Here is an 89,151-nt window from a genome sequence, read left to right as displayed (position 1 = left end):
CAAGCGTCGGCATCCACGTTACGGCTGACCTGCTTCCTCAACTGCGGCAGCTGGTCGTGTCCCCATTAGCGATCACCTGGCACCTATCGACTCCCGGTGACAACACCCCCCGGATCATCAACGACTGGGGGTAAAAATCATGCCGGGACCGACAGGCCAGCAACCCCAAGTCTTGCTCAATTCGGGGATACTAAAAAGGTAACGGGGAAACTCGGGACGGATCTAACCCTTCCGGTGATCATCCGCATCGGTTACGAACACGGGCTTGTGGAGAGCACTGCGCTGAGCGTGGACAGCACCTGGTCAGCCATCAAATTCACCCACCCCAAGCCAGGAAAGACCTATCAGAACAGCTACGGCACCCTTGCCTGAGCACTGAGGTAGCGGGGAATCTGTCAGATAGACATCACAGCCGTTTCGACTGACGGCGCCCTCGTCCCGCAAGCCGATCTGCTTCGGCGATCAGTTAGCGTGCGTGCTTGGAGGACTGGGGCGTTCATGTAAAGCAGTTTCCCCAGGACGTTGCGCGAGCTTTCAAACTTAGCGGCGTAACGGGCAGTCTTCAGGGCGTCCACGCTCATCGTGACAGCTCCGGTTGTTCGTCGCGCCAGCGTTGTGAGTTGAATCACGTGTAGACTCCCCGTCTATGGACATGTTGTTGGGGGAAGCGATCGCCGAGGCCAAGCTGACCGACTGGCGCAAGCTAGCCCAGGGACTGCATGCCCGCTACGTGATTGATGACTTCGGCACCGGCGCACGGTTCGTCACCACCGTGGGCGAGGCGGGTGACACGCTCGGACACCACCCGCGCGTGTCGATCGGCAGTGGGCACGTCGACCTCAAACTGGTCACTAACGACGCCATCTACCGCGACGACGAGGGCACTGAACATGTCGTCGAATGGGTGACCCAACAGGACATCGACCTCGCGCGACGGATCACCGACATCGCCGCCGACCACAACGTAGACGCCGACCCAACCTCGGTCAGCGACATCGAGCTCGGCCTCGACACGGCGCACTCCGCGACCATCGCCCCCGTGTGGGCCGCCCTGCTGACCGGGGACGCCGAGGCCCAGGGCCGCGGGACGCCCGACGACGAGATCCGGGACGCCACGGGACGGGTGCCGAACCTGTGGTTCGGAGACGCCGACGAGCATGAGACCCCGCGTCAGCGGTTCCACGTCGAGGTCTACGTGGCACCTGAGGTGGCCGGGCAGCGGGTCGCCGCCGCCCTCGCCGCAGGAGGGACTATCGTCGATGACAGCAATGCGCCGATGCTGACCGTGATCGCCGACCAAGACGGCAACCAGGGCATCGTCTGCGTCGACGTATCCGCTGCCAGCAAGGGTTGACTGCCAGCATGGCCACGGAGTTGTCATACACCATCGCGCCGCTCAGCCCCGCGACCTGGCCCGCCTTCGAGGCCATGGTGGAGCGGCACAATGGCATCTTCGGGGGCTGCTGGTGCACCTACTTCCACCCGGACTGTGCCGAGCGAGCCCCGGGATACGACGGCAGCCGAGCGATGAAGAAGGCCTATGTCGAGCGGGGCAAGGCGCACGCCGCGCTGGTGATGCATGGCGACGAGGCCATCGCGTGGGCAGAGTACGGCGCCCTGGACGAGCTGCCCAACATCCACCACCGCAAGGAGTACGACGCCACCAAGACCGCGGACCCCGACTACCGAATCACCTGCGTCTTCGTCGACAAGCGCCACCGGCGACAGGGCGTGACCGAGCTGGCGATCACCGGTGCGCTCGACCTGATTGCGCAGGCCGGCGGCGGTCGGGTCGAGAGCTATCCCCACGACCTGACCAACCAGACCAAGAAGATGTCGTCGTCGTTCCTTTACAACGGCACCCGTTTACTCTATGAACGGCTCGGCTTCACCTATGACCGATCCAAAGGGCTAAAGAACTGCGTCATGGCGAAGACGGTCGAGCCTGCATGAGGCCGGTCACTACCAGCCGCAGAACGACGTGCCGCAGGATGTGTCAGTAGAGGATCCCCTGCGGAACACGTACGTCTCGGGAAAGGTCCCCATTTACGGGTCACTGCCAGCTTGGAGCCTCGACCGTGTCCGCCGAGCCTGAAGAGCAGCCGGGACCACCACGCAGGTCATTCGTTGATACGACTCGTCCAGTAGCCGGGCCGTCTACGCTCGTGCGCATACGCCACAATGACGACTTCGTCATTCTGGACGATGTACTTAATGTCGTATCGAAATCCCGCGACGCTCCTGGTACGAACAGCCGGTTTCCGACGCTCACCTCTGTGCAGACCCCAGCTATGTGGAGAATCCAGAACGCTGTTGATGGCGGCCTCGACAGCGTCAGCGAACTTGTCGCCCCAGCCCTCGCGTTCGTCCTCGAGGAAAAGCACAGCCTAACGGAGCTCGTCGTGGGCTGCTTCATGCTCACGCCATCGATATGTCACTTACGACGCGCGGCGAGCTCAGCGCGGATTTGAGCCAAGCCAGCGTGTCCATCTACGAGTCTGGCGTGTCCGCTGACGACCTCCGCGACACGTCGGTCGATCACGTCAGCCCAAGCGCCATCGATATCGGCCTGTTCGCTGTCGGTGTCCTGATCAACACTTAAGCGAAGCATCCGAGCGGCCTCCAACCGTTCGTCGGGCGTCAGCTCGTAACCCGCCTCGACGTACTCCGCGAACCTCTGTGTCATATCACTAGTGTACGGCAGCTCGCCGACGTCGCGGCTGCCAGCGGCTTCCGAAATGAGCATAAAGCGATCCCCCACAGGACGCCAGCTAAGACACCCGTCGCGAAGCGAATCACCAGAGTGAGGGCATAAAACGGTGACACAGCTACCAGCAGGCTCGTGACCGTATATCCGCTAAGAGCCATGACGAGCAGGCGCCGGCGGGGGCCAGCCTTTCGTCGCATTGATGATCGGGATGGACCCGGCGATCGACCAATCGCGTAGACAGTTACCGTCTGCCCCGCAGTAGCTTCAGTCACGCCCAGATCCGCACTCAGGGCCGGCAGGATGCCGGCGGGAAGTGTCTCCGGCATTGCAGTAAGGAAACCCGCGGCAGCAAGGGCAAGCAAACTACCAATAGGCAACTTTATTGGCGTTCGGGATGGCGCAGTCTCGATTTTTGGTGAGGTCATGGACCAATCGTGCAACCTTCACACAAATGGGATGTAGTTAACTGGCGGTCTTCTCTGCCGCTACATCTAGGGCTGAGTCCATTGCCTGGATGTAGCGGTTGATGGACTCGCGGTTTTGGACGAGCAGGTCGATCCTCTGGGTCATCCGGTCACCTTCCCGAAGAAGTATCTCCCGCAGCTCTGGATCCGGGTCAGTAACGACGATGGTTTGTGGTCGATCCAAGCAGGGCAGGATGTCTCCGATAACCCGGGTTGGTATGCCCGCCTCGATGAGACCACGGATTTTGCCGACGCGGTCCACGAGATATTCGTCGTAGGACCGGTAGCCGTTATCGAGCCGGCGCGGCGCCACCAGGCCCTGCTCCTCGTAATACCGCAGCATCCGAGGCGGAACACCGGACCGTTCGGACAGTTCACCAATGCGCATAAAAGTTCCCTTTCGTGACGACGATTTGACCTTCACACTAATGGAAAGGTTAACAATGGAGTTAACCACAACTTCAACGAAGGGATTCTCATGAAGATCGGCATCCTCGGAGCAGGATCCATCGGAGCAACACTGGCCACCAAGCTCAGCCGAGCAGGACACGAGGTCAAAATCGCCAATTCCCGTGGCCCGGAGACCATCGATTCAGAGATCGTGGCAGCGGGCGCCCGGGCAGTAGAGGCCCCAGACGTCGTCACCGACATCGAAGCCCTCATCATCTCCGTACCGCTGAGTCGTATCCCCGCCATCAGGTCCCTCATTGCGAACCATTCAAGCGATGCGGCCATCCTCGATACCTCGAACTACTACCCCATGCGCGATGGGCAGGTGCAGGCGCTCGATGAGGGACAGGTCGAAAGTGTATGGGTCACCGAGCAGCTCGGACGTCCCGTCACGAAGGCCTGGAACGCCATCGTAGCGGGGTCTTTCGAGGCCAAGGGCACAGCACCAGGAGACCCCGGTCGGATCGCAATTCCCGTCGCCGCGGACCGCGAGGCCGACAAGGCTGTAGCAATGCGCCTGGTGGAAGACACCGGCTTCGATGCCATCGACTCCGGCTCCCTGGCCGATTCATGGCGTCAGCAGCCCGGAGCCCCTGCGTACTGCGCCGATCTCACGCTCCAGGAAGTTCCTAGTGCTCTTGCAGCTGCGAAGAAGGATTTGATCCCGCAGCGAAGATACCTCGCAATCGCCGCGATCACAGAGAAGATCGAGAAGGGCGAGACCCTCATCTCCGACGATCTGGTCGAGCTCAACCGAGGCCTCTACAGCTAACGACACTCTCATCGCCACTTTCCTCGGCTAGATAGCTGCCGACCCAGCGCCCCTTCTTGTGGACTTGATCACTCCGCGGCGGCGTCACTTCCAGCGGCGTCCGTACGATCCGTAAGCCGAAGGTGCAGCAGGACGGCGCTCGGTCTCTGCGGGGGGCTTGTCGTGCTGTGCCGTAGCTCGTGCGGGCAATGCGTTGTACCCGCTGCGGCTGCGCATCAGCGGGCTCAGTGGTAGAACGTAAAGCATGACCGACCAGACATCCGAGCAACGCATCGTATCCGCCAGCCGCGAGATCGCCGCTCCAACCGCTACCATCTTCGAACTCATCGCCGATCCGGCACAACAACCCCGCTGGGACGGCAACGACAATCTCGCTCAGGCCGAACCCGGTCAGCGCGCACACACCGTCGGTGACGTCTTCGTGATGACGCTCACCGGCGGAAACGTGCGCGAGAACCACATCGTCGAGTTCGAGGAAGGACGCCGGATCGCCTGGATGCCGACAGAACCCGGCAAGGATCGTCCGGGCCACCTGTGGCGGTGGGAGCTGGAAGAGCTGGGACCCGGACGGACCCTTGTCACGCACACCTACGATTGGAGTGACCTTACCGACGAGTCCCGCCTCAAGCGGGCACGCAGCACGACATCAGAGCGGTTGATGGCATCCGTCGAACGACTGGCCATGCTCACCGAACAAGCGCCAAAACCCACATAGCGGTTCGTCATCCGGTTAGCTGACGCTCTCACGAGCAGCCCCGGAACGTCGTAAGTGGAACCTATTGTGGAGAAGGATGGACAGTCACGCTTGGATCGCGGGAGGTGTCCCGCATAGGGCGGCTGTGCGGGACACCTTCGCGAAGTGGATTCGGCTCAACCGTCCCATTCGGTGATGCCGGTCTTCGTGCGGATGCGCTGCCGCTCGATGGCGCGGTAGACCGTCGAGCGGCCTACGCCGAACAAATCAGCGATCTCGGCAGTGCTGTACTCGCCGCTATGCACCAGCGACACCAGGTGCGCCTCTTGCCGTAGGTTGAGCTTCGGTTGCTTGCCTCGCAGCCGCCCCTTGGCTTTGGCGACCTTCATGCCTTCTCGAGTACGCAGCCGGATCAAATCGGACTCGAACTCGGCCACCATCGCCAACACGTTGAACAGTAGTCGTCCGACTGCGTCGTTGGGGTCGTAGACCGAGCCGCCCAAGCTCAGACTGATCTGGCGGCTGGTGAGTTCGTCAGCGATTGCGCGAGCGTCGGGCAGCGATCGCGCGAGCCGGTCGAGTTTGGTGACCACGAGTGTGTCACCAGCTCGGCATGCCGCGAGAGCCTCGCGCAGCCCGGGACGTTCGCGGTTCGTGCCGGTCAGGCCGTGATCGACATAAATCCGATCGGTCTCGACACCAAGGCTCAGCAAAGCGTCGCGTTGGGCGGTCAAGTCTTGTTGGTCGGTGGAGCATCGGGCATACCCGACAAGCAGTGCACCCATGGCGCACCTCCAGAGATGAGGCCGGCTCGAGAGGACTTTCCCGGCTACCGGCAACGGCTGATTGCCGCACCTTCTACGGTTAACCAAAACCACGCTCGGTGGGCGGATTTCTGCAAGGGCCATAGCTTCAACACCGGAAGCCGATCGGCTATCGGGCCCTACGTTTCACGGACATAGGCCCCCGCGCCTGTCATTGCCGCCATTTCGAAGCTTGTACTGCGAGAAACCGCTACTGTGTAAAGGTCCGGCTTATAGGCTTCTCGCCCAAGGAAGATGGAACGTGGACAATGGCTGAGCAACCTGGCGATGACATCAAGCTGCGTGCAGCCTTCCTCCTTCCGAGCCTAGTGATTATCGTGGCCCTAGCCATCGTCGCCGGGCTTGTTCCCAGCCTTATTTATCCGGTGATCTGGACAATGCCAGTTGTGACGCTAGCCGCCTTCGGCGGCATCTTCCTGACGAGGCGGAGGCGGCGTCGCAACCGGGACTAGATGAAGTCCCCAAAAGGATCCATTACCGGATCACCCGGCATGCGTTGGGATTAATGGCCAAGAGTTAGTGACCGAATGCTAAACCATCCAATGGATACTATTGGATGTCGAGCATCATACCTCTCTTGGGCATTCAGCCAACTTGAACGATTTTCCTCGGCAGGATTCAGGGCCGCGAATCCGCTGCTTTAAGGTGGCGGTTACGTGGGCACCGGCATCTGTGCAGGCTAGTTATGGGGCCAACGACCCCAACAGATAGGGAAGACGTATGGGCAGAACAAGTGGTGCCGCGGGCTCCCGTCCAGAAGAATCACGAGCAAGATTGCCGCGTACTTCAGCCGCAGTTATTATGACGGTGCTTGCGGCAGTGAGTATCACCCTGATTCTCGCCCTTTCAGTGGGGACCGGCACCAACAACTCCACTATGCCCATGGTGATACTCACGATGGGGATATTCACCTTGATTCGCGCCGCACAACTCGGTTTTTCATTGAGCAGGAATGGAACTTATGAGCCAGCTTACAAAAAGTGGAAACGAATCCTTTTTGTACTTTTGGTGATCATTGGAGCCGTATGGTGTACCTACGAACTCATAACGGACGTATCTATTCTCAGCCTTGCCCTTTATCTACTTTTGGTCGCCAACTTGCTGTTCATGCTTCTTTTCGAATTCAGAGAACATCCAAGCCGACTAACGCCATCATGAGTGTTTCGGTTAGGATCGATTGCCCGGTTCCAAGGAGCTCACCGGAGACTTCGCAGATTTTCGTTACAAGGGTCAAAAATGCAGGTCCGGGGAGCCGAGGCCGGTGGTCAGGTCTGACATACTGTGCAGGTCGAAGACCGGCAGAGGATCCCTTATCAAACACTCATAGAGTGGGCTCTTTGTGCTCTGGCTGGCTCATCCGATCCGGCCGGAGCGCAGTAGCTGTAGAACTGCCCACCAGAACCCAAAAGGTACTCAATGATCGGTTCAGACATGAAAGACCAAGGTAGCCCACTGAGCAGCCGAATTGTTTCGGGGATGCTAAAGAACTGAGCCCTTATCACCTCGCCGGCTGGATCGGCAGCGACGTGCCCTATGGTCACCTCCCATTCGTCTACTTCGAAAACACAGGCGATGGAAAGCAAATCCGCAGTACGAAGCTCGATAACGTGCGCCAGGGCACCGAAGCGACGCGCTGAGATCCCACTCTCTTCAAAAATCTCGTGAGCCAGGCCGGGGAGGATCGATTCGTTTTCCTCCATAACGCCCCCGGGAAGACTCCAGTAACGGCGCCCATCCACTAGTTGGTCAACCAATAGCAATGAGTCTCCCCACCGGACAATGCCAGCGGCGACACGAATCGACTTGAAGTTCGAGTCTGGCTGGTGGGCGGGCATCCCTGCGGTTTCAATCATGTCCACAGACTATCCAGTGCCATGCCTTCTGACGTCGATGAGAGCCAAACACCGCTTTTCGACGTCTGGATGTACGGCACTCGATCACCCATATCCATCCCTCGCCGGCCATCTTCACTTGAACCTGTCTCGAACGGCTCAACGCCTATACGATGCCTGCATGGACATAGATCTCAGTTCAGGTTCGACCAAGTCGACAACGGAATCGACGGAACGTTCCATCCTTCCCTCACCACGGCATCACTGGTACATCGCCCGTGGAGTCCTGCAGTGGTCCAGGGCAGGCAGAAGGAGCCGGTCACTGTACGAAGAGCGTCTGGTCCTCATCGACGCGCCAACTCCTGCGAAGGCATTCGACGTTGCCCGGAAGGAAGCCAAGCAAGGGTGCCTCAAAGGACAGAAAAGCGTGGACATCTTTGACCTGATGTTGCCGGCCCAGCATCGCGGGCACGAGTTGTGCAGAAGCGAATACCGATCAACCGAAAGCCCGGACACGTTCGTGGCGCGTCGGTTCGAATCAGGAACGTGGCACGCCATGAAAGACAAGAACAATGTCTCCGGAAAATCTGACGACGCCGCCGGTACCGAACCGGTGCAGCATCATCCGGATCCCGGTGTGGTGGTTGTCCGGAGCCTCCACAGGTCCGGGCGGCTCCGCTTGGGCCGCGGCAAACCCGCTTATTTATGGATTGAGCGATTCTGCGCGTATGTGACCAACGATTTCGGCGAGGCGTTGCAATGGGCAGGGAACGATGATGAAACCTTCGCGCATGCTTCAGGGCTCGAAGCCTACCCTTTATGGGAGGCCTACAAGCTTCGGGAGCCACTGGGGGACAGAACCGAGCTGTTCTCCATCCTGCGGGAATCTAAAAAATCCTCCCGCAAATTCATAAAGCAGATCACCACAAAGACTGCGTAGCTTGAAACGCTTTGCACCCAGTCAAGGATCGGTATGTGAAGTCGTAGACCTCGTGGATCCGCAATAGAATCGCCTCGACTTGAGCGTTCACTCTCTTAGGATTGGTGAGGAGTGGTAGAACCGAGGGAACTGGGTAGATCTATGATGGGGCATCAAGACTCAGCCGACAGCAGCGTAGCGCCGCAACCGCGGACCTATGTTTCAACTGTCGAAGCCGACTCCACTGCGAAGGTGATCATGTGCGGTGCCGGTATCCTGATCCTGAGTTCGCTGCTGCTGGGGCTCTTTCTGCCGCCAGAAACCTCATCGACAGGCCTAGCGGTTATCTGGATACCTTTATTGGTGGTTGCTGCGGCAATGATCATTTTCCTTGGTCCGCGGTGGGCCAGGACAACAGCCAAGGTCGGCGGCGAGGGAGTATTCCTCTCCTCCGCGGGGATACGAGCCCGATTACCTCTGAATGAAATTGACTCCGTCAAAAACTCTTACTTTCCTAGTGGAGGCTACGGGTACCGGTACCTTGGCAAAGGGCATCGCGGGTTTATCAGTGGCGGCGCGCAAGTCGACATCGAGTTGAAGAACGGCCGGAAGTACACCGTCAGCGTCCAATCTGTCGACAGTTTTTGCTCGGCCGTATCGGCAGCTAAAACACCGAGATAAGCGACGCTCATGGTGCCCCGGAAGGGATTCCTCCCACGGGACATTCTGAAGTCGCGTCCTCTATCAATCGGCTGGGCTCGAATGTGAGACGATTCAGACTCGTGCTGATGATCGAAGGAGCGAATTTGAGCACCAAACATCCTCGACCTCGCATCGTCTGCATTTGCGGGTCGGTGAAGTTCTGGCCGCAGATGAATGAGCTGATACGGCGGTTATCTCTCGACGGAGATATCGTCGTTGCTCCTGTAAACTTCGAAGGTGACGGGGGCCGATTAACTGAAGACGATCGACAGCGACTCAACGCGCTGCATCTGCGCAAGATCGACGTGGCGGATAGCGTCATGGTTGTCTGCCCAGGGGACTACATCGGTGAATCCACTGCCAACGAGATTGCGTACGCCACCGCCGCAGGAAAACGGATTGACTACGTTCCGTGAACCATTTCCGTCTACCAGCGCAATAAATGAGCCAAGATATTTGGGGCTCGTCGCTCAATGGAGATGATATGCGCGTGAACGACATCGAAAACGTCAATGCTCGCCACGCCAAGCTCTTAGTTTAGACGCTCAAATGCTCGTGGAGCATGAGCCATCGACCCTCACGCTTAACCAGCGTGTTCGTGCCCCGCCCCTGGCCCTCTCTCTTCTGACCATCGATGTACCCAACCCAGCGGAACTGGTAGCGCACCACTGCCGCTTCGGGCGTCGCAACCACCCACTGCGCGTTGCTGATGGTGTAGACCTCGTCCTGAATCGCAGCGAACGTGCCCTGAACGGCGTCAACGATGTTGTCTATGCCCTCGTAGGAGCCATCGGTAAACCAGTACGTCGCATCTTCAGCGATGGTTTCCCGCCATCGCGCCATGTCTCGCGCGTTCGTTCGAGACTCGTACTCCTTCATGAAGGACTCGAGGTCGGCAATTAGTTCATCCTTGGTGTCCATCGAAGCAGGGTACCAATCAGGATCTTGGGTCACGCTGGGCTAATCGAGAATCGCAGAGACCAGTTTCCGCTTGGTATGCGCAAACAGATCGACGCGCCGGACCGCAATTGTGCACACGCGAGGTGCCGCGCTACTGAACTCTGGCTAGTATCTTGCCCAGCCAAGCACCAAGGCTCGGCAGACGGATGGTTTGCTCAGAGGAATCAACGGCAGCAATCATCCGTTGCCATGGTGCGATGCGATGCAGACTACCGAGCTGCTCAGCAGCGTCGAGGACTTCTGCGCGCTCGGAGTGGTCAATCTCCGGCCAATGCTCGGCATATGCGTCAACGAGTCGGCGCGTGGCAGAGTTCTGCGGCCATGGGTCGTTCAGTTCGACACCACCGATCCCACGGCCGGCTATATGCAACACGGCCCACGGGTGGGACCAAACGGCGTCGCCCAAGTCGAAAACCCTGCACGGTTTGCCGGGGGTGAGAGGTCGGACGGCGTTGCCCGGGTGGACGTCGTTCGGTTGCAGTGTCGGTGCCAGTTTGGTCCGTTCCAGCACCATCATGCGTTTTCGTAGTCGGGGCAGACCGCTCAGACATTGGGCTGCCAGGTCGTGGTTGATGCGTTGATGGTCGTCATACGGACGTGTCGCCAGATCGGCCACGAGTCGCTCTATCTCGTCAGCAGCGGTGGCAACCGGGTAGTGGGGAACGAGGCCGGGCACTCCGGTGTGTTCGGTGCAGGCACGTTGCAACTGGGCTACATCCGAAATGAGTGTTAGCCAGTCCCGCTCCGATGTCCAGTTGAGTGTCGGGCCTCCGTCAGGCAGGAGCGACCATCCTTGCTGAGGCTCAATTGCCCACGGAACGATGACCCGTTCGGCGGCAATCCGTCCGAGTGCCGCTAGCAGGGCACCTTCGAAGGCTTGTCCCGGATTAGCGACCTTAAAGTACGCCTGCCCAGAGTTCATCGGAACCCGGAAAACTGCCGACCAGAAGCGGACTCTGACTTCTTCCAGCGGTCCGGTTCGACGCTCCCCGCGGGCAAGCAGGGATTTATCCACCCACGTCGTCGCGTCGTCCCGGAACTCCGTGTTCGACCAGTGAGCGACAAGGGAAGCCATGATTGAGCATTATCTCACGCGCAGCAGGAAGAGTACCTGCTCCGTCCCACGGCACGATGGTCAGTGAGACACTGCCCCCTTAGATGAGCAGTGATGATCCGCGCTCACTAGCGCAGTTAGACAAGTCGCGCGTCACCTATCCGGACCGGATAGACCCTTTGACTATGGCAGGATGATTACCCTATGGAAGAGCCCACTGAAAGTATTCATCCGCTCGACCAGGATCGCGACCCGATCAGCACAGCCCTTGTCCGGGGCTTGGCCGCTGAGGTGGCGGCGCACTATGGCGGCGAACTCGCGCGAATGCGGCGAGCCAATGGGTACTCAAACGCGACGTGGGTCGGTAACGACATCGCCGTGCGGATCGCGCATACACCCGTTGACATGGCACGCCAGGCTGCGCTCGTGCGGGCTCTTCCGCGAGAGGTCGGGCACCCAGAGATCCTTGGAGAGGGCACTACCGAGGGCCACGGCTGGATAGTGAGCGCGGAGGTTCGCGGTCAGAACCTCCACGAGGCGTGGCCGACGCTGACGCCTGCGGAGCGGGAATCGGCGGTCCGTCAGCTGTGGGTTCGGGCCCAGATCGTGCACGACGCGAGCCCGTCTCTCAAGACGCTTGTGGCCCCGCACGGGGGGTTCGTACCGGCTACGCTCGACGCTGCCACCGCGGCTGCTAGCCGCGCCGAAGTCAGACTGGGACTGTCCAGCGCCCAGCGGTCGCGGCTCCATGGAGTCATCGAGGGCTACTTTCGGACTGCACCCTTGGTGGAACAGATCGTCAATCATGGTGACCTCGCGCTGATGAATGCCTTGTGGGACGGGGAGGTCGTCGCCCTGCTGGACTTTGAGTTTGCCGTGCTCGGTCCGGTCGAGATCGACCTGTGCCGGCTGGTATATGAGGCTCGCGTATCCGAAGAAGGCCATTGCGTTGATTCGGAGGCAGGCAACGCCGCGGTTGAGATCGCCGCTCGTCATATGGATCCAATTCATGGTCGAGCACTTATCCATGGAGCCGCGATTCTCGACCAGCTCCGCGACCTTGACATCTGGCTGGCCCTTGACAGTGTCGAGGACTGGCGGCCGGACCGCCTGCTCGCTGATCTGCTCGACGTCGACGGCGGCTATCTCGCACCCCTGCTCAAGTAACCGGCGCTTTCACGATGCGATGAACGTCAGCGCCATATTGGGTTAGGCGGGATAGTTCCCCCCCCCCGAGCTAGGCGCGTACAGCTGAACACAGGGCGTACAGAAACGATGAATTCCGAGACGCCGACAACTGATGTCATTTTCCGAAGTCGTCTGCACACCGTCGCGCAGGAAAACGGTTCGTGTGCAGCCGAGTGTGGACATTTTGATGTCAGAAGTCCTCTGCGCAAAACGCCGTATATCCAAAGTTGCCTGCACGAATCGTCGGTGCGGATCCATGCCGTAAGCGGATCGGTATGTCGGATCAGCGCCTCGTGTTCTTGCGGGCATGTGTCGCAGTGGTGGGGTTGTCGACGTGGCAGTTCATAGGTATCCGGTTATGGCAATGAATAAGCCGAGTGCGATAAGCAGGACTCCGAATACTCTGCTACCCCACATCAACGCGGGGACAAAACGGTCAGCGGTGCGTACGGCTATGCCAAACTCGTGGAAGGTTCGGGCTTGGAACCTCGCCAGTGACCCAGAAATGAATATCAAGGTGACACCCACCAGAGCGATGAGAATGCCGGTAACGATATGCATTCAGCTTCCCCCAAATTCCCAGATCAGACCCGCAACGATCATGGTCAGCCCCACCAGGAAGAATATGCTCGACATGACGGCTGCAAACCGAAGCTGGAAACGGTAGAGCTTGTCAGGTTGTTTAGTTGGGACCAGCCTCCCTCCCATCCTGGATAATGGCTTCCGAATCATGAATACGACGGAGACGGCGAGGCGGAGAATCACTCCAAACAGGCTCATTCCAATGGCATCGCTCACTGGGCCTGCTCCTAATTGAGAATGTAGTTGGAGTCCATCGCTGTCAAGGAATGACAGTACCGCTCGGGGTGCCCTGAATATAGGGATTCCATGAAGGACCACGTGGCAGAAATCCTGGCTTCGAAGGATCGGACGCGCTCTTCGCCCCCACGTGAGCTACCGACCCGCTGAGGGATGGGTGAGCGGACACATCTCGCCGCCGCAAGGATGGCGGACCGGGGGAATCACTGCGGGTTGATACAACCCGGTCGAATCGATCAAGTCGACCCCTCACTGAAAGCTGTCAGCGGAAGACTACTGGATATTCACTGCTTTTGGTGCCTTAGCTTAAGTTCTGACCGTTATCGGTGGTCTGTGCACCTTCTCTTCCTTCTGTCGTGCAGCGGCGTTGGGGTGAGCTCTGCCCAAAAATGTCCCTGGACATCCCCGCCGGACAAACAATCGCCCTGCTGGGCCAGACTGGTGCGGCAGTTCGGAGTACCGCGCGGACCGTGCGCTACGAGCCCACAAACACGCCAACGCTCCCGCAGTTGTTGGTTGAATAGCCGGATTTCCAGCGTTATTCAAACCATTTCTGTGGGAGCGTCCCGGGGCTATGACTGAGCTTGCCGGTCAGCGCAGCAGCACCGGTTCGGCATCGACCCGTATCCGGAACAGCGTGTAGGGCTTGGCCCGCAGGTCTTCGCCATTTTGGTAGTCCGACTGCCGGTGCAGCTGATTCGCTGTGACATAGAGGTAGCCGTCGCGGCCCAGCGAGAGTGTGTCCGGCCACAACAGCCGGGAATCGTGTGCCACCGTCTCCCAGGCTCCGTCGGAACCGGAAGCCCAACGGAGGACGGCATTGTGCTCGTAGTTCGTCGCGTAAACGTAGCCCGCCGCATCCGATTCGAGCCCGTCACCGGCGCCGCCTTTGTCCCCTTCCTCCGTGACTGTGGTAGCCACGGCATCATCGTCGAGTGAACGGTCCACGAGCGCATCGGTGGCCACACTGTACAGCCGGCGGCTGGCGAGCGGACAATAGTAGAGCCGGCCGCCGTCGCTGCCGATGGCAATACCATCGGAGCCCATCGCTATCGCGGGCCCGACAGAGCCGTCCGGTTGACGTTCCAGCACGGGCCGCCCCTCGACTACCGGCACGAAGTGAGACAATTCTTCCGCTTTCGTCGAGGGGTGATCGTGCAGCCGCCGCCAACTTTCGCCGGTGGCCAGATCGGCGACGACAATTCCGTTCGGTCCCTGGTCTGAGGAATCTGTCATGTACGCGATACCCTCCTGCCCGCGCCTGAGATCGAAACGGACATCGTTGAGATAGCTGGTCGGCAGGGCCACGTCCGTCGGAAACAGAATGGTCTTCACCACTGTGTCGGTTGCCAGGTCGACGCAGACCAGCTTGGGACCGCCATGTTCCGTCGGTTGGAACAACGGACTGCCGGTGTCCAGGATCCATAACCGGTTTGCCGGATCCACCACCACGCTTTGCACGGAGATCAAGGTGCCCGCCAGGTTATCCGGATCGCTCCGGTTGATTTCCTGGTTGGGGTAGGCAACCGCCTCGCCATCGACGACCTCGGCCACGGTGTACTCCACGTCGTCGCCCCATTTGGGATAGTTCACAAAGATCCGGCCCTCATGCGATACCGTGACGCCCGTTGGCATCGGACCGTGGAAGTAGGCAACCTCCTCCAATCGGCCCAGCGGCTGCTCGGCGGGAAGCTCCTGCATCTGATCCGTCATGACATACCTCTTCCGGTCATTTTCTGGCGGTCTCCGATCACTTGGGCGCTCAAGGGACCGCCCGCTTAGGGAAGTTTGTGGGCGATCACGTCCACGGGTTCGACGGCGGGCGCCTGGGTGAACAGCTCCTCTGCCCGGGCCATCAAAGCAGTTCCGAGGCGTCCACCAAGGTGGGCCTGCCGCGCCGCGTCATCAGGAAACGCGTCGAAGATCCCGAAACTCGAAGGACCAAACCGGACCGCGAACCACGCCACGGTCCCGGGCTCGTCGTTCACGATCGCCAACCCATCACGCAGGAACTGCTCGACCTCATCTTCCTTCCCCGGCTGCGCCTGAACCCGCACCAGCAACGCAGCGCTGACCTGGCCGCTCATGCGTTCGCCAACTCGGGCTTGATAACAACTTTGGTCCACCCGTCGTTACGCTCATCGAAGTTACGGTAGGCATCCGCCGCTCCGGTCAGCGGGACCTCATTGGAAACGATCCAGGACGGCTTCACTTTGTCTCCGGCGATCAGGTCACGCAGCTGCCGGTTGTATTTCTTCACCGGACACTGGCCGGAGCCGATGGTCTGGCCCTTAAGCCAGTGCAGGCCGTAGTCAATGGCAACCTTGCCCTGTTTGGCATCTTCGGTGGGCCCGCCTGGATCGGCTGGCAGGAAGACGCCGACGACGCCGATCCCGCCGGTGAAGCGCACTGAGGCGATCAGCCGGTTCAACGTCAGCGCCGGATCTTCGGTGCCCTGCGGGTCATGAGCCTGATACCCCACGCATTCACAGCCGCGGTCGGCACCCAACCCCATGGTCTGATCCAGCACGAACTGGACCGGGTCGGTTTTCGAATCATCAACCGGGATGGCGCCGATCTGCTCGGCAAGCCGCAGCCGGTCGGGATGTCGGTCGACCACCATCACTCTGGCGGCGCCCTTGGTGGTGGCGGACAGGGCGGCCATCAACCCCACCGGTCCGGCACCGTAAATCACCACCGTGTCCCCGGGGATGACGCCGGCCATTTCGGTGGCGTGGTAGCCGGTGGGGAAGATGTCGGAGAGCATTACATAATCGTTCTCCTTCTCCTTTGCGTCCTCGCCCAGGCGCAGACAATTGTGGTCGCCGTAGGGCACACGCAGCATTTCGGCCTGCCCGCCCGCCCAGGGTCCCATCGCCGCGAAACCATAGGCGGCGCCAGCCGCCGCAGGATCCGGCTGGGTGGTCAGACAGTAGTTGGTGTAACCGCGTTCACAGTTCTTACAGAACCCGCAGGAAATGTTGAACGGCAGCACCACGTGCTCGCCGACCTTGACCTTATCGACCCCATCGCCGACCTCGATCACCTGACCCATATTTTCGTGGCCGAAGGTGCGGCCGGATTCAAAATCGGTGCGGCCTTCATACATGTGCAGGTCTGATCCGCAGATATTCGTCGCGGTGATCTTCACCAGCACATCGGTGGGCCGTTCAATCTTGGCGTCTGGAACATCCTCAACACTGACGTCCCTCGGTCCGTTATAAACAACAGCTTTCATCGTTTTTCACCTTCCTGTTGCTAGTGGTGGGCAGCCTTGCCGCTGGGCTGCCCACGGGCTGCGCGTCTATCGCGCGGATCCCCGAAAGCGGGGGACGTGGGACGGAGAAGAGTCCCGGCATGTTATGGACAAAAGCGCCGATGAGCCGCCTGGCCTACTACACCGTTGGTTAGGGTTGGAAGACGGCTCTGACGCAGTTGTCCTTTTTGTTTTTGAAGATGTCGTAGCCCTTGGGGCCTTCCTGTAGCGGCATCACATGGGTGGCCATGTGCTCGGTTTTGAGTTCGTCGTTGGTTTCCACCACTTCCCCGATGAATCATGCTGACACTTTTTACCCTAAGCCTCCTTATAAAGCATGTCGAGGGGTCAACGGAAGTCAATCTCACGTGTTGGGCGATACGAAGGGGCAGTCGTAATTTGGCCCGGTACTTCGAGATCGTGCGTTTGACTGCGCGGGGCCTGGTCCGCACGCGACGGGCGGGCATGAGATCATGCAGGACTGCGGCCCCGATCCGGCCGGTCAGGTCAGCAGTGGCCTGCGCGATGATCCCGACGGCTTGGATGACCTGGTCACGAGCTGCCTGAAGCGCTGTGGTGAACGAGAGGCGATCAGGATCGAGTGAGCACGGCGTCCTTCTGGCCCCTGCGCTAACGGGGCGGCTCCGGAATGTGTACGCCATAGAACTCTTCAGCGTTGCGTCGCCAAAACGCGTCGGTGCTGGAAACTCCGATGGAGGTCACAAGCCGTTCGGTGAGATCGACGACGTCGGGGTATTCGAGAAGTTGACGTGAGACGGGCCAGTCGCTGCCGAACATCACGCGGTCTTCACCGAAGGCTTCGAAGATGAACTGTGCATAGGGCTCGAAGTCGGCATCCGTCCAATGCGGCCCGACTTCCGTCAGCATGCCGGAGAACTTGCAGTAGGTGCCGGGACGTGCCGCCAACCGCGTCATCCAGGTTCGCCACTGACCGTCGTCGTCCCACCGGAAGGTGGGCTTGGACAAGTGGTTGATGACTGCAGGCAGTTCCGGTACCGCGGCCAGGGCTTCGTGGACGGCGGGCATATAGTCCGGGCGGGTCAGTGCTTCAAAGCGGACGCCGTGTGAGACCAGCGCGCGGAGGCTTTCGCGGACTTGGGGCTGGGCAATCCACCGGCGGTCATCTTTGTCATGGATCATTGGCCGTACGGCCAGCAAATAGTCGTCCTTGGCGAGGTCCGCGAGCGTCTCGAGCCCTTCCGGATCGTCGAGCGGGGCCCATCCTGTGACGCCGAGTACGAATCCGGTACGGTGTGCTAGATCGAGCAGGAAGCGGGTTTCGTCAACGTTCTCAGCCGCCTGGATAACGATGGTGCCTGCCACGCCGGTGTCCTCAAGTTCCGGGCCGAGCCGGGCAGGCAGATGATCCTCCTGGAGGAGTCCCGGCGGCATCCAGGGGTAATCGCCCCGTTGTACCCGGTCTAGCGTCCAGAAGTGGTGGTGGGAATCCAATCGCGCTACGCTCATGATGTTCACTCCTTGTGGTTCCCCCGCGCACCCGGCCCCCAACGTGTTACCGAAGGGGGCCGGGCGAAGACCGGCTGGTTACATTATGGGAGTTTGTCGGCCAGTACGTCCACAGGTTCAACTGTCGGAGCACCGGTGAACAACTCGTCTGCACGGGCAATCAGCGCGCTTCTGAGCGGGCCATTGAGTCCCGTTACAGTGCGAGGGGACCGCTCTGCGCCAGGGACGGAGGTGACCTCGTTGCTCAGGAAAAGCCGGCAACTGAACCGCTGCAGGCTGGCTGCGGGGATGACCACCGCTCCGCTGGCATCTGCGTAGATATAGTCACCCGGAATAACGCATACCCCGGCGACCTCGACGGCGATGTTGGCTGCGAAAGGCATCACGGTCTCGCCTCCCCACGGATCGCTTCGCCCCGGCACCAGGTGGAGAACGGATATCCGCGCAGCTCCGCGAAATCGCGTACCGCCCGTCCGCCAGCACGCCCGCCAAGTCCAGATTCGCCACTCTGGACAGCTTCGTGCCGCTGCCGTGGGAGGCTTCGGGGTATCCGCCGCTGGACAAGACCAGCACACGTCCACCGGGTTCCTCTCCGACCGCTTGATGGAACAACGCACCGAAGCCGGTCAGTGTCTGTGGGAGATCATCCCGGTAGGGCAGGTAGGCGATGGTCGCGGCCGGTCCAAAGAGACGCCGGACCGGGTCGGGGCTGGCCAGGGGCAGGATGTGTGCGCGGTGGGTGTGTATACGGCCCATGGCGTCAACCAGTGAGGCGCAACTGAGCTGCCCGGGCATCTCGGCCGGCTGGGTGGCATTTCCTCCGCTCACCGGCTGCGTCCGTTCCGTTGCTCCCATCGGCTGGGGTGGACCTCCAGTGCGGCTCTGTCCCAGTGGCCATTGATGGCGGCAGCTTCATAGGTGCTCTGCAGGAACCCCAGCAGCGCCTGATCGGGGTCAGGTGCTGTGCGGACCGCTTCGTAGGGGAGCAGGAACTGCCCGTTCTCGGCACTGTAGAACGCCTCGGCCGGGCGGACCGGGAAATCGGCGAAGCCCTCCGGCTCGGGATACGCGTAGGCGTAAAAAGCGCCTTCGGTGCCACCACCGGGCCAGAAGCCGCAGCTGCTGAGCTCACGGGAGTAGCCTTCCTCCATCACCCAGTCAGCACAGTTCGGTGCGCCGCCGGGGTGGGTCGGTGCCCGGCGGCCGGAGAACCGGGTACAGGCCAGGTCCATGCCACCCCAGAAGAAATGCACTGGACTGACTTTGCCCATGAAATGTGATCTGAATTGCCCGATCACCCGGTCCGCCTGGACCAGCTGTTGACCGAACAGTTTCGCGGCTTCGGCGTCGTAGGAGGAGTGCACCGTGTCCTGGGCGAACGGGATCGCCGGATCGACCTCGTTGGGACGTGCCTGCTGAATCTGTACCTGGATTCCCAATCCGTCGAGTGCAGCCATGATCCGGGCGTAAAAATCGGCCACAGTCATGGGTTCCAACGCGAAGTCACGGGCGGCACCGTCGCTGCTGCGGATGCTCAGCCGGTGGTCCTGGAAGTCGAACTCGATGTCGAAGTTCCGATTTTGGTACGGGATGGCCGAGGTGGTCAGGCCGCGGGCGGTGACGTAGAGGGGGACGTGCCACCAGTGGTTGAGCAGCGGGGCTTGCGTCAGGCGGATTTTCCCGACGATCTGGGCCCACATGTGCAGGGTGTCCCGCGTATCGGTCCAGTCATCGACGCGCAGGGCCGGCCATTCGCCGGTGGTTTGGGGTGGCTGTGCGGTCACGGGCTCTCTCCTTCTGCGGTGACTTGTTACCGGTGTTCGGGGTTGTTGAAGTCGGGACGGCAGCCGGCGTCCCACTCGGAGCGCTGATTCCCGTACGCAGGGATGCCGCCGGCGCTTTTGAGCATGTGTGCCAGGTGCATCAGGTTGTACGTCATGAACGTGGTGTTGCGGTTGGTGAAGTCGTTCTCCGGGTTACCCGAGCCGGGGTCAAGATAGGAGGGGCCTGGCCCGGCCTCGCCGATCCATCCGGCGTCGGCTTGGGGAGGGATGGTGTATCCGAGGTGTTGCAGGCTGTAGAGCACGTTCATGGCACAGTGCTTGACGCCATCCTCATTGCCGGTGATCAGACAACCGCCAACCCGGCCGTAGTATGCATACTGGCCAGCCTGGTTCAGCAGCGCCGAGCACCCGTAGAGCCGTTCGATGACCCGTTTCATCACCGAGCTGTTATCGCCCAGCCAGATGGGGCCGGCCAGCACCAGAATGTCGGCCTGCATGATCCGATCGAACAGGTCCGGCCACTCATCAACTGTCCATCCCCGCTCTTTCATATCCGGCCACACCCCGGTGGCGATGTCGTGATCGACGGCCCGGATCGTTTCGACCTCGACGCCGTGGCCGGTCATGATCTGTGCGCTGTAACGGACCAGTCCGTCAGTGTTGCTCGGCTCAGGAGACGGTTTCAGGCTCGCATTCACGAACACGGCGCGCAGACCCGCGAACACGGCGCGCAGACCCGCGAAGTGCGGAGGCGTCACGCTGCCAGCTTCATCGCCGTCGCCACGTTGCTCTGTACTGTGCACCGCATCAGCCTTTCTGGGATGCTGATCATGTAGTCTTCCACCCTGCTCCCGCCGCGGTGGTTGCGCAACCGTTGGGTGGTGCTCAGAACTGGCGCGCTGCTGTGGTTGGTGCACCACTGCGCCATTCGATTTGGGTTTACCGGTGCAGGTGTTGTTTCCAGTCCGTGGGTACGCGGCCTTGCGGCCCGGGTGCCGGCTGGGATGCTGGATGGGATTGCGGTGCGGCAAGCTCGGGCCCGTCGTAGAATTGTTGTGTCTGGGCGTTCCAGAACCAGTCTTCGCCGGGCTCATAGCTGGTGATCACCGGGTGCCCTGATGCCTGGGCATGCTGGGTGCCGTGCCGGGACGGGGAACTGTCACAGCAACCGATATGGCCGCATTGGGCACAACGTCGCAGGTGCATCCACCAGCCGGGCCCGTCGCCGTCAATACACTCGACACAGCCGGGACCGCTGGGCTCCGCCGCAGGATCAACACCGGTTTCTGCTGGATTCATCATGAGCTCCTTAGGGTGCGCAGTTCCATCCGCACTTGCCTTTCCCGGCGATGGGTAATTATCGGTCGATCCAGTGCTATGGAAGGCTAGTTGGTTGCTTTGTCGGCTGCGGTCAACGCCGCCGGCGTGACCGGATCCAGGACGTCGTCGAAATCGTGATGTGTCTTCAGGTACTTGGCTACATAGGGGCACACGGCGACGATGCGCTTGCCGTCGTTGCGGGTGTCGGCCAATGCGGCTGAGACGAGGGTCCCGGCCAGGCCACGGCCGGAGAACTGTTCGCCGACTTCGGTGTGATAAAAGATCCGCTGCCCGCCGGACTCAACGTAGGCGACAAATCCGGCTCTCTCATCGTCGACGGTGATTTCGTACCGGTTACGGGATGGCTCGTTCCTCACCGTTGATTCGGGCTGGTCTGGTGCGGACGTTGCCTTGGGATCTGGCTGCTCTGTCATGGCTTCCACTATGCCCCAGGACATTCCCGCCGTACACCCCCTGCGGTAGCCGCCGGAGAGATATGTTTGACCGCGGGCCACCGCAGATCACGGTCAGCGCGGGCGTAAACCAAAGTTGCCTGTGATGGAACGCATCCCAGGGGTAGAGGAATGGTGCACGTGCACTTAGTCTGGAGGAAGAACGACACCAGCCCATGGATTGACCTCTCCCGGCTGTGTACTCTCGACGAGGAGTCCATCGATGGCCAACACATTGCCCTCGGAGCGTTTATTACTGCGGCCGTGGACCGTGGACCGTGGACGATACCGAGGCCGCGTTCGCAATACCCGTGCATGAAACGCGACTGGGCCGAATACCTCGGCGAACCCCTCGACGCCACCACCAGCCGCGTTGAGTAAGACGACAACCCGATAGCGACCAGCACCACGCTGTTGAGCTCCGTCGCGCAGAAGCAACGAAACGATAGCGATGCAATGCGGGATCTCCCCCACGCAGTCACCGCAGGCGCCGCCATCGGAATCGGTTACCTCATAGTCAACCGCGACTTAACACCGGCTTGTGAGCATCCGGGGGCATGTTCTGTTTTGGTCTTGACAGTGGTTATCAGCGGTTTTTGTTGATGCTCAGAGATTGATCATGTGGCCGGTGAGGCCGTGGAAACCTTCCTGCAGTGACTCGCTCAGGGTGGGGTGGGTGTGCACGTTGCGGGCCAGTTCGGTGGCTGTCAGGTCCCACTTTTGGGCCAGGGTGAGTTCGGGTAGCAGCTCCGAGACGTCGGCACCGATGAGGTGGCCGCCGAGAAGTTCACCGTATTGTTCGTCGGCGATGAGTTTGACGAATCCGGACGGTTCGCCGAGCCCGTGGGCTTTGCCGTTGGCCGACATGGGGAAGGTGCTCACCTTGATCTTGTGGCCCTCGTCTGTGGCCTGTTGCTCGGTCAGGCCGAAGCTGGCGATCTGTGGCTGGCAGAACGTGGCCCGTGGCATCATCCGGTAGTCGCCCAGGGCCATGGTTTCGGCTCCTCCGATGGTTTCGGCAGCCACGACGCCTTGTGCCTCGGCGACGTGGGCGAGCTGGAGTTTGGCTGTCACGTCCCCGATCGCGTAGATGTGGGAAATGTTGGTCCGCATGTAATCGTCAATGGCGATGGCACCGTCATCGGTCAGTTCAACACCGGTGTTTTCCAGCCCGAAGCCTGTCACATTTGGTGCGAAGCCGATGGAGACAAGGGCCCGGTCGGCTTCAATGCTGCCGGTGGTGCCGTTGGCTTCGGAGTAGTCGACCGAGATGGATGAGCCGTTGTCGGTGACTTTTTCGACTCTGGTGGAGGTGAGGATGTTGATGCCCAGTTTTCTGTACTGTTTAGCGATCTCTTTGGACACATCCGCGTCTTCGGTGGGCAGCGGCCGGTCGAGGAATTCGATCATCGTCACCTGAACACCGTAGTTGTGCAGGACGTAGGCGAACTCGATACCGATCACCCCGGCGCCGGCGATGACGATTGAACCGGGCAGGCTGCGGTCCAGGATCTGCTCCTCGTAGGTGAGGACGTTCTCACTCAGTTCCACCCCGGGCAGCATCCGGGCGCTGGCACCGGTGGCAATGATGGCGTTATCGAAAGTGACCGTCCGGGTTTCACCGTCGTTCAGTGACACGTCAATGCTGCGCTCGTCCCGGAACACGCCGGTGCCATTGATTTCAGTGATCTTGTTTTTCTTCATAAGGAAGTGCACGCCTTTCACCCGGCCGTCGGCCACTTGGCGGCTGCGGTCGAAAGCGGCACCGAAGTCGAAGCTCACATCGCCGGTGATGCCGAACTGTTCGGCCTGAGTGGTGAAAATGTGTGCCAGTTCCGCATTGCGCAACAGCGCCTTCGATGGGATGCAGCCGACATTGAGGCACACTCCGCCCCAATACTTGCGTTCAACCACGGCCACGGACAGCCCCTGCTGTGCCGCACGGATCGCCGCCACATAACCGCCGGGTCCGGACCCGAGAACAACAACATCGAAGTGCTCACTCATGGCAACCAACTCTCCTCACACAGCTACGGTCCCGCCGGTTCCGGGGCTATCAGCTTAGCGACCCTGGACCGGATCGTTCACCGCCCCGTCCTGGAACAACTCGTTGATCGACGTCGCGATCTGAGGGCGGATCCCGTCTCCGGCATCAGGGTCTTCCAGCACGGATTCGGGGTCGATGAGCGTGACGCGGTGCCCGTCGAGGGTGAGCCGCCGCACGGCTTCGAGCAGCATGCGCCGGGCAACGTCGTTGACCATGTGCACACGGGTGAGGTCAAAGGCCACATTCTCCTCATCGGGGGAATGATCGGTCAGGGCACGGATGATCCGCTCGGCTCCCGCGAACTGAATCGTCCCCTGCAACCTGTACACATTGATGTGCGTATCGTTGACGGATTGGATCTTTGCGGCGTCCCGGATCACGGCGCGGGCCGGTGGTGCCACTTCCATCAGGTGCAGGCCCATGTCGGCCGAGAGCCGCTCACAGGCTTTGACTCCGCGGACGCTGTTGCCGTGTTGGTCCAACCCGGGCGAGAAAGCTGCAAGACCGACCTGTCCGGGCAGGGCGCCGATGATGCCGCCGGCGACGCCGCTCTTGGCCGGGATACCAACGGTGGTGACCCAGTCACCGGCTGCGTCGTACATTCCGCAGGTTGTCATGACACTGAGTACTTGACGCACCACATCGGGGGCGATGATCCGTTCACCGGTAATGGGCTGGACTCCTCCATTGGCCAGTGTGGCTGCCATGACAGCGATGTCTGCGGCGGTGACCTTGACCGAGCACTGCCGGATGTAGCCACGGACCACGTCCGTTGGATCCTGCTCGACGATACCGTTGCTGGCCAGCATGTGGGCGATGGCCAAATTGCGGTGTGCGCTGTCCATTTCCGACCGGAAGACGGATTCGTCGACGGCTAATGTGCGGCCCGCGAAGGCTGAGAGTATGGCGACGATGCGCTCGTTGCGGTCCTTGCCAGTGCTGTCTCCGACGAGGGTATGGGCGGTGATGGCTCCGGCGTTGATCATCGGATTCAGCGGCCGGCCGGAGCCGGCCTCGAGGGACAGTTCGTTGAACGCATCACCGGACGGCTCAACTCCGACCTTCTCAAGGACGGCGTCCAACCCCTGGTCAGCGATGGCCAGGGCGTAGATGAAGGGTTTGGAGATCGATTGAATGGTGAACTCTACGTCGGTGTCTCCGGTGCGGTAGACAGTACCGTCGACCGTGGATAACGCGATACCGAATAGATCGGGTTTTGCGGCGGCCAGCTCGGGGATGTAATCCGCCGGTGCCCCGGAGGTGTCAGCGGCGCACTCTCCCAGGACTTCGGTCAGGTAATCAGGAATAGGCGACTGCACGCCATCACGCTCCTTCGGTCGGCGTCACAAGCAACAGGGCATGGATTCACGATACGGCAACGACCATGCGGGGCGGACACAGCAATTGAATCCGGTGTCGGCCCCGTTGGCGGTGGTTTACCCTGATGGGGTGACCACACAGCGCACGAAGTCCACCATGCAGACCCGCCGCCGGCAGCTCTCAGGACAGCTGTCGGCGCCACTGCGCCAGTACCTGGATACAGAGTCCGCCAGTGCGGCACTGATGATCACCGCGACCGTGCTGGCTTTACTGTGGGCCAACTCGCCATGGTCCGGTGTGTACGAGGGTCTCTGGTCCACCGGCATCTCGCTGCAAATCGGCACCATTGACCTGGGGATGGATCTGGGGCACTGGGTCAACGACGGCCTCATGGCCGTGTTCTTTTTCATTATCGGCTTGGAGGTCCGCCGCGACCTGTCGGTGGGTGAACTCACCGACCGCCGCCGGGTGAGGCTGCCGCTTCTGGCTGCCATCGGCGGGCTGGTGGTGCCCGCACTTCTGTACTTGTGGCTCGCCCCCACGGGTGAAGCCGCCCTCGGTTGGGGCATCGTGATCGGCACCGACACCGCTTTTCTACTGGGCACCCTGGCGCTGGTGGGTCCTGCGACCTCGACACAGCTGCGGGTCTTCCTGTTGACGCTGACGGTCGTTGACGACATCGTGGCCGTGTCGGTGATCGGCCTCGTGTACTCCGATTCCCTCGACGGTGGCGGATTGCTCGCCGCCGCGGCAGCCCTGGCGGTACTGGTCGTCCTGGGACGGATTGGTGTCTGGCGCACCGGCCCGTACGCGGTGACCGTGATCGTCGTGTGGGTGGCGACGCTCGCCTCCGGGTTGCACGCCTCGATCGCCGGAATGATAGCGGGACTGCTCATCCCGGCGTTCACGCCCAAGAGGGAGGCCGTCGAAGGGGCGGCGACCCGGTTCCGGGCCTTCCGCCAATCACCGATGGCCGAAGTGGGACGGACAGCCAGAGATGCCCTGGCCCGGGCGGTGCCGGTCAATGAACGGATGCAGGTCCTGCTGCGCCCGTGGGTCAGTTACGTCATTGTGCCGGTCTTCGCGCTGGCGAACGCCGGGGTCGATCTGCGCGGCGGGCTGCTCGCCGAGGCCCTGGCCTCACCGGTAACCTGGGCCGTCGTCACCGGGTTGGTGGCGGGCAAGTTCCTGGGTATCGGAAGTTTCGCCTTGACCGCGGCGAAGCTCGGGTTGGGCCGGCTGCCGCAAGGTGTGGGTCCGGGCCAAGTGATCGGTGGTGCCGCCTTATCCGGTATCGGCTTCACGGTCTCGCTGCTCATCATCGGTCTCGCCTTCGACTCCGAGCAGTTGCAGGATGAGGCAACCGTGGGCGTGTTGATCGCCCTCGTCCTCGCATCCATGCTGGGCTGGCTGACATTTCGGCTGGCCGCCATCTTCCACGGGGAAACATCGGCTAGCCTGCCCACGACCCTTGCCCGCCCTGTGGACCCCGGACGTGATCACATCCGGGGCCCTGCCACAGCACCATTGACCCTGGTCGAATACGCGGACTTCGAGTGCCCCTTCTGCGCTCGTGCCACAGGCTCGGCCAAGGAGGTGCGGGAACACTTTGGTGAGGATCTCCGGTACGTTATCCGTCACCTACCGCTGCCGGATGTGCATCAACATGCCGAGGTCGCCGCGGCAGCAGCAGAGGCGGCCGGAGCGCAAGGGCGGTTCTGGGACATGCACGATCTGCTCTTCGTCCACCAGGACCAGCTCGAGCTGGAGGACCTGGCCGGATACGCAGGTCGACTGGGACTCGACCTCGAAAAATTCCTCCACGACGTTACCGGGCAGCGCCATGCTGCACGCATCAGAGACGACGTGTCCGACGCCGAGGCCAGCGGCGCACGTGGCACCCCGACCTTCTTCATCGGCACCGAGCGTCATGTAGGCCCCCACGACGCCCAAAGCCTCATCACCGCTCTTGAGGCCACGCGGGATGGACGACCAGACACGACCCCGTAAGCGCCGCAGCGCCCCGTCAGTTCATCTCCTCATCCTTTGGCCCCGGCTGCCACCGCCTGGTCATCGGAATCGGCCAGAACCCTCCAACCATGTTGCCCGAAGTCCATGAAGAACGAGGGCATAGCACATCCACTACGCACGCCCCTTTACCAAGCGACTGTTGCTACCCGCCCGCTGGACGGGGTGCCGCCCTTCGTCTGGCACGGCGCCATCCGCACCCCCGAGGTCGTCGAACTCGCCGCATACTACGGCGACGGCTTATTCTCCAACCACATCTTCTGGCCCGCCTCGCACACCCAGCGAATGGTTGAACTGTACCGGCAACGATTTGAGCTCCATGGCCACGGCACCGCCGCCCAAGCCACCGTCGGTCTGGGCGGGCAGGTTTTCCTCCGCCCCAACAGCCAGGATGCCGTTACCGAGTTCCGGCCATACTTCGACAATGCCCCCGTCTATGGCCACGGCCCCTCCCTGGAAGACTTCACCGCCCAAACCCCCCTTACGGTCGGGTCCCCGCAACAGGTCATTGAGAAGACCCTGTCCTTCCGCGACTATGTCGGCGATTATCAGCGCCAGCTCTTCCTCGTCGACCATGCCGGTCTGCCGCTCAAAACCGTGTTGGAACAACTCGACCTGCTCGGCGAGCACGTCATCCCGGTCCTGCGCGAAGAGTTCGCCAAAAACCGTTCACCCGAAGCACCGGACGGACCTACTCACACCGCGCTCATGGAGCAACAGCGCACCACCAACCCCGCCCGCGAACAGGAGAAGAGCCATGACTGAACTCACCATTATTAGCGGTGGACTGCGCGATCCGTCCTCCACCAAACTCCTGGCGGAGCGGCTCGCCACCAGTGTCAGGAACCATTTGGGAGATCAAGGTTTAGAGACCACAGTCAACATGGTGGAACTACGCTCGCTGGGACGATCAATTTCGGATGCCATGATCTCCGGGTACTCGTCAGAGAATCTGGAGACCACTTTCAGTACGGTCAACAATAGTGATGGTTTGATCGCGGTTAGCCCGGCGTTTAATGCCAGCTACAGCGGCCTGTTCAAATCGTTCTTCGACGTCCTGCCCGAAGAAACGTTGACGGATATGCCCGTGCTCATCGGGGCAACCGGTGGCACTGACCGCCACTCACTCTTCCTCGAACACGCGATGAGGCCCATGTTCTCTTACCTGCACGCTATCGTCTCGCCCACGGGTGTGTACGCCTCCACCGACGACTTCGGAGCCACCGAACGACGCGACACACTCGGTGCCCGCATCGACAAAGCAGGAGACGACTTCGCCCGCCTCCTCTCCTCGTGTGGGCGACGCCAACCCCGTGACGCGTTCAACGAGGACCTCCAAACAATGGAAGACCTCCTCAGCCAGCGGTGAAGCCCGCAAGGGAATGGAAGGAGACCTGGTGACAACTGAGCTGCACGTCCCAGCGGCATCATCCGCCTGAAGGGTCCACAGGCGCGGCGCAGTGCATAAGCAGCCAGTTGTAACCGGTCCGGCAAAGGGCCACGAAAGGTAGTTCCCATGCGCCAGCACGCACACCGTGCCGACGACATCGCCACCGCCCTGCGCGGATCGCCGCCGAGTTCGGCTACGATCTCGTCCTTGACCACGGCACCGAAGCCCATCTCCTCGCCGACGTCATCGCCGAAAAGGGCATTCCGGTGCTGATTGGGCCGCTCTTCACCGCCCGCTCCAAAGTTGAACTGCGCCAACGTTCCCTACCAATCCGGGCAAATTGGCCGCCGCCGGCATCGAAATTTCCATCATCACCGACCACTCGGTCGGTCCCGATCCACTTTCTGGTCCACCAGACCACGCTGACGGTGAAGGAAGGGCTGGACCGGCAGAAGGCGCTCGAGGCGATCACCATCAATCCCAAGGTGATGGGTGTCGCCGACCGCGTCGGCTCGCTGAAGGTGGCAAGGATGCCGACTTGGTGCTGCGGAGCGGCGATCCGCTCGAATAATGCACCGGGCGCGGCAGGTCTTCATCGGTGGCAAGCAGGTGTTCGCCTACGACGACGACAAGCGCGAAGGAGCCGTCGCGCCCCAGGAACTAAGCCCGGACACGTGGCTGGACTCGGGGTGCACCCACCGGATTGGTGACCGAGGCTGGGCTGCAGACGTTGAACCTGGCGGACGGTTATGAAGAACCCAGTCGCTGCATGAGCATCCTCTTGCCCTGCTCGACAGCCTTTCGATTATTGTCCTGAATCTTGCGGAACCATTCAGCCAGCTCATCATCACCCTGGCGTTCGGCTTCTTGGATGAAAGGCTCCAACTTCCATGTGTTCTTCATCGAAGCTTCAAGTACCCACACCAGGTTATAGTTCTTGTCCTTCGCCAGGCTCTCGAGTGCATCATTATTCATAACTTCTTAGTCTCCTCAGCGTGTCGTCATCCTCAACGTTATGACCGCCACACCCCCTTAGCAAGGATGCTTGTTGTTCCTTGGTTCAAGCGCCTCCTCGCCCCCCGGGGCGAGGGAGAGCTCTCCCCCGTCGTCGGGATCCAGGATGCCAGCGAAGACGGGCTTGCCCCCGAGAGTCGGCAGCGGCAGCCAGTCGATGTCGCCACCGCGGCCGATCAGCGCCACGGTGTGGCCGTCCCCGATCGTCGCGTAGTCCCGCAGCGGGCGTTCGTTGCTCGGCGACTTCGATATGTTCACGACGCACCTCATTCCACGTTCTGTGGGCGTTTATACGGTCAACCGATGCCGTCTCGGGATGCCGTCTGGATGGGGCCTCCCATCGCTCCGAGGCCCCAAACAGGCAGTCGAGGCGCACGCCGAGTCAGGTAGTTGCCTCTCCAGCGGGGCCGTCGTCACCCGGCGGTGGTGATGAACTCCTTGGCAGGGGCCTCCCCGTCGCTGAAACGGTACGTGTGCTGAATGCTTGCGGGGTTCTTGAGAGATTCCGTGACCATCGCCGCGACGCTGGCTCGGGAGGTGCTCCGCGAGCCGTCGGTGTCTACGCCGACTCCGGTGGCTTCCTCGTCGGATAGCGTGGTCGGTGCGACGATCGTCCAGTCCAGGCCGGAGTCCCGCAGCACCGCGTCGGCGATCATCTTCGACTGGGCATACGCGAAGAAGCTTTCCGACTGCGGAACACCGTGCTGCAGGCTGGCTCCGGCCCAAGAGACCATCACATAACGCAAGACGCCGGCATCGATCGCAGCCTGCATCGAATAGATCGCCGCGTCACGGTCAGTGCTGTAGGTCGCCTCCATCGAGCCGCCGCCGGCGCCGGCGGCCCACACGATGGCATCGTGCCCGGTCACCAGTTCAGCCAGCTGGTCGATCGTCAGAATAGAGACGTCGGCGATGCGCGCGGTGGCTCCGAGCTGCTGGATATCGTCGGCCTGCTCTTCGCGTCGGATGACGGCCGTGACCGTGTTCCCGTCTTCGACGAGCAGCGGGATGATCCGCTGGGCCACTCTGCCGTGCCCCCCGAAAACGATGATGTTGCTCATGTGCGTGTCCTTTCTTCTCGGCCGGGTTGGCCTAGATGTATTAACCAGCAAGGTTGGTGACGCGGCTGGATGGTGATTTTCCTCCGAGCGCGGTGTGGCCTCTGTGGTGATTGTAGTGGTCGATGTAGTCCTGATAGCAAGCTGAGCGTTCGGCCTCGCTGGTGAATTCCTGGGCGTAGGCCCATTCCTCCAGCAGGGTGCGGTTGAACCGTTCGACTTTGCCGTTGGTTTGCGGCCGGTAGGGGCGGGTCCTTTTGTGCTTGATGTCTTCGCCGAGGGCGTCTTTGAAGGCGTGGGAGCGGTAGCAGGAGCCGTTATCGGTCAGCACCCGCTTTACGTCGATGCCGGCGTCGTTGAAGAACGAGTTGGCCCGGTTCCAGAACCCGGCCGCGGTCTCCTTCTTCTCATCCGGCAGCTCTTCGGAGTAGACCAGCCGGGAGTGGTCATCCACGACGTGATGCAGGTACGCGTAGCCCGGTTTACGGTTCGACGCGGTGCCGGTCTTGTTGCGGTTCCCTGCCGCCCGTCCCAGAGCCCGGTGTCCGCCGCCATCGGGAATCCGGCCGAGTTTCTTGATGTCGACGTGGACCATGTCTCCGGGATTCTCATGCTCATAACGGCGCACGGTCCTGCCGGTGGCCCGGTCCTGCCAGGATAGTTTCGCCAGCCCGTACCGGGAGAGCACGCGGTGCACCGTCGAGGGATGCATGCCCAACTTGTAGGCAATGCGGGCCGGTCCCCACCTCCGGTTGACCCGGATCCCGATGATCCGCCGCTCACGCCGGACCGGAAGCTGCCGCGGGCTCCTGTGGGGGCGGGAGGAGTGGTCTTCCATTCCGTGTTCGCCGTGCTCACGGTACCTGTGCGCCCACCGCTGAGCGGTCGGTACGGAGACCTGGAATCGTTCGGCGGCCCGGCGCAGCGGCCACCCGGAATCGACGACCCTCTGGGCCAGCAGCAGCCGCCCTTTCGGCCCGAGGATGGCGTTAGGATGGGACACGGAAACCTCCTGGGTGAATCGTTGGAACTCTTTGACAAGCTCCACCTCACCCGGAGGTTTTCTTTATGTCAGCCTCCCACGCCGACGTCACTAACCTTCATGGTTAATACACCTAGGACGTCAGTCGAGCAGTGGACCCGCCCAGCGCCAGTCGCGCTGCGCCCCGAGGTACTCGACCCGTTGCACGTCCTCGTCGTGGTCGCCGTCCCTCGCCCAGGCGAGCACTGCGGTGTGGTCCTCGAAGTCGCCCTCCTCCACCACGTCACCCATGGCGTCCAGGAACCGGTAGGAGGTCATGTCCAGGGATTCTCCCCCCAGGGCGCAGGGGGTTAAGATGAGTGGTGACCTACGACCCGAGCGACACCTTCGTGCACGTGCGGGGCGCCAGTGAGCACAACCTGCGCGACGTCGACGTCGACATCCCGCGCGACGCCATGGTCGCCTTCACCGGGGTCTCCGGATCCGGCAAGTCGTCTCTCGCGTTCGGCACGCTCTATGCCGAGGCGCAGCGCCGCTACTTCGAGTCGGTCGCGCCGTACGCCCGTCGGCTACTGCAACAGGTCGGTGCGCCGCACGTGCAGGAGATCACCGGACTCCCGCCGGCCGTGGCCCTCCAGCAGCGGCGTGGTGCGCCGAGCTCCCGGTCGACGGTCGGCACGATCACAACGCTGTCGAACCTCCTGCGGATGCTCTACTCGCGCGCCGGGACCTACCCGGAGGGTGCCGCTCACCTGGCTGCCGAGGCCTTCTCGCCCAACACCGCCGCCGGCGCCTGCCTGCGATGCCACGGGCTGGGCGTCGTGCACGACGTGGCCGAGGACCTCCTCGTCCCGGACCCGTCGCTGAGCATCCGCGACGGCGCGATCGCCGCCTGGCCCGGTGCCTGGCAGGGCGCCAACCTGCGCAGCATCGTCAGCGGTCTCGGCATCGACATCGAGAAGCCGTGGAGCAGGCTGAAGAAGAAGGACCGGGACTGGCTGCTCTACACCGACGAGCAGCCGTCCGTGCTGATCAAGCCACAACGTGACCGCGTCGACCACGGCTACTACGGCAAGTTCTGGAGCGCCCGCAAGCACGTCATGCACGTGCTCGCCGACTCCACGAGCGAGCGGATGCGCGAACGGGCGCTGCGGTTCGTGCGGAGCGTGCCCTGTCCGGAATGCCACGGCAGCGGGCTGCGGCCGGAGGCGCTCGCGATCACCGTCGCCGGCCGCTCCATCGCCGAGGTCAACGCGATGTCGTTCGCCGAAGTGGTCGCCCTCCTGCGGCCCGTCGCCGAGCTGCCCGAGGAGTCCAACGAGGTAGCGGTGCGGATCTGCGCCGACCTGGTCGCGCGGGTCGAGGTGCTGCTCGACCTCGGCCTGGGCTACCTCAGTCTCGGCCGCTCCTCGACGACCCTGTCGCCCGGCGAGGCCCAGCGCCTACGCATCGCGACCCAGCTGCGGTCCGGCCTGTTCGGCGTCGTGTACGTGCTGGACGAGCCCTCGGCCGGCCTGCACCCGGCCGATGCCGAGCCGCTGCTCGACGTGCTGGCCCGACTCAAGGCGTCGGGCAACTCGCTCTTCGTGGTCGAGCACGACATGGACGTCGTACGACGCGCCGACTGGGTCGTCGACATCGGGCCGGGCGCCGGGGAAGGCGGTGGTCGGGTGCTCTACAGCGGCCCGGTGGCCGGCCTGGAAGCCGTCAAGGAGTCCGCCACGAGCCAGTACCTGTTCGGGCGCACCGAGCCCCTCGACCACACCCCGCGGACCCCGCACGGCCACCTGCACCTGCGCGGCGTCTCGCGCCACAACCTCACCGACGTCTCGGTCGACATCCCGCTCTGCGTGCTGACGGCCGTCACCGGGGTCTCCGGATCCGGCAAGTCGACGCTGGTCACGCAGGTGCTCGCCGAGCTCGTGCGCTGCCACCTCGGTCTGGCCCCCGAGGACCCCGACCAGGCCGACCTCGAGGTCGACGTGGAGGACGCGTCGGGGCTCGAGTCGTTCGACCGTCTCGTCCTGGTCGACCAGCGCCCCATCGGGCGCACGCCGCGGTCCAATCTGGCGACGTACACGGGGATGTTCGACGCGGTGCGCAAGCTGTACGCCGCGACGGACGAGGCGAAGGCCCGCGGCTATGGCGCCGGTCGGTTCTCCTTCAACGTCGCCGAGGGCCGGTGCGAGACCTGTCAAGGCGAGGGCTTCGTGGCTGTCGAGCTGTTGTTCCTGCCGGGCACCTACGCGGCGTGCCCGACCTGTCATGGCTCCCGCTACAACCCCGAGACGCTGGAAGTGACCTACCAGGGCAAGACCATCGCCGACGTGCTGGCGATGACGGTCGACGACGCGGCCACGTTCCTCGCCGACGTCCCCGCGGCCTCCCGGAGCCTCGAGACGCTGCGCGAGGTGGGGCTGGGCTACTTGCGGCTGGGTCAGCCCGCGACGGAGCTCAGCGGCGGTGAGGCGCAACGCATCAAGCTGGCCACCGAGCTCCAGCGAGCACGCCGCGGCCACGCGCTGTACCTGCTCGACGAACCGACGGCAGGCCTCCACCCTGCCGACATCGCCCTGCTGCTGCGACAACTGCACCTGCTCGTCGAGGCCGGCAACACCGTCGTCCTCGTCGAGCACGACCTCGACACGATCGCCACCGCCGACTGGGTCATCGACCTCGGCCCCGGCGGCGGCGATGCGGGTGGAAGGGTGGTCGCCACCGGCACCCCCACCGACGTCGCCTCGACCGAGGGCAGTGCCACCGCGCCGTACCTTGCGCGCCGCCTGGCGCAGCAACCACAAGCAGACTCATGAGCCAGATCCCGAGCATCATCAGCGACTTCTACGCAGCGTCCGACGCCGCCCGTCTCGCCTCCCGGACTGATCGCCGCGCTCGTGATCTGACACCTCACTCCGGGAACATCTTGTTCTGAACGACGAACGCCAGGAACCGAGCGGCCGCGGGCGCCAGTTCGACGTCGTCACGCCAGGTCAGGCCGACCGTACGACGCGACGCCGGGCGTCGTGAGCGCGAGCCCGATGGTGCCGGACCGCCCGACCCACACCGAGTCTCGACGCGACCAGTCCCTCGATGGTGGCGAGGTCACCGCTTTCGAAGGAGCTGCGGCGGGCGACACCGGCCTCGGCAATGAGCCCTCGACCAGCGAGCGGTAGCCGAAGCCGACCGGCGTCGTCACGAGTTCCTTCCCGGCGAGCTCGTGGAGTCCGACCCGGCGTAGGTTGCGCAGCCGGTGGGTCGAGCGAACTGATCAGCATCAGTCGCTTCTGCTGGAGCTGGATCCAGCCGAGCGCGCCCGGTGGACGCATCGACGTGACGGCCAGCTCGGACGCGCCGGTCATCAGGTCGCGGAGAATCTTCTGCAGGCCTCCTGCCGCAGGAGCACCGCACTCCCGGGGCGTCCTGGTGGAAAGTCCGCAGGAGGCGCGGAACGACCAGGTGTGCGGTGAGCTCGGTGAGGACCTGGTCGTGGCGCGCAGTCAGCTCGCAGGCCCGCCGCCTCCGAGACGTACGGGCCGAGCACCTCGTCGCGCTGAGCAGCGCCTCGGTACATGGCGCACAGGTGTGTGCCGGGAGCGAGCTCGACTGCGCGGGAGTTCATCGGACCTCACCAACTGTTGAGGACGGCCAGTGTTACACCGCCGGTGCCCGTTGAACAGCGGCGCATGCCGGCGGGAGTTGTGCTCTCGACCCAAGTCGCCCCTTGTGACTTCGATCTGCTGTGCCCATGACTTCCCGGTGGCCCCGTTACGATGGTCGGAGGAAGACGAACCACCACCACGATCGGAGCTCACCATGAAGGCTGGCGTCTACCGAGGCCCCCGCGACATCGAGGTCGCGGATGTGCCGGACGCCAAGATCGCGAGGCCGACCGATGTCCTGGTCAGGATCACCGCCACCAACATCTGCGGCTCGGACCTGCACATGTACGAAGGGCGCACCGACTTCGAGACCGGGCGCACGCTGCGCACCCTGGCCGCCGAAGCCGGCGCCCACGCACCCGAGCAGCTCGCTTCAAGCGTGATGCTGCTGGTCGACGGAGTCATCTGCGCACGGCTGGCGACTCACGACCCCAACCCCGGGCAGCGAGCCCGCCATCCCGCCACCATCCTGATCACAGAGGCCACCACATGAGCACCGAAACCACCACTACTTCGACCCCCGGTGCCCAGCGGGTGTGGCTGCTGGGACGCGACGGATCCCCGGCCGGCTACCGGCTGCGGGACTTCCTGCAGCGCAGCGTCGTCGAGTTCGACTGGACCCAGCTGCACACCAACCACGACGCCGCCGGCTACGGGTTCACCGGTCTCGACGACCCGCGACTGCCAATGTGCGTATTGCCCGACGGAACACGCATCGAATCGGCCACCATACCCGCGGTGGCCGGCCGGCTCGGCTGGATCACCCACCCCCAAGCCCGCGAGTACGACGTATCCATCTACGGCGCGGGCCCCGCCGGGCTCTCTGCGGCGGTCTCCGCCGCCTCCGAAGGGCTACGCACCGTGCTGCTTGAACGCGACGCCGTCGGAGGCCAAGCCGCCACCAGCTCGCGCATCGAGAACTTCCTCGGCTTCCCCGGCGGCATCAGCGGGGCGGCCCTGGCCGAACGGGCCCGCCAGCAAGCCGTCGACTTCGGCGCCGAGATCCTGCTGCTACGCGAAGGCGTCAACGCCGAGTTCCACCACAACAAGATTCACGTCGACCTCGCCGACGGCACCAAAATGACCGCCGCGACGAACCTGTGCGCCACCGGCATTCAGTACCGACGCCTCGACCTGCCGCACGAAGACCAATTCCTCGGCGCCGGGCTCTACTACGGCGCCGGGGCCAGCGAAGCCCGCCTGTGCGCCGCCGAGGACGTCTACATCATCGGCGGCGGCAACTCCGCCGGCCAAGCCGCCCTCCACCTCGCCAAGACCGCCCACCAAGTCATCCTGCTCATCCGCGGCCAACACCCTGCCGCATCCATGTCCAGCTACCTGCTCGAACGACTCGCCCAAACCGACAACATCGAGCTTCACACCGGCCACCAGGTTACGGCCCTCGACGGAGACACCCAGCTGCGCGCCATCATCGTACGTGGACCCACCGGCACTGAGCAACGACTCGACACCCGCCGACTGTTCGTACTCGCCGGTGGGGCACCCAACACCGACTGGGCCAAAGACACCGGCATCATCCGCGACCCCGGCCACTACCTGATCACCGGTCCAGACTTACGCGACCACCCCGACCTTCCCACCGTCTGGCCCCTCGAACGTGACCCCTACTACCTCGAAACCAGCGTGCCCGGCTCCTTCGCCGCCGGCGACGTCCGCCACGGCGCCATCAAGCGCGTCGCCTCCGCCGTCGGCGAAGGCGCCATGGCCGTACAACTCATCCACCAACACCTCAACAACACTCACCGATAAGCAGTCCCCCGCGTCCCGTAGGAGGAACCCTCACCGGTCACACCCCGTCCTGACCTGCGACGATGCAGCGGCCGCTGCCCGTCGTGTCCGTTTAGGTAGACCGGTGAACTGACCGGTGACGGGGCCGTATATGACACATCTGTTGTTACACCCAGAGATACCGATCGGGTTGACATTGCCGTCCCATCCCAGCCTTGCCGACAACAGAACGCATCTTTATTAACCAGCGGATGCCCACTCAGCAGGACGCAATTTATACAGCTCCAGTCACGCCAACAGTACGGCGACTGGTGACACGAAATCCGGTCAGGTGGCACGCCACTGACACGAAATTGGGGACAAGTGACAACTTGCTCCGGATCCTATGCCGGCCCGTCGTAGGGGGAGCACGGCAGGCAGCATCGGTTCGATCAGGAGTTCAGGGCCTGGAAGTGAAAGAATGGGCAGGTGAATTCTGCGGAACGTGAGGCCATCGTCGATCTGGCGGCCATCCGGCATAACGTCCGGCGGTTGATTAAGGTCGCCGAACCAGCCAAGGTCATGGCGGTAGTCAAGGCCGACGGTTATGGCCATGGCGCCATTCCGGTTGCCCGCGCCGCCGTCGAAGCTGGTGCCGTCTGGCTCGGTGTTGCACATATTCCGGAGGGGATTACGCTCCGCGAGGCCGGGATCGAGGCACCGATCCTGGCTTGGCTGCACACACCTTCGAGCGATTTTGGTGCTGGCATCGAAGCCGGACTGGATCTCGGCGTCTCCGGCTGGGAGCTGGACCTCATCGCCGCGGCGGCGGAAAAGGCGGCCCGCCCGGCCCGCGTGCACCTGAAAATCGACACCGGCCTGGGGCGCAACGGCTGCCCGCCGGACAAATGGGAAACGTTCATCGGCCAGGCTCTGGAGTATCAGGAGGAGGGCCTGCTGCGCGTGGTCGGCATTTTCTCTCATCTGGCCGTCGCCGATGAACCGCAGCGGCCAGAGACCGACGAACAGATTGAGCGGTTCCGCGAGGCCGTAGCGGTGGCCTCGGATGCCGGCGTCGACGTCGAAGTCCGTCACCTGGCCAACTCTCCCGGGACCCTTTCGCGCCCGGACACGCATTTTGACCTGGTCCGGACCGGTATCGCTCTGTATGGGTTATCTCCCTTTGAGGACCAGACGTCGGCGGAGCTGCGGTTGCGGCCGGCGATGACCCTGCGCACCCGGATCGCGCACTGCAAGGAGATGCCCGCTGACCATGGCGTTTCTTACGGCTTGAGCTACCGCACCCCTGCGCCCACCACGCTTGCCCTCGTTCCGGTCGGCTATGGCGACGGTATTCCGCGGATTGCCAGCGGCGGCCCGGTGACGGTCGATGGCAGGACCTACCCGGTGGTCGGCAGGATCGCCATGGACCAGATGGTGATCGACCTCGGCACAGCGGGTATCGCCGGAACGGATCAGTCCTTGCTCGGCCATGGAGCCGTACTGTTTGGACCCGGCGACGACGGCGAGGAGTCCGTCGATGCGTGGGCGAAGGCGGCGGGCACCATCAACTACGAGATCGTGACCCGGATCAGTCCGCGGATCCCGCGGCGGTATGTCGACTCCGATGTGCCCGACGACGGGAACGACGCCGGTCTCCCGGCGTGGGAAATCGAAATCGAGACTTCCGGAGCCGAACAGACACAAGCACTTGCCGCCCGGTTGGGGGCGCAGTTAGCGGCCGGGGATCTACTGGTCCTGACCGGCGAACTGGGCGCGGGCAAGACGACGTTCACGCAGGGTCTCGGAGCCGGGATGGGAGTCCGCGAGGGAATCATCTCGCCTACCTTTGTGCTGGTGCGGATCCATCCCACCCTGGGAACCGGACCGGATCTGGTGCACGTGGATGCCTACAGGCTCGGTTCCGCGGCGGAGATTGACGATATCGATCTGGAAAACACCATGGACAGCGCCGTCACCGTCGTCGAATGGGGACGGGACCGGGTGGAACACCTGGCCGAGAGCCGGCTGGAAATCAGCATGGTCCGCGCCGTCGGTGGTGCTGGTGAACCGGAAGGGTCCAGCCGCGGTGCCATTTTGGCAGCTGCTGGCAAGGGGCCGATCAGCGGCACCGGCGGTGATGACGCCGTCGTACTGGATTTTGATGATGAGGACGACGACGAGCGCCGCCTGATCCGCATCGCCGGATTCGGACCTCGCTGGGCGGCGGAAAAGCCTGCGATCGAGGTCGATTAGGGTGGATAAGTGCTGATTCTTGCCATCGATACGTCTGCGATCGCCAGTGCCGCCTTGGTGAGCGACGACGCTCCGGCCGGCGCTGAAACTCCGGCCGGGAGCGCGGGATCATTCGCCGTTCCGCGGATAGTCGCGGCTTTCGCCACCGAAGATACCCGCAGCCACGCCGAAGTGCTCGCCCCGGGCATCGACGCCATGCTGGCAGAGGCGCACGTGACGTCCTCGGACCTGGACGCGATCGTCGTCGGAGTTGGGCCGGGGCCCTTCACTGGACTGCGCTCGGGAATCGTCACCGCACGGACATTGAGCTTCGTCTGGAAGCTGCCGCTGCACGGAATGATGAGCCTCGACGCCGTAGCCTGGTCGGTGGCTGGCAGCGCTGATCCGTACGGCAGCGAAGGCACCGTTAGCACCAACCCGGCTACGGGCGCCGAATTCCTGGTGGCCACGGATGCCCGGCGCAAAGAGGTCTACTGGGCGAAATACCGGCAGGCGGAAGGTAAGCCCGAGCTGGTCGAGGGCCCGCACGTGGGACCGGCCGCCGGGCTGCCGCCGTTGCCCGTCTACGGCGCGGGCGCCGGTCTGTATGCCGACGTCGTTAATGCCGTTCCCGAACATACGCTGACGCAGCCGGAAGCCGGAGCACTCGGTTCACTCGCCCTGCTGCGGCTGGCCGCCGGCAAACCGCTGCGCGATACGGCGCCGCTGTACCTGCGCGAATCCGACGCCAAGGTGCCCGGACCCCGGAAGCGCGCGCTGGAAACGGAGAAACGATGACTTACGGGCAGGACAGGCAGACCGGCCAGACAGGCCAGACGGGGCAGACCGGCCAAATCCGCCCGATGACGACGGCGGACGTGCCGGCCGTGAACGCGCTGGAGCAGGAGCTGTTTCCAACCGATGCGTGGCCCGAGCAGATGTTCCACGACGAATTGGGACAAGCCTCCACCCGCTACTATCTGGTCGCCGAGGACGCCTTTGGCCGTATCATCGCCTACGCCGGCCTGATGGCGGTGCAGCCCATCGCGGACGTCCAGACCATCGCCGTCGTCCCCGAGCGGGAAGGCCAGGGCATCGGCACCCGACTGCTGACCATGCTGATCGAGGCGGCCCGCGAGCGCGGCATGGCCGACGTGATGCTCGAAGTCCGCTCCGACAATCCACGGGCGCGGGCGCTGTACGAGCGATTCGGATTTGAGCAGATCCACGTCCGCCCGCGCTACTACCGCGACGGCGCGGACGCCCTGGTGATGCGGCTGATCCTCAGCATGAAGGACGGCGTCACATGGTGAATGAACCTTTGGTCCTGGGTATTGAGTCGTCCTGCGATGAAACCGGTGTCGGCATTGTCCGCGGCACGACGCTGCTGACCAACACCGTTTCCTCCTCGATGGAGGAGCACGTCCGGTTCGGCGGCGTGATTCCGGAAATCGCCTCCCGCGCGCATCTGGACGCCATCATCCCCACGCTGGAGCAGGCGCTCGCGGACGCCGGCGTGGAACTGGACGACGTCGACGCCATCGCCGTGACTTCCGGCCCCGGGCTCGCGGGCGCGCTGATGGTTGGCGTCTGCGCCGCCAAGGCCCTGGCCGTTGCCACGGGAAAACCGCTCTACGCCATCAATCACCTCGTTGCGCATGTCGGCGTCGGCCTCCTTGATTCGGACCTGTTCGACGGCGGGAAGTTGCCGGAGAACCTCGGCGCACTGCTGGTCTCCGGCGGGCATACGGAGATCCTGCGGGTGAAGCACATTACCGACGACGTCGAGCTGCTGGGCGCGACGATCGACGACGCCGCGGGTGAGGCCTACGACAAGGTCGCCCGCATTCTGGGTCTCGGCTACCCCGGCGGTCCCGCCATCGACAAGCTGGCCAAGGAAGGCAATCCGCACGCGATCAAGTTCCCCCGCGGGTTGACGGCGCCGAAGTACCTCAAGCCAAAGTCCGAAGGTGGACACCGGTACGACTTTTCCTTCAGTGGACTGAAAACGGCAGTGGCGCGGTGCGTTGAGCAGTTCGAGGCCGGCGGCGGTGAAGTTCCGGTCGCGGACATCGCAGCGTCGTTCCAGGAGGCCGTGGTCGACGTCATTACGGCCAAGGCCGTGTTGGCCTGCCGGGAGAATGGCATCACTACGCTGTTGCTGGGCGGGGGAGTCGCGGCAAATTCGCGGCTGCGCGCGCTGACCGCCGAACGCTGCGCCGAGGCGGGTATCGAGCTGCGGGTTCCCAAGCCGTCGCTGTGTACCGATAACGGAGCGATGGTGGCGGCTCTGGGTGCCCAGGTCGTCATGAGTGGTGGCACGCCATCGGGCCTCGGCTTCGCTCCGGATACTTCGCTGCCAGTCACCACCGTCAGCGTATAGCGTTTCTAATCCGGACCGGCGCTAAGCTCATTGCATGCCGGTTTCCCCGCCAGTGCTTCCGCAGCGCGATATCGCCACCAGGCTTCGCGCGGCTGGCTGCGTGTATGCCGAGGCAGAGGCGGAACTGCTGGTCTCCGCGGCCGGAACACCGGTTGAACTTGCCACCATGATCGATCGGCGCGTCGCCGGGCTGCCGCTCGAGCAGGTCGTTGGGTGGGCCGAGTTCTGCGGTTTGCGGATAGCGGTGGAACCCGGGGTCTTCGTTCCCCGGCGCCGTACTGAGTTCCTGGTAAGCCAAGCCATCGATCTTATGCGCGGGGACGACGGCGGCATCGGCGGGACCATCGACGCCGCGCAACGCTCGGACGACGGCGACATCCGTGCCAAGGTGTGGACAGTCGTCGTCGATCTCTGCTGTGGTTCCGGTGCCGTCGGCGCCGCGCTCGCTGCAGCCCTGGATCATGTGGAGCTCTATGCCGCCGACGTGGATTCGGCAGCTGTCCGGTGCACGCGGCGCAATACCGCCGCTGCAGGTGGCCGGGTGTTCCAAGGCGATCTCTACGATGCCCTGCCCGGTGAACTGCTCGGGCGCGTCGACATTTTGGCCGTGAATGCGCCGTACGTACCAGCCGACGAGATCCGGCTGATGCCTCCTGAAGCGCGCAACCACGAGCCGATATTCACCCTCTCGGGTGGACCGGACGGGCTGGATATTCAGCGCCGGGTAATTGCCGAGGCGGCACTGTGGCTTGTCCCGGGTGGTCATCTGCTGCTCGAGACGAGTGAGCGTCAGGCTTCTGAAACCGTCGACATCATGGAGCGCAACGGACTGGTCCCACGAGTGGAGCGTTCCGAGGAGCTGGACGCCACCGTCGTCGTCGGAACGTTGCCGGACCTTAGCGCGGCGCGTGCCTTATGATCACGCTCAGGACGCTGACTGCGCTCGACATGGAGGACAGCCATTTCTTCGTCCTCCTGCGGGAAGCGGCCGGACAAGACGATGATCAGCTGAGAGCTCTCATCGCCGACCGGCTGCCGGCGATGAGCATGATCGGCGCATTCGAAGACGGTTGCCTGGTCGCCTTCGCTGCTTATCAGGAAGAAGGTAATCAAGTAGTGCTCGAATACATAGCCGTCGATGCCAACCATCGGGGCCGGGGATACGGAAGTCTGCTGGTAAAAGAGATCCGCAATGCCCACACCGACGCGCCGATTCTTGCCGAGACTGACGACGACGCTGTGGAATTCTACCGCCGTTTGGGTTTTGGGATCTCCCAGCGTGCCGGCGACCCGCGGTGGCCGGGGATCCAGCGTTATAAGTGCCTCCTGCCTGGCTCGCCGGTTGACGGCCACCGTAGGCTCTAATCATGCCGATTGAATTCCGCCCGATGACCACCGCGGATACAGATGCGGTTGTCCGCTTTCTTAGTTCCAATCGCTTTCCATTTCATGTCTTGGCTGAACCTTCCGCGGAGCAGGCGCGTCCCGGCGTCGAAAAGGGGCGGTTTTGGAATGACGACTCACAGGGATACTGGATCGACGACGGCGGGGCACGCATTGGGATGGTTGCCCTACAGGATCTTCAGGACGATACGCCGATGTTTGATCTGCGCCTGGAGGAGAGCCAGCGGGGAAGGGGAAAGGGACCTGAGGTGGTCCGCGCCTTATGTGACCTGGTGTTCACCTCGATGCCCCGGATCCTGAGGTTCGAAGGCCAGACGCGCGAGGACAACATTGCCATGCGGAAAACATTCCTGCGCGCCGGATTCCTCAAAGAAGCCCATTACCGTCTTGGCTGGCCGACTCACGACGGCGGCCACGTCGCCTCAGTGGGCTACGGCATACTTCGCCACGACTGGGAGAGCGGCACCTCCACACCCATCGACTGGGAGGACATTGCAGACTAGTGCTGTTTGGCTCTTCCACCTCTGCCGTTTCTGATCGATAATCAGAGCGCACATTCAATCCAAGCGAGGAGCTCGAATCATGACCACACGTCTCAATCCGTACATTGGCTTTCGCGATACGGCCAAGCAGGCAATGGAGTTTTACCACTCAGTTTTCGGAGGCGAGCTGACCAGCAGCACCTTCGCCGAATTCCACGCCAGTGAGGATCCGGCCGAGCAGGACAAGATCATGCACTCCATGCTGATAACCGACAACGGCTTGACGCTGATGGCGGCTGACACCCCGAACGGAATGGAATACAACGGAAACGGAAACTTCTCCATATCCCTCAGCGGTGAAGCCCCGGACGAGTCCGAACTTCGCGGTTACTGGGAAAAACTTGTCGACGGCGGCACTGTCCAGGAGGACCTCGCACGGGCGCCGTGGGGTGACATCTTCGGCATGTGCACCGACCAATTCGGCATCAACTGGTTGGTGAATATCGCCGGCCCTCAGTCGTAAGTATGCCTATACGCCACTGATGCCAAAGAGGCCGATAATGAGGGCCATGACCACAAAAGTCACCAATTCGTGCACGCAGTTCAGTACAGTCAGACCGGTAGGACGGCCTTCAAAAGCATCATGCGTGATGAGCCGGGAGGCCGTGAACCCCGCCCACAAGATGATGGCGGTGATGAGGGAGTTGCCAAGAAAGCTGCCGCCATAGAATTCCTGCGCTATGGCGGCGGAACCTGCCAGGACCCATGCGCTGACGAAGCTGACCACCAAGGTGATCAGGATGGGCTTGACGGCATCCTTCGACTCGCCGCTTGGGCTGACCTTGGCGACCCGCATCCAATAGTTTCCGAACACCTTCGGGGTGTACCAGATCGACCCGACCACCATGGTGGACAACGTGGCCACTAGAACTGCCCAGACGTTTATTTCCGGAATCATCGCTTTTCCCTCTGTTTCCTTTGCTGTACCGACATCAGCAATCTAACCGTGCATTGTCGGTTCCGCCGTCACCGGATGGTGCTGAATGCAACGTGTCGGCACGCGATCGCCGTCGTTCATAAAAGCGAGCTTACCCAGCGAAATCCATGATGGCGGGGTGCAGCCGGCGCTGATTCCGCTTCGCCGACTGCCATACTCTGACCATGACCGTTTACTTCGAGTGCACCACGCGGACGGCTATGGAGAGAGCCGCGTTGTTCGATTTGTCCCGCAGCATAGATGCACATGCCGGTTCCATGTCGCGGTCGCGGGAGAAAGCGGTCGCGGGCGTTACAACGGGCCTCATTTCACTGGGGGAGCAGGTGACGTGGCGGGCGTGGCATTTCGGAGTGCCCGTGCGAATGACCAGCCGGATCACCGCTATGAAAGTTCCCGATTTTTTCGTGGACGAACAGATCAATGGACCATTCCGGCATTTCAAGCATTTACATGAGTTCAGGCACGACGGCGGCACAACAGTAATGGTGGACCGCATCGAATTCTCGGCACCCTTTGGCCTCCTCGGGGTGGCGGCAGAAAAACTGTTCCTCGCCCGCTATATGCGAAAGCTCATTGAGACGCGGAACCGATTTCTAACCTCCGAGTGAATCTGCGATGGCGTCGAGTCCGGCTTGCGCGCAGGCTTCATCCAGCGAACCCTCCGGGGCTCCGCCGACGCCGATGCCGGCAATCGAGGCTCCGTCCGCCTTTATGCTGACACCTCCGCCGAGAAAGAGCATGCCTGGAAGGTCGCTAATGGTGGGGCCATCGCCGGTGGCTGCCTCCGTCAGTTCGGACGTGTTTCTACCGAAGGCGGCAGACGTATAAGCCTTGAGCCGTGCCGACTCCATCGTATGCTCGGCGGCGTTGTCTCCCCGAAGCATGGCCTGGACCTGGCCGGATCGGTCGACGACCGCCACTGAGACGAACGGCAGGTCGTCGGATTGGCACTGTGCGAGGGCCGCTTCGGCTGCCGCAGTGGCGGCCTCGATGCTCAGACGCGGCATGTTCAAAACGGTGTCACCGCCGGAGTCGCCGGACGCGGACCCGCCGGTGGATCCGGTTCCCGATGCAGCTTGCACCGTGGTTCCATCAGGCGAACCGCAGGCGGCTAGACCAACCGTAAGCACCGCAGCGGATGCGAAAGCGAAAGATATCTGGGGCAGATTGAGCGGGGCCATGACAATCCTCAGCTGGAAGGAAAAAGAACTGACATGACTAGTGTCCTGCTGGATCTGCCCTCCGTATAGATCTCTTTGGCCCTATCTTCAGCTCGTCGGGGCCGGGGTCAGACTTCGGCTCAACCGGCTGAAGCTACAGCCTGCAGTGGAACCGCCGCGGCTGACTTCCGGCGGACAGCCAGGAAGGCGGAAATCCGGTGCACAGCCTCTTCAATGTCTTCGGTTGAGGGCAGGATAACGAAGCGGAAGTGGTCGGGTGCGCCCCAATTGAACGCTGTTCCGTGTGAGACCAGGATCTTTTGTTCCTCCAGCAAATCGAGCACGAACTGCTCGTCGTTGGCGAAGGGATAAACCCCGGGATCGAGCTTGGGGAACAGATACAGGGCGCCAGCGGCGGGTACACAACTGACTCCGGGGATGTCATTGAGCAGCTGCCACGCCAAGTCGCGTTGTTCGCGGAGCCGCCCACCGGGCTTCACCAGTTCGTCGATACTCTGGTGTCCTCCCAGTGAGGTCTGGATGGCATGCTGGGCCGGAACGTTCGCGCACAGCCGCAGGGAAGCGAGCAGCTCCAGCGACTCGCGGTAGGCCGCCGTCGCAGCCCGTGGACCGGTGACTGCCACCCAGCCGGCACGGTATCCGGGCATCCGGTAGGCCTTCGAGAGGCCGCTGAATGTCAGGCAGCAGACGTCTTCCGCCACGGAGGCGGTGTGGATGTGGACGGAATCGCCATAGAGGATCTTCTCGTAAATTTCATCGGAAAACAGCACCAGATCGTGCTTGCGTGCCAGCTTCGCGAACTGCTCGAGGATAAAACGGGGGTATACGGCTCCGGTGGGGTTGTTCGGGTTGATGATCACTATGGCGCGGGTGCGCTCGGTGATCTTTGCCTCGACGTCGGCCATGTCCGGCCACCACTGGTTGTCCTCGTCGCAGACGTAATGGACGGCGGTTCCGCCGCTAAGGGTGACGGATGCGGTCCACAGCGGATAGTCCGGAGCGGGGATAAGGACCTCATCGCCGTTTTCAAGAAAGGCCTGCAGAGTCATTGAAATAAGTTCGCTGACACCGTTGCCGACGAAGACGTCCTCGACGCCGATCTGCATTAGTCCGCGCGTCTGATAGTACTGCGAGATGGCGGTGCGCGCGGAGAAGATGCCCTTCGAATCGCTGTACCCCTGCGCGCCACGGAGGTGATGGATCATATCCATCACGATCGACTCCGGCGCCTCCAGCCCAAAGGGAGCAGTGTCGCCGAGATTCATGCGCAAAATCCGCTGACCTTCGGATTCCATCTTCTTGGCCGCATGAAGAATCGGCCCCCGCAGTTCGTAGCGGACGTTCTCAATCTTGCTGGAGTGCTGCATAGGACGCATACTCCATGTTTTCATACCCCAGCAAAATTCCTTTAGTCAGCGACCTATCTTGCGGCGCCCGGCCATGCTTTCAGCTACACCGATAAGGGCGACGGCGGCGATAACCGCCACAATGAAACCGAGGACGTTGAGCTCGAAAATGCCTCCGGTTCCCAGCAGGTTGGCGATGAGGCCGCCGATCACCGAGCCTGCCAAACCGAGAAGCAAAGTAGCAATCCAGCCCAGGTTTTGCTTACCGGGCTTAAACAGTCGTGCGAGGGCGCCGATAATGAGTCCGGCGATAATAAATCCGATCATGGCATGTTCCCTTCCTGGTCACGATTCCGACGGGCTGCCGGACGGTGCTGCAACTCGTGCAGTCCACTCCTGTCGATCCTATGCCGATCATCACCGGTTGTCGTCAACCAGTAGCGGGCCTGGTTGGGGGCGCCATAGCCGCGTGGGCCGGCGTCGTACCAGTCCTTTGGGCATGGGCTGCCATCGCTGCGGCATCAGCGCTGCCCATTTTGTTGTCGCCCATTCGGCGCTGGGAGAACTTTCCTGAGGAACTTGACGTCAATATGCCGGACTGATCGGAGGGCTTATGGGCGGAAAGGGATTGATCCGCCCAGGCTGAGCGACTGGGCGCGGCGGTCGTGTTCCGTCGTGTTCGCCATGAGGTCTAATGGCCTGATGAGCGATTTCGTTGTCCGGCGCGCTGTGGAAGCGGATGCCCGCAGTATCGCAAGGGTTCACGTCGAGGCGTGGCAGTGGGCCTACCGTGATCTGGTACCGGATGACTACCTGAACAGTTTGGATATTGATGCCCGCACCCTTATTTGGGAGGGCATGTTGCAGGATACCCGCGGTCCGCGGGCCCACGTCGCTGTGGTTAGTACCGGCGTCGTGGGTTTCGTGAGTGCCGGTCCCAGCAGGGATGAAGATGCCTCACCCGGGACAGGGGAGATTGAGGCCATCTACCTGCTTCCCGCACATATTGGTACCGGAATAGGCAGTTGCATGTGGCATTCGGCTCTTGCCCAGCTTGGTGAAGAAGGCAAAACGTCGGTCACAATTTGGGTTCTTGACTCCAACGAACGGGGACGGCGCTTCTACGAACGGGCAGGGATGTCTCCGGATGGTGCCGTGAAGGACGAGTCTTTGGACGGTTTTCCGATCACCGAAATAAGGTACCGGACAGAGCTGGACTGACTCTCGTATTTACTCGGTGATTGAGCCGGTTTTCATCCGCTCCACCAAATCCTTGACGACGGCGCGAAGGTTGCCGCCGTTGGCCAGTGCCACTTCGCGTTGATGCTGGTAGCCGGCACCGCGCTGGATGATCTTCTCGACGTCGGCAAGCTCATCCACGCAGTCAAGTTTCCTCGCAACGGGCTCGAGCCGGTTGAGCTGTTCCATCAGGTGGTCGGTCACCAGACACTCATTGCCCGCGGCGTCGAGGATGATGATGGCGTCCAGACCGTACCGCGCGGCGCGCCATTTGTTCTCCTGCACGTGCCACGGCGGCATGGTTTCGATCGTGCCACCGTTATCCAGCCGGGTGGAGAAGTCATCGACAAGGCACTGGGTCAGAGCCGCAATAGCCCCGATCTCCTCCAGCGTGGAAAGCCCGTCGCAGATCCGCATCTCGATAGTGCCCAGGTTCGGCACCGGCCGGACGTCCCAGCGGATTTCGTTTGCCACGTCGATCACACCGGTGGTGAACATGTCCGCCACGTACTGCTCGTACTCTTCCCACGTGGCGAACTGGAAGGGGAGCCCCGCCGTCGGCAGCTGCTGGAACATCAACGCCCGCTGGGAAGCGTAACCGGTGTCTTCACCATCCCAGAACGGCGACGACGCCGAGAGCGCCTGGAAATGTGGGAAATAGTTAATCAATCCATCCAGCACGGGCAGCGCCTTGGACTTCTTGTCCAGCCCGACGTGCACGTGAACGCCGTAGATCACCATCTGCCGGCCCCACCACTGGGTCCGGTCGATCAGGGTGGCGTAGCGTTCCTTGTCCGTAATGGCCTGTGCCTTGACGGCGCTGAATGGATGCGAGCCGGCACAGAAAAGTTCGACGCCGAGTGGTTCAGTGACTTCACGCACCGCATCCATTGAGCGGGTCAGGTCTGCCTTCGCTTCGGCCACGGTGGTGCAGATGCCCGTAACAAGCTCTATGGTGTTGGCCAGCAGTTCCTGCTTGATGTGCGGGTGCTCGTCGTCGTCCTGGAGTTCCGGATGCTTCTGCCGGACGCCGCGGAGTACCTCATCCGCAGCGGAAACGAGCTCGCCGGATTCGCCATCCACCAGTGCCAGTTCCCACTCAACGCCAAGGGTCGACTGGGCTGATGGTGCGAAATCAATCTTCATGAAGCTCCTGACGCGCTGTTCCGTCGGGCGTGGCCGCCGCGCTGGCGTTGGTTGGTTCGAGTCGCGTCACCGCGCAAAGTACAGGGGTCAGTCTAGTCCAGTACCCAGGGTGCGGGGGAGGCAAGGACGGGCCTCGGCGCCCAAACCGGTGGTTGGCACCTCCGTTTTGGGAGCTGAGAACCGGTTTCGGCGGTGGTTAGCGGCTTGGGCGGCTTGGGTGGCGTGGCCAGACTGGGTTAGCGGCTTGGACGACGACGACGGCGATGGCGGTCAGCGATGGTTAGCGGCTTGGGCGACGACGGCGGGCGGTCAGCCAGCGATGGTGTCGACGACGATGGCGACGCGCTCGGCCCCCATCCGGGTCAGCACGAGAGTGGCCCTCGCCGTCGCGGATTTCGCCTTGCCGGCCAGCAGCTGCTTGCGGAGTTCCTCCGGGGTGACGGACGCTCCGCGTTTCTTGATCTCGAGGGTGCCGATCCCGTTGGCCTTCACCCATGAGCGCAGCTGTTTGACGTTATAGGGAAGTACTTCCTTGACCTTATAGGCGCGGGCAAAGGGCGAATCCTCGAGGGTGTCGGCGCAGATGTACGCGATCTGCTTGTTCAACAGATGTCCGCCCAGCTCCCGCGCGAGGTCGGCCACCAGTCCGGCGCGGATAACGGCGCCGTCCGGCTCGTAGAGGTACTTGCCCGCATCGCCGGTTTCGACGTCCTGCGCCTCCGGGGCGAAATCGACGCCGCTGGTCAGCTCGGCCGCTCCGTCTGCATAGAGCACCAGGGCGGCACGCCGTACTCCGGGCCGGGCCAGCGCGTTGAACCACAGGGCGGCTTCGGTGACTTCACCGTCGGTCGAGACCCATTGGGCTTCGCAGTTTGCCGGCACCGCGTCGTGCGGGATACCGGGATTGAGCTTCACCCCGACGGCCTTGCCGGTGTCCGCCACTTTCTCCACGAAGGACAGCGGCGGCGAGAACGCCTCCGGATCGAACAGCCTCTTGGTGCCAGACGTCGACGTCGTGCGCCGCGCCGGATCCAGCCACACGCCGTCGAACCCGTCCAGGTCCAAGGATGTGGCGTCAGCGTTGACCACCTTGACCGACTGCCACGGCATCAGGTTGATGGTGGCAACTGCCGCCGTCGTCTCATCCAGCTCGACGGCGGTGACCTTCCGGTCCAGCGTGGCCAGCGCCATCGAATCCGCGCCGATACCGCATCCCAGGTCGGCGACGTGTTCCAACCCTGCAGAGGCGAAACGCTGGGCGTGGCGGGCGGCGACGTTGAGCCGGGTGGCCTGTTCCAGACCGGCCTGGGTGAAGAGCATCTGGTCGGCGAATGGTCCGAACTTGGCGCGCGCCTTCATCCGCAGCCGCGCCTGGGTCAGCACGGCGGCCACGAGTTCCGGGGGATGCCCGGCCTTGCGCAACTCCACGTTCAGGGACATGGCCTCGGACTCAAGATACGGGCCGAGGGAGTTGAGCAGTTCCCAGCCGTCGGAGGTGAGCAGGGGCGCGATGGCGTCCACGGGTGAATCCGGCATGCGTATCAGCCTAGTTCAACGAGCCCGGATGGGCGTTCCCGCCGGAGGAGCCTACGCCATCGAGTCCTCCACCTTGTCCGGCGTATCCTGCTTTTCGGCGACGGAGGCGACGCGGCCGCCCTTGACCACCATTTCGGCCTGCCGCGGAGAGAGCCGGTGCCGGAGCTTGATGGTTGTATCGCCGTACCGGACCGTGACCTCGTCGCTCTCAGGGAGTTGCGAACGGACATTCTCGAACTTCAATGTGTCGCCGGAGTTGATCTTGTCGTAGTCCGCGGGGTCGCTGAATTCGAGTGCCAGGACGCCGAAGTTGGCCAGGTTCTGCCAGTGGATGCGGGCAAACGACTTGGCGATGACCACCCGGAGGCCCATATACCGCGGCGCGATGACCGCGTGTTCGCGGGAGGATCCTTGTCCGTAGTTTTCGCCGGCTACGATCAGGTGGCCGCCCTCGGTGTCCTTGGCCCGGGAAGCGTACGTGTCGTCGACCTGGATGAACAGGAACTCGGCGATTTTCGGAATGTTGCTCCGGTAGGGCAGTACCCGGGCGCCGGCGGGAAGGATCTCGTCGGTGGAGATGTTGTCGTTAACCTTGAGCAGCACCGGCAGCTCAAGCGAGTCCGGCAGCGGATCGAATTCCGGCAGCGACTCGATGTTCGAACCCTTCACCAGTTCAACCTGCCTGGCTTCCTCCTCCGGTAACGGCGGCAGCAGCATGGCGGTGTTGACGCTGACCTGTTCCGGCAACTCCGGCCGCGGGTAATCCATGTCCAGGTCCCGCGGATCCGTGATCTTGCCGGTCAGTGCAGCGGCGGCGGCGGTCTCGGGCGAGCACAACCACACGGCGTCTTCGTCGGTGCCGGAACGGCCGGGGAAGTTGCGGGGAACGGTCCGTAGGCTGTTGCGTCCGGTCGCCGGGGCCTGGCCCATCCCGATGCAGCCCATACAGCCGGACTGGTGGATCCGGGCGCCGGCGGAAATCAGGTCGAACAACCAGCCGCCCTTGGCCATGTCCTCGAAAATCTCCCGGGATGTCGGGTTGACGTCGACGGAGACCTGATTGCTGGTCTGTTGTCCCCGGAGGATTTCGGCGACGACGGCGAAGTCCCGCAGTCCGGGGTTCGCTGACGAACCGACCACAATCTGGTAAACATCCTCGCCGGCCACCTCACGGACTGGAACAACATTGCCGGGGGAGGAGGGTTTCGCAATCAGCGGCTCCAGGCTGGACAGGTCGATGGCATCAGTGACGTCATAGGTCGCATCGTCGTCGGCCAGGATTTCCTGGAAGTCGTCCGGCCGCCCGACCGATTCGAGGAACTTCCGGACCTCCTCGTCCGCGGGGAAGATGCTCGTCGTCGCACCGAGTTCCGCTCCCATATTGGCAATAACGTGCCGGTCCATGGCGGTCAGGTTCTTCAGTCCCGGACCGTGATACTCGATGATTTTCCCGACGCCGCCTTTAACACCGTGCCTGCGAAGCATTTCGAGGATGACATCCTTGGCCGAGACCCAGTCCGGCAGGTCACCGGTCAGCTCGATGCCCCAGATTTCCGGCATCGCGACGTACAGCGGGTCGCCAGCCATAGCCATCGCCACTTCAAGACCGCCGACGCCGACGGCGAGCATTCCGATGGCGCCGGCGGCGCAGGTATGGGAGTCGGAGCCAAGCATGGTGGCGCCCGGGCGGCCGAAGCGGGCCTGGTGCACCGGGTGTGAAACGCCATTGCCGGGCTTGGAGAACCACAGACCGTAGCGCTGCGCGGCCGACTGCAGGAAGAGGTGGTCCTCCGGATTTTTCTCGTCGGTCTGCAGCAGGTTGTGGTCGACGTACTGCACGGATAACTCCGTCTTGATCCGGTCCAGGCCCATCGCCTCAAGTTCGAGCATCACCACCGTTCCGGTGGCATCCTGGGTCAGCGTCTGGTCGATCCGAAGCCCGATCTCGTTCCCGAACTCCATCTCCCCGCTGACGAGGTGCTCGCTGATGACCTTTTGCGCAACGTTCTGACCCATGACGACCTCCCGGTAGAGCCCGCGTCACCGCGGACGGTGCATACCCTCCCTATGCTAGGCCGGGACGCGGCCAAGATGCTATCCATACTTACTATTGTGTGCTTCCGGGGTTAGTGGAAGAGTTGGGAGGGTTACGAATCCGGACGGCGTCCGGCCAACGGGCGCTGGCTGACGTTAGATGCTGACTCTTTACAACTGGAGGCGCCCGATGCGATACCCATGGCTCAAGGATGTGCTGGAAGCAGATCCACCGTTTCTCAGCGTGTACGTCGACACGACGCGGACCGACCCTTCGGCTGCAGCCGAGATCGAGACACGATGGGAGCATCTGCGGGACAAGGTCCGCGCAGAAGGCGCACCTAAAGATCTGCTGAAGCGGATCGAGCGTTCCGTTCTTGAACCGGCCGGCATTGGCGGTCCCCATGGCAGGGCATACCTCGCCGCAGGCGGGCAACTCTACATTGACCGGGTACTACCCGTTCCGCCGGAAAATTACGCTTCCTGCAATCACCGGCCGCACCTGCTTCCGCTGATGCGGGTCGCCGCCAGAGCCGTGTCCCACCTGCTGGTGGAAGTCGACCGGTCGGGAGCCGACATTAGCCTGCGGGCACCGGAGGACCCGCACGTTGCCGGCAGCCAGAAGCCGTTGGGCGAGGACGCCTCAATCGAAGGCGGTCACGATGAACTTCACAAGACCGGGACCGGCTGGCGGGGACAGGACTTCGAGGCCCGGGTCGAGGATTCATGGGAGCGTAATGCCGACGCCGTGGCGCACCGGCTGGACAAGCTGGTTCGCCAGTACCGGCCGGACCTGGTGCTGCTGACGGGTGATGTCCGTGCCGCCTCGCTACTCAAGGAAGCGGTCGGGCAGGAAACCAGGCAGCGGCTGGTCGATGTTCCCGGCGGTGGACGGAATGAGGGCGTTGACCGCGCGGAATTCCGGGTACACGTAGAGGAAGCGGTGGACAACTTCATCGCTTTCCGGGAGAAGGCCGCCGTCGACCGTTTCGTGGCGGAACAATCGCGCGACGGCGAATCGCTCGCGGGTGCCGCCGAAGTGCGCGCCGCTTTGGAACGCGGACAGGTCGACGAGCTGCTGCTGACCAGCGGTTCCGAACCGGATGACATCGAGGACCTGCTGTATCTGGCCCTGAGGACAGACGCCGCCGTGCAGTCTCTCGATCCCGGTGAGATCGTGTTGCCGGACGGCATCGGTGCGCTGCTGCGCTGGCGGGACGAGGCTACGCCGTCGAACGCCGTGCCAAGCCTCAGCGATGACCGTGAACGGGAGCGTGAAGCTTCTTAAGCTGGTAGGGAAACACCGGAACCGGTGACAAAGCGGAATTGAAAGGCGCCCGGGGCGGAATGCCCCGGGCGCCGACGCGTCCACAACACACCGTTGCTGGCACTCGCCTTGACCGAGTGCTAATGGTCGACATACAGTCATTCTTGGCACTCTCACTACGAGGGTGCTAATGCCCGGAGGGGCGTTACCGGCACCGCGACGACGGTTAGCGCACCGAACGGCCCTATTGTCGAAAGTGAACAACAGTTCACTGTAAATCTCATGCAAAGGAGAGGTCCGAGTGTCGGTCTCTATTAAGCCTCTTGAGGATCGTATTGTTGTCCGCCCGCTGGAAGCGGAGCAGACCACTGCTTCCGGTCTGGTTATCCCGGACACCGCCAAGGAAAAGCCCCAGGAGGGCGAAGTTGTAGCCATCGGCCCCGGCCGCGTTGACGATAACGGCAACCGCGTCCCGATCGATGTCAATGAAGGCGATGTTGTCATCTACTCCAAGTACGGTGGCACCGAGGTCAAGTCCCGTGGCGAGGAATTCCTGGTTCTCTCGGCACGCGACGTTCTCGCCGTCGTCGTCAAGTAGAACGCTGAGTTGAACCCCGGCGCCACGCAGGCGGCCGGGGTTTTCTCAAGTCAGTTCGAAGAAAGGAACCATTCTTATGGCAAAGCAGTTGCAGTTCGACGACGCAGCCCGCCGCGCGCTGGAAGCCGGCGTCGACAAGCTCGCCGATACAGTCAAGGTCACCCTCGGCCCGCGTGGCCGCAATGTTGTCCTCGACAAGCAGTGGGGCGCACCCACCATCACCAACGACGGCGTCACGATCGCCCGCGAGGTCGAGCTCGATGACCCGTACGAAAACCTAGGCGCACAGCTGGCCAAGGAAGTTGCCACCAAGACCAACGACGTCGCCGGTGACGGTACGACGACGGCGACTGTCCTGGCACAGGCGCTGGTCAAGGAAGGGCTGCGCAACGTTGCAGCCGGCGCCGCTCCCGGAGGGCTGAAGCGCGGCATCGAGGCGGCAGTTGAAGCCGTCGCCGCCCGCCTGCTGGAGAACGCCCGCGAGGTCGAAGGCAAGCAGGTTGCCGACGTCGCCGCGATTTCCGCCCAGGACCAGTACATCGGTGAGTTGCTCGCCGAGGCCTTCGACAAGGTCGGCAAGGACGGCGTCATCACGGTGGAGGAGTCCTCCACGACGCAGACCGAACTGGTCCTGACCGAGGGCATGCAGTTCGACAAGGGCTACCTCAGCCCGCACTTCGTCACCGATGCTGAGCGCCAGGAAGCCGTCCTGGAAGATGCGCTGATCCTGATCAACAGCGGCAAGATCTCCAACATGCAGGAATTCCTGCCGCTGCTGGAAAAGGCTGTCCAGGCCGGCAAGCCGCTGTTCATCATTGCTGAAGATGTCGAGGGCGAAGCGCTCTCGACGCTGGTGGTCAACAAGATCCGCGGCACGTTGAACGTGGTTGCCGTCAAGGCTCCGGGCTTCGGCGACCGCCGCAAGGCCATGCTGCAGGACATCGCCACCCTCACCGGCGGCGAAGTTGTCTCACCTGACTTGGGTCTGAAGCTGGACCAGGTTGGTCTCGAGGTGCTGGGTTCGGCGCGCCGCGTCACCATCACCAAGGACCAGACAACGATTGTCGACGGCGCCGGTGCGGAAGAGGACGTTGCTGCACGTGTTTCGCAGATCCGCTCCGAAATCGAGCGCACCGATTCCGATTGGGATCGCGAGAAGCTGCAGGAACGTCTGGCCAAGCTGGCTGGCGGAATCGGCGTGATCAAGGTCGGCGCTGCCACCGAGGTCGAGCTGAAGGAAAAGAAGCACCGCATCGAGGACGCTGTTTCCTCCACCCGCGCCGCTCTCGAAGAGGGCATCGTGGCTGGCGGTGGCTCCGCTCTGGTGCATGCTTCCAAGGCTCTGGACGATGATCTGGGCCTCGAAGGCGACGCACTCACCGCCGTCGGACTTGTCCGTCGTGCGCTGGTCCAGCCGCTGCGCTGGATCGCCGAGAATGCGGGCCACGAGGGCTACGTCGTCGTCGACCGCGTGCGCAACCTGGAGCCGGGCAATGGCTTCAACGCGCTGACCGGTGGGTACGAGGACCTGGTTGCGGCCGGCGTCATCGATCCGGTCAAGGTCACCCGCTCGGCGCTGCAGAACGCCTCGTCGATCGCCGCTCTGGTGCTCACCACCGAAACATTGGTGACTGAGAAGCCGGAAGAGGAAGAGGACGGGCACAAGCACTAAGTGCCGTAGACGCCTAAAAGGCCCCGGTCCACAGCTGAACCAGCTGCGGGCCGGGGCCTTTGTCATGCCTGGGAGCGGCGGCAGCCTCATCGGCGGCCGCGGCGGGCCGCTCCGGCGAAATTCAACGGACGGGCCCCGCCAAAGCAGGCTCCTGGCGGCTGCCTTTCTTTGTCAGCGCGGCCCCGGCGTCGAGCACGTGGCGGCGCATGGCATCATCGGCCGCTTCGGCATCCCCGGACCTAAGAGCATCACAAACTTCCCGGTGCGCCGCCACGGAGGATCTCTTGACTTCCTCCGAGCTCCAATAGTTCTGCTTATAAGGAAGCGGGACCTCCAGTTGGCGCCGGGCGATATGCGTCAGCCTGTCGTTGCCGACAATGTCGAAGATCAGACCGTGGAAGAACTGATTCTCCTGATCGCACTCGACGGCGGCACCAACGGGGAGTGCCTCCAGCCGGTCGCAGCTGGCGTCGAGGGCGGCAAGGTGGCTGTGCGAGACGTGCAGGACGGCACGCCGTGCGACCTTTCCCTCCAGCACGCTGCGGATTTCATGAATGATTTCCACATCTTCGGGCTTATAGACACGGACGCGCGCGCCCCTGCCTGCCAGCAACTCAATGAGTCCCTCGGTCTCGAGTGCCCGGAACGCCTCGCGGACCGGAGTCCGGCTGACCCCGACCCGTTCGGCAACCTCTGCTTCCTTCAGCCGCTCACCGGGCGCGTAGGTGCCGCGCAATATGGCCGTGCGAATAAATTCCACCGCACCGTCGTTTGTTGTATCAGCCACTGGTACATCCCCCTGAAACTTCGTCGTCGAGCTGCCACCCCGCAACGAACGAAGAAGCACTATGTCTTGTGTCACACCCTATGCTACGGTGGACCGCATTGCATACAGTGTATGCAATCTCACATGCTGATCACCAAGGAACCTCATGACTCCTGAAATCATCTCAATTATTGTCCTCGCACTCCTGTTCCTCGTGGCCACCATCAGGTCCGTGAACATGGGAGTACTCGCGTTCGTTGCCGCTTTCGGGGTCGGTGTGCCCGTCGCCGGAATGACGACGGACGACGTTATAGCCGGATTTCCCGGCGATCTCTTCCTGGTGCTGGTGGGCCTGACCTTCCTCTTTGGCTTTGCCCAGCAGAACGGAAGCATAGACCTGCTGGTGCGCTGGAGTATGCGGGCTGTACGCGGCAAAGTTGCGGCGTCTCCGTGGATTTTCTTCGCACTGTCCGCCGTCCTCATTTCGGTTGGCGCTCTCTTTGCCGTCGCGGTCGTCGCTCCGCTGGCCATTCCTTTCGCCCGGCGCTACAAGATTAACCAGCTCATGATGGGCATGATGGTCGTGCACGGTGCGCTGGCTGGAGCCTTCTCCCCGATCAGCGTGTACGGGGCATTCATCAACGGCTACCTCGAAAAGGAAGGGCTGCCGGTCAGCCCGCTTGCTCTCTTCTTCGTTCCGATGATCTTCAACACGATCATCGCCTGCATTGTCTACTTCACCATGGGCGGCCGGAAGCTCAAGGGGCTGCGCGTCTCCGACACCGGAGAACCGCTCGAGGGAAGCGCCGGGACCGGCTCAACGACGTCGTCGGCTCCGTCCGGTGGAACCCCGGCTCCGTCCGGTGGAACCCCGGCTCCCTCGGGTGGATCCCCGGTTGCCTCCGGTGGCACGCCTGCTCCGTCAGGCGGAAGCCCAGCTGGCCAAGGCGGCGGTACCGCCCTGTTGACCCGTGAGGATGCGCCTGCCGTCGCCGAGAAGGCCACGCCCTATCAGCAGCTGACGCTGGCCGGTCTGGCCGCGCTCGCCGTCGGCACCGCAGTGTTCGGCATCGACGTCGGCATCCTCTCGTTCAGCATTGCCGCCGTGCTGGCCATCTTTTCTCCGAAGGCCGCCAAGGAAGCGATGAACAAGGTGAGCTGGGCGACGGTCATCCTGATCACCGGTGTGCTCACTTACGTCAGCGTTCTCCAAGCCGCCGGCACGATCGAATATGTGAGTGCCGGAATTGCCGCAATCGGTATTCCGCTGGTGGCCGCCCTGCTGCTGTGTTACCTGGCCGGAATCACCTCCGCCATGGCTTCGTCCGTTGGTATCATCGGCGTCGCCATCGCCTTGGCTGTGCCGTTCCTCCAGTCCGGAGCCATCGATCCGATCGGTTTCGTCGTCGCCCTGGCCATCGCCGCCACCGTCGTCGACGTCAGTCCGTTCTCGACCAACGGCGCGCTGGTCCTGGCCAATGTCGACGAGCGTGACCGGGACAAGTTCTACCGCCAGATGCTGGTTTACGCGGGGATCGTTGTCGCCGCCGGCCCCGGTATCGCCTGGCTCACAGTCCTCGTTCCCGGCTGGCTCTAGGTCCTAGGCTTTAGCTGAGGGAAACTGCACGACGGCGGCAGGGTTGGTCCAGGATCAGCCCGGTCGCCGTCCCGCGCGGGGAAGGCAAAATGGCAGCTCGAAAGTACCGTCCCGGTGTCCGGGCCACGGTCATGGCCGCGTTCACGACGGTGATCGCGGTCCTTCCTGTGTTCCTGGTCGGCGGACTGGCGGTCCAGTTGGAGGAAGACCTTGGCATGACGGCCACGGTCCTCGGTGCCGCCGTCGCCGTCTACTGGGCGGTGTCCGCGGTGCTTTCGACCACCGGCGGTTATGCCGCACAACGCCTCGGCGCCCGGCAGGGCATGCTGCTGTCGACCGCTTTCGGGCTGGTATCGCTGCTGGGTATTGCTCTGGCGACGCCAAACTGGGCGTGGCTTTTCCTCTGGCTGACCATCGGCGGCGCGGCCAACGCGCTCAGCCACCCGCTCTCGAACGGTCTGATCGTGCGGGAGGTCGCCACCCGGAACCGTGCCTTCGCCTTTGGCCTTAAACAGGCAGCGATTCCGGCGGCAACATTCATCGCGGGCGTCTCGGTTCCGATCCTCGCCCTGACGGTCGGCTGGGAGTGGACGTTTGCCGCTGCGGCGGCGTTTGCCGTCGTACTCCTTCCTGCGCTGGCCCGCACCGTTCCGAAACGGCAGCGGACAGAGGCTTCGAAGACGAACTCCGACCTGGCCAAGGCGCCGCTGCCTCGCAGGTTGAAGTCATTCTTGATTGCGACGGCCATAGCCGCCGGGATGGGATCGGCCCAGGCGAACGCGCTCGGTGCCTTTACCGTCATTTCGGCTTCCAACGCCGGTTTTGATATCGGTACGGCGGGATTGTTGCTGGGCTTGGGCAGCGCCGCGGGATGCCTGGCGCGGCCGCTGGTGGGGATAGCGGCCGACCGGGGGATCGGCGGATCGATGGCGACGGTGGCACTGATGCTGGCCGTTGGCTGTGCGGGCCTGCTGGCTATGGCGTGGGGCAACTCGGCAGCTTTCGCCGTCGGTTGTGTGCTCGGTTTCGGCTTCGGCTGGGGATGGAACGGTCTGGTTCATTACGTCGTCTCGCACCGTTCCCACCCGTTTACGGCCAGGGCCACCGGCATCACCCAGAGCGGGACGTACATTGGCGGAACGGTTGGCCCGTTTGGCTTTGGCTTTGCATATGCGGCCTTCGGTCCGACTGCGGCCTGGACGATGGCGGCTTCGGTCGCCGCGATGGGCGCGCTCGCGGCACTCGTCGCCTACCGGCTGGAGAAAAGCCTGTCCGCAGAGCAGGTGGAGGGTGCGGCTGGTAAGCCTGCTCATGAGATTCTGGAGTCATGACGAACTTCAGCCAACCGGCTTCCGGCGAGCCGCGGCGTCCGCACGGTCCGCGTGATCCGGGTGACGCGTGGGTTGACGGGGAGCGGGGCAAGTTCTGGGGACGGTTCGGGGCCGCCGGCGTCCTCGTCCACGATGCCGGCCGGGGCATTCTGCTCCAACACCGCGCCACGTGGAGCGACCAGGGCGGGACCTGGGGACTGCCGGGCGGCGCCTTGCACCAAGGCGAAGATGCTGTGACCGGAGCGCTCCGCGAGGCAGAGGAAGAGGCCGCGGTGCCGCCGTCGCAGGTCCGGATTCTTTTCACTTCCGTTTTCGACGTCGGCTACTGGTCCTACACCACGGTCGCCACCCGGGTGACGCGGCCGTTCGACCCGGTCATTTCCGATCCTGAGAGCATCGAGCTTCAATGGGTCCCGGTGGACGAGGTCGGGCAGAAGCCGCTGCATTCCGGTTTTGCCGCCGCCTGGCCGGCGCTGCGCGAGGCGTTGACCAGGAAGGTCGTGCTCGTGGTGGACGGTGCCAACGTCGTCGGATCCCGGCCGGACGGCTGGTGGCGGGACCGCCGGGGAGCCGCGCAGAAACTCATTGATGGCCTGTCCTCGGTGGCACTGCATGGGCTGCCCGACTGGAACGGTGCCGCGCGCATCTGGCCGGAGATCGTCGTCGTCACCGAAGGCAAGGCCAATGGGGCGGCGGATGAACAGGGGAGGGTGCAGGTCGTGGCCGCTGACCGCGACGGCGATCAAACCATCGTCGACGCCGTCCGTCAGCTGAGGCGGGCCGACTGCACAGTACACGTGGTGACAGCGGACCGCGGACTCCGGAGCCGGGTTGAAGAGCTGGGTGCCGAGGTTGCCGGTCCTGGCTGGTTGCTGTCCCATCTCGAAGGGCGGGAGTAGCCGGGAGTAGGCGGGGGCTGCCTGGCCGCGGCGGAACCGGGAGACCGCCGTCACGTGTGGTAGGCGGAATAGGGTGCAGGCCGCATTCGTTTTAGACTGGTAATACACCCTCCGTCAGGCCCGTGCCGAGCCGACTTGCCACCATCGAAGCAAACCCCGCGAAAGAGGCGTATCTGTGAGCCAATTTTCCCAGCAAGAGCAGACCCGGGAACCTGAGAACCACGATCCGTTTGCGCTGGTTGGTTTGACGTACGACGACGTGTTGCTGCTGCCCGGCCACACCGACGTCATCCCGAGTGACGCGGACACCACGTCGCGCATCTCCAAGCGGATCACCGTACAGACCCCGTTGCTTTCGGCGGCCATGGATACCGTCACAGAAGCGCGGATGGCCATCGCGATGGCACGCCAGGGCGGTCTCGGCGTCGTGCACCGCAATCTTTCCATCGCCGACCAGGCCGAGCAGGTGGACCGGGTCAAGCGCAGCGAATCCGGCATGATCACCAATCCGGTCACCATCGGCCCGGACGCCACGCTGGCCGAACTCGATGACCTGTGCGGACACTACCGCGTCTCCGGCCTGCCCGTGGTCGACGACGGCGGCAAGCTGCTGGGCATCGTCACGAACCGGGACACGCGCTTTGTGCCGGACGGCGATTTTCCCACCCGCCTGGTGCACCAGGTAATGACCAAGATGCCGCTGGTGACCGGGAAGGTCGGGATCAGCCGCGAGGACGCCAGCGACCTGCTGGCCACCCACAAAATCGAGAAGCTGCCGCTGGTCGACGACGCCGGCGTGCTGCGCGGGCTGATCACGGTCAAGGACTTCACTAAAGCCGAGCAGTACCCGCTGGCCACGAAGGATGATGAGGGCCGGCTCCGGGTTGGAGCCGCCATCGGATTCTTTGGTGACGGCTGGGAGCGGGCGATGGCGCTCGTCGACGCCGGTGTGGACGCTCTGTTCGTCGACACCGCCAACGGACACAGCTCCGGAGTGCTGCAGATGATCGCCAAGCTCAAGGCCGAAAAATCCGCCGAGCATGTGGACATTATCGGTGGCCAGGCCGCGACCCGCGAAGGCGCGCAAGCCCTGATCGACGCCGGTGCGGACGGCATCAAGGTCGGCGTTGGTCCCGGTTCCATCTGCACCACCCGCGTGGTAGCCGGCGTCGGCGTTCCCCAGGTGACGGCCATCTACGAATCCGCCAAGGCAGCCATCCCCGCCGGCGTTCCACTGATTGGCGACGGCGGCCTGCAGTATTCGGGCGACATCGGCAAGGCGCTGGTTGCCGGCGCCGACACCGTGATGCTCGGCTCCCTGCTGGCCGGTTGCGACGAGAGCCCGGGTGAACTCGTGTTCGTTAACGGCAAGCAGTACAAGACCTACCGGGGGATGGGTTCGCTCGGAGCGATGCAGACCCGCGGCAAGAACACCTCCTACTCGAAGGATCGGTACTTCCAAGCCGACGTCAGCGGCGACGACAAGCTGATCCCCGAAGGCATCGAAGGACAGGTTCCGTACCGCGGCCCACTCTCGGCCGTGTCGCACCAGCTGATCGGTGGACTGCGCCAGACCATGTTCTATGTCGGTGGGGCGACTATTCCCGACCTGAAGCGCAAGGGCAAGTTTGTCCGGATCACCGCGGCGGGGCTGAAGGAATCGCATCCGCATGACATCCAGATGACGGTCGAAGCGCCAAACTACGGCACCCGATAGGTTCTGCAGGGGCACGTAAAGGGCAGGTCCTGCAGGGGCCACGCCGTTACCCGTGGGATAGCATGGTTCGGTGACTTACGAGATTGAAATTGGCCGTGGCAAAAGGGGACACCGCGCGTATTCGCTGGACGACGTGGCGGTGGTTCCATCACGCCGGACCAGGGACCCAGCAGACGTGTCGGTGTCTTGGCAGATCGACGCGTACCAGTTCGATGTACCCGTCCTGGCGGCCCCGATGGATTCCGTCATGTCGCCCGAAACTGCTATCGCTTTTGGCCGGCTCGGCGGACTCGGCGTGCTCAATCTCGAGGGCCTGTGGACCCGCTACGAGGACCCCGAGCCGATGCTCGATGAGATCGCGGGCCTGAGCGCGGAGCACTTCAGTCCCGCCGCGACCAAACGCATGCAGGAGATTTACCGGGCGCCGATCCAGCCTGAACTGATCACCGCCCGGCTGGCCGAAATCCGCGACGCCGGTGTCCCGGTGGCCGGGTCGCTCACCCCGCAGCGCACCCAGGAGCACTACCAGACGGTGCTCGACGCCGGCGTGGACGTCTTCGTCATCCGCGGCACCACCGTTTCGGCCGAGCACGTTTCCAAAGAGAGCGAACCGCTGAACCTCAAGCAGTTCATCTACGAACTCGATGTCCCCGTTATCGTGGGCGGCGCCGCCGGTTACACCCCGGCACTGCACCTGATGCGTACCGGCGCAGCCGGCGTCCTGGTCGGTTTCGGCGGGGGAGCGTCCTCGACCACCCGGCGCGCGCTGGGAATCCATTCGCCGATGGCCAGCGCCATTTCCGACGTCGCCGCCGCACGCCGCGACTATATGGATGAATCCGGAGGCCGCTACGTCCACGTGATAGCCGACGGCGGACTGGGCACCAGTGGCGAGATCATCAAGGCCTTCGCGATGGGCGCCGACGCCGTGATGCTCGGTTCCGCCTTGGCCCGCGCCGAGGAAGCACCGGGGCAAGGCTGGCACTGGGGCCAGGAGGCACACCACGATCAGCTTCCCCGCGGCGACCGGGTCCGGCTGGAAACTGTTGGACCGATGGAGGAAGTCCTCTTCGGGCCGTCCCACCATACGAACGGAACGTCCAACCTGGTGGGTGCGCTCCGGCGGACGATGGCGACGACAGGCTATTCGGATCTCAAGGAGTTCCAGCGGATCGAAGTTGTGGTCTCACCGTACATCGCCAACAGCTAGGGCCTTGGCCAGGATCTACATAACGGCAGGCGGACGAAGTATCGTGGTTGGTACGTGTCCCGGTCTAGGAGGATGGTCTTAAATGTCTGAACTGCATGCCACTGGAGCTCTCAGTCCGGAAAAACGCGAGGAGTCCCTGGCTGCACTCAAGGCGACTTCGGAACGCGGCAAGGAACTGGACATCCTGATCGTCGGCGGCGGCGTGGTCGGTGCCGGAGCGGCCCTGGACGCCGTCACCCGCGGACTGAATGTAGGCATCGTCGAGGCCCGCGACTGGGCCTCGGGAACGTCGTCGCGCTCCTCCAAACTGATCCATGGCGGCCTGCGCTACCTCGAGATGCTGGACTTTGGACTCGTGCAGGAGGCGCTGCAGGAAAGGGGCTTGCTGCTGCAGCGGATCGCCCCGCACCTGGTACGTCCGGTGCCGTTCCTCTACCCACTGACCAAACGGTTTGTGGAAAGGCCCTACGTCGGCGCCGGAATTCTGCTCTATGACACGCTCGGCATCACCTCGGGCAACAGCCGCGGCGTACCGATGCACAAACACCTCACCCGGCGGGCGATGCTGCGGTCAGCACCAAGTCTGAAGGACGACGCCTTCGTCGGTGCTATCCGCTACTACGATGCGAAAGTCGACGACGCCCGGTTGGTGGTCGACGCCGTCCGCACCTCCGTCCAGTACGGCGCCCATGCCGCCAACCGGTTGCGCGTTGTCGACTTCCTGCGTGAGGGCGAACGCGTGGTCGGCGCCCGGGTGAAAAACCAGGAAGACGGCAGCGAGTTCGAGATCCGCGCTAAACAGGTGGTCAACGCGACCGGCGTCTGGACCGACGAAACCCAGGCGATGGTGACCGAACGCGGCCAACTCAAGGTCCGCGCGTCGAAGGGTATCCACTTGGTGGTTCCCAAGGACCGCTTCCAATCCACCGTTGGTTTGATCCTGCGGACGGAGAAGTCCGTGCTGTTCGTCATTCCGTGGGGGCGGCACTGGATCATCGGAACCACGGACACCGACTGGCATCTGGACAAGGCGCACCCGGCAGCCTCATCGAAGGACATCGACTACGTGCTCGAACACGTCAATAAGGTGCTGAAGCGGCCACTGACCCGCGAGGACGTTGAGGGCGTCTATGCCGGTCTGCGTCCGCTGCTGGCAGGCGAGAACGACTCGACCGCGAAGCTTTCCCGGGAACACGTCGTCGCCCATCCCGTGCCCGGACTGGTGGTTGTGGCCGGAGGGAAGTACACCACCTACCGGGTAATGGCCAAGGACGCGGTGGACGAAGCCGCGCGTGCGCTCGACTTCCGGGTTGCTCCGAGCTGCACCGACACGATCCCGCTGGCCGGTGCCGTCGGGTACCGTGCCGCATGGAACCGACGCGCGCGCACGGCCGAGGAATCGGGTGTGCATGTCGCCCGGATTGAGCACCTGCTGGAGCGTTACGGGTCCATGACCTCTGAAGTGCTGGCACTGATCGAACAGAGGCCCGAGCTGGCCGAACCGTTGCCTGGCGCCGACGATTATCTGCAGGCCGAAGCGGTCTATGCCGCCAGCCACGAAGGCGCCCGCCATGTGCATGACGTACTGACCAGACGGACCCGCATCTCCATCGAGGCGTGGGACCGTGGCGTGTCTGCTGCCCCTGTCGTCGCACGGCTGGTCGGCGAAGTGCTGGGCTGGAGCGAGGAACAGATTGAGGCCGAGGTCAACCACTACAACGCTCGCGTGCAGGCCGAGCGGCTCAGCCAGGAACAGCCCGACGACGTCTCCGCGGACAGCGCGCGGATGGGCGTTGACGAGATCGTGCCGCTGCGTTGATGATGACTGAAGGATCTCTGGAACTGTCCGAGGCAGGACTCACGACTCCCGAGCTGGTCATCCTCGAAATGGAGGCCACCGACAAGGAGGACGCGGCTGCCCAGCTGGCGGCCAAGATGCACGAGCAGGGCAGGATCTCCGACCTGGATGGCTTCCTGGCGCAGGTGAATTCCCGCGAGCACCAGATGGCGACCGGCCTGCCGGGCGGAGTCGGAATTCCGCACGCCCGCAGCAAGTTCGTGAGCCAGACAAGCATCGCCGTCGGGATCACCAGGTTCGGCCACAATATCGACTTCGGCGCGATCGACGGCAAGGCGGACCTGATCCTGCTGATCGCCACTCCGGCCGAATCGTTCTCCGTCCACCTCGAGGTGCTGTCCACGCTGGCGCGCTCGTTGTTCAAGGAAAACTTCCGCGAATCGCTGCGCCGTGCCAACGACGAGGAAGTCATCGCCGAACTGATCAACTCCTCGCTGGTGTTCTTCAACCACTGAGCCGTCTTCCACCGCTGACCGGTTCCGCGCCGTCCGCCCGGCGGCGTTGTCGAATCCCCGGTGAGGGGATAGGCGTCACCGCAAAGGGCTACGCGTCGGTGCGCCAGGACCTCCACAGGGCGGCGTAGGAACCACCAGCCGCTAGCAATTCATCATGCGAGCCGAGTTCGGAGATGTTTCCATCCTCGACCACGGCAATCCTGTCCGCATCATGGGCAGTGTGCAGGCGGTGGGCAATGGCGATGACGGTCCGCCCCTCAAGTACGGCACTCAGAGAGCGCTCCAGGTCCCGGGCGGCCTGCGGGTCAATCAGCGAAGTCGCCTCGTCCAGGACCAGAGTGTGCGGATCGGCGAGGATCAACCGGGCCAGCGCGAGTTCCTGCGCCTGGGCAGGCGTCAGATTATGCGCGCCGGAACCGATCTCGGTCTCGAGCCCCTCGGGCAACGTCCGCGCCCAATCCAGCGCGCCGACGTCGTCCAATGCTGCTTCAATCTCTGCAACGCTGGCATTGTCCTTCCCGAGGCGCACGTTATCGATGAGCGAGCCGACGAAGACATGGTGCTCTTGCGATACCAGGGCCACTTCGCGGCGGAGATCGTTCAGGGGCCGGTCCACCAGCGGCACGCCACCGACGGTCACTGAACCGTTCGACGGCGGGTGGATGCCCGCGATCAGGCGGCCCAGCGTCGACTTGCCGGCGCCGGAAGGGCCCACCATCGCGAGCCGCTCTCCGCGCTTGAGCTCCAGGTTCACGCCGTGCAGCACGTCGTGCCCGGGACGGTAAGCGTAGCGGACGTCCTTGACCAGGATGTCCTCGTTCAGCGGCTCGGCATCGGTGGCTGTCCGGTCCGCCGCGACGTTCTTGATCCCGATGATGCGCGCCAGCGACGACGCTCCGACCTGGATCTCGTCGATCCACATGATCAGCAGGTCAATCGGGTCGATCAGCCGCACGGCATAGAGCGCGACGGTGGCAATCACGCCGGGCGTCACCAGCCCCTGCGAGGCCAGCCAGCCGCCCCAAAGCAGGACCCCGGCGACCGGAATCCAGAAGGAGAAATCGGCGAACGGGAACAACACCGTCCGCAGCCGCAGGGTGTACCGCTCGGCCTTGTAGCTGCCGTCGATGGACTCGTCGATCCGCCGGCGCCTGCGCGCACCGAGGCTGAGCGCGTCGACCGTGCGGGCACCTTCAACCGTCTCGGTCAGGGCGCCATTGAAGACGGCGTAGCTTTCCCGTTCGCGCAGATACCCGGCGGTGGCGCGCTTAAGATACCAACGGGTGGCCGGGATCAGCAGCGGCACGCCAATCAGCAGGGCCAGCGCAAGGATTGGCGAGGTCAGGACGGCGGCCAGCACCGTGAAGACGATCTGGGCCACCGAGACCAGCACCTGCGGAACGCCGAAACGAACCGTGTGGGAAACGGCTTCGACGTCGTTGGTCGTGCGGGAAACCAGGTCGCCGGTGCCGGCTTTCTCGACCGTCGACAGCGGCAGTGACGTGACCTGTTCCATGAAGTCCTCGCGGAGCTGGGCGAAGACCTGCTCGCCCAGCACCATGCCGGATTTGGTGGCAAACCGGGTCAGTATTGCCTGCGCGGTGATGAATCCCAGCAGGGTCAGGGCAACCCACATGATGTGCGTCGACGTTGTGCCGACGACGACGGCGTCCACCATGCGTCCCAGCAGGAAGGGCCCAGCGAGGCCGGCGATCGCGGCGAGCACGTAAAGCCCGACGACGCGGCCAAGACCGCCCCGGTGCTGGCGCATCAACCGCACGGCTTCCGTCTTAACCTGTGAGCCGTCAGCGACCGGCAGCTTACCGTCCACGACGGATTCGGCCGGAGCGTCGGTGCGCACGGTCGTATCCTCACTCACTGCGGATCACCACCCTTCGGTAGTCAGGATAAGAGGCCAGCAATTCCTGGTGGGTTCCCTCGGCGCGGAAGGTTTCTCCGTCGAGGAAGATGACCCTGTCCATCGCGCCGAGCATCAGCGGGCTGGCGGTAACGATCACGGTGGTGCGCTGACCGCCATCAGGCAACCGACCGCCATCAGGCAGCCGACCGCCGTCGGACTTCCCGCCGCCGTCGGACACTGAGCCATCACTCTGCTGGTGATCGCGCGCCCCGTGCAGCCGCTGTGCGATCCGCGCCTCGGTGTGGGCATCGACGGCGCTGGTGGGTTCGACCAGGACGAGCGTTTCCGCTTCGGTCAGCAGGGCGCGGGTCAGGGCCAGGCGCTGGCGTTGCCCGCCGGAAAAACTGCGGCCCTTTTCAGCCACCTGATGATCCAGACCGCCGTCCAACCCTTCGAGAATGTCGGTGGCGCTCGCGGCTTCCAATGTGGCGCGGATGGACCGGTCGCTGTGCTTGGTGAGTGGATCGAGCTCGTCGCGCAGGGCACCGGTGAACAGCTCCGGATCCGCGCCGCTGACAACAATACGACGCCGGATCTCGTCCAGCGGGATCTCGTGCAGCAGCGTGCCGCCCCAGTACACCGGAGCCGCGTGGAGGACGTCGTCGTCGAACCGTCCCAGCCGGTGCGCGAGCCGGGCCGATGCGGCGGGGTCCGAGGAGACGACCGCCGTCATAATTCCGGGGGCGATGGTGACCGATGAAGTGGTATCGACCAGGACGCTGCCGGCCGGGGGAGCGGGCGTCGTGCCGGCGTCGTCGACATCCGGCTCAGTGGTCATGACGCCGATGATCCGGCCTGCTCCGACCCGGGCGCGGATGAAGCGGGAGACGGCATCGGCGGCGATGCGGATGGGCCCGACCAGGAAGATTGAGTAGCCGAACAGCGCGACCAGTTGACCGGGTTCGATGCTGCCGGAGAGCACCATGTTGGCGCCGAGCCAGACGAACAGCACGCCGAAAGCGCCCGCGATGAAGACCTGGGCGGCGGCGAGGTCGGCCAGCGAGAAGGCCACCCGCGTTCCGGTGTCCCGGGTGACGGCGGAGCGCCCACGGTAACGGTTTACGAAAATGTGTTCGCCGCCAATGCCGCGCAACACACGCAGGCCGGCGACCGTATCGGCGCCGACGGCGGTCATCTTCCCGGCCGCCTCACGTTGCTGGCTCTGGCGTTCCTGCAGCGGGCGGATCACGAACAACAGCGCCAGACAGGCCAGCGGGACGCCGAAAAAGACCAGCAAACCAAGGGTCAGCGAGATGATGGAAACGAGCACCGACACGGCAAAGTATGCCACCACCGCACCGAAAAGCCGGGTGACGACGACGTAAATCTCGCCGAGTCGCTGGGCATCGGAGGCGCCGGTGGAGACCACCTCTCCGGTGGAGAACTTCCGTGGGACGGCGTCGCCGGTGTATGTGACTTTGTGCCCCACCAACTGCGACGACCGGTACGTGGCCTGCATCCAGTTGCTGACCGACGCGCGGTGGCCGAGGACGGAGGCGGCGGCCTGGACGGCGGTCAAGAAGACGAGCACCCACACCCACCACACAAGCTGGTCCCAGGAACCGGTGACAATCCCGGTGTCGATGGCCCGGCCGATGACGAACGGAATCAGGGCTTGAGAAAGCATCCACGCAGACTCCAGCAGCACGCTGAGGGTCAGCGTGCCTTTTTGCTGCCGTGCCAGCCACCACAGATACCGGTTCGGTGAACGCAGATCGGGGGTGCCGGCGCCGGGGTAGGGGAACGTGCGCACAAGGATAAATCCTATTACTTATTGAGGCTTCTGTGGGGCTTTCCGGTAAAGTAATTGGGAAAATTCAATGACTTGTCCGGAACCGGACTTCGGGGTTGGCATGAACCGCCAGCATTGGGATTTCTACACAGGTACGAAGTACCGTTAACCTGTGCTGAAAACCGCCCTCAAACCCCGTTGGATCGCCGCGCTGTTTTTGGCGTTGGTGCTGTCCACAGTGTTTGTGCTTTTAAGTCAGTGGCAGTTCTCCAGCGCCCAGGATGTTGCCCCGCCACGGCCCTCGTCCACCGAGCAGGTGAAACCGCTGACAGAGGTCTTCGAACCCGGCACCCCTATGCTCGCTGGCGCCGCTGACCAGATGGTCGCGATGTCAGGCCATTACCTCACGGACAAACAGGTCCTGGTGGAGGGCCGGCTGCAGGACGACGAGACCGGATACTGGGTGGTGACAGCATTCGCCGTCGACGGCGCGCCGGCGCTGGAAGGCAAGGGCGGCGGCGCGAATCCCGTGATTCCCGTCGCCCGCGGCTGGATCGAGGAGTCCGCGCAGGCCGGGCAGGCTCCGGGTGGTGAGCTCGAGCTGACCGGACGGTTGTTGCCCACAGAGGCGCCGATCGTGGACGAGGCGAAGGGCAGCCCGCTGCCGAGCCTCTCCATCTCCGAACTGATCAACATCTGGGATGTCGCCAGCTACTCCGGTTTCGTCGTCGCGGACGAAACGCTCGCGGGTGGAACGCCGGCGGGTGCCGCGTCGGGCGGAAACGTGCTGGAGGAAATCCAGGTTTCGGCCCAGCCGCAGGATACGCCGGTGAACTGGCTCAACATCTTCTACGCCATCGAATGGTTTATCTTCGGCGGCTTCGCCTTTTTCCTTTGGTGGCGGCTGGTCGCCGACGACTACCGCCGCGGACTGGAAGAAGATGAGTACGACGACGACAGCGACCGACCAACCGGTTCCGGTCACCCGGCCCGAACCCCAACCAGTGAGGTAACCCAGTGAGTGAACCCAGCCAGAAGCAACGGCCGAAGAAGCGCCGTTTCGGCGGAACCGAGCAGCAGATCCGCTCGGCGCTCGGTTTCTATAAGGTCCTGGCCTACGCCACCGGTGTGATGCTGCTGCTGGTCGTCGTCGAGATGATCGCGAAATACGGATTCGGTTCGGACATTATCGCCGGGGGCACCAGCGTCGAGACCGGCGAATCCGTCATCCTCGGTTTCAACGACGTCGTGGAACAGACCATCACCGGCGGGTTCAACCTCTCCACTGCGGTACTGATTGTGCACGGCTGGATGTACGTGGTCTATCTGATCGCGGACTTCCGTCTCTGGTCGCTGATGCGCTGGCCCTTCGGGAAGTTCATCCTGATCGCGCTCGGCGGCGTCGTTCCGCTGCTGTCCTTCATTGTTGAGAAGCGCATGCACCGCGAAGTCGAGGCCGAGCTCGCAGCGCATCCGGAGGCATCAGCACGCTACTGAGGGGTAAGGCGACCCGCTAACCTGAGCGGAGGGCGACCCGCTGGCCTGATGGGGGCGCGTCACCAACTAGCCTGAGGGAGTGCGCAACGGAGAATTCAATCACCCCAGCCTCGTAGCCGTGTACGACGTCGAATGTCTGTGGTCCCGCGACGACGACTTTTTCCTCGACACGGTCGGTGAAACGCCCGCCGCGCGCGTGCTCGACTTCGGATGCGGAACCGGGCGTCTGACATTGGGGTTGGCCGGTGCAGGGCATGCCGTGACGGGAATAGATCCCGCCGGCGCATCGATCGCTGCGGCCCGACAGAAACCAGGTGCAGACAATGTCACCTGGATAGTCGGCTTGTCCAATGACGCTTCAACGCTGGATTTCGACGCGGTGGTCATGACCAGCCATGTGGCGCAGTTCCTTGTCGCCGACTCCGAATGGGCAGAAGTCCTCGCTGACCTGAGGCGTGCTCTCGTCCCAGGCGGGCGGCTGATCTTCGATTCCCGCGATCCGAAGGACCGTAAATGGGAGCAGTGGAATCGGAAGGATTCCAGCCATCAAATCGTGCTGCCGGACGGAACCGAAGTCGATATTTGGACCGAGGTCACGCAGGTTCAGGGCCGGATCGTGGACTTTGACCATCACTATCGTTTTTCGGACGGACGGGATCTGCTCAGCTCATCCACGCTTCGTTTCCGTACGGAGGAAGAACTGCGTCGTTCCCTTCCGGATCAGGGATTCGCCGTCGACCATATTTATGGCGGCTGGAAGCGCGAACCAGTCGGCGCCGGAGACGGCGAATTCCTCGTCATTGCCCGGGCGGTCTAAGTGAAAGCTGCTTGAGTGGAATCAGGCCTTGGGGATGACAATCCACAGCACGATGTAGGCGAGTTCCCCGACACCAACCAATCCGAAAATGACGAATCCGATACGGACGAGCGCCTTCGAAATACCAAAGCGGTTGGCGAGGGCAGCGCAGACACCGGCGATTAACTTGCCATCGCGGGGGCGGACCAAAGTAGAAGCCATGGCCGACACTTTACCAGCGGCAGCGGCCTAATTGGCGGTTTCACCTGCGCTTTATTCGCAGGATTCCCGGGATGATCATGCGGTCCGGCAGGGCGCTGCCACGGGCGAAGTCGGCCCACACCATGCGGACTGCTTTGCCCGCCTGGTCCACCTGTTTCCAGGTCGCGCCGCTAAGGAGCGGCGCATCCCGCCAGACGTCTTCGTCGCCGAGCAGGAGCGGCAGGTCGATGGTGTGTGGGCTGCCGAAACTGTTGCCGGGCGCCGACCAGGTAATGGTGTACCGGTGGGCGGAACCACCACCGCGGGCATGGCGGCGCGCGAATCGGTCCGCTCCTGCGCCGTAGACGATGTGCGACAGGATTCCGGTTAATGCCGCGATGAGGGCGTTGCCCAGAAGCGGAATCCGGGAGACGGAGTGGAGTAGTGGGACCGCCGGAACGAAGAACCGGGTCTCTTGTGCGGTGGTGCCGATCAGCAGCGGCACATCGACCGCGGCGTCCCAGGCGGCTTCGACCTCGGCTTCGTCGGGGAGCGGTGGATGTCCGTACTGGATGCCAAACGGCATGGTGGAACGCAGGCCGTGCCGCGCCCCGGCGCGGATGACGTTCCGTTCAAGCTCGAGGACCGCAGAAGCGGGGAGAGCCGGATCGAGGTCCCGGGCTGCACGCAGCATCGCGGCCGTCATCCGCTGCCGTCCGCGGGCGATGCCTAATGGCGCGCTCTGCACAATCGCCTTATGGAAAAGGCGTTCGCCCTTCGCAGCTGCGAGGAGGTGCAGGATGGCATCTCCGCCGGCTGACTGCCCAAACGCGGTGACATTGCCGCCGTCGCCACCGAAGGCGTCTATGTTGCGCAGCACCCACCGGAAGGCCTCGGCCTGATCGAGAAGCCCAAGGTTCGCCGGCCGACCATCACCACCGAGGTAACCGAAAAGACCGAGCCGGTACGTGATGGAGACGACGACGACGCGCTGCTCCTTCACAAGCCGGATCGGATCCGTCAGGGGCATATCACCGGCACCCGCGACGTAGGAACCGCCATGGATCCACACCATTACCGGCAGCCGGTCCCCGGGTCGTGTGCCGGCTGGCATGGTGATGGACAGACGCTGGCAGTTCTCGTCCTGTTGCAGGCTTTCGGGGCCGCCGCCAAGCATGTATTCCGTCAGGCGGGTCTCGTTTTGCGGGCAGGCCGGGGACCAGCTTGTCGCCGCAAACACTTCACTCCGGTCGGCGGCGGGAACCGGCTGCTGGAAGCGCTCCGCCGTCGCATAGGGAATCCCGGTGACACGGATGACGCCGCCGTCGGCCCAGCCCTGAACCGGCCCGCACGGCGGTGCGAATGTTGGCCCATCGACGGTTGCCGTCAAGGTGGTCTCCATCGTTCGGGCGGAATGTCGAGGCAGCCGTGAGGAATGACGCCGACACCATTGTCCTCCCTCCAATGGCCGCCCTGCCCGAGGTGACTTTTCCGCCGTCGTCAAATGTGCGGTGGATGGGCCGGACGATTACCCTTGTAGGGTGACTGAACTCGCTCCTGCCCACCGGCCTGTCCTCGTTGTTGACTACGGCGCCCAGTACGCCCAGCTGATCGCCCGCCGGGTGCGCGAGGCCAACGTTTATTCCGAGATCGTTCCGCATACGTACTCGACGGAGCAGCTGCTCGCCAAGAACCCGGTGGCCATCATCCTTTCCGGTGGTCCGTCCAGCGTTTATGCTGACGATGCCCCGGGAATCCATGAGGACCTGCTCGACGCCGGTGTGCCCATGCTGGGCATCTGCTACGGCTTCCAGGCGATGGCGAACGCCCTCGGCGGAACCGTTGCCAAAACCGGTCTGCGTGAATACGGCTCGACCGACATCAGCGGCGTCGGCGAGAGTCGCTCCATCCTGGCCGGGACGCCGAGCCAGCAAAAAGTGTGGATGAGCCACGGTGACAGTGTCGAGCAGGCACCGGACGGATTCGAGGTCCTCGCCAGCACCGGCAGCGCACCGGTCGCCGCGTTCGCCAACGAGGCCCGTGCCCTGTTCGGCGTGCAGTGGCATCCAGAGGTCAACCACACCGATTTCGGTCAGAAAGTCCTCGAAAACTTCCTCTTCAACGGCGCCAAGCTGGAACCGAACTGGGACACCACCAACGTCATCGACGAGCAGGTCGAGGTGATCCGTAACCAGGTCGGCGACGCCCGCGTAATCTGCGGACTGTCCGGCGGTGTCGACTCCGCCGTGGCCGCAGCACTGGTGCAGAAGGCGGTGGGGGATCAGCTCACCTGCGTCTTCGTCGATCACGGTCTGCTGCGTGAAGGCGAAGCGGAACAGGTAGAGCGGGATTTCGTCGCGGCCACCGGCGTCAACCTCTACGTGGCACACGAAACCGACAGGTTCCTCGACGCGCTCGCCGGCGTTTCCGATCCGGAGCAGAAGCGTAAGATCATCGGCCGCGAGTTCATCCGGGCCTTCGAGAATGCCGAACGCGCCCTGGTAGCCGAAGCCGGTGCCGAAGGCCAGCCGATCAAGTTCCTCGTCCAGGGCACCCTGTATCCCGACGTCGTCGAATCCGGCGGGGGCGAAGGCGCGGCCAATATCAAGAGCCACCACAATGTCGGCGGACTGCCCGAGGACCTGCAGTTCGAGCTGGTTGAGCCGCTGCGGGCACTGTTCAAGGACGAAGTCCGTGCTGTTGGCGCCGAGCTCGGGCTGCCGCACGAAATTGTCGGACGCCAGCCCTTCCCCGGACCAGGCCTCGGGATCCGCATCATCGGCGAGGTCACGGAGGAGCGGCTGAATCTACTCCGCAAGGCCGACGCCATTGCGCGTGCGGAATTGACCGCGGCAGGACTTGACGACGCCGTGTGGCAGATGCCGGTCGTATTGTTGGCCGACGTCCGCAGCGTCGGCGTCCAGGGCGATGGCCGCACCTACGGTCACCCGATTGTGCTGCGTCCGGTCTCCAGTGAGGACGCCATGACCGCCGACTGGTCGCGTCTGCCGTACGACCTGCTGGCCAGGATCTCGAACCGCATTACCAACGAGGTCGATGGCGTCAACCGGGTCACGCTCGACGTCACCAGCAAACCACCGGGCACCATCGAATGGGAGTAGCAGCAACCGTCCCCGGCCTTTCCGGAGCCAATATGCTCCTTTTTCGGCCGTATACGTGTTGCGTTGACCCAATTCCGGGGAGGCAGCAGATAGCCTCAAGAGCATGCCACTTTGGTCGAAAACGTCGCGCATGAGTGCAGAAGAGAGGGCACCTGTGCCAACGCAGGAAAGCCATGAGTTGGATACCGAGACCGATGCGTTGTACGCATGGCTCGAGCAGCTGGGCCCCTTTGCGGGGGCGCAAACCATGCTGCGCTTCCGCCCTGCCCCGGGCGGCACCATTGACCTGACGCATGCCCACCCGTCCGGTCTGGCCCAGTTGCTGGCTGGACGCCGGACGCGTTTGTCGACCCTGATCCGGGACCAGGACCAGTACTCCATCGCTCTGGCGGCGGCACGCACCCTTCGCGCCAAGATTTTCGAGCTTGGTTCCGACCGCGGGCTCGACGCTGGTTATCTCGCTGCCGGCACCGCATCGTGGCGTTCACCGGCGGCGGGGGTAGCCGAACAGCTCACCGCACCGGTCCTGCTCACAGCCGTGTCGCTGACCGGGCGGCCCGGCCAGGACGACTACGAACTGCAGGTCACCGAACAGGCGCGGCTCAATCCGGCGCTGGTCCGTTTCCTGGCCCGCGAGTACGAAATAGAACTCGACGTCCCGGCCATTGAACGGATGGCCTACAGCACTGCCCGCTTCGATCCTTACCCCGTCCTCGACCGGCTGCGGACATTGACTGGCGGTATTGGTGGCATGGTTGTCGAACACCACCTGCTCGTCTCCACGTTCGCTGACCTTGAAGAGCACATGTACGACGGCGCCATCTCACCGGACAGTCGTGTGATCAGCGCTTTGGTTGAGGAGGCCCGCAAAGGCAGCGCCGCCCCGGTGTCGACACCGCCTGAACGCTTTACTCCCATTGACGAGCGGAACCCGGCCGACGAGCTGCTGCTGCTGGATGCCGATTCGTCCCAGCAGGAGGTGCTCGATCTCATCAATGCAGGCACCTCCCTTGCTGTCGACGCCCCTCCTGGCACCGGACAGACGCAGACGGCTGTCAACGCCGTCGCGGCCCTCGCCGCCGAAGGGAAAAGAGTCCTCGTCGTCGCCGAACGACGCAATACGATCAACGATTTCATCAACCGGCTCGACGAGATGCAGCTTGGCTCGTTGGTCCTGCAGCTGAACACCGGCGTCGACGGCGACCGCCTCAAGGAACAACTGGTCCGGGCCATCGTACGCAATGAGAGGTCCGCCGAACCTCAGCTGCGGAACCTGCACCAGACCCTTATGGAGCACCGCCACGCGCTGCAGGATCACGTGAGTTCGCTGCACAATGTTCGCCAGCGCTGGGGCTGTTCCCCGTACCAGGCTATGCAGTCGCTGGCGAAACTCACTTCGATCCAGCCCGCTCCGGCCACCACCGTACGGCTCAAGCGCAGTGTCCTCGACAGCATCACCGACCGCGCGGAGCTGACGAACCGACTGCGGCGCGCGGCCGAGCTCGACAGCTTCAGCAAGGCTCGTTGGCAGAGCCCGTGGTACGGGGCGCGGCTGGTGAACCGGCAGGAAACCGAGGAAGCCTACGAGCTCGCCGTTGAGCTGGCCGGCGATCTTCCTCAGCTGCACAGCAAGATGGTCACCATGGCCGACTTCTCGCAGATCTCGCTGGGCGCATCGTTCGAGGAGTGGGGCCGGCAGCTGGATCTGTTGGTCTCGATCCGCGCCAGCCTGGACAAGTTCACCCCCGATATTTTCGACCGCCCGGTCACGGACCTGATTTCAGCGACGGCTCCCTCTGCGTGGCGCCGCGAACACAATGTCGACATGACGTCGATGACGCGCTCCCGGCTGCGCCGCGTCGCCAAGGAATACATCCGTCCCGGTGTTCATATCTCGGACCTGCATGGGTCGCTGCTCGACGTCCAGCGCCAGCACAGTGCCTGGAACGAGTACGCCACCAGCCAACGGCATCCCTCAATCCCCTCCGGACTGGCAGAGATCAACGAGTACTACCGCGGAGTGCATAAGAAACTCAACGCCCTCGGCGCGACCTTGGTCGATACCGACGCCGGTGGTGACCTGAGATCCCTCCCGTACGCCACGCTGCTGGAGCGCCTGAGGATGCTGGCTGCGGACAAGCAGACGCTTGTGTCCCTGCCGGAACGGACGTTGCTGCTGGAGAACATGCGCGAGCATGGTTTGGCGGAACTGCTCGACGATTTGGCAGAGCGGGAAGTCGGGCCCGAGCAGGTCGGGTCCGAATTGGAACTGGCCTGGTGGCAGTCCGCACTCGAGGCCATGATCAGCGGTGATGACTATCTGGCCATGTCCGACGGTGAAAGCCTGCGCCGCCTGGAGGCGGAGTACCGGCTGGCCGATAAGGCCCACATCGCCTCAGGTGCTTCCCGGCTTCGCTGGGAGCTTTCCCGGCGCTGGCGCAATGGTGTGGCCCACCATGCGGGAGAAGCACATTCGCTGCGGGAGTTGATCAAGGGTGGAGATCCGACAGTGGCCGGCCTGGGACATGAATCCCGGCAGCTGGTGCAGTCGCTTCTTCCCATCTGGACTGCCAGCCCGCTGGTGCTGCCGTCGCTGCTGGAAGACTCACAGCAGTTCGACACCGTCATCATCCTCGACGCTGAATCCACTTCGCTGCAATCAGCGCTGCCCGCGATCGGCCGCGCTGAACAGGTGATCGCCTTCGGCGACGACCGGCTGGGAGCACCCAGGCGGTTCTCGGTGAGAGTAGAATCGGCTGCTGCGGACGGCGACGACGAAAACAAACCGCTGACCAGTGCCGCCAGTGCGCTGGGGCGCGTCCTGCCGCAACGGACGCTGACGGTGACGTACCGGAGTGTCGACGAGGATCTGGTGCAGCATCTGAGCCAGTCCTTCTACGATGGAATGCTGTCACGCCTTCCGGACGGTCATGCCGCTGCCGGTGCCAGACGTTCCCTGGTCGTTGAGTACCTGCCCGATGGCACGGGAATGCCAAGCGCCGGCCAGGATGCCGTCGAAAGCGTCGTTGCTGAAGTGAACCGGGTAGTCGACCTGGTCTTTGAACACGCCCGGCGGCAGCCGCGGCAGTCGCTTGCTGTCATTACGGCGAGCAAGCGGCACGCCGGACGCGTTGCCGAGGCGATCCGGATGCAGATGCCCAATTACCCGGCCCTGGCGGATTTCTTCAATCCCGGCGCAGAATCGTTCCGGGTTGTTCCCCTCGAGCGTGCCTCGGGACTGGTGCGCGACAGCGTCATTTTCTCGCTCGGCTTCGGCCGTACACCGCATGGTCGGGCACTGCACAGTTTCGGACCGCTGTCGGGGCCCTCCGGCAGTGGAAGGTTCATCACTGCGATGACCCGTGCCCGTTCCAACCTGCATATCCTGACGTGCTTCAAGCCGCAGGATCTGGACCCTTCCCGGCTCAGCCACGGTGCGCTCGACTTCTACGAGCTGATCAACCGCGAACTGGGCGGGTCGGCAACGGTGTCGTCGAATACGGCCACTGCAGCTGAAGGCGGCCAGGCGCGGGATCTGGCCGATGATCCGCTGGTCGCCGATCTGGTGGACCGGCTCCGTAACCGCGGTGCCAACGTTTGGCACCATTACGACGGCGAGATCGATATTGTTGCTGCCGCCGATCCGCTGCAACTGCCCGTCTCACCTGGCCGGGACACCGACTTGCCCAGGCCGGTCGCAATTGAATCGGACGGTACGGAAAAGTACGGACAGATGAGCGTACGCGAACGCAGCCGGCTCCGTCCGCAGATGCTTGAGCGCCTCGGCTGGCGGTATATGCCGTTGTGGACGATCGAGGTCTTTACCGATCCTGTGGCTTGTACGGACCTGATCGGCGCCCACCTCGGTTTGGACGCTCCCAGCGACAACGCAGGCAGCGATTGGTGGGACGAAGCTACTTCCGGGCTGGAGGATGGGAGCGACATGGAAAACGAAGTGGAATGGCCGCTGACTGACGGCGCCGAAGAAGGAAGTGACGCTGTCGCTGCTTCGAACGGAACGCAGCAGGATGCCGGCGAAGGCACGGAGGCCACGACCGGGAACTACCGTGATAGTGGCCGGGTGCTTCCGAACAAGGCAGCAGAAGACCAGGACGGGTCCTGGGGCGGAAGTGAAGGGTCCGACCACGACCAATGGCTCCGGGAGCAGAAACCGCCGCACTGGGGGTAACGGGACCGGGGATCGAAAGCTGCATCAGCGGACGCCCGGCACGCAACTACCCGGTGCCAGTAGGCCCGACCATGACGAGAGACACTTTGCCGCGGGCGGACGCTCCCGCCAGTGATTTCGCCTGACCGGGTGCCGCAGCAATGACGACCAGCCCTTCAGCTTCGCTGGTGCCCAGCCAACCTCCACCGCCGCCGGTACTGCTGCTTTGGGCAGCACTGCCTGCGGCCGATGTCCAGAGAACCACAACATCCTCGGCGGCTACTTCACTCTCTATGGCCCGTTCGTATCCATTGCCGGTGCTGACGACAACATTGACGCGCTCTCCCGGCCGGACCAGCTTGACGGTGCCCGGGTCCGTGACGCGCAGCGGAACCGCCACTGTTCCCGGCGGTGCACCGATCAGCAGACCGGGCCCCAGCAAGGCCGCATCGGTCAGGATTTCGCCGCTGCGGACCGGCGCTCCCAGCTGTTTCCCTATGAGTTGCTCGACTGAACTGTAGGCGGAGCCGGGCGCTATTCCAGGCGGAACATCGGCAAGGGTCAGGGCCGAGGGCCGCAGCACCTGCCCGGCGGCCAGATCACTTCCGGCGACCACAACTTTGACCCGGGCAGCATCGGCTGGCGTCAGTTGGTGGACAGCGAGACCCGCGGCACAACAAAACAGCAGCGCGGCGAGCAGGCGCCGGTTACGGATGATCCAGCGGGGAACGGCCCCTGACGGCTGGCCTGTCGAGGTCCGCCGTGGGCGCCGGGATGTACTTGTACGTCGGAACATGCCTCCACGCTAGGCACCCCGCCTTCAAGGGTGAACGGCACGGGCGGGGAATGTGGACACTCCGCGGCCGGCGCGATCCTGTGGAGGACTAGTGGGCGCTTAGTTCGAGGCGGACTTGGCGGAACCTGCTCCGGCACCAACCGGCGTCGACGAAGAGTTGGAGGAGCTGGAGTCTCCACTGCCGGAGGTGCTTGATCCGGAACTGGAATCAGCCGGCTTGGAGCCGTTGCTTCCGGCGTCCGTGGACGAGTTGCCATTGGCGGAACCGGAATCCTTCTTTGCCGCCGACGTCGACGTTTTCGCATCGCGTGAATCGTTGCGGTAGAAGCCCGAGCCCTTGAAGACGACACCGACGCTGTTGAACTTTTTGCGCAGCGAGCCGTCGCATTCAGGGCAGGAGGTCAGCGAATCCTCGCTAAAGGACTGATGGATGTCGAACGCGTGATCGCAGTCCTTGCAGGCGTAGGCATAGGTAGGCACGGTACTTCCTTCACGTCTGGGCGGCAGTCTTCAAGCACCGCACACCAACAACAGTGGCGGGAACTTCGAGTGGGGACAGAAGTCCCGCATTGGCACTCTCGGTTTCCGAGTGCTAATTCTACACTGTTTTCGTGGTGCTTTCGTGCCACCGGACCGGGGTAAAGACACCATCAACCGGGATATCCAGCGACGTATGGTCGAATGCACCGGACCCCAGGAGCTCGTGATCATAAACGACGGCGGCAGTGAGCGGCTTCCGCTGGACCTGCGACAAGGAGGCAAGGAACCTGTCGTAGTAACCTCCGCCTTGACCCAGCCGATTTCCTGCAGTGTCGGCCGCCAGCGCGGGCAGGAGGACGACGTCGACATCCTCCATGATCTGTACCGTTTTCCGTTCGCCCACAGGCTCCAGCACCGGCGCAAGACTGCTCCGCACCAGCTCGGTTCCCGGGGTCCATCGGATCCAGGCGAGTTGGTACTGCGGTTCGCAGACAGGCAACAACACGGAATGTCCGGCAGCTTCGAGCCGGTCGAGCAGAACATCAGTGGAGAGCTCGACGCCGACACCCAGATACGCTGCAACGGTGACGTGGCCGCCGTCGTACTTTTGATCGAGCCAGTCGAGAACCTGTTCCGCCAGCGAAACCGCGGCCGCTTGCCTGTCGTCCGCGGACATTGACCGGCGCCGTTCGCGAAGCCGCCGCCGGGAGTCCTGCTTGGTACTTTTGGTATCCGTCATCTTTTCCCCATCCATGAAGCGGCTTAGTGCGTTCGATTCTCCTTGGGTTAGCCTAGACAAATGAGCACAGAATCGTCAGCCGCAGATGCTTCACCAATCCATGCGCCGGGCCAGCACAACGTCCGCAAGGCCGTGATTCCCGCCGCAGGGCTGGGAACACGCTTCCTTCCCGCCACCAAGGCAATGCCGAAGGAAATGTTGCCCGTGGTGGATAAACCCGCCATCCAGTATGTCGTCGAAGAGGCTGTACGGGCCGGGCTCGAAAACGTTCTGATGATTACCGGGCGGAATAAGCGCCCGCTTGAGGACCACTTCGACCGCGTGCCGCTGCTGGAGCAGACCCTGGAGCAGAAGGGCGACACCGAACGTCTGGCTGCCGTCCGGGAAGCGTCCGAACTGGCGGACATCCACTATCTGCGCCAGGGCGATGCCAAGGGACTGGGCCACGCTGTACTGCGTGGAAAGCTCTATGTGGGCGACGAACCGTTCGCGGTCCTGCTGGGTGACGACCTCATCGACGAACGCGACGAACTGCTCAGCCGCATGATCGAAGTCCAGGCCAAAACGGGCGGGTCCGTCGTCGCACTGATCGAGGTCGATCCCTCGGAGGTCAGCTCCTACGGTTGCGCCGACATCTCAGTCATTGACGGCGAGGACTACGTCCGGATCAACGAGCTCGTGGAGAAGCCTGCACCGGCCGATGCACCCTCTAACCTGGCCATTATCGGCCGCTATGTCCTGCACCAGTCGGTTTTTGATGTGCTTGAAAAGACAGGGCCGGGCCGTGGTGGGGAAATTCAGCTGACGGACGCGTTGCAGACCCTTGCGACTTCCGAGGGCGAGGGTGCCGGAGTCTACGGCGTTGTCTTCCGTGGCAACCGTTATGACACCGGCGACAAACTCAGCTACCTTAAAGCAGTGGTGAAACTGGCTTCCGAGCGTGAAGACCTGGGACCGGACCTGCGGGCCTGGCTCAAGGAATTTACCGACTCGGGGGCCTAGAAAAGCCTTCGGCATGCGCGGGACAAGCCGCTGGCCGGTTACGCTGACCAGCGGAGACCTGAGTCTGCGGCCCATCCGCTACCGAGACCAGCGGCAATGGGACGACGTGCGCCGCCGAAATGCCGCATGGTTGACGCCCTGGGAGGCGTCCAACCCGGCGCCCGGTGGCTATCTACCCACATTCACCGAGCTGGTTCGTTATCTGCATCAGCAAGCCCGTTCAGGAGTGGCGCTACCGTTCATCATCACAGAACGGCGGCCGGAACACAGCAAGCCCATGTTGATTGGCCAGCTCACCGTCTCCACGATCGTGTGGGGATCGGCCATGACGGCGACGCTGGGGTACTGGGTGGACCGGGACCGTGCCGGCAGGGGAGTGGCGCCAACCGCCGTCGCCCTGGCCACTGACCACTGTTTCAACGTCCTGGGGCTGCATCGGATGGAAGTGAATATCCGTCCCGAAAACAAAGCCAGTCTCCGGGTGGTTGAAAAACTCGGGTTCCGTGACGAAGGGATGCGGGTGAATTATCTGCATATCAACGGCAGCTGGGCAGACCACCGCAGCTTCGCACTGACATCTGAGGAAGTACCCCCGGAAGGCCTGCTCAACCGCTGGCTCACTCCGGGTGCCGTGCAGTAGGAATCTAACAAGATTCCAACAATCCAGCCTCAGTATTCCGACACACCGGCACTAATACCGCCAACGGAATGTTTCAGCTTCTACGGTTTTGTACGTGGACATCTCACTTAACAGCTCAGCGATCCTTGTGGTCATTGTGGGGCTCTGGCTGGTGTGGGTCGTCCCGTATTTTCTGCGGCGCCAGGAGAGTCCAACGATGCAGGATTTGGCCCTCGCCCAGGCAATGCCCGCGGTCACGTCACCCTCTCTAACGGAGGACTCCAGTTCTCAGGGGAACATCATGGAAAATACTTCAAATCCCACACCTTCCGCCAAGCCGGCAGCGGCCAGCCCAAAGGCGCAAAGCGCCAGCCGCAACGACGCCGGGAGCAGCGCCAGTGCGAAGCCTGCGGGCGCCACGGGCGCACGCCTCCCGGTGGAACGCCCGGGAAGCCAGGTTGCTGGCAAGGCCCCGGCTCCTGCCTTCAAGATCCGCTACGGCCGTACGGCACTGGCCGTTGCAGGACTGGCGGCACTGTTGACTGCGGTTATCGCCGGCGCCCTGAGCCTGGCCGGTATCGCACCTGCTTATCTGCCGATCGTGTCCTTCCTGGTTGCCGTTACCAGTGTCGCTGCCCTGAGGACCTTGGCCATACGCGACCGGAGCAAGCGATCTGCCCGCCGGGTGGATAACGCGTTCCGTGCGGCGATGAACCCCGGAACGACCGCCGCACATGCCGTGCCTGCGGCCAAACCGGGCGCGGCCGGTCCGGCCCAGCAGCAGGCCGCCACGAAGGCCGCCGCACCGAAGCGCGATACTAAACTTTTTGACGCCGAGAGCGTCAACGGTGAGGCCGGAGAGGGTAAAGCCGTCGCCAATAGCAGCACGAGCGAAGCCAAGACCGGTCAGGCCGCGCTCACGGCCGAAGACCTCCGTAAGGCGGCTTTAGAAGTCGCCGCAGAGTCCGGTGAAACACCGGCTGAAGGGCCCAAGCCAGCTGAAGAACCGAAGCCGACGTGGCAGCCGGTTGAGCTTCCCAAACCCAAGTACGTTGAGTCCGCCAAGGCAGAACGCCCGGTCCCGGAGCCGCTGGACCTGCCGGCAGAGCCGAAGCCGGAGGGCAAGCCGTCCATCAAATCCGGAGCCGTGGCCCCCAAGGTTGAGGTCAAGGTCAGCCAGGACAAGACGACTGATGGTGAGAACGCGTCATCGAAGCAGAGCACGACATCCAAAACGGAGGGCGCCAAGCCGGGCACCGGGCTGAATAACCTGGACGACGTCCTGCAGCGCCGTCGGGCCTAGCCGCCGCGTTAGAAAGTTCCCACCGGCCACATAAGGGCCGGATAGCATAGCCTGATGCAGATACACCCTGACCCGCGCCGATACAGCAATAGGGCGCTGGCCATCACGGGTGGTTCCTTTCTCGCCGCGTTCGGGGTGCTCGCCCTGATGGCAGCGCTTGGCAGCGGACCTGCGGTATTCCAGCCAGTTGATGCTGCTTGGTATGGCTTTATCCAGGAGCATCGGAACCAGTTTTTGCTTCAGCTGTCACAGTTGCTGGATTGGGTCGGCTACGACGGAATCTTCATCTTTCAGGGTGCGGTTTTCGTGCTGTTGCTGAAAAACCACCTGCAGTGTGCCTTGTTCGCGGCCTCCGCCACCATCAGCGTGTTGTTCATGAGCAGATTGATGAAGTTCATCGTCGACCGTGCCCGGCCGGAGGGGCAATTGGCCAGTACGCACACTCCAGCCTTCCCTTCCGGCCACACCACGGCGACTGTTGCCGCCGTCGTTGCGGCGGGTTTCATCTTTGCCCGGGTGTGGATCTGGGTGCTCGGCGCGTGCCTGATTGTACTGGTGATGTTCAGCCGGACGTACTTGCAGGTGCATTGGCTGTTCGACACGGTGGCCGGGCTGTTGCTTGCCGCGGGCATCGTCGCCCTGCTGTGGGTGTGGTTCCAGACAAAGTGCGCTCCGGCTGATAGCAGCAGGCATGCGGTGGAACCCTCCGTTTGACCAAGTAGGCGAAACCTTGGCCGATAGACTTCGATCATGGAACGCATATTGGTGGCCGGTGGTACCGGTTTGGCCGGTCGGGACGTCGTTACTGAAGCATTGAAGCGCGGCTACCAGGTGCGGGTGCTGAGCAGGCGCATTCCAACACCGGATCAACCAGCCTTCCGCAACGGAGTTGAGTATGTCCGCGCGGACGTCGTCTCCGGAGAAGGGCTGAGCCAGGCGTTGGATGGCGTCGACGTCGTTATCGACACGCTCGACGGCAGGACCGGCAAAGCGCGTAAATTACTGCCCACTGGCGCGGCGAAACTGACAGCCACTGCCGCAGAGGCAGGCATTAAACGCGTGGTGCTGCTCTCGATCGTCAACGTTGATCAGGGGCCGCTGGCGTATTACCGCGCTAAGGCGGCCCAGGAGAGGGCCTACAGCAATTCCGCAGCACACACAGTCATCGTGCGCGCGGCGCAGTTCCACAATCTCGTGGCGGGGATGGCCTGCGCCGCTTCGAAGGCGCGCTTGTTCATCTCCCTCCGCGGGGTCTCCTTCCAGCCAATTGCCACGACCGACGTCGCGCGGGCGCTGCTGGACTCGGCGACAGCTGCCGGGCTGCCCGATGGCGGCATGGTGACCGTCGGAGGACCTGAAGTCATCCCGGCGCGGGAGGTCGCCGAGGTCTGCAGGAACCATGCTGGCGGGAAGGGACGGATCATTACCGTTCCGGTGCCCGGGCGGGTCGGCCGGTTCTTCCGGGAAGGGCGGATGCTGACACCGGGCAACTCGTTTGGGACGGTGACGTTCAAGGAGTGGCTGGAACTTCGGCAGGCTCCCAACGAAGCAAATCGCCCGGCTGACAGTTGAGCGTTTCACACAGCGCCTCCAGCGTGGTGAACCGAATTGCCTTGGCACGGCCGTTCTTGAGCACTGCCAAGTTGGCGGGTGTAATCCCAACGCGTTCGGCCAGCACGCCAACCGGCATCTTGCGCTTGGCCAGCATTACGTCGATGTCAATGATGATCGGCATTAGATCACCTCGTCGAGTTCGGTCCGCAAATGGTTCGCCTCGGCATCGCGGTCAACTGCTTTGGAGAGCAGGGTCCGAAGCACGAGGACAATCAGCGCCATCCCCGCAATCAACAGGGAGGCCCCGCAGATCAGCAGGACAATGCCAGGGGCGGTCCCGCCGGGTGCGAGTGCAACGGCAAGACCGAACATGATTGCTGAAGCGGCCGCTACGGCACCGAAGATGATGTCCACGTAGCGGAAGGCGCCGTGTGAAAACACCGTTCCCCGGCGAACCATGGTCAGCAGCCGCCAGACACATACCAAAGTGATCTGGACGGTCACGATGCCCAGCAGCACGAGAATGACGAGTGCCACGCTCAAACCGGTGGGCGCGCCGGCCTCCTCCAGATCGATAGCCAGCAGCGGCACAATCCATGTCTGTACAAAGAGCGAGCCGGCAAGCACCAGCGCGAGCACGATGCGCAGCGCGAGGATGGTCAGTTTTCCCATCAGGGACTCCTTCGATTGAATAACAGTTAAAAGATATCGATAATCGATAGGTCAAGCAATCGCATTATGTCCCGATGGATAGTCTGGTAACCGGTTCGCCCCGGAGAGATGTGGAATCTGTGCGGTGACTAACGGATGGTGCTTCTCAGTTGCCCCGAATTGGCTCGATCTCTTGTGCGAAATCATTCAATGTGGCCGCTACCGCCTCCGGATTGCTCAGCGCGGCGTAGTGTCCACCAGGAATTTCCACTGGTTCGATTCCCAGGCGGGTGCGGATCTGGTGCCTCATGAACGCTGCGGGAAAGAAGCGATCCTCCCGGCACAAAACCGCCCTCGTGGGGACGCATGGGTACCGATCCGCCGGCCACGCGCGCGACATCCATTCGCCCTGCTGATCCCGCCCGCGCTCACGTGCTTCGCGGGCGAGATGGTCAGGAACGCCATTGAAAAACGTCACGTCCTCATCGTCATCGATGGCCTCGCTGTCATGGCCGGTGTTCGTCCACCAGTCGCCGAAGGCCTCACCCGGCTGTGGGATCATCGCGGTGAGATAGACGAGGCCGTCCGCCTGAAGCTCTCCGCAGACCAACGGCGCCGTGAACCCTCCCAGCGAGTGACCGACCACGATCACGTCCGGGGCGTTTCCCACGGCCTCGGCCACGGTGCGGACATAGTCCTCCAGCCCTGCATTGTTGTCCTCAATCGGCAGGTCGACCGCGACCACATCGTGTCCCGAGCTCTTGAGTAGTGGGGAGACGAGATTCCAGTCCCAAGCGGTGGAACCGCCTCCATGTATCAGCACAAAAGTCGCCATGATTTCCGCTCCTTGGACAATGGAAGTGTGGGTGGCACCGCTTATGCAAGGGTAGACGGAGGCAGAAGCGAAAAGTCATCGGCCGATGTGCGCAAGGATCCGGACTGAACGGAAAGGACTCTATGTCCAACGCAGACACTGTGAAAGCCTTGTTCGAGGCCTACCTCGACCAAGACCGTGCCAGGGCCGAAGGCCTCGTGGCCGACATATTGGTCTTCACAAGTCCGCAAGACGACCATATCGACAGAGACGCCTACTTCGAGCGATGTTTCCCGACCGCGCACCGGCTGAGATCACAGCATCTCCTTCACGTCGTGGAGTTGAATGCAAGTACGGTGTTCATCGCCTACGAGTATGAATTGACGACCGGTGCGCGACACCGCAACACTGAGATCATCACGATCCAGGATGGAAAAGCTATCGAAATCCAAGTCTTCTTCGGCGGGCCCGTGTAAACAGTTATGTAATGTAAATGGATTACGGGGTGCTGGCTCAGTGCTCAGGAAGTTTCGAGGCGTGGGGATGCCTCCAGCAGGCGCTGGGTGTATGGGTGCTCGGGGGCGGTGAAGATCTGCTCCGAATCGGCCTGCTCGACGATCCGGCCGCGCTGCATCACGGCGACATGGTCGCTCATGTGCCTGACGACGCCTAGGTCGTGGGAGATGAACAGGTAGCTGAGGCCGAATTCGCGCTGCAGTTCGTCGAGAAGGTCCAGCACCTGCGCCTGGATCGAGACGTCCAGCGACGACGCCGGTTCGTCACACACAACAATCCGCGGTTCGGGTGCGAGGGCACGGGCGATCGCCACCCGCTGGCGTTGACCTCCTGAGAGGTTCAGGGGTCCGCGGGCGGCTATCGTGACAGGCAGGCCAACCATATCCAGCAGCCGGGCCGTTTCGGACCGGCGGGCGCCGGCGCGTACGGTGCGTCCGCCGCTGACGGCATCGGTGAGGATTTGTTCCACGGTCCTACGCGGATCGAAGGAGCTGAGCGGATCCTGGTAGACCGCACCAATCAGGGGCCGCCGCCGTCGTCGTTCCTTCTCGCTGATACCGCTCCACGGCTCGCCGAAAAGCCGCACATCGCCGCCATCGGGGGCTGCAAGGCCGAGTGCCAGACGCGCCACCGTTGTCTTGCCGGAACCTGATTCGCCGACCAGGCCCAGGGTACGGCCGGCGGAGAGGGTGAAGGAGACGTCGTCGACGGCGGTAAACGGGCCGTTGCTGGTGGAGAACCTTTTCGACAGGTTCGTGGCTTCCAAGACCGCTTCGCCGGCAGCAATCCTGTCGGGACGGGCCACCTCAGCGGCGGACACGCCTGTGCCCGTGGGCCCGGTTGGTTCCAGCCCCGGATCAGCCCTGGCAGCGCCGGCCTGCTCGTGGACGTGGAGTCTTTCTGCGGAGAGGCGCGAACCCCGGGGATGTCCGGACGGGACTGCCTTCAACAGCCGTTTGGTGTACTCATCCTG

Annotated in this window: 96 protein-coding genes and 1 pseudogene (1 of these 97 running past the window's edge); 51 read left to right on the top strand and 46 right to left on the bottom strand. The window is 63.1% G+C overall.

Annotated features, from left to right (window positions below; genetic code table 11):
* The first annotated feature begins 646 nt into the window (after positions 1 to 646).
* Together ACX80B_RS12910 and ACX80B_RS12905 are read left to right on the top strand one after the other, a co-directional pair.
* Positions 647 to 1,354, top strand: a complete 708-nt coding sequence (locus tag ACX80B_RS12910) for a 4a-hydroxytetrahydrobiopterin dehydratase (RefSeq protein ID WP_459296723.1) — start codon at positions 647 to 649, stop codon at positions 1,352 to 1,354.
* An 8-nt stretch (positions 1,355 to 1,362) separates the two neighbouring features.
* Positions 1,363 to 1,953, top strand: a complete 591-nt coding sequence (locus ACX80B_RS12905; RefSeq protein WP_459296721.1) for a GNAT family protein — start codon at positions 1,363 to 1,365, stop codon at positions 1,951 to 1,953.
* Positions 1,954 to 2,120: 167 nt separating this feature from the next.
* On the opposite strand, the gene ACX80B_RS12900 is transcribed toward ACX80B_RS12905, so the two are convergent.
* The 4 genes from ACX80B_RS12900 to ACX80B_RS12885 are packed head-to-tail and all read right to left on the bottom strand — an operon-like array spanning position 2,121 to position 3,562.
* Positions 2,121 to 2,384: a hypothetical protein gene (locus ACX80B_RS12900; RefSeq protein WP_459296719.1), complete on the bottom strand. Its 264-nt coding sequence runs from the start codon at positions 2,382 to 2,384 to the stop codon at positions 2,121 to 2,123.
* Between the two features lie 50 nt (positions 2,385 to 2,434).
* On the bottom strand, positions 2,435 to 2,686 hold the full coding sequence (locus ACX80B_RS12895) for an addiction module protein (RefSeq protein WP_459296717.1): 252 nt from the start codon (positions 2,684 to 2,686) through the stop codon (positions 2,435 to 2,437).
* Positions 2,683 to 3,135, bottom strand: a complete 453-nt coding sequence (locus ACX80B_RS12890; protein ID WP_459296715.1) for an MFS transporter — start codon at positions 3,133 to 3,135, stop codon at positions 2,683 to 2,685. Before ACX80B_RS12890 ends, ACX80B_RS12895 begins: the two co-directional genes overlap by 4 nt.
* Positions 3,136 to 3,172: 37 nt before the next feature.
* Positions 3,173 to 3,562: a MerR family transcriptional regulator gene (locus ACX80B_RS12885; RefSeq protein ID WP_459296713.1), complete on the bottom strand. Its 390-nt coding sequence runs from the start codon at positions 3,560 to 3,562 to the stop codon at positions 3,173 to 3,175.
* Positions 3,563 to 3,652: 90 nt separating this feature from the next.
* Here ACX80B_RS12885 and ACX80B_RS12880 point away from each other — a divergent pair, with 90 nt between their 5' ends.
* Entirely contained in the window at positions 3,653 to 4,396 is a 744-nt protein-coding gene (locus ACX80B_RS12880) for an NADPH-dependent F420 reductase (RefSeq protein ID WP_459296711.1), read from the top strand.
* Positions 4,397 to 4,640: 244 nt separating this feature from the next.
* Entirely contained in the window at positions 4,641 to 5,111 is a 471-nt protein-coding gene (locus ACX80B_RS12875) for an SRPBCC family protein (RefSeq protein WP_459296709.1), read from the top strand.
* Between the two features lie 155 nt (positions 5,112 to 5,266).
* Here the strand turns inward: ACX80B_RS12875 and ACX80B_RS12870 are convergent, their stop codons facing one another.
* Entirely contained in the window at positions 5,267 to 5,875 is a 609-nt protein-coding gene (locus tag ACX80B_RS12870) for a recombinase family protein (RefSeq protein WP_459296707.1), read from the bottom strand.
* Between the two features lie 287 nt (positions 5,876 to 6,162).
* On the opposite strand from ACX80B_RS12870, the gene ACX80B_RS12865 reads away from it, so the two are divergent.
* Together ACX80B_RS12865 and ACX80B_RS12860 are read left to right on the top strand one after the other, a co-directional pair.
* Complete coding sequence (locus ACX80B_RS12865) at positions 6,163 to 6,366, top strand: hypothetical protein (RefSeq protein ID WP_459296705.1); 204 nt, start codon at positions 6,163 to 6,165, stop codon at positions 6,364 to 6,366.
* Positions 6,367 to 6,634: 268 nt separating this feature from the next.
* Positions 6,635 to 7,072, top strand: a complete 438-nt coding sequence (locus tag ACX80B_RS12860) for a hypothetical protein (RefSeq protein ID WP_459296703.1) — start codon at positions 6,635 to 6,637, stop codon at positions 7,070 to 7,072.
* A 155-nt stretch (positions 7,073 to 7,227) separates the two neighbouring features.
* Here ACX80B_RS12860 and ACX80B_RS12855 read toward each other — a convergent pair whose 3' ends face one another.
* Positions 7,228 to 7,767 carry an NUDIX hydrolase gene (locus ACX80B_RS12855; protein ID WP_459296701.1) on the bottom strand — a complete coding sequence of 180 codons (540 nt, stop codon included), beginning with the start codon at positions 7,765 to 7,767 and terminating at the stop codon, positions 7,228 to 7,230.
* Between the two features lie 160 nt (positions 7,768 to 7,927).
* Between ACX80B_RS12855 and ACX80B_RS12850 the strand changes: the two genes are divergently transcribed.
* The 3 genes from ACX80B_RS12850 to ACX80B_RS12840 all read left to right on the top strand — a co-directional run bounded on the left by ACX80B_RS12850 (position 7,928) and on the right by ACX80B_RS12840 (position 9,783).
* Positions 7,928 to 8,686 (top strand): hypothetical protein, encoded by a 759-nt coding sequence (locus ACX80B_RS12850; RefSeq protein ID WP_459296699.1) that lies wholly within the window; start codon positions 7,928 to 7,930, stop codon positions 8,684 to 8,686.
* 141 nt (positions 8,687 to 8,827) lie between these two features.
* Complete coding sequence (locus tag ACX80B_RS12845) at positions 8,828 to 9,346, top strand: hypothetical protein (RefSeq protein WP_459296697.1); 519 nt, start codon at positions 8,828 to 8,830, stop codon at positions 9,344 to 9,346.
* 125 nt (positions 9,347 to 9,471) lie between these two features.
* Positions 9,472 to 9,783: a hypothetical protein gene (locus ACX80B_RS12840; RefSeq protein WP_459296695.1), complete on the top strand. Its 312-nt coding sequence runs from the start codon at positions 9,472 to 9,474 to the stop codon at positions 9,781 to 9,783.
* A gap of 121 nt (positions 9,784 to 9,904) precedes the next feature.
* Here the strand turns inward: ACX80B_RS12840 and ACX80B_RS12835 are convergent, their stop codons facing one another.
* Positions 9,905 to 10,288 carry a YybH family protein gene (locus ACX80B_RS12835; protein ID WP_459296693.1) on the bottom strand — a complete coding sequence of 128 codons (384 nt, stop codon included), beginning with the start codon at positions 10,286 to 10,288 and terminating at the stop codon, positions 9,905 to 9,907.
* 130 nt (positions 10,289 to 10,418) lie between these two features.
* On the bottom strand, positions 10,419 to 11,402 hold the full coding sequence (locus ACX80B_RS12830; protein ID WP_459296691.1) for a hypothetical protein: 984 nt from the start codon (positions 11,400 to 11,402) through the stop codon (positions 10,419 to 10,421).
* Positions 11,403 to 11,585: 183 nt separating this feature from the next.
* Between ACX80B_RS12830 and ACX80B_RS12825 the strand changes: the two genes are divergently transcribed.
* Entirely contained in the window at positions 11,586 to 12,548 is a 963-nt protein-coding gene (locus ACX80B_RS12825) for a phosphotransferase family protein (protein WP_459296689.1), read from the top strand.
* A gap of 582 nt (positions 12,549 to 13,130) precedes the next feature.
* On the opposite strand, the gene ACX80B_RS12820 is transcribed toward ACX80B_RS12825, so the two are convergent.
* The 12 genes from ACX80B_RS12820 to ACX80B_RS12765 all read right to left on the bottom strand — a co-directional run bounded on the left by ACX80B_RS12820 (position 13,131) and on the right by ACX80B_RS12765 (position 21,670).
* Positions 13,131 to 13,367, bottom strand: a complete 237-nt coding sequence (locus ACX80B_RS12820) for a hypothetical protein (protein WP_459296687.1) — start codon at positions 13,365 to 13,367, stop codon at positions 13,131 to 13,133.
* Between the two features lie 612 nt (positions 13,368 to 13,979).
* Entirely contained in the window at positions 13,980 to 15,101 is a 1,122-nt protein-coding gene (locus ACX80B_RS12815; RefSeq protein WP_459296685.1) for an L-dopachrome tautomerase-related protein, read from the bottom strand.
* Between the two features lie 65 nt (positions 15,102 to 15,166).
* Positions 15,167 to 15,475, bottom strand: a complete 309-nt coding sequence (locus ACX80B_RS12810) for a putative quinol monooxygenase (RefSeq protein ID WP_459296683.1) — start codon at positions 15,473 to 15,475, stop codon at positions 15,167 to 15,169.
* The gene (locus tag ACX80B_RS12805; RefSeq protein WP_459296681.1) at positions 15,472 to 16,626 is read right to left on the bottom strand and encodes a glutathione-independent formaldehyde dehydrogenase; all 1,155 of its coding nucleotides are present in this window, start codon (positions 16,624 to 16,626) and stop codon (positions 15,472 to 15,474) included. The genes ACX80B_RS12810 and ACX80B_RS12805 overlap by 4 nt, the downstream gene beginning before the upstream one ends.
* A gap of 169 nt (positions 16,627 to 16,795) precedes the next feature.
* Positions 16,796 to 16,930 carry a hypothetical protein gene (locus ACX80B_RS12800; RefSeq protein ID WP_459296679.1) on the bottom strand — a complete coding sequence of 45 codons (135 nt, stop codon included), beginning with the start codon at positions 16,928 to 16,930 and terminating at the stop codon, positions 16,796 to 16,798.
* A gap of 344 nt (positions 16,931 to 17,274) precedes the next feature.
* Positions 17,275 to 18,132, bottom strand: a complete 858-nt coding sequence (locus tag ACX80B_RS12795; protein ID WP_459296677.1) for an amidohydrolase family protein — start codon at positions 18,130 to 18,132, stop codon at positions 17,275 to 17,277.
* Positions 18,133 to 18,215: 83 nt separating this feature from the next.
* Positions 18,216 to 18,518 carry a hypothetical protein gene (locus tag ACX80B_RS12790; protein WP_459296759.1) on the bottom strand — a complete coding sequence of 101 codons (303 nt, stop codon included), beginning with the start codon at positions 18,516 to 18,518 and terminating at the stop codon, positions 18,216 to 18,218.
* A complete protein-coding gene (locus tag ACX80B_RS12785) occupies positions 18,457 to 18,927 on the bottom strand; it encodes an RraA family protein (RefSeq protein ID WP_459296757.1) in 471 nt (156 codons plus the stop codon). The genes ACX80B_RS12790 and ACX80B_RS12785 overlap by 62 nt, the downstream gene beginning before the upstream one ends.
* Before the next feature lie 29 nt (positions 18,928 to 18,956).
* Positions 18,957 to 19,916: a DUF5996 family protein gene (locus ACX80B_RS12780; protein WP_459296675.1), complete on the bottom strand. Its 960-nt coding sequence runs from the start codon at positions 19,914 to 19,916 to the stop codon at positions 18,957 to 18,959.
* 26 nt (positions 19,917 to 19,942) lie between these two features.
* Positions 19,943 to 20,674: a flavodoxin family protein gene (locus tag ACX80B_RS12775; protein ID WP_459296755.1), complete on the bottom strand. Its 732-nt coding sequence runs from the start codon at positions 20,672 to 20,674 to the stop codon at positions 19,943 to 19,945.
* Between the two features lie 181 nt (positions 20,675 to 20,855).
* The gene (locus ACX80B_RS12770; RefSeq protein ID WP_459296673.1) at positions 20,856 to 21,218 is read right to left on the bottom strand and encodes a UBP-type zinc finger domain-containing protein; all 363 of its coding nucleotides are present in this window, start codon (positions 21,216 to 21,218) and stop codon (positions 20,856 to 20,858) included.
* Positions 21,219 to 21,301: 83 nt separating this feature from the next.
* Complete coding sequence (locus tag ACX80B_RS12765; RefSeq protein WP_459296671.1) at positions 21,302 to 21,670, bottom strand: GNAT family N-acetyltransferase; 369 nt, start codon at positions 21,668 to 21,670, stop codon at positions 21,302 to 21,304.
* Positions 21,671 to 21,829: 159 nt separating this feature from the next.
* Between ACX80B_RS12765 and ACX80B_RS12760 the strand changes: the two genes are divergently transcribed.
* Positions 21,830 to 22,069: a hypothetical protein gene (locus ACX80B_RS12760; protein WP_459296669.1), complete on the top strand. Its 240-nt coding sequence runs from the start codon at positions 21,830 to 21,832 to the stop codon at positions 22,067 to 22,069.
* A gap of 225 nt (positions 22,070 to 22,294) precedes the next feature.
* Here the strand turns inward: ACX80B_RS12760 and lpdA are convergent, their stop codons facing one another.
* Together lpdA and ACX80B_RS12750 are read right to left on the bottom strand one after the other, a co-directional pair.
* A complete protein-coding gene (gene lpdA / locus ACX80B_RS12755; protein WP_459296667.1) occupies positions 22,295 to 23,695 on the bottom strand; it encodes a dihydrolipoyl dehydrogenase in 1,401 nt (466 codons plus the stop codon).
* A 54-nt stretch (positions 23,696 to 23,749) separates the two neighbouring features.
* The gene (locus ACX80B_RS12750; RefSeq protein ID WP_459296665.1) at positions 23,750 to 25,054 is read right to left on the bottom strand and encodes a glutaminase; all 1,305 of its coding nucleotides are present in this window, start codon (positions 25,052 to 25,054) and stop codon (positions 23,750 to 23,752) included.
* 130 nt (positions 25,055 to 25,184) lie between these two features.
* Here ACX80B_RS12750 and nhaA point away from each other — a divergent pair, with 130 nt between their 5' ends.
* The 4 genes and pseudogenes from nhaA (at position 25,185) to ACX80B_RS12730 (ending at position 29,226) form a co-directional block, all read left to right on the top strand.
* The gene (gene nhaA, locus ACX80B_RS12745; protein WP_459296663.1) at positions 25,185 to 27,065 is read left to right on the top strand and encodes a Na+/H+ antiporter NhaA; all 1,881 of its coding nucleotides are present in this window, start codon (positions 25,185 to 25,187) and stop codon (positions 27,063 to 27,065) included.
* A gap of 135 nt (positions 27,066 to 27,200) precedes the next feature.
* Positions 27,201 to 27,848 (top strand): annotated as a pseudogene (locus tag ACX80B_RS12740) (LLM class flavin-dependent oxidoreductase); the annotation flags it as partial.
* Entirely contained in the window at positions 27,841 to 28,452 is a 612-nt protein-coding gene (locus ACX80B_RS12735) for an FMN reductase (protein WP_459296661.1), read from the top strand. The pseudogene ACX80B_RS12740 and the gene ACX80B_RS12735, both read left to right, overlap by 8 nt.
* 591 nt (positions 28,453 to 29,043) lie before the next feature.
* On the top strand, positions 29,044 to 29,226 hold the full coding sequence (locus tag ACX80B_RS12730) for a hypothetical protein (RefSeq protein ID WP_459296659.1): 183 nt from the start codon (positions 29,044 to 29,046) through the stop codon (positions 29,224 to 29,226).
* On the opposite strand, the gene ACX80B_RS12725 is transcribed toward ACX80B_RS12730, so the two are convergent.
* The 5 genes from ACX80B_RS12725 to ACX80B_RS12705 form a co-directional block, all read right to left on the bottom strand.
* Positions 29,221 to 29,448, bottom strand: a complete 228-nt coding sequence (locus ACX80B_RS12725) for a hypothetical protein (RefSeq protein WP_459296657.1) — start codon at positions 29,446 to 29,448, stop codon at positions 29,221 to 29,223. The genes ACX80B_RS12730 and ACX80B_RS12725 overlap by 6 nt on opposite strands.
* Before the next feature lie 57 nt (positions 29,449 to 29,505).
* A complete protein-coding gene (locus ACX80B_RS12720) occupies positions 29,506 to 29,745 on the bottom strand; it encodes a hypothetical protein (RefSeq protein WP_459296655.1) in 240 nt (79 codons plus the stop codon).
* Between the two features lie 155 nt (positions 29,746 to 29,900).
* A complete protein-coding gene (locus tag ACX80B_RS12715) occupies positions 29,901 to 30,548 on the bottom strand; it encodes an NAD(P)-binding oxidoreductase (protein ID WP_459296653.1) in 648 nt (215 codons plus the stop codon).
* Between the two features lie 40 nt (positions 30,549 to 30,588).
* Positions 30,589 to 31,548, bottom strand: a complete 960-nt coding sequence (locus tag ACX80B_RS12710) for an IS481 family transposase (RefSeq protein WP_459296651.1) — start codon at positions 31,546 to 31,548, stop codon at positions 30,589 to 30,591.
* A 120-nt stretch (positions 31,549 to 31,668) separates the two neighbouring features.
* The gene (locus ACX80B_RS12705; RefSeq protein ID WP_459296649.1) at positions 31,669 to 31,845 is read right to left on the bottom strand and encodes a hypothetical protein; all 177 of its coding nucleotides are present in this window, start codon (positions 31,843 to 31,845) and stop codon (positions 31,669 to 31,671) included.
* A gap of 44 nt (positions 31,846 to 31,889) precedes the next feature.
* Here ACX80B_RS12705 and uvrA point away from each other — a divergent pair, with 44 nt between their 5' ends.
* The 13 genes from uvrA (at position 31,890) to ACX80B_RS12640 (ending at position 43,941) form a co-directional block, all read left to right on the top strand.
* Positions 31,890 to 34,340, top strand: a complete 2,451-nt coding sequence (gene uvrA, locus ACX80B_RS12700; RefSeq protein ID WP_459296753.1) for an excinuclease ABC subunit UvrA — start codon at positions 31,890 to 31,892, stop codon at positions 34,338 to 34,340.
* Positions 34,337 to 34,459 (top strand): hypothetical protein, encoded by a 123-nt coding sequence (locus ACX80B_RS12695; RefSeq protein ID WP_459296647.1) that lies wholly within the window; start codon positions 34,337 to 34,339, stop codon positions 34,457 to 34,459. The genes uvrA and ACX80B_RS12695 overlap by 4 nt, the downstream gene beginning before the upstream one ends.
* 91 nt (positions 34,460 to 34,550) lie before the next feature.
* Positions 34,551 to 34,700, top strand: coding sequence for a hypothetical protein (locus ACX80B_RS12690; protein ID WP_459296645.1), 150 nt, complete (start codon positions 34,551 to 34,553; stop codon positions 34,698 to 34,700).
* Positions 34,701 to 35,283: 583 nt separating this feature from the next.
* The gene (locus tag ACX80B_RS12685) at positions 35,284 to 35,679 is read left to right on the top strand and encodes a hypothetical protein (protein ID WP_459296643.1); all 396 of its coding nucleotides are present in this window, start codon (positions 35,284 to 35,286) and stop codon (positions 35,677 to 35,679) included.
* Entirely contained in the window at positions 35,676 to 36,956 is a 1,281-nt protein-coding gene (locus tag ACX80B_RS12680) for an NAD(P)/FAD-dependent oxidoreductase (protein ID WP_459296641.1), read from the top strand. Before ACX80B_RS12685 ends, ACX80B_RS12680 begins: the two co-directional genes overlap by 4 nt.
* A gap of 447 nt (positions 36,957 to 37,403) precedes the next feature.
* Positions 37,404 to 39,170, top strand: coding sequence for an alanine racemase (alr, locus tag ACX80B_RS12675; RefSeq protein ID WP_459296639.1), 1,767 nt, complete (start codon positions 37,404 to 37,406; stop codon positions 39,168 to 39,170).
* A 9-nt stretch (positions 39,171 to 39,179) separates the two neighbouring features.
* Complete coding sequence (gene tsaB / locus ACX80B_RS12670) at positions 39,180 to 39,947, top strand: tRNA (adenosine(37)-N6)-threonylcarbamoyltransferase complex dimerization subunit type 1 TsaB (RefSeq protein WP_459296637.1); 768 nt, start codon at positions 39,180 to 39,182, stop codon at positions 39,945 to 39,947.
* Positions 39,944 to 40,462, top strand: coding sequence for a ribosomal protein S18-alanine N-acetyltransferase (rimI, locus tag ACX80B_RS12665; protein ID WP_459296635.1), 519 nt, complete (start codon positions 39,944 to 39,946; stop codon positions 40,460 to 40,462). The genes tsaB and rimI overlap by 4 nt, the downstream gene beginning before the upstream one ends.
* Positions 40,456 to 41,532 (top strand): tRNA (adenosine(37)-N6)-threonylcarbamoyltransferase complex transferase subunit TsaD, encoded by a 1,077-nt coding sequence (gene tsaD / locus ACX80B_RS12660; RefSeq protein WP_459296633.1) that lies wholly within the window; start codon positions 40,456 to 40,458, stop codon positions 41,530 to 41,532. Before rimI ends, tsaD begins: the two co-directional genes overlap by 7 nt.
* Before the next feature lie 34 nt (positions 41,533 to 41,566).
* Positions 41,567 to 42,451 carry a putative protein N(5)-glutamine methyltransferase gene (locus ACX80B_RS12655; protein ID WP_459296631.1) on the top strand — a complete coding sequence of 295 codons (885 nt, stop codon included), beginning with the start codon at positions 41,567 to 41,569 and terminating at the stop codon, positions 42,449 to 42,451.
* Complete coding sequence (locus tag ACX80B_RS12650) at positions 42,448 to 42,897, top strand: GNAT family N-acetyltransferase (protein ID WP_459296629.1); 450 nt, start codon at positions 42,448 to 42,450, stop codon at positions 42,895 to 42,897. Before ACX80B_RS12655 ends, ACX80B_RS12650 begins: the two co-directional genes overlap by 4 nt.
* A gap of 2 nt (positions 42,898 to 42,899) precedes the next feature.
* Positions 42,900 to 43,439 carry a GNAT family N-acetyltransferase gene (locus ACX80B_RS12645; protein WP_459296627.1) on the top strand — a complete coding sequence of 180 codons (540 nt, stop codon included), beginning with the start codon at positions 42,900 to 42,902 and terminating at the stop codon, positions 43,437 to 43,439.
* 79 nt (positions 43,440 to 43,518) lie between these two features.
* The gene (locus ACX80B_RS12640) at positions 43,519 to 43,941 is read left to right on the top strand and encodes a VOC family protein (protein ID WP_459296625.1); all 423 of its coding nucleotides are present in this window, start codon (positions 43,519 to 43,521) and stop codon (positions 43,939 to 43,941) included.
* Between the two features lie 6 nt (positions 43,942 to 43,947).
* On the opposite strand, the gene ACX80B_RS12635 is transcribed toward ACX80B_RS12640, so the two are convergent.
* The gene (locus ACX80B_RS12635; protein ID WP_459296623.1) at positions 43,948 to 44,376 is read right to left on the bottom strand and encodes a DUF1761 domain-containing protein; all 429 of its coding nucleotides are present in this window, start codon (positions 44,374 to 44,376) and stop codon (positions 43,948 to 43,950) included.
* 203 nt (positions 44,377 to 44,579) lie between these two features.
* Here ACX80B_RS12635 and ACX80B_RS12630 point away from each other — a divergent pair, with 203 nt between their 5' ends.
* The gene (locus tag ACX80B_RS12630) at positions 44,580 to 45,023 is read left to right on the top strand and encodes an SRPBCC family protein (RefSeq protein WP_459296621.1); all 444 of its coding nucleotides are present in this window, start codon (positions 44,580 to 44,582) and stop codon (positions 45,021 to 45,023) included.
* On the opposite strand, the gene ACX80B_RS12625 is transcribed toward ACX80B_RS12630, so the two are convergent.
* The 3 genes from ACX80B_RS12625 to ACX80B_RS12615 all read right to left on the bottom strand — a co-directional run bounded on the left by ACX80B_RS12625 (position 45,009) and on the right by ACX80B_RS12615 (position 47,269).
* On the bottom strand, positions 45,009 to 45,596 hold the full coding sequence (locus ACX80B_RS12625) for a GlcG/HbpS family heme-binding protein (protein WP_459296619.1): 588 nt from the start codon (positions 45,594 to 45,596) through the stop codon (positions 45,009 to 45,011). The two genes, ACX80B_RS12630 and ACX80B_RS12625, sit on opposite strands and share 15 nt — an antisense overlap.
* 119 nt (positions 45,597 to 45,715) lie before the next feature.
* A complete protein-coding gene (locus tag ACX80B_RS12620; RefSeq protein ID WP_459296617.1) occupies positions 45,716 to 46,972 on the bottom strand; it encodes a pyridoxal phosphate-dependent aminotransferase in 1,257 nt (418 codons plus the stop codon).
* A 36-nt stretch (positions 46,973 to 47,008) separates the two neighbouring features.
* Positions 47,009 to 47,269 carry a GlsB/YeaQ/YmgE family stress response membrane protein gene (locus ACX80B_RS12615; protein ID WP_459296615.1) on the bottom strand — a complete coding sequence of 87 codons (261 nt, stop codon included), beginning with the start codon at positions 47,267 to 47,269 and terminating at the stop codon, positions 47,009 to 47,011.
* Positions 47,270 to 47,644: 375 nt separating this feature from the next.
* Between ACX80B_RS12615 and ACX80B_RS12610 the strand changes: the two genes are divergently transcribed.
* Positions 47,645 to 48,163, top strand: coding sequence for a GNAT family N-acetyltransferase (locus ACX80B_RS12610; protein WP_459296613.1), 519 nt, complete (start codon positions 47,645 to 47,647; stop codon positions 48,161 to 48,163).
* Positions 48,164 to 48,172: 9 nt separating this feature from the next.
* On the opposite strand, the gene ACX80B_RS12605 is transcribed toward ACX80B_RS12610, so the two are convergent.
* The 3 genes from ACX80B_RS12605 to ACX80B_RS12595 form a co-directional block, all read right to left on the bottom strand.
* Positions 48,173 to 49,327, bottom strand: coding sequence for a glutamate--cysteine ligase (locus tag ACX80B_RS12605; RefSeq protein ID WP_459296611.1), 1,155 nt, complete (start codon positions 49,325 to 49,327; stop codon positions 48,173 to 48,175).
* A gap of 309 nt (positions 49,328 to 49,636) precedes the next feature.
* Complete coding sequence (locus ACX80B_RS12600; RefSeq protein ID WP_459296609.1) at positions 49,637 to 50,863, bottom strand: class I SAM-dependent methyltransferase; 1,227 nt, start codon at positions 50,861 to 50,863, stop codon at positions 49,637 to 49,639.
* Between the two features lie 51 nt (positions 50,864 to 50,914).
* Positions 50,915 to 52,879 (bottom strand): aconitate hydratase, encoded by a 1,965-nt coding sequence (locus ACX80B_RS12595; protein WP_459296606.1) that lies wholly within the window; start codon positions 52,877 to 52,879, stop codon positions 50,915 to 50,917.
* A 208-nt stretch (positions 52,880 to 53,087) separates the two neighbouring features.
* On the opposite strand from ACX80B_RS12595, the gene ACX80B_RS12590 reads away from it, so the two are divergent.
* The 3 genes from ACX80B_RS12590 (at position 53,088) to groL (ending at position 56,434) form a co-directional block, all read left to right on the top strand.
* Positions 53,088 to 54,185 carry a baeRF2 domain-containing protein gene (locus ACX80B_RS12590; RefSeq protein ID WP_459296604.1) on the top strand — a complete coding sequence of 366 codons (1,098 nt, stop codon included), beginning with the start codon at positions 53,088 to 53,090 and terminating at the stop codon, positions 54,183 to 54,185.
* Positions 54,186 to 54,465: 280 nt separating this feature from the next.
* Positions 54,466 to 54,762, top strand: a complete 297-nt coding sequence (gene groES / locus ACX80B_RS12585; RefSeq protein WP_459296602.1) for a co-chaperone GroES — start codon at positions 54,466 to 54,468, stop codon at positions 54,760 to 54,762.
* A gap of 76 nt (positions 54,763 to 54,838) precedes the next feature.
* The gene (gene groL, locus ACX80B_RS12580) at positions 54,839 to 56,434 is read left to right on the top strand and encodes a chaperonin GroEL (RefSeq protein ID WP_459296600.1); all 1,596 of its coding nucleotides are present in this window, start codon (positions 54,839 to 54,841) and stop codon (positions 56,432 to 56,434) included.
* Between the two features lie 121 nt (positions 56,435 to 56,555).
* Here groL and ACX80B_RS12575 read toward each other — a convergent pair whose 3' ends face one another.
* Positions 56,556 to 57,221, bottom strand: coding sequence for a GntR family transcriptional regulator (locus ACX80B_RS12575; protein ID WP_459296596.1), 666 nt, complete (start codon positions 57,219 to 57,221; stop codon positions 56,556 to 56,558).
* Between the two features lie 145 nt (positions 57,222 to 57,366).
* On the opposite strand from ACX80B_RS12575, the gene ACX80B_RS12570 reads away from it, so the two are divergent.
* The 7 genes from ACX80B_RS12570 to ACX80B_RS12540 all read left to right on the top strand — a co-directional run bounded on the left by ACX80B_RS12570 (position 57,367) and on the right by ACX80B_RS12540 (position 66,267).
* Positions 57,367 to 58,797 carry an SLC13 family permease gene (locus ACX80B_RS12570; RefSeq protein ID WP_459296594.1) on the top strand — a complete coding sequence of 477 codons (1,431 nt, stop codon included), beginning with the start codon at positions 57,367 to 57,369 and terminating at the stop codon, positions 58,795 to 58,797.
* 89 nt (positions 58,798 to 58,886) lie between these two features.
* On the top strand, positions 58,887 to 60,128 hold the full coding sequence (locus ACX80B_RS12565) for an MFS transporter (protein ID WP_459296592.1): 1,242 nt from the start codon (positions 58,887 to 58,889) through the stop codon (positions 60,126 to 60,128).
* On the top strand, positions 60,125 to 61,027 hold the full coding sequence (locus tag ACX80B_RS12560) for an NUDIX domain-containing protein (RefSeq protein ID WP_459296590.1): 903 nt from the start codon (positions 60,125 to 60,127) through the stop codon (positions 61,025 to 61,027). The genes ACX80B_RS12565 and ACX80B_RS12560 overlap by 4 nt, the downstream gene beginning before the upstream one ends.
* A 175-nt stretch (positions 61,028 to 61,202) precedes the next feature.
* The gene (guaB, locus tag ACX80B_RS12555; RefSeq protein ID WP_459296588.1) at positions 61,203 to 62,744 is read left to right on the top strand and encodes an IMP dehydrogenase; all 1,542 of its coding nucleotides are present in this window, start codon (positions 61,203 to 61,205) and stop codon (positions 62,742 to 62,744) included.
* A 70-nt stretch (positions 62,745 to 62,814) separates the two neighbouring features.
* Positions 62,815 to 63,954: a GuaB3 family IMP dehydrogenase-related protein gene (locus ACX80B_RS12550; RefSeq protein WP_459296586.1), complete on the top strand. Its 1,140-nt coding sequence runs from the start codon at positions 62,815 to 62,817 to the stop codon at positions 63,952 to 63,954.
* An 82-nt stretch (positions 63,955 to 64,036) separates the two neighbouring features.
* Positions 64,037 to 65,773: a glycerol-3-phosphate dehydrogenase/oxidase gene (locus tag ACX80B_RS12545; protein ID WP_459296584.1), complete on the top strand. Its 1,737-nt coding sequence runs from the start codon at positions 64,037 to 64,039 to the stop codon at positions 65,771 to 65,773.
* Between the two features lie 2 nt (positions 65,774 to 65,775).
* Positions 65,776 to 66,267 (top strand): PTS sugar transporter subunit IIA, encoded by a 492-nt coding sequence (locus tag ACX80B_RS12540; RefSeq protein WP_459296751.1) that lies wholly within the window; start codon positions 65,776 to 65,778, stop codon positions 66,265 to 66,267.
* 88 nt (positions 66,268 to 66,355) lie between these two features.
* Here ACX80B_RS12540 and ACX80B_RS12535 read toward each other — a convergent pair whose 3' ends face one another.
* Together ACX80B_RS12535 and ACX80B_RS12530 are read right to left on the bottom strand one after the other, a co-directional pair.
* On the bottom strand, positions 66,356 to 68,038 hold the full coding sequence (locus ACX80B_RS12535; RefSeq protein WP_459296749.1) for an ABC transporter ATP-binding protein: 1,683 nt from the start codon (positions 68,036 to 68,038) through the stop codon (positions 66,356 to 66,358).
* Between the two features lie 100 nt (positions 68,039 to 68,138).
* Positions 68,139 to 69,941 (bottom strand): ABC transporter ATP-binding protein, encoded by a 1,803-nt coding sequence (locus tag ACX80B_RS12530; protein WP_459296582.1) that lies wholly within the window; start codon positions 69,939 to 69,941, stop codon positions 68,139 to 68,141.
* A gap of 151 nt (positions 69,942 to 70,092) precedes the next feature.
* On the opposite strand from ACX80B_RS12530, the gene ACX80B_RS12525 reads away from it, so the two are divergent.
* From ACX80B_RS12525 to ACX80B_RS12515, 3 genes are all read left to right on the top strand, one after another.
* A complete protein-coding gene (locus tag ACX80B_RS12525; protein WP_459296580.1) occupies positions 70,093 to 70,941 on the top strand; it encodes an SURF1 family protein in 849 nt (282 codons plus the stop codon).
* Positions 70,938 to 71,417: a DUF3817 domain-containing protein gene (locus tag ACX80B_RS12520; protein ID WP_459296578.1), complete on the top strand. Its 480-nt coding sequence runs from the start codon at positions 70,938 to 70,940 to the stop codon at positions 71,415 to 71,417. Before ACX80B_RS12525 ends, ACX80B_RS12520 begins: the two co-directional genes overlap by 4 nt.
* Positions 71,418 to 71,496: 79 nt before the next feature.
* Complete coding sequence (locus ACX80B_RS12515; RefSeq protein ID WP_459296576.1) at positions 71,497 to 72,234, top strand: class I SAM-dependent methyltransferase; 738 nt, start codon at positions 71,497 to 71,499, stop codon at positions 72,232 to 72,234.
* Between the two features lie 21 nt (positions 72,235 to 72,255).
* Here ACX80B_RS12515 and ACX80B_RS12510 read toward each other — a convergent pair whose 3' ends face one another.
* Positions 72,256 to 72,435 carry a PspC domain-containing protein gene (locus ACX80B_RS12510; protein WP_459296574.1) on the bottom strand — a complete coding sequence of 60 codons (180 nt, stop codon included), beginning with the start codon at positions 72,433 to 72,435 and terminating at the stop codon, positions 72,256 to 72,258.
* A gap of 40 nt (positions 72,436 to 72,475) precedes the next feature.
* Positions 72,476 to 73,804 carry a carboxylesterase family protein gene (locus tag ACX80B_RS12505; RefSeq protein WP_459296572.1) on the bottom strand — a complete coding sequence of 443 codons (1,329 nt, stop codon included), beginning with the start codon at positions 73,802 to 73,804 and terminating at the stop codon, positions 72,476 to 72,478.
* 151 nt (positions 73,805 to 73,955) lie between these two features.
* Between ACX80B_RS12505 and guaA the strand changes: the two genes are divergently transcribed.
* A complete protein-coding gene (gene guaA / locus ACX80B_RS12500) occupies positions 73,956 to 75,536 on the top strand; it encodes a glutamine-hydrolyzing GMP synthase (RefSeq protein ID WP_459296570.1) in 1,581 nt (526 codons plus the stop codon).
* Between the two features lie 130 nt (positions 75,537 to 75,666).
* Entirely contained in the window at positions 75,667 to 79,725 is a 4,059-nt protein-coding gene (locus tag ACX80B_RS12495) for a DUF4011 domain-containing protein (RefSeq protein WP_459296568.1), read from the top strand.
* A 46-nt stretch (positions 79,726 to 79,771) separates the two neighbouring features.
* On the opposite strand, the gene cpaB is transcribed toward ACX80B_RS12495, so the two are convergent.
* The 3 genes from cpaB to ACX80B_RS12480 all read right to left on the bottom strand — a co-directional run bounded on the left by cpaB (position 79,772) and on the right by ACX80B_RS12480 (position 81,719).
* A complete protein-coding gene (gene cpaB, locus ACX80B_RS12490) occupies positions 79,772 to 80,500 on the bottom strand; it encodes a Flp pilus assembly protein CpaB (RefSeq protein ID WP_459296566.1) in 729 nt (242 codons plus the stop codon).
* A gap of 99 nt (positions 80,501 to 80,599) precedes the next feature.
* Positions 80,600 to 80,980 (bottom strand): FmdB family zinc ribbon protein, encoded by a 381-nt coding sequence (locus ACX80B_RS12485; RefSeq protein ID WP_459296564.1) that lies wholly within the window; start codon positions 80,978 to 80,980, stop codon positions 80,600 to 80,602.
* Positions 80,981 to 81,098: 118 nt separating this feature from the next.
* Positions 81,099 to 81,719, bottom strand: coding sequence for a 5-formyltetrahydrofolate cyclo-ligase (locus ACX80B_RS12480; RefSeq protein ID WP_459296562.1), 621 nt, complete (start codon positions 81,717 to 81,719; stop codon positions 81,099 to 81,101).
* A 60-nt stretch (positions 81,720 to 81,779) separates the two neighbouring features.
* Here ACX80B_RS12480 and galU point away from each other — a divergent pair, with 60 nt between their 5' ends.
* The 5 genes from galU to ACX80B_RS12455 all read left to right on the top strand — a co-directional run bounded on the left by galU (position 81,780) and on the right by ACX80B_RS12455 (position 86,215).
* Positions 81,780 to 82,721, top strand: a complete 942-nt coding sequence (gene galU, locus ACX80B_RS12475) for a UTP--glucose-1-phosphate uridylyltransferase GalU (protein ID WP_459296560.1) — start codon at positions 81,780 to 81,782, stop codon at positions 82,719 to 82,721.
* A 13-nt stretch (positions 82,722 to 82,734) separates the two neighbouring features.
* Complete coding sequence (locus tag ACX80B_RS12470) at positions 82,735 to 83,361, top strand: GNAT family N-acetyltransferase (protein ID WP_459296558.1); 627 nt, start codon at positions 82,735 to 82,737, stop codon at positions 83,359 to 83,361.
* A 94-nt stretch (positions 83,362 to 83,455) separates the two neighbouring features.
* Positions 83,456 to 84,643 carry a hypothetical protein gene (locus tag ACX80B_RS12465; protein WP_459296556.1) on the top strand — a complete coding sequence of 396 codons (1,188 nt, stop codon included), beginning with the start codon at positions 83,456 to 83,458 and terminating at the stop codon, positions 84,641 to 84,643.
* A 54-nt stretch (positions 84,644 to 84,697) separates the two neighbouring features.
* Complete coding sequence (locus ACX80B_RS12460; RefSeq protein WP_459296554.1) at positions 84,698 to 85,357, top strand: phosphatase PAP2 family protein; 660 nt, start codon at positions 84,698 to 84,700, stop codon at positions 85,355 to 85,357.
* A 36-nt stretch (positions 85,358 to 85,393) separates the two neighbouring features.
* Positions 85,394 to 86,215, top strand: a complete 822-nt coding sequence (locus tag ACX80B_RS12455) for an SDR family oxidoreductase (RefSeq protein WP_459296552.1) — start codon at positions 85,394 to 85,396, stop codon at positions 86,213 to 86,215.
* On the opposite strand, the gene ACX80B_RS12450 is transcribed toward ACX80B_RS12455, so the two are convergent.
* The 3 genes from ACX80B_RS12450 to ACX80B_RS12440 all read right to left on the bottom strand — a co-directional run bounded on the left by ACX80B_RS12450 (position 86,154) and on the right by ACX80B_RS12440 (position 87,683).
* Positions 86,154 to 86,378: a helix-turn-helix domain-containing protein gene (locus ACX80B_RS12450; protein WP_459296550.1), complete on the bottom strand. Its 225-nt coding sequence runs from the start codon at positions 86,376 to 86,378 to the stop codon at positions 86,154 to 86,156. The two genes, ACX80B_RS12455 and ACX80B_RS12450, sit on opposite strands and share 62 nt — an antisense overlap.
* A complete protein-coding gene (locus tag ACX80B_RS12445) occupies positions 86,378 to 86,869 on the bottom strand; it encodes a DUF2975 domain-containing protein (RefSeq protein WP_459296548.1) in 492 nt (163 codons plus the stop codon). Before ACX80B_RS12445 ends, ACX80B_RS12450 begins: the two co-directional genes overlap by 1 nt.
* Positions 86,870 to 87,014: 145 nt before the next feature.
* Positions 87,015 to 87,683 (bottom strand): alpha/beta fold hydrolase, encoded by a 669-nt coding sequence (locus tag ACX80B_RS12440; RefSeq protein ID WP_459296546.1) that lies wholly within the window; start codon positions 87,681 to 87,683, stop codon positions 87,015 to 87,017.
* Positions 87,684 to 87,805: 122 nt separating this feature from the next.
* Here ACX80B_RS12440 and ACX80B_RS12435 point away from each other — a divergent pair, with 122 nt between their 5' ends.
* The gene (locus ACX80B_RS12435) at positions 87,806 to 88,138 is read left to right on the top strand and encodes a hypothetical protein (protein ID WP_459296544.1); all 333 of its coding nucleotides are present in this window, start codon (positions 87,806 to 87,808) and stop codon (positions 88,136 to 88,138) included.
* A gap of 44 nt (positions 88,139 to 88,182) precedes the next feature.
* Here the strand turns inward: ACX80B_RS12435 and ACX80B_RS12430 are convergent, their stop codons facing one another.
* On the bottom strand, positions 88,183 to 89,151 hold the 3' portion of the coding sequence (locus ACX80B_RS12430; RefSeq protein ID WP_459296542.1) for a dipeptide ABC transporter ATP-binding protein. It continues 786 nt past the right edge of the window; 969 of the gene's 1,755 nt are visible here — the last part of the coding sequence; the start codon falls outside the window, past its right edge; the stop codon is at positions 88,183 to 88,185.

The sequence above is a fragment of the Arthrobacter monumenti genome, assembly GCF_054511255.1.
Note: the sequence above shows the minus strand (reverse complement) of the source record. Positions and strands in the feature narration are given on the sequence as shown.

Excerpts from the sequence above, each read along its gene's own strand:
- ACX80B_RS12910 (WP_459296723.1), top strand. The coding sequence starts at position 647 with ATGGACATGTTGTTGGGGGAAGCGATCGCCGAGGCCAAGCTGACCGAC.
- ACX80B_RS12805 (WP_459296681.1), bottom strand. The coding sequence starts at position 16,626 with ATGAAAGCTGTTGTTTATAACGGACCGAGGGACGTCAGTGTTGAGGAT.
- ACX80B_RS12615 (WP_459296615.1), bottom strand. The coding sequence starts at position 47,269 with ATGATCGGATTTATTATCGCCGGACTCATTATCGGCGCCCTCGCACGA.
- ACX80B_RS12890 (WP_459296715.1), bottom strand. The coding sequence starts at position 3,135 with ATGACCTCACCAAAAATCGAGACTGCGCCATCCCGAACGCCAATAAAG.
- ACX80B_RS12680 (WP_459296641.1), top strand. The coding sequence starts at position 35,676 with ATGAGCACCGAAACCACCACTACTTCGACCCCCGGTGCCCAGCGGGTG.
- ACX80B_RS12865 (WP_459296705.1), top strand. The coding sequence starts at position 6,163 with ATGGCTGAGCAACCTGGCGATGACATCAAGCTGCGTGCAGCCTTCCTC.
- ACX80B_RS12705 (WP_459296649.1), bottom strand. The coding sequence starts at position 31,845 with ATGACCTCCTACCGGTTCCTGGACGCCATGGGTGACGTGGTGGAGGAG.
- ACX80B_RS12825 (WP_459296689.1), top strand. The coding sequence starts at position 11,586 with ATGGAAGAGCCCACTGAAAGTATTCATCCGCTCGACCAGGATCGCGAC.
- ACX80B_RS12815 (WP_459296685.1), bottom strand. The coding sequence starts at position 15,101 with ATGACGGATCAGATGCAGGAGCTTCCCGCCGAGCAGCCGCTGGGCCGA.
- ACX80B_RS12535 (WP_459296749.1), bottom strand. The coding sequence starts at position 68,038 with ATGCGCCAGCACCGGGGCGGTCTTGGCCGCGTCGTCGGGCTTTACGTG.
- ACX80B_RS12510 (WP_459296574.1), bottom strand. The coding sequence starts at position 72,435 with ATGGCTTCTACTTTGGTCCGCCCCCGCGATGGCAAGTTAATCGCCGGT.
- lpdA (WP_459296667.1), bottom strand. The coding sequence starts at position 23,695 with ATGAGTGAGCACTTCGATGTTGTTGTTCTCGGGTCCGGACCCGGCGGT.
- ACX80B_RS12770 (WP_459296673.1), bottom strand. The coding sequence starts at position 21,218 with ATGATGAATCCAGCAGAAACCGGTGTTGATCCTGCGGCGGAGCCCAGC.
- ACX80B_RS12450 (WP_459296550.1), bottom strand. The coding sequence starts at position 86,378 with ATGCCGATCATCATTGACATCGACGTAATGCTGGCCAAGCGCAAGATG.
- ACX80B_RS12785 (WP_459296757.1), bottom strand. The coding sequence starts at position 18,927 with ATGCCCGGGCAGCTCAGTTGCGCCTCACTGGTTGACGCCATGGGCCGT.
- ACX80B_RS12650 (WP_459296629.1), top strand. The coding sequence starts at position 42,448 with ATGATCACGCTCAGGACGCTGACTGCGCTCGACATGGAGGACAGCCAT.
- ACX80B_RS12470 (WP_459296558.1), top strand. The coding sequence starts at position 82,735 with ATGCGCGGGACAAGCCGCTGGCCGGTTACGCTGACCAGCGGAGACCTG.
- tsaD (WP_459296633.1), top strand. The coding sequence starts at position 40,456 with ATGGTGAATGAACCTTTGGTCCTGGGTATTGAGTCGTCCTGCGATGAA.
- ACX80B_RS12905 (WP_459296721.1), top strand. The coding sequence starts at position 1,363 with ATGGCCACGGAGTTGTCATACACCATCGCGCCGCTCAGCCCCGCGACC.
- ACX80B_RS12545 (WP_459296584.1), top strand. The coding sequence starts at position 64,037 with ATGTCTGAACTGCATGCCACTGGAGCTCTCAGTCCGGAAAAACGCGAG.
- ACX80B_RS12810 (WP_459296683.1), bottom strand. The coding sequence starts at position 15,475 with ATGAGCGGCCAGGTCAGCGCTGCGTTGCTGGTGCGGGTTCAGGCGCAG.
- ACX80B_RS12655 (WP_459296631.1), top strand. The coding sequence starts at position 41,567 with ATGCCGGTTTCCCCGCCAGTGCTTCCGCAGCGCGATATCGCCACCAGG.
- rimI (WP_459296635.1), top strand. The coding sequence starts at position 39,944 with ATGACTTACGGGCAGGACAGGCAGACCGGCCAGACAGGCCAGACGGGG.
- ACX80B_RS12630 (WP_459296621.1), top strand. The coding sequence starts at position 44,580 with ATGACCGTTTACTTCGAGTGCACCACGCGGACGGCTATGGAGAGAGCC.
- ACX80B_RS12730 (WP_459296659.1), top strand. The coding sequence starts at position 29,044 with ATGCACCGGGCGCGGCAGGTCTTCATCGGTGGCAAGCAGGTGTTCGCC.
- galU (WP_459296560.1), top strand. The coding sequence starts at position 81,780 with ATGAGCACAGAATCGTCAGCCGCAGATGCTTCACCAATCCATGCGCCG.
- ACX80B_RS12600 (WP_459296609.1), bottom strand. The coding sequence starts at position 50,863 with ATGCCGGATTCACCCGTGGACGCCATCGCGCCCCTGCTCACCTCCGAC.
- ACX80B_RS12735 (WP_459296661.1), top strand. The coding sequence starts at position 27,841 with ATGACTGAACTCACCATTATTAGCGGTGGACTGCGCGATCCGTCCTCC.
- ACX80B_RS12595 (WP_459296606.1), bottom strand. The coding sequence starts at position 52,879 with ATGGGTCAGAACGTTGCGCAAAAGGTCATCAGCGAGCACCTCGTCAGC.
- ACX80B_RS12895 (WP_459296717.1), bottom strand. The coding sequence starts at position 2,686 with ATGACACAGAGGTTCGCGGAGTACGTCGAGGCGGGTTACGAGCTGACG.
- ACX80B_RS12625 (WP_459296619.1), bottom strand. The coding sequence starts at position 45,596 with ATGGCCCCGCTCAATCTGCCCCAGATATCTTTCGCTTTCGCATCCGCT.
- ACX80B_RS12765 (WP_459296671.1), bottom strand. The coding sequence starts at position 21,670 with ATGACAGAGCAGCCAGATCCCAAGGCAACGTCCGCACCAGACCAGCCC.
- ACX80B_RS12725 (WP_459296657.1), bottom strand. The coding sequence starts at position 29,448 with ATGAATAATGATGCACTCGAGAGCCTGGCGAAGGACAAGAACTATAAC.
- ACX80B_RS12830 (WP_459296691.1), bottom strand. The coding sequence starts at position 11,402 with ATGGCTTCCCTTGTCGCTCACTGGTCGAACACGGAGTTCCGGGACGAC.
- ACX80B_RS12460 (WP_459296554.1), top strand. The coding sequence starts at position 84,698 with ATGCAGATACACCCTGACCCGCGCCGATACAGCAATAGGGCGCTGGCC.
- ACX80B_RS12850 (WP_459296699.1), top strand. The coding sequence starts at position 7,928 with ATGGACATAGATCTCAGTTCAGGTTCGACCAAGTCGACAACGGAATCG.
- ACX80B_RS12560 (WP_459296590.1), top strand. The coding sequence starts at position 60,125 with ATGACGAACTTCAGCCAACCGGCTTCCGGCGAGCCGCGGCGTCCGCAC.
- ACX80B_RS12875 (WP_459296709.1), top strand. The coding sequence starts at position 4,641 with ATGACCGACCAGACATCCGAGCAACGCATCGTATCCGCCAGCCGCGAG.
- ACX80B_RS12635 (WP_459296623.1), bottom strand. The coding sequence starts at position 44,376 with ATGATTCCGGAAATAAACGTCTGGGCAGTTCTAGTGGCCACGTTGTCC.
- ACX80B_RS12870 (WP_459296707.1), bottom strand. The coding sequence starts at position 5,875 with ATGGGTGCACTGCTTGTCGGGTATGCCCGATGCTCCACCGACCAACAA.
- ACX80B_RS12620 (WP_459296617.1), bottom strand. The coding sequence starts at position 46,972 with ATGCGTCCTATGCAGCACTCCAGCAAGATTGAGAACGTCCGCTACGAA.
- ACX80B_RS12845 (WP_459296697.1), top strand. The coding sequence starts at position 8,828 with ATGATGGGGCATCAAGACTCAGCCGACAGCAGCGTAGCGCCGCAACCG.
- ACX80B_RS12695 (WP_459296647.1), top strand. The coding sequence starts at position 34,337 with ATGAGCCAGATCCCGAGCATCATCAGCGACTTCTACGCAGCGTCCGAC.
- ACX80B_RS12435 (WP_459296544.1), top strand. The coding sequence starts at position 87,806 with ATGTCCAACGCAGACACTGTGAAAGCCTTGTTCGAGGCCTACCTCGAC.
- ACX80B_RS12590 (WP_459296604.1), top strand. The coding sequence starts at position 53,088 with ATGCGATACCCATGGCTCAAGGATGTGCTGGAAGCAGATCCACCGTTT.
- ACX80B_RS12495 (WP_459296568.1), top strand. The coding sequence starts at position 75,667 with ATGAGTGCAGAAGAGAGGGCACCTGTGCCAACGCAGGAAAGCCATGAG.
- ACX80B_RS12565 (WP_459296592.1), top strand. The coding sequence starts at position 58,887 with ATGGCAGCTCGAAAGTACCGTCCCGGTGTCCGGGCCACGGTCATGGCC.
- ACX80B_RS12795 (WP_459296677.1), bottom strand. The coding sequence starts at position 18,132 with ATGAGCGTAGCGCGATTGGATTCCCACCACCACTTCTGGACGCTAGAC.
- cpaB (WP_459296566.1), bottom strand. The coding sequence starts at position 80,500 with ATGTTCCGACGTACAAGTACATCCCGGCGCCCACGGCGGACCTCGACA.
- ACX80B_RS12440 (WP_459296546.1), bottom strand. The coding sequence starts at position 87,683 with ATGGCGACTTTTGTGCTGATACATGGAGGCGGTTCCACCGCTTGGGAC.
- ACX80B_RS12860 (WP_459296703.1), top strand. The coding sequence starts at position 6,635 with ATGGGCAGAACAAGTGGTGCCGCGGGCTCCCGTCCAGAAGAATCACGA.
- ACX80B_RS12885 (WP_459296713.1), bottom strand. The coding sequence starts at position 3,562 with ATGCGCATTGGTGAACTGTCCGAACGGTCCGGTGTTCCGCCTCGGATG.
- ACX80B_RS12455 (WP_459296552.1), top strand. The coding sequence starts at position 85,394 with ATGGAACGCATATTGGTGGCCGGTGGTACCGGTTTGGCCGGTCGGGAC.
- ACX80B_RS12610 (WP_459296613.1), top strand. The coding sequence starts at position 47,645 with ATGAGCGATTTCGTTGTCCGGCGCGCTGTGGAAGCGGATGCCCGCAGT.
- ACX80B_RS12855 (WP_459296701.1), bottom strand. The coding sequence starts at position 7,767 with ATGATTGAAACCGCAGGGATGCCCGCCCACCAGCCAGACTCGAACTTC.
- ACX80B_RS12640 (WP_459296625.1), top strand. The coding sequence starts at position 43,519 with ATGACCACACGTCTCAATCCGTACATTGGCTTTCGCGATACGGCCAAG.
- ACX80B_RS12645 (WP_459296627.1), top strand. The coding sequence starts at position 42,900 with ATGCCGATTGAATTCCGCCCGATGACCACCGCGGATACAGATGCGGTT.
- ACX80B_RS12480 (WP_459296562.1), bottom strand. The coding sequence starts at position 81,719 with ATGACGGATACCAAAAGTACCAAGCAGGACTCCCGGCGGCGGCTTCGC.
- ACX80B_RS12445 (WP_459296548.1), bottom strand. The coding sequence starts at position 86,869 with ATGGGAAAACTGACCATCCTCGCGCTGCGCATCGTGCTCGCGCTGGTG.
- groL (WP_459296600.1), top strand. The coding sequence starts at position 54,839 with ATGGCAAAGCAGTTGCAGTTCGACGACGCAGCCCGCCGCGCGCTGGAA.
- ACX80B_RS12570 (WP_459296594.1), top strand. The coding sequence starts at position 57,367 with ATGACTCCTGAAATCATCTCAATTATTGTCCTCGCACTCCTGTTCCTC.
- ACX80B_RS12605 (WP_459296611.1), bottom strand. The coding sequence starts at position 49,327 with ATGAAGATTGATTTCGCACCATCAGCCCAGTCGACCCTTGGCGTTGAG.
- ACX80B_RS12540 (WP_459296751.1), top strand. The coding sequence starts at position 65,776 with ATGACTGAAGGATCTCTGGAACTGTCCGAGGCAGGACTCACGACTCCC.
- ACX80B_RS12880 (WP_459296711.1), top strand. The coding sequence starts at position 3,653 with ATGAAGATCGGCATCCTCGGAGCAGGATCCATCGGAGCAACACTGGCC.
- ACX80B_RS12715 (WP_459296653.1), bottom strand. The coding sequence starts at position 30,548 with ATGAGCAACATCATCGTTTTCGGGGGGCACGGCAGAGTGGCCCAGCGG.
- ACX80B_RS12835 (WP_459296693.1), bottom strand. The coding sequence starts at position 10,288 with ATGGACACCAAGGATGAACTAATTGCCGACCTCGAGTCCTTCATGAAG.